At 68.6% G+C, this 114,245-nt stretch carries 111 protein-coding genes, 2 tRNA genes and 1 pseudogene (1 of these 114 running past the window's edge); 67 read left to right on the top strand and 47 right to left on the bottom strand.

The annotated features are described in order from the left end of the window. Together ctaD and serB are read left to right on the top strand one after the other, a co-directional pair. Positions 1-1,072: the 3' portion of an aa3-type cytochrome oxidase subunit I gene (gene ctaD / locus BST17_RS07755; protein ID WP_083057109.1), read on the top strand. 674 nt of this gene lie to the left of the window's left edge; only the last 1,072 of its 1,746 coding nucleotides appear in the window; the start codon falls outside the window, past its left edge; the stop codon is at positions 1,070-1,072. Positions 1,073-1,110: 38 nt separating this feature from the next. After that, positions 1,111-2,370: a phosphoserine phosphatase SerB gene (serB, locus tag BST17_RS07750; protein ID WP_083056811.1), complete on the top strand. Its 1,260-nt coding sequence runs from the start codon at positions 1,111-1,113 to the stop codon at positions 2,368-2,370. Here the strand turns inward: serB and yczR are convergent. Further along, positions 2,367-3,812, bottom strand: a complete 1,446-nt coding sequence (gene yczR / locus BST17_RS07745) for a MocR-like transcription factor YczR (RefSeq protein ID WP_083056809.1) — start codon at positions 3,810-3,812, stop codon at positions 2,367-2,369. The genes serB and yczR overlap by 4 nt on opposite strands. A gap of 62 nt (positions 3,813-3,874) precedes the next feature. On the opposite strand from yczR, the gene BST17_RS29215 reads away from it, so the two are divergent. The 8 genes from BST17_RS29215 (at position 3,875) to BST17_RS07710 (ending at position 10,092) form a co-directional block, all read left to right on the top strand. Further along, a complete protein-coding gene (locus tag BST17_RS29215) occupies positions 3,875-4,027 on the top strand; it encodes a hypothetical protein (RefSeq protein ID WP_165762232.1) in 153 nt (50 codons plus the stop codon). Then, positions 4,024-4,716 (top strand): membrane protein YczE, encoded by a 693-nt coding sequence (gene yczE, locus BST17_RS07740; protein ID WP_083056807.1) that lies wholly within the window; start codon positions 4,024-4,026, stop codon positions 4,714-4,716. The genes BST17_RS29215 and yczE overlap by 4 nt, the downstream gene beginning before the upstream one ends. Further along, positions 4,677-5,519, top strand: coding sequence for an ABC transporter ATP-binding protein (locus tag BST17_RS07735; RefSeq protein ID WP_083056805.1), 843 nt, complete (start codon positions 4,677-4,679; stop codon positions 5,517-5,519). The genes yczE and BST17_RS07735 overlap by 40 nt, the downstream gene beginning before the upstream one ends. 61 nt (positions 5,520-5,580) lie before the next feature. Further along, positions 5,581-6,417 (top strand): NUDIX hydrolase, encoded by an 837-nt coding sequence (locus BST17_RS07730; RefSeq protein WP_083056803.1) that lies wholly within the window; start codon positions 5,581-5,583, stop codon positions 6,415-6,417. Beyond that, entirely contained in the window at positions 6,414-7,106 is a 693-nt protein-coding gene (locus tag BST17_RS07725) for an enoyl-CoA hydratase (protein WP_083056801.1), read from the top strand. The genes BST17_RS07730 and BST17_RS07725 overlap by 4 nt, the downstream gene beginning before the upstream one ends. A gap of 9 nt (positions 7,107-7,115) precedes the next feature. Next, entirely contained in the window at positions 7,116-8,153 is a 1,038-nt protein-coding gene (locus BST17_RS07720; RefSeq protein ID WP_083056799.1) for a class I SAM-dependent methyltransferase, read from the top strand. 1 nt (position 8,154) lies between these two features. Further along, positions 8,155-9,324, top strand: a complete 1,170-nt coding sequence (locus BST17_RS07715) for a THUMP-like domain-containing protein (protein ID WP_083056797.1) — start codon at positions 8,155-8,157, stop codon at positions 9,322-9,324. Positions 9,325-9,387: 63 nt separating this feature from the next. Further along, entirely contained in the window at positions 9,388-10,092 is a 705-nt protein-coding gene (locus BST17_RS07710; protein WP_083056795.1) for an esterase, read from the top strand. Between the two features lie 12 nt (positions 10,093-10,104). On the opposite strand, the gene BST17_RS07705 is transcribed toward BST17_RS07710, so the two are convergent. Then, positions 10,105-11,394, bottom strand: a complete 1,290-nt coding sequence (locus BST17_RS07705) for a BamB-related PQQ repeat family beta-propellar protein (protein ID WP_083056793.1) — start codon at positions 11,392-11,394, stop codon at positions 10,105-10,107. Between the two features lie 47 nt (positions 11,395-11,441). Between BST17_RS07705 and BST17_RS07700 the strand changes: the two genes are divergently transcribed. Further along, complete coding sequence (locus tag BST17_RS07700) at positions 11,442-12,179, top strand: acyltransferase (RefSeq protein WP_083056791.1); 738 nt, start codon at positions 11,442-11,444, stop codon at positions 12,177-12,179. A gap of 84 nt (positions 12,180-12,263) precedes the next feature. On the opposite strand, the gene BST17_RS07695 is transcribed toward BST17_RS07700, so the two are convergent. The 5 genes from BST17_RS07695 to BST17_RS07675 form a co-directional block, all read right to left on the bottom strand. Continuing rightward, the gene (locus BST17_RS07695; RefSeq protein WP_109750038.1) at positions 12,264-13,058 is read right to left on the bottom strand and encodes an SRPBCC family protein; all 795 of its coding nucleotides are present in this window, start codon (positions 13,056-13,058) and stop codon (positions 12,264-12,266) included. Positions 13,059-13,070: 12 nt separating this feature from the next. After that, a complete protein-coding gene (locus tag BST17_RS07690; RefSeq protein WP_083056789.1) occupies positions 13,071-13,655 on the bottom strand; it encodes an ArsR/SmtB family transcription factor in 585 nt (194 codons plus the stop codon). 75 nt (positions 13,656-13,730) lie between these two features. Further along, positions 13,731-14,957 (bottom strand): glycosyltransferase family 4 protein, encoded by a 1,227-nt coding sequence (locus BST17_RS07685; protein ID WP_083056787.1) that lies wholly within the window; start codon positions 14,955-14,957, stop codon positions 13,731-13,733. 100 nt (positions 14,958-15,057) lie between these two features. Then, a complete protein-coding gene (locus BST17_RS07680; RefSeq protein ID WP_083056785.1) occupies positions 15,058-16,599 on the bottom strand; it encodes a 1,4-alpha-glucan branching protein domain-containing protein in 1,542 nt (513 codons plus the stop codon). Continuing rightward, positions 16,596-17,399, bottom strand: coding sequence for a class I SAM-dependent methyltransferase (locus BST17_RS07675; RefSeq protein ID WP_234807576.1), 804 nt, complete (start codon positions 17,397-17,399; stop codon positions 16,596-16,598). Before BST17_RS07675 ends, BST17_RS07680 begins: the two co-directional genes overlap by 4 nt. Before the next feature lie 197 nt (positions 17,400-17,596). Between BST17_RS07675 and BST17_RS07670 the strand changes: the two genes are divergently transcribed. From BST17_RS07670 to BST17_RS07635, 8 genes are all read left to right on the top strand, one after another. Further along, positions 17,597-18,388, top strand: a complete 792-nt coding sequence (locus BST17_RS07670) for an electron transfer flavoprotein subunit beta/FixA family protein (protein WP_083056783.1) — start codon at positions 17,597-17,599, stop codon at positions 18,386-18,388. 37 nt (positions 18,389-18,425) lie between these two features. Continuing rightward, positions 18,426-19,382, top strand: coding sequence for an electron transfer flavoprotein subunit alpha/FixB family protein (locus tag BST17_RS07665; RefSeq protein ID WP_083056781.1), 957 nt, complete (start codon positions 18,426-18,428; stop codon positions 19,380-19,382). Between the two features lie 210 nt (positions 19,383-19,592). After that, entirely contained in the window at positions 19,593-20,429 is an 837-nt protein-coding gene (locus tag BST17_RS07660; RefSeq protein ID WP_083056779.1) for a GNAT family N-acetyltransferase, read from the top strand. Next, positions 20,426-21,301 carry a lysophospholipid acyltransferase family protein gene (locus BST17_RS07655; protein WP_083056777.1) on the top strand — a complete coding sequence of 292 codons (876 nt, stop codon included), beginning with the start codon at positions 20,426-20,428 and terminating at the stop codon, positions 21,299-21,301. The genes BST17_RS07660 and BST17_RS07655 overlap by 4 nt, the downstream gene beginning before the upstream one ends. A 49-nt stretch (positions 21,302-21,350) precedes the next feature. Beyond that, on the top strand, positions 21,351-22,538 hold the full coding sequence (locus tag BST17_RS07650; protein ID WP_083056775.1) for a cysteine desulfurase family protein: 1,188 nt from the start codon (positions 21,351-21,353) through the stop codon (positions 22,536-22,538). Beyond that, the gene (gene mnmA / locus BST17_RS07645; protein WP_083056774.1) at positions 22,535-23,605 is read left to right on the top strand and encodes a tRNA 2-thiouridine(34) synthase MnmA; all 1,071 of its coding nucleotides are present in this window, start codon (positions 22,535-22,537) and stop codon (positions 23,603-23,605) included. Before BST17_RS07650 ends, mnmA begins: the two co-directional genes overlap by 4 nt. Continuing rightward, positions 23,602-24,612, top strand: a complete 1,011-nt coding sequence (locus tag BST17_RS07640; RefSeq protein WP_083056772.1) for a methionine synthase — start codon at positions 23,602-23,604, stop codon at positions 24,610-24,612. Before mnmA ends, BST17_RS07640 begins: the two co-directional genes overlap by 4 nt. A gap of 60 nt (positions 24,613-24,672) precedes the next feature. Then, positions 24,673-25,386, top strand: a complete 714-nt coding sequence (locus tag BST17_RS07635) for a hypothetical protein (protein WP_083056770.1) — start codon at positions 24,673-24,675, stop codon at positions 25,384-25,386. Here the strand turns inward: BST17_RS07635 and BST17_RS07630 are convergent. Beyond that, complete coding sequence (locus BST17_RS07630) at positions 25,372-26,982, bottom strand: 4-coumarate--CoA ligase family protein (protein WP_083056768.1); 1,611 nt, start codon at positions 26,980-26,982, stop codon at positions 25,372-25,374. The genes BST17_RS07635 and BST17_RS07630 overlap by 15 nt on opposite strands. A 106-nt stretch (positions 26,983-27,088) precedes the next feature. Here BST17_RS07630 and BST17_RS07625 point away from each other — a divergent pair, with 106 nt between their 5' ends. Continuing rightward, entirely contained in the window at positions 27,089-27,988 is a 900-nt protein-coding gene (locus BST17_RS07625) for an alpha/beta fold hydrolase (protein WP_083057104.1), read from the top strand. 37 nt (positions 27,989-28,025) lie between these two features. Here BST17_RS07625 and BST17_RS07620 read toward each other — a convergent pair whose 3' ends face one another. After that, the gene (locus BST17_RS07620) at positions 28,026-28,421 is read right to left on the bottom strand and encodes an MmcQ/YjbR family DNA-binding protein (RefSeq protein WP_083056766.1); all 396 of its coding nucleotides are present in this window, start codon (positions 28,419-28,421) and stop codon (positions 28,026-28,028) included. Between the two features lie 101 nt (positions 28,422-28,522). Between BST17_RS07620 and ligA the strand changes: the two genes are divergently transcribed. Beyond that, positions 28,523-30,622: an NAD-dependent DNA ligase LigA gene (ligA, locus tag BST17_RS07615; protein ID WP_207573588.1), complete on the top strand. Its 2,100-nt coding sequence runs from the start codon at positions 28,523-28,525 to the stop codon at positions 30,620-30,622. On the opposite strand, the gene BST17_RS07610 is transcribed toward ligA, so the two are convergent. The 6 genes from BST17_RS07610 to BST17_RS07585 form a co-directional block, all read right to left on the bottom strand. Continuing rightward, entirely contained in the window at positions 30,619-32,151 is a 1,533-nt protein-coding gene (locus BST17_RS07610) for a polyamine aminopropyltransferase (protein ID WP_083056762.1), read from the bottom strand. The genes ligA and BST17_RS07610 overlap by 4 nt on opposite strands. Positions 32,152-32,181: 30 nt before the next feature. Then, the gene (locus tag BST17_RS07605) at positions 32,182-32,667 is read right to left on the bottom strand and encodes a DUF350 domain-containing protein (protein WP_083056760.1); all 486 of its coding nucleotides are present in this window, start codon (positions 32,665-32,667) and stop codon (positions 32,182-32,184) included. A gap of 18 nt (positions 32,668-32,685) precedes the next feature. Beyond that, positions 32,686-33,117 (bottom strand): DUF4247 domain-containing protein, encoded by a 432-nt coding sequence (locus BST17_RS07600; RefSeq protein WP_083057103.1) that lies wholly within the window; start codon positions 33,115-33,117, stop codon positions 32,686-32,688. After that, a complete protein-coding gene (locus BST17_RS07595) occupies positions 33,114-33,605 on the bottom strand; it encodes a DUF2617 family protein (protein WP_083056758.1) in 492 nt (163 codons plus the stop codon). The genes BST17_RS07600 and BST17_RS07595 overlap by 4 nt, the downstream gene beginning before the upstream one ends. An 8-nt stretch (positions 33,606-33,613) precedes the next feature. Continuing rightward, the gene (locus BST17_RS07590; RefSeq protein WP_083056756.1) at positions 33,614-34,228 is read right to left on the bottom strand and encodes a DUF4178 domain-containing protein; all 615 of its coding nucleotides are present in this window, start codon (positions 34,226-34,228) and stop codon (positions 33,614-33,616) included. A 79-nt stretch (positions 34,229-34,307) separates the two neighbouring features. After that, complete coding sequence (locus tag BST17_RS07585; RefSeq protein ID WP_083056754.1) at positions 34,308-34,985, bottom strand: ACT domain-containing protein; 678 nt, start codon at positions 34,983-34,985, stop codon at positions 34,308-34,310. Between the two features lie 61 nt (positions 34,986-35,046). Between BST17_RS07585 and gatC the strand changes: the two genes are divergently transcribed. After that, on the top strand, positions 35,047-35,349 hold the full coding sequence (gatC, locus tag BST17_RS07580) for an Asp-tRNA(Asn)/Glu-tRNA(Gln) amidotransferase subunit GatC (RefSeq protein ID WP_083056752.1): 303 nt from the start codon (positions 35,047-35,049) through the stop codon (positions 35,347-35,349). A 65-nt stretch (positions 35,350-35,414) separates the two neighbouring features. Continuing rightward, entirely contained in the window at positions 35,415-36,899 is a 1,485-nt protein-coding gene (gene gatA, locus BST17_RS07575; RefSeq protein WP_083056750.1) for an Asp-tRNA(Asn)/Glu-tRNA(Gln) amidotransferase subunit GatA, read from the top strand. A 3-nt stretch (positions 36,900-36,902) separates the two neighbouring features. Here the strand turns inward: gatA and poxB are convergent, their stop codons facing one another. Continuing rightward, positions 36,903-38,630 carry a ubiquinone-dependent pyruvate dehydrogenase gene (gene poxB, locus BST17_RS07570; RefSeq protein ID WP_083056748.1) on the bottom strand — a complete coding sequence of 576 codons (1,728 nt, stop codon included), beginning with the start codon at positions 38,628-38,630 and terminating at the stop codon, positions 36,903-36,905. Between the two features lie 31 nt (positions 38,631-38,661). Then, complete coding sequence (locus BST17_RS07565; RefSeq protein WP_083056746.1) at positions 38,662-38,904, bottom strand: DUF6480 family protein; 243 nt, start codon at positions 38,902-38,904, stop codon at positions 38,662-38,664. A gap of 108 nt (positions 38,905-39,012) precedes the next feature. Between BST17_RS07565 and BST17_RS07560 the strand changes: the two genes are divergently transcribed. Further along, positions 39,013-40,044: an ATP-dependent 6-phosphofructokinase gene (locus tag BST17_RS07560; protein ID WP_083057101.1), complete on the top strand. Its 1,032-nt coding sequence runs from the start codon at positions 39,013-39,015 to the stop codon at positions 40,042-40,044. An 87-nt stretch (positions 40,045-40,131) separates the two neighbouring features. Beyond that, on the top strand, positions 40,132-41,634 hold the full coding sequence (gene gatB, locus BST17_RS07555) for an Asp-tRNA(Asn)/Glu-tRNA(Gln) amidotransferase subunit GatB (RefSeq protein ID WP_083056744.1): 1,503 nt from the start codon (positions 40,132-40,134) through the stop codon (positions 41,632-41,634). Between the two features lie 60 nt (positions 41,635-41,694). Here gatB and BST17_RS07550 read toward each other — a convergent pair whose 3' ends face one another. Beyond that, a complete protein-coding gene (locus tag BST17_RS07550) occupies positions 41,695-42,813 on the bottom strand; it encodes a PQQ-dependent sugar dehydrogenase (RefSeq protein WP_207573587.1) in 1,119 nt (372 codons plus the stop codon). Positions 42,814-42,965: 152 nt separating this feature from the next. Here BST17_RS07550 and BST17_RS07545 point away from each other — a divergent pair, with 152 nt between their 5' ends. After that, positions 42,966-43,787 carry a DoxX family membrane protein gene (locus BST17_RS07545; protein WP_083056742.1) on the top strand — a complete coding sequence of 274 codons (822 nt, stop codon included), beginning with the start codon at positions 42,966-42,968 and terminating at the stop codon, positions 43,785-43,787. Between the two features lie 85 nt (positions 43,788-43,872). Here the strand turns inward: BST17_RS07545 and BST17_RS07540 are convergent, their stop codons facing one another. Beyond that, positions 43,873-44,253: a PH domain-containing protein gene (locus BST17_RS07540; RefSeq protein ID WP_234807575.1), complete on the bottom strand. Its 381-nt coding sequence runs from the start codon at positions 44,251-44,253 to the stop codon at positions 43,873-43,875. Positions 44,254-44,522: 269 nt separating this feature from the next. Between BST17_RS07540 and BST17_RS07535 the strand changes: the two genes are divergently transcribed. Genes BST17_RS07535 through ilvC form a run of 3 tightly spaced genes read left to right on the top strand, consistent with a single transcriptional unit; the run spans position 44,523 to position 47,922 of the window. After that, positions 44,523-46,373: an acetolactate synthase large subunit gene (locus tag BST17_RS07535; protein ID WP_083056738.1), complete on the top strand. Its 1,851-nt coding sequence runs from the start codon at positions 44,523-44,525 to the stop codon at positions 46,371-46,373. After that, positions 46,370-46,876: an acetolactate synthase small subunit gene (gene ilvN / locus BST17_RS07530; RefSeq protein ID WP_083056736.1), complete on the top strand. Its 507-nt coding sequence runs from the start codon at positions 46,370-46,372 to the stop codon at positions 46,874-46,876. The genes BST17_RS07535 and ilvN overlap by 4 nt, the downstream gene beginning before the upstream one ends. Before the next feature lie 32 nt (positions 46,877-46,908). Continuing rightward, the gene (ilvC, locus tag BST17_RS07525; RefSeq protein WP_083056734.1) at positions 46,909-47,922 is read left to right on the top strand and encodes a ketol-acid reductoisomerase; all 1,014 of its coding nucleotides are present in this window, start codon (positions 46,909-46,911) and stop codon (positions 47,920-47,922) included. Positions 47,923-47,977: 55 nt separating this feature from the next. Here the strand turns inward: ilvC and BST17_RS07520 are convergent, their stop codons facing one another. Genes BST17_RS07520 through BST17_RS07505 form a run of 4 tightly spaced genes read right to left on the bottom strand, consistent with a single transcriptional unit; the run spans position 47,978 to position 50,430 of the window. Next, entirely contained in the window at positions 47,978-48,313 is a 336-nt protein-coding gene (locus BST17_RS07520; RefSeq protein WP_083056732.1) for a DUF3140 domain-containing protein, read from the bottom strand. Beyond that, entirely contained in the window at positions 48,310-48,735 is a 426-nt protein-coding gene (locus tag BST17_RS07515) for a hypothetical protein (protein WP_207573586.1), read from the bottom strand. Before BST17_RS07515 ends, BST17_RS07520 begins: the two co-directional genes overlap by 4 nt. Continuing rightward, a complete protein-coding gene (locus BST17_RS07510; protein WP_083056728.1) occupies positions 48,732-48,947 on the bottom strand; it encodes a hypervirulence associated TUDOR domain-containing protein in 216 nt (71 codons plus the stop codon). The genes BST17_RS07515 and BST17_RS07510 overlap by 4 nt, the downstream gene beginning before the upstream one ends. 34 nt (positions 48,948-48,981) lie before the next feature. Further along, complete coding sequence (locus BST17_RS07505; protein ID WP_083056726.1) at positions 48,982-50,430, bottom strand: phytoene desaturase family protein; 1,449 nt, start codon at positions 50,428-50,430, stop codon at positions 48,982-48,984. Positions 50,431-50,535: 105 nt separating this feature from the next. On the opposite strand from BST17_RS07505, the gene serA reads away from it, so the two are divergent. The 3 genes from serA to BST17_RS07490 all read left to right on the top strand — a co-directional run bounded on the left by serA (position 50,536) and on the right by BST17_RS07490 (position 53,868). After that, positions 50,536-52,122 (top strand): phosphoglycerate dehydrogenase, encoded by a 1,587-nt coding sequence (serA, locus tag BST17_RS07500; protein ID WP_083056724.1) that lies wholly within the window; start codon positions 50,536-50,538, stop codon positions 52,120-52,122. Next, complete coding sequence (locus BST17_RS07495) at positions 52,119-53,141, top strand: 3-isopropylmalate dehydrogenase (RefSeq protein WP_083056722.1); 1,023 nt, start codon at positions 52,119-52,121, stop codon at positions 53,139-53,141. Before serA ends, BST17_RS07495 begins: the two co-directional genes overlap by 4 nt. Positions 53,142-53,256: 115 nt before the next feature. Further along, the gene (locus BST17_RS07490) at positions 53,257-53,868 is read left to right on the top strand and encodes a dihydrofolate reductase family protein (RefSeq protein WP_083056720.1); all 612 of its coding nucleotides are present in this window, start codon (positions 53,257-53,259) and stop codon (positions 53,866-53,868) included. A gap of 54 nt (positions 53,869-53,922) precedes the next feature. On the opposite strand, the gene BST17_RS07485 is transcribed toward BST17_RS07490, so the two are convergent. Further along, positions 53,923-55,116 (bottom strand): MFS transporter, encoded by a 1,194-nt coding sequence (locus tag BST17_RS07485; RefSeq protein ID WP_083057098.1) that lies wholly within the window; start codon positions 55,114-55,116, stop codon positions 53,923-53,925. A 118-nt stretch (positions 55,117-55,234) separates the two neighbouring features. Between BST17_RS07485 and BST17_RS07480 the strand changes: the two genes are divergently transcribed. The 4 genes from BST17_RS07480 (at position 55,235) to BST17_RS07465 (ending at position 57,798) form a co-directional block, all read left to right on the top strand. Then, positions 55,235-56,017, top strand: coding sequence for a fumarylacetoacetate hydrolase family protein (locus BST17_RS07480; protein WP_083056718.1), 783 nt, complete (start codon positions 55,235-55,237; stop codon positions 56,015-56,017). After that, positions 56,017-57,474 (top strand): glutamate--tRNA ligase, encoded by a 1,458-nt coding sequence (gene gltX, locus BST17_RS07475; RefSeq protein WP_083056716.1) that lies wholly within the window; start codon positions 56,017-56,019, stop codon positions 57,472-57,474. Before BST17_RS07480 ends, gltX begins: the two co-directional genes overlap by 1 nt. 116 nt (positions 57,475-57,590) lie before the next feature. Next, positions 57,591-57,662, top strand: a tRNA-Gln gene (locus BST17_RS07470). Between the two features lie 63 nt (positions 57,663-57,725). Continuing rightward, positions 57,726-57,798, top strand: a tRNA-Glu gene (locus BST17_RS07465). A gap of 56 nt (positions 57,799-57,854) precedes the next feature. Here the strand turns inward: BST17_RS07465 and BST17_RS07460 are convergent. From BST17_RS07460 to BST17_RS07450, 3 genes are all read right to left on the bottom strand, one after another. After that, positions 57,855-59,060, bottom strand: coding sequence for a DUF1501 domain-containing protein (locus BST17_RS07460; RefSeq protein WP_083056714.1), 1,206 nt, complete (start codon positions 59,058-59,060; stop codon positions 57,855-57,857). Positions 59,061-59,080: 20 nt separating this feature from the next. Next, positions 59,081-60,349: a DUF1800 domain-containing protein gene (locus tag BST17_RS07455; protein ID WP_083057096.1), complete on the bottom strand. Its 1,269-nt coding sequence runs from the start codon at positions 60,347-60,349 to the stop codon at positions 59,081-59,083. A 107-nt stretch (positions 60,350-60,456) separates the two neighbouring features. Beyond that, the gene (locus tag BST17_RS07450) at positions 60,457-61,158 is read right to left on the bottom strand and encodes an IclR family transcriptional regulator (protein ID WP_083056712.1); all 702 of its coding nucleotides are present in this window, start codon (positions 61,156-61,158) and stop codon (positions 60,457-60,459) included. 76 nt (positions 61,159-61,234) lie between these two features. Here BST17_RS07450 and leuC point away from each other — a divergent pair, with 76 nt between their 5' ends. The 3 genes from leuC to BST17_RS07435 all read left to right on the top strand — a co-directional run bounded on the left by leuC (position 61,235) and on the right by BST17_RS07435 (position 64,159). Continuing rightward, positions 61,235-62,680, top strand: coding sequence for a 3-isopropylmalate dehydratase large subunit (gene leuC / locus BST17_RS07445; RefSeq protein WP_109750037.1), 1,446 nt, complete (start codon positions 61,235-61,237; stop codon positions 62,678-62,680). 12 nt (positions 62,681-62,692) lie between these two features. Then, complete coding sequence (gene leuD / locus BST17_RS07440; RefSeq protein WP_083056708.1) at positions 62,693-63,286, top strand: 3-isopropylmalate dehydratase small subunit; 594 nt, start codon at positions 62,693-62,695, stop codon at positions 63,284-63,286. A gap of 204 nt (positions 63,287-63,490) precedes the next feature. Next, positions 63,491-64,159, top strand: a complete 669-nt coding sequence (locus BST17_RS07435; RefSeq protein WP_083056706.1) for an HU family DNA-binding protein — start codon at positions 63,491-63,493, stop codon at positions 64,157-64,159. A gap of 59 nt (positions 64,160-64,218) precedes the next feature. On the opposite strand, the gene mutT1 is transcribed toward BST17_RS07435, so the two are convergent. The 3 genes from mutT1 to cofC all read right to left on the bottom strand — a co-directional run bounded on the left by mutT1 (position 64,219) and on the right by cofC (position 68,069). Beyond that, positions 64,219-65,133: an 8-oxo-(d)GTP phosphatase MutT1 gene (gene mutT1, locus BST17_RS07430; RefSeq protein WP_083056704.1), complete on the bottom strand. Its 915-nt coding sequence runs from the start codon at positions 65,131-65,133 to the stop codon at positions 64,219-64,221. Between the two features lie 66 nt (positions 65,134-65,199). Further along, entirely contained in the window at positions 65,200-67,365 is a 2,166-nt protein-coding gene (locus tag BST17_RS07425) for an RNA degradosome polyphosphate kinase (protein WP_083056702.1), read from the bottom strand. A gap of 44 nt (positions 67,366-67,409) precedes the next feature. After that, complete coding sequence (cofC, locus tag BST17_RS07420; RefSeq protein WP_083056700.1) at positions 67,410-68,069, bottom strand: 2-phospho-L-lactate guanylyltransferase; 660 nt, start codon at positions 68,067-68,069, stop codon at positions 67,410-67,412. A 43-nt stretch (positions 68,070-68,112) separates the two neighbouring features. On the opposite strand from cofC, the gene BST17_RS07415 reads away from it, so the two are divergent. The 3 genes from BST17_RS07415 to BST17_RS07405 are packed head-to-tail and all read left to right on the top strand — an operon-like array spanning position 68,113 to position 71,363. Next, positions 68,113-69,111: an NAD(P)H-dependent glycerol-3-phosphate dehydrogenase gene (locus tag BST17_RS07415; RefSeq protein ID WP_083056698.1), complete on the top strand. Its 999-nt coding sequence runs from the start codon at positions 68,113-68,115 to the stop codon at positions 69,109-69,111. A 16-nt stretch (positions 69,112-69,127) separates the two neighbouring features. Further along, on the top strand, positions 69,128-70,225 hold the full coding sequence (locus BST17_RS07410; RefSeq protein ID WP_083056696.1) for a cystathionine gamma-lyase: 1,098 nt from the start codon (positions 69,128-69,130) through the stop codon (positions 70,223-70,225). Between the two features lie 40 nt (positions 70,226-70,265). Then, complete coding sequence (locus BST17_RS07405; RefSeq protein ID WP_083056694.1) at positions 70,266-71,363, top strand: D-alanine--D-alanine ligase family protein; 1,098 nt, start codon at positions 70,266-70,268, stop codon at positions 71,361-71,363. Here the strand turns inward: BST17_RS07405 and BST17_RS07400 are convergent. Together BST17_RS07400 and BST17_RS07395 are read right to left on the bottom strand one after the other, a co-directional pair. Next, positions 71,360-71,914 (bottom strand): DUF3515 domain-containing protein, encoded by a 555-nt coding sequence (locus BST17_RS07400; protein WP_109750035.1) that lies wholly within the window; start codon positions 71,912-71,914, stop codon positions 71,360-71,362. The genes BST17_RS07405 and BST17_RS07400 overlap by 4 nt on opposite strands. Positions 71,915-71,924: 10 nt before the next feature. Next, entirely contained in the window at positions 71,925-72,167 is a 243-nt protein-coding gene (locus tag BST17_RS07395; RefSeq protein WP_083056692.1) for an Lrp/AsnC family transcriptional regulator, read from the bottom strand. A 102-nt stretch (positions 72,168-72,269) separates the two neighbouring features. Here BST17_RS07395 and BST17_RS07390 point away from each other — a divergent pair, with 102 nt between their 5' ends. Further along, positions 72,270-73,211 carry a thiamine-phosphate kinase gene (locus BST17_RS07390; RefSeq protein WP_083056690.1) on the top strand — a complete coding sequence of 314 codons (942 nt, stop codon included), beginning with the start codon at positions 72,270-72,272 and terminating at the stop codon, positions 73,209-73,211. Between the two features lie 27 nt (positions 73,212-73,238). Beyond that, positions 73,239-73,922, top strand: a complete 684-nt coding sequence (locus BST17_RS07385; protein WP_083056688.1) for a uracil-DNA glycosylase — start codon at positions 73,239-73,241, stop codon at positions 73,920-73,922. Positions 73,923-74,039: 117 nt separating this feature from the next. Here the strand turns inward: BST17_RS07385 and rpmB are convergent, their stop codons facing one another. Further along, positions 74,040-74,234 carry a 50S ribosomal protein L28 gene (gene rpmB / locus BST17_RS07380; protein WP_030135717.1) on the bottom strand — a complete coding sequence of 65 codons (195 nt, stop codon included), beginning with the start codon at positions 74,232-74,234 and terminating at the stop codon, positions 74,040-74,042. Between the two features lie 189 nt (positions 74,235-74,423). Between rpmB and BST17_RS07375 the strand changes: the two genes are divergently transcribed. The 4 genes from BST17_RS07375 to BST17_RS07360 all read left to right on the top strand — a co-directional run bounded on the left by BST17_RS07375 (position 74,424) and on the right by BST17_RS07360 (position 80,045). Next, on the top strand, positions 74,424-76,016 hold the full coding sequence (locus BST17_RS07375) for a fatty acid kinase ATP-binding subunit FakA (protein ID WP_083056686.1): 1,593 nt from the start codon (positions 74,424-74,426) through the stop codon (positions 76,014-76,016). Between the two features lie 2 nt (positions 76,017-76,018). Beyond that, the gene (gene recG / locus BST17_RS07370; protein WP_083056684.1) at positions 76,019-78,247 is read left to right on the top strand and encodes an ATP-dependent DNA helicase RecG; all 2,229 of its coding nucleotides are present in this window, start codon (positions 76,019-76,021) and stop codon (positions 78,245-78,247) included. 14 nt (positions 78,248-78,261) lie between these two features. After that, on the top strand, positions 78,262-78,948 hold the full coding sequence (locus tag BST17_RS07365) for an HNH endonuclease family protein (RefSeq protein WP_083057093.1): 687 nt from the start codon (positions 78,262-78,264) through the stop codon (positions 78,946-78,948). Positions 78,949-79,322: 374 nt separating this feature from the next. Beyond that, entirely contained in the window at positions 79,323-80,045 is a 723-nt protein-coding gene (locus BST17_RS07360) for a TMEM165/GDT1 family protein (protein ID WP_083056682.1), read from the top strand. Between the two features lie 31 nt (positions 80,046-80,076). Here BST17_RS07360 and BST17_RS07355 read toward each other — a convergent pair whose 3' ends face one another. From BST17_RS07355 to BST17_RS07335, 5 genes are read right to left on the bottom strand one after another with little or no spacing between them, the layout of a single operon-like run. Continuing rightward, entirely contained in the window at positions 80,077-80,490 is a 414-nt protein-coding gene (locus BST17_RS07355) for an ATP-binding protein (protein WP_083056680.1), read from the bottom strand. Continuing rightward, positions 80,477-80,818 (bottom strand): STAS domain-containing protein, encoded by a 342-nt coding sequence (locus BST17_RS07350; RefSeq protein ID WP_083056678.1) that lies wholly within the window; start codon positions 80,816-80,818, stop codon positions 80,477-80,479. Before BST17_RS07350 ends, BST17_RS07355 begins: the two co-directional genes overlap by 14 nt. Then, positions 80,815-82,806, bottom strand: a complete 1,992-nt coding sequence (locus tag BST17_RS07345; protein ID WP_083056676.1) for a glycosyltransferase family 2 protein — start codon at positions 82,804-82,806, stop codon at positions 80,815-80,817. Before BST17_RS07345 ends, BST17_RS07350 begins: the two co-directional genes overlap by 4 nt. After that, positions 82,803-84,041 carry a PP2C family protein-serine/threonine phosphatase gene (locus BST17_RS07340; RefSeq protein WP_083056674.1) on the bottom strand — a complete coding sequence of 413 codons (1,239 nt, stop codon included), beginning with the start codon at positions 84,039-84,041 and terminating at the stop codon, positions 82,803-82,805. The genes BST17_RS07345 and BST17_RS07340 overlap by 4 nt, the downstream gene beginning before the upstream one ends. Further along, the gene (locus tag BST17_RS07335) at positions 84,038-84,880 is read right to left on the bottom strand and encodes a glycoside hydrolase family 26 protein (RefSeq protein WP_165762231.1); all 843 of its coding nucleotides are present in this window, start codon (positions 84,878-84,880) and stop codon (positions 84,038-84,040) included. Before BST17_RS07335 ends, BST17_RS07340 begins: the two co-directional genes overlap by 4 nt. Positions 84,881-85,108: 228 nt before the next feature. Here BST17_RS07335 and BST17_RS07330 point away from each other — a divergent pair, with 228 nt between their 5' ends. Both BST17_RS07330 and BST17_RS07325 read left to right on the top strand, forming a co-directional pair. Beyond that, on the top strand, positions 85,109-85,480 hold the full coding sequence (locus BST17_RS07330; RefSeq protein ID WP_083056670.1) for a BlaI/MecI/CopY family transcriptional regulator: 372 nt from the start codon (positions 85,109-85,111) through the stop codon (positions 85,478-85,480). Continuing rightward, positions 85,477-86,391 (top strand): M56 family metallopeptidase, encoded by a 915-nt coding sequence (locus BST17_RS07325; protein ID WP_083056668.1) that lies wholly within the window; start codon positions 85,477-85,479, stop codon positions 86,389-86,391. Before BST17_RS07330 ends, BST17_RS07325 begins: the two co-directional genes overlap by 4 nt. Here BST17_RS07325 and BST17_RS07320 read toward each other — a convergent pair whose 3' ends face one another. Then, positions 86,392-87,537, bottom strand: coding sequence for a L,D-transpeptidase (locus BST17_RS07320; protein WP_269149839.1), 1,146 nt, complete (start codon positions 87,535-87,537; stop codon positions 86,392-86,394). 219 nt (positions 87,538-87,756) lie between these two features. Between BST17_RS07320 and BST17_RS07315 the strand changes: the two genes are divergently transcribed. Beyond that, entirely contained in the window at positions 87,757-88,377 is a 621-nt protein-coding gene (locus BST17_RS07315; protein ID WP_234807587.1) for a DsbA family protein, read from the top strand. A 102-nt stretch (positions 88,378-88,479) separates the two neighbouring features. Here BST17_RS07315 and BST17_RS07310 read toward each other — a convergent pair whose 3' ends face one another. Beyond that, a complete protein-coding gene (locus tag BST17_RS07310) occupies positions 88,480-90,090 on the bottom strand; it encodes a serine/threonine-protein kinase (protein WP_083056664.1) in 1,611 nt (536 codons plus the stop codon). 29 nt (positions 90,091-90,119) lie between these two features. Further along, on the bottom strand, positions 90,120-90,737 hold the full coding sequence (locus BST17_RS07305; RefSeq protein WP_083056662.1) for a TetR/AcrR family transcriptional regulator: 618 nt from the start codon (positions 90,735-90,737) through the stop codon (positions 90,120-90,122). 93 nt (positions 90,738-90,830) lie between these two features. Between BST17_RS07305 and BST17_RS07300 the strand changes: the two genes are divergently transcribed. Both BST17_RS07300 and BST17_RS07295 read left to right on the top strand, forming a co-directional pair. Further along, a complete protein-coding gene (locus tag BST17_RS07300) occupies positions 90,831-91,757 on the top strand; it encodes a metal-dependent hydrolase (RefSeq protein ID WP_083056660.1) in 927 nt (308 codons plus the stop codon). After that, positions 91,750-92,895, top strand: a complete 1,146-nt coding sequence (locus BST17_RS07295; RefSeq protein ID WP_083056658.1) for a hypothetical protein — start codon at positions 91,750-91,752, stop codon at positions 92,893-92,895. Before BST17_RS07300 ends, BST17_RS07295 begins: the two co-directional genes overlap by 8 nt. 76 nt (positions 92,896-92,971) lie before the next feature. On the opposite strand, the gene BST17_RS07290 is transcribed toward BST17_RS07295, so the two are convergent. Further along, positions 92,972-93,811, bottom strand: a complete 840-nt coding sequence (locus tag BST17_RS07290) for an aldo/keto reductase (protein ID WP_083056656.1) — start codon at positions 93,809-93,811, stop codon at positions 92,972-92,974. A gap of 7 nt (positions 93,812-93,818) precedes the next feature. Next, complete coding sequence (locus BST17_RS07285) at positions 93,819-94,658, bottom strand: aldo/keto reductase (protein WP_083056654.1); 840 nt, start codon at positions 94,656-94,658, stop codon at positions 93,819-93,821. On the opposite strand from BST17_RS07285, the gene BST17_RS07280 reads away from it, so the two are divergent. The 7 genes from BST17_RS07280 (at position 94,657) to sepIVA (ending at position 102,547) form a co-directional block, all read left to right on the top strand. Beyond that, entirely contained in the window at positions 94,657-95,739 is a 1,083-nt protein-coding gene (locus tag BST17_RS07280; RefSeq protein WP_083056652.1) for an alpha/beta hydrolase, read from the top strand. The genes BST17_RS07285 and BST17_RS07280 overlap by 2 nt on opposite strands. Positions 95,740-95,749: 10 nt before the next feature. Next, complete coding sequence (locus BST17_RS07275; protein ID WP_083056650.1) at positions 95,750-96,481, top strand: DsbA family protein; 732 nt, start codon at positions 95,750-95,752, stop codon at positions 96,479-96,481. After that, positions 96,478-97,095: a vitamin K epoxide reductase family protein gene (locus tag BST17_RS07270; protein WP_083056648.1), complete on the top strand. Its 618-nt coding sequence runs from the start codon at positions 96,478-96,480 to the stop codon at positions 97,093-97,095. The genes BST17_RS07275 and BST17_RS07270 overlap by 4 nt, the downstream gene beginning before the upstream one ends. Before the next feature lie 168 nt (positions 97,096-97,263). After that, the gene (locus BST17_RS07265) at positions 97,264-100,683 is read left to right on the top strand and encodes a pyruvate carboxylase (protein WP_083056647.1); all 3,420 of its coding nucleotides are present in this window, start codon (positions 97,264-97,266) and stop codon (positions 100,681-100,683) included. Further along, positions 100,680-101,231 (top strand): 16S rRNA (guanine(966)-N(2))-methyltransferase RsmD, encoded by a 552-nt coding sequence (gene rsmD / locus BST17_RS07260; protein ID WP_083056645.1) that lies wholly within the window; start codon positions 100,680-100,682, stop codon positions 101,229-101,231. The genes BST17_RS07265 and rsmD overlap by 4 nt, the downstream gene beginning before the upstream one ends. Before the next feature lie 11 nt (positions 101,232-101,242). Next, on the top strand, positions 101,243-101,719 hold the full coding sequence (gene coaD, locus BST17_RS07255; protein ID WP_083056643.1) for a pantetheine-phosphate adenylyltransferase: 477 nt from the start codon (positions 101,243-101,245) through the stop codon (positions 101,717-101,719). Between the two features lie 90 nt (positions 101,720-101,809). After that, positions 101,810-102,547: a cell division protein SepIVA gene (gene sepIVA / locus BST17_RS07250; RefSeq protein WP_083056641.1), complete on the top strand. Its 738-nt coding sequence runs from the start codon at positions 101,810-101,812 to the stop codon at positions 102,545-102,547. A gap of 57 nt (positions 102,548-102,604) precedes the next feature. Here the strand turns inward: sepIVA and BST17_RS07245 are convergent, their stop codons facing one another. Both BST17_RS07245 and BST17_RS07240 read right to left on the bottom strand, forming a co-directional pair. Next, positions 102,605-103,825 (bottom strand): SfnB family sulfur acquisition oxidoreductase, encoded by a 1,221-nt coding sequence (locus BST17_RS07245; RefSeq protein WP_234807572.1) that lies wholly within the window; start codon positions 103,823-103,825, stop codon positions 102,605-102,607. After that, the gene (locus tag BST17_RS07240) at positions 103,822-104,991 is read right to left on the bottom strand and encodes an LLM class flavin-dependent oxidoreductase (RefSeq protein ID WP_083056639.1); all 1,170 of its coding nucleotides are present in this window, start codon (positions 104,989-104,991) and stop codon (positions 103,822-103,824) included. The genes BST17_RS07245 and BST17_RS07240 overlap by 4 nt, the downstream gene beginning before the upstream one ends. A gap of 196 nt (positions 104,992-105,187) precedes the next feature. Between BST17_RS07240 and BST17_RS07235 the strand changes: the two genes are divergently transcribed. From BST17_RS07235 to mutM, 3 genes are read left to right on the top strand one after another with little or no spacing between them, the layout of a single operon-like run. Next, positions 105,188-105,742 (top strand): YceD family protein, encoded by a 555-nt coding sequence (locus tag BST17_RS07235; protein WP_083056637.1) that lies wholly within the window; start codon positions 105,188-105,190, stop codon positions 105,740-105,742. Next, positions 105,732-106,451: a ribonuclease III gene (gene rnc, locus BST17_RS07230; RefSeq protein ID WP_083056635.1), complete on the top strand. Its 720-nt coding sequence runs from the start codon at positions 105,732-105,734 to the stop codon at positions 106,449-106,451. The genes BST17_RS07235 and rnc overlap by 11 nt, the downstream gene beginning before the upstream one ends. Next, positions 106,435-107,304, top strand: coding sequence for a bifunctional DNA-formamidopyrimidine glycosylase/DNA-(apurinic or apyrimidinic site) lyase (gene mutM, locus BST17_RS07225; RefSeq protein WP_083056633.1), 870 nt, complete (start codon positions 106,435-106,437; stop codon positions 107,302-107,304). The genes rnc and mutM overlap by 17 nt, the downstream gene beginning before the upstream one ends. Here the strand turns inward: mutM and BST17_RS07220 are convergent. Then, a complete protein-coding gene (locus BST17_RS07220; protein WP_083056631.1) occupies positions 107,291-107,953 on the bottom strand; it encodes an Rv0361 family membrane protein in 663 nt (220 codons plus the stop codon). The two genes, mutM and BST17_RS07220, sit on opposite strands and share 14 nt — an antisense overlap. Positions 107,954-108,073: 120 nt before the next feature. Here BST17_RS07220 and BST17_RS07215 point away from each other — a divergent pair, with 120 nt between their 5' ends. Genes BST17_RS07215 through BST17_RS29210 form a run of 4 tightly spaced genes read left to right on the top strand, consistent with a single transcriptional unit; the run spans position 108,074 to position 113,185 of the window. Continuing rightward, complete coding sequence (locus tag BST17_RS07215; RefSeq protein ID WP_083056630.1) at positions 108,074-108,490, top strand: OsmC family protein; 417 nt, start codon at positions 108,074-108,076, stop codon at positions 108,488-108,490. Next, positions 108,474-108,758, top strand: coding sequence for an acylphosphatase (locus BST17_RS07210; protein WP_083056629.1), 285 nt, complete (start codon positions 108,474-108,476; stop codon positions 108,756-108,758). Before BST17_RS07215 ends, BST17_RS07210 begins: the two co-directional genes overlap by 17 nt. Positions 108,759-108,784: 26 nt before the next feature. Beyond that, positions 108,785-112,372 (top strand): chromosome segregation protein SMC, encoded by a 3,588-nt coding sequence (gene smc, locus BST17_RS07205; protein WP_083056627.1) that lies wholly within the window; start codon positions 108,785-108,787, stop codon positions 112,370-112,372. Positions 112,373-112,432: 60 nt separating this feature from the next. Next, entirely contained in the window at positions 112,433-113,185 is a 753-nt protein-coding gene (locus BST17_RS29210) for a hypothetical protein (protein ID WP_083056624.1), read from the top strand. 90 nt (positions 113,186-113,275) lie between these two features. Here the strand turns inward: BST17_RS29210 and BST17_RS07195 are convergent. Then, positions 113,276-114,245 (bottom strand): annotated as a pseudogene (locus tag BST17_RS07195) (hypothetical protein); the annotation flags it as partial.

Below are 114,245 nucleotides of genomic sequence, written 5' to 3'. Positions count from 1 at the left end.
GCTGCTGACCGCGGCGCTGTTCGGCCTGGCCGCCGACCGTCACCTCGGTGCGCACATCTACGACCCGGCCAACGGCGGTGTGCTGCTGTGGCAGCATCTGTTCTGGTTCTTCGGTCACCCGGAGGTGTACATCATCGCGCTGCCGTTCTTCGGCATCGTCTCGGAGATCTTCCCGGTGTTCAGCCGCAAGCCGATCTTCGGTTACACCACCCTCATCTACGCGACGCTGGGTATCGCGGCGCTGTCGGTCGCGGTGTGGGCGCACCACATGTACGCCACCGGCGCCGTGCTGCTGCCGTTCTTCTCCTTCATGACGTTCCTGATCGCGGTGCCGACCGGTATCAAGTTCTTCAACTGGATCGGCACGATGTGGAAGGGCCAGCTGACCTTCGAGACACCGATGCTGTTCTCGGTGGGCTTCCTGATCACCTTCCTGCTCGGTGGTCTGTCGGGTGTGCTGCTGGCCAGCCCGCCGCTGGACTTCCACGTCACCGACAGCTACTTCGTGATCGCGCACTTCCACTACGTGCTCTTCGGCACCATCGTGTTCGCCACCTACGCGGGCATCTACTTCTGGTTCCCGAAGATGACGGGCCGCCTGCTCGACGAGCGCCTGGGCAAGCTGCACTTCTGGCTGACCTTCATCGGCTTCCACCTGACCTTCCTGGTGCAGCACTGGGTCGGTGACGAGGGCATGCCGCGCCGGTACGCCGACTACCTGCCCAGCGACGGCTTCACCACGCTGAACGTCATCTCCACCGCGGGTGCGTTCGTACTCGGTGTCTCGACGCTGCCGTTCGTCTGGAACGTCTTCAAGAGCTGGCGTTACGGCGAGCCTGTCGTGGTCGACGACCCGTGGGGCTACGGCAACTCTCTGGAGTGGGCGACCAGCTGCCCGCCGCCGCGGCACAACTTCACCGAGCTGCCCCGGATCCGTTCGGAGCGCCCGGCGTTCGAGTTGCACTACCCGCACATGGTCGAGCGGATGCGCGCCGAGGCGCACATCGGCCGGGCCCACGGACCCGACGACGGCGATGTCACCCGAATCGACGACGTAGAAGTTCGCAGCTGACCCGATAGCCGATTCGAGGCATCCAAACGGAGGTAACTGTGCCGACGGCCTCGCAGTCTGTCGATGCTGCGCGCGGACGTTCGTCACTGCTGATCACCGTCACCGGTGTCGATCAGCCGGGCGTGACGTCAGCACTGTTCGAGGTGCTGTCCCGACATCGCGTCGACCTGCTGAACGTCGAGCAGGTGGTGATCCGGGAACGGCTCACCCTCGGCGTGCTCGTGTCGGTGGACTCGACCGTCGCCGATGGTGCCGAGTTCGCCGACGAGATCCGCGCCGCGATCCACGGGGTCGGACTCGAGGTGTCGATCGAGCGCAGCGACGACAAGCCGGTGATGGCGGAGCCGTCCACGCACACCATCGTGGTGCTGGGCCGGCCGATCACCGCCGAGGCGTTCGGGGTGGTGGCCCGCGAGGTCGCCGACCTCGGGGTCAACATCGACTTCATCCGCGGTGTCTCCGACTACCCGGTGACCGGTCTGGAACTGCGGGTGTCGGTGCCGCCCGGCGCCGTCTACGCCGAACTGCAGAGCGTGATGGCCCGTACCGCGGTGGACCTCGGGGTGGACATCGCGCTGGAGGACTACAGCCTGTCGCGGCGGACCAAACGCCTCATCGTGTTCGACGTCGATTCCACCCTGATCCAGGGTGAGGTCATCGAGATGCTGGCCTCACACGCGGGGGCCGAGGCCGCGGTCGCCGAGGTGACCGAGGCGGCCATGCGCGGCGAGTTGGACTTCGCCGAGTCGCTGCACAAGCGGGTCGCCACGCTGGCCGGGTTGCCCGCCGAGGTGCTCGACGATGTCGCCGAGCAGATCGAACTGACCCCCGGCGCACGCACCACGATCCGCACCCTGCGCCGGCTGGGCTATCACTGCGGCATCGTCTCGGGTGGCTTCCGTCAGGTCATCGACCCGCTGGCCCATGAGCTCAAGCTGGACTTCGTGGCGGCCAACGAGTTGGAGATCGTCGACGGCAAGCTCACCGGCCGGGTGGTCGGCACGGTGATCGACCGTCCCGGAAAGGCGAAGGCGCTGCGTGATTTCGCCGACCAGGCCGGCGTACCGATGGCTCAGACGGTCGCCGTCGGCGACGGCGCCAACGACATCGACATGCTGTCGGCGGCCGGCCTCGGGGTGGCGTTCAACGCCAAGCCGGCGCTGCGGGAGGTCGCCGACGCCTCGCTGAGCCACCCCTACCTGGACACCGTGCTGTTCCTGCTGGGCGTCACCCGCGGTGAGATCGAGGCCGCCGACGCAGTCGACGGGACCGCGCGCCGGGTCGACATCCCCGGCTAGACGACCACCGCGTGCGTGTCCGGTGCGACGGCCACACCGGTGATCGAGCGCCACGCCCGCGCCATCAGCTCGACAGCCTCCTCCAGTTGGGTTTCGGGTAGCGCGTAGGGCACCCGGATGAAGCGTTCCAGGGTGCCGTCCACGCCGAACCGCGGGCCGGCCGGCAGGTCCAGTCCCAGCCGGGATGCCGACGCCGACAGCGCGGTACTCATCGGCGCGGGCAACTGGATCCACAGTGACATCCCGCCGCGGCCGGGTCCCGGTCGCCAGTCCGGCAGCTCGCGGGCCAGCAGGTCCAGCAGGTGCTCGCGCCGGCTGCGCAGCAATGCGCGACGCTCGGGCAGGATCTCCTCGCGCTGGTCCAATAGCCGTGCCGCGGTGAGTTGTTCGAGGATCGGGGTGCCCAGGTCGACCGAGGCCCGGATCGAGGCGATGGTGGCCAGGGTTGCCGGTTCGGCGCGGATCCAGCCGATCCGCAGCCCGCCCCAGAACGACTTGGACATCGACCCGATCGTCAGTACCAGCTCGCGGCGGTTCGGCAGGGCGGCCGCCAGTGGTTCGGGCGGAGCGTCGTCGAGCCACATGTCCATGATCGACTCGTCGACGAGGGTGCGGGTGCGGGTCTCGGAAATGATGTGGCCCAGCCGGTTCCGTTGATCGGTGGGCATGGTGAACCCGGTCGGGTTGTGACTGTCGGGAATGAAATAGGCCAGCACCGGGGCCAGTTGCCGGATCGCGGCGTGCACGGCATCCAGCTCCCAGCCGCTCTCGTTGAGCGCCACCGGCACCGCGCGCGAGCCGGCAGCCGAAATAGCTGCCAGTGCACCGTGATACGTCGGCTGTTCGACGAGCACCCGGTCGCCGGGTTGGGTGAACGCGGCCAGGATCAGCCCGATCGCGTGCTGAGCGCCGGTGGTGATCATGATCTGGGTGGGATCGGTCGGAAGGCCTCGCGCGGTGTACCTTTCGGCGACCGCGGTGCGCAACGCGCACACCCCGGACAGTTCGTGGCCGACCTCGGCCAGGTACGGCGTGACGTCGCGGGCGGCGTCGGCGAAGGCCTCGCGCACCGCGGCACTGGGTGCGGACAGGGCGGCCGCCGCCAGGCTGACCGTCGGCGCGCCCGGATCGGCGGGCAGCGCCGGGCGCGGGGGCAGTGCGGCCGTGCTGCGGGCGCCGCGGCGGGCGTTGAGGTAACCGTCCTCGCGCAGGGCGGCGAAGGCGGCGGTCACCGTGGTGCGCGACACCCGCAGCACATCGGCCAGCGCCCGCTCACTGGGCAACCTGGACCCGACCGGGATGCGGCCGTCGACGATGAGTAATCGGACCGCGTCGGCCAGGCCGAGATAAGCCGCGCCGGTGGAACTGGACGTACGCCAGTTGCCGAGTTCCCGTGCCAAAAGGTCCACATCTAGCGCTCTGGACCCCATATCGATGGACATAAGAGCCAGTATTCGTCAACTGGCTATTGATCGGCAAGCCATGGCGGCCAGATCATCGATTCATGAGAGAGAACTGGATGTCTCGGATGGCGGGGAAGTACCGGCGCTCGGGTGCCCGGAACCCGCGGCGCTTCGGCGATGTGGACAACGCGGATGCCCGCCGGGTGCGCAACGAACTCGACGCGATCCGTGCGCGATTCCCCGATCACGCATGACGACCCGCCTTGCGCTGCTGTTGACGGGCCTGACCGGGTACGGCTTCTCGATGGCCCTGATGGTGCAGGCCGGCCTCGGGCTGGATCCGTGGGACGTCTTCCATCAGGGCCTCAGCAGGCACACCGGGATGACCATCGGATTGGCCTCGGCCATCGTCGGTGTGGTGGTGCTGCTGGCCTGGATCCCGCTGCGCAACCGGCCGGGGATCGGGACCGTCGCCAACGTCATCGTCATCGCGGTGACCGTCGACGTCGGCATCGCGCTGCTGCCGGCGCCCACCGACCTGCGGTTGCGGGTCGCCATGATGCTCGGCGCGGTCCTGTTGAACGCGTTGAGCACGGTGCTCTACATCGGCGCCGGACTCGGCGCCGGACCGCGTGACGGGCTGATGACCGGCCTGGTGGCCCGCACCGGACGGTCGGTGCGGCTGGTCCGCACGGCCATCGAGGTCACCGTGCTGACGATCGGCTTCCTACTCGGTGGCACGGTCGGCATCGGCACCGTGGTCTATGCGTTCGGTATCGGCCCGCTGGTCCAGCTGATGTTGCGATTCATGCCGAGGCGTCTGCTGTTCCACGATTTCGGCGCGCACACCGGCGGTGAAGGGCGGTCCCGTGCCGTCGCGGACCCCGACACTACGATGAGCGGGTGCCAGCAGACGAGCCCATCGCAGACCCCGACCTGCTGATCGACTTCGCCAAGGTCACCTTGCGGCGCGGCGGCAAGACCCTGGTGGGCCCCATCAACTGGGCCGTCGAACTCGATGAGCGATGGGTGGTGATCGGCCCCAACGGGGCGGGTAAGACCTCGCTGTTGCGCATCGCCGCCGCGATCGACCACCCCTCTTCGGGAACGGCGTTCGTGCTCGGTGAGCGCCTCGGCCGGACCGACATGTCGGAGCTGCGATCCCGGGTGGGGTTGAGCAGTTCGGCTCTGAGCCAACGGATTCCCGACGACGAGATCGTCCGCGACCTGGTGGTGTCGGCGGGCTACGCGGTGCTGGGGCGCTGGCGCGAGAAATATGACGACGTCGACTACGAGCAGGCCGTCGACATGCTGGAGAGCCTGGGCGCCGAGCATCTGGCCGAGCGCAGCTACGGCACGCTGAGCGAGGGGGAGCGCAAGCGGGTGCTGATCGCCCGCTCGCTGATGACGGATCCGGAGCTGCTGCTGCTCGACGAGCCGGCGGCCGGACTGGACCTCGGTGGGCGCGAGGAACTGGTGGCCCGGCTCGCCGACCTGGCCGCCGACCCCGATGCTCCCGCCATCGTGTTGGTGACCCACCATGTGGAGGAGATCCCGCCGGGCTTCTCGCACTGCCTGCTGCTCTCCGAGGGCAGCGTGGTGGGGTCCGGTCTGCTCACCGATGTGCTGACATCGGAGAATCTCTCCGCGGCCTTCGGGCAGTCGATCACCCTCGACTACCTCGACGGGCGGTATTTCGCGCGGCGCACCCGCAGCCGCGCCGCACACAGGAGGCGCGCCACATGAGCGAAGCTTGCGAGCAAATCATCGGCATCGAATGCGCCGACCGAGCCTGCGAGGCCGGCGCATGAGCGAAGACCCGCTGGTTCCCCGGCCCGCGTCCACGGTGATGCTGCTGCGCGATCAGGGCACACCCGAGTCGCTGGAGATCTTCCTGATGCGTCGGCATTCGGCGATGGACTTCGTCGCGGGCGTGATGGTGTTCCCCGGCGGTGGTGTCGACGAACGCGATCGGGGCACCGGTATCGCCTGGTACGGACCCGAACCGGCGTGGTGGGCCGAGCGCCTCGACGTCGACGTCGACCTCGCCGAGGCGCTGGTGTGCGCGGCCGCGCGGGAGACCTTCGAGGAGTCCGGGGTGCTGTTCGCCGGCGCCGCTGACGACTCCGACATCCTGGTCGATGATGCGTCGGTATACCGCGAGCAGCGCGCGGCGCTGGCCGACAACTCGTTGTCCTTCGCCGACTTCCTGCGCGAGGAGAAGCTGGTGCTGCGGGCCGATCTGCTGCGGCCGTGGGCCAACTGGGTCACCCCGGTCGAGGAGCGCACCCGACGCTATGACACCTACTTCTTCGTGGGAGCCCTCCCGCAGGGTCAGCGCGCCGACGGGGAGAACACCGAGAGCGACCGCGCCTTCTGGTCCACCCCGCAGGCCGCGCTCGACGAGTTCGCCGAGGGCCGCTCGTTCCTGCTGCCGCCGACCTGGTCGCAGCTGGACTCGGTGAATGGGCGCACGGTCGCCGACGTCCTGGCCACCGAGCGCACGATCGTCGCGATGATGCCGAGCCTGTCCGCGGACAAGGGCACCGGGGACTGGGATATCGAGTTCTTCGACGGGGCCCGCTACAACGAAGCCCGCAACCGGCGCTCCCCGGAGGGCTACAACAACCCGCCGAGCCCATGACCGAATTCGTCACCTCGGCCGTACACGACGGCGTCGGCACCCTGGTGTTGTCCCGCCCGCCCACCAATGCACTGACCCGGCAGATGTACCGCGAGATCGCGCAGGTCGCCGCGGATCTGGGCCGTCATCCACAGGTGCGCACGGTCATCCTGTACGGCGGGCACGAGGTGTTCAGCGCCGGCGACGACATCCCGGAGCTGCGCCGACTGGACCCCGCCGACGGGCGGAGCGTCACGCTGGCCTGCCGATCGGCACTGGACGCGGTGGCCGCGATCCCGCAGCCGACGGTCGCCGCGGTCACCGGGTACGCCCTGGGTTCGGGCCTGGCGCTGGCGCTGGCCGCAGACTGGCGGATCGCCGGAGACAACGTCAAGGTCGGGGTCACCGAGGTGCTGGCCGGGCTGCTGCCGGCCGCCGGCACCGACCGGCTGGTGCGGGCCATCGGGCCCGCGCGGGCCAAGGACCTGGTGTTCAGCGGCCGGTTCGTGGGTGCCGAGGAGGCGCTCGCGCTCGGCCTGATCGACGAGATGGTGGCTCCCGACGGGGTCTACGACGCCGCCCTGACGTGGACCCGCCGCTATGCCGAGACGCCGGCGCATGTGCTGGCCGGGGCCAAGGCGATGATCGACGACGCAGGTGAGAGCCTCGCGCACTACGTCGGGGTCTTCGGGGCGGGCACCGGCAGTTAGGCTGCCCATATGACGAGCACGGACCACACTCCCGCCGAGGCACCCGCCGCCGCCGACGGAGAACTCACGCCCGATGTCGCCGCCGCAGCGGCTCCGGAGCCCAACCCGCACGCCACTGCCGAGCAGGTCGAGGCGGCGCTCAAGGACACCAAGCTGGCGCAGATCCTCTATCACGACTGGGAAGCCGAAACCTACGACGACAAGTGGTCGATCTCCTATGACCAGCGCTGCATCGACTACGCGCGCGGCCGGTTCGACGCCATCGTCCCCGAACAGGTGCAGCGCGAGCTGCCCTACGACCGCGCCCTCGAACTGGGCTGTGGCACCGGCTTCTTCCTGCTCAACCTCATCCAGGCCGGGGTGGCCCGCCGCGGGTCGGTGACCGACCTGTCCCCGGGCATGGTCAAGGTCGCCACCCGCAATGGGCAGGGCCTGGGCCTGGACATCGACGGCAAGGTCGCCGACGCCGAGGGCATCCCGTACGAGGACAACACCTTCGATCTGGTGGTCGGTCACGCTGTGCTGCACCACATCCCGGATGTCGAGAAGTCGCTGCGCGAGGTGGTGCGCATCCTCAAGCCCGGCGGCCGGTTCGTCTTCGCCGGCGAGCCGACCAGTGCCGGCAACGTCTACGCCCGCAACCTGTCGACCCTGACGTGGCATCTGTCGACCAACATCACCAAGCTGCCCGGCCTGGAAGGCTGGCGCCGTCCGCAGGAGGAGCTCGACGAGTCCTCCCGCGCCGCCGCGCTGGAGGCCGTCGTGGACCTGCACACCTTCGACCCGCAGGACCTGGAGCGGATGGCCACCAACGCCGGCGCGGTCGAGGTCGCCACCGCCAGCGAGGAATTCACTGCCGCAATGCTCGGCTGGCCGATCCGGACGTTCGAGGCCTCGGTGCCACCGGGCCGGTTGGGTTGGGGGTGGGCGAAATTCGCGTTCAACAGCTGGACCACGCTGAGCTGGGTCGACGCCAACGTGTGGCGCAAGGTCGTGCCAAAGGGCTGGTTCTACAACGTGATGGTCACCGGAACCAAGCCGCTGTGATGTGGCGGTAGGTTTCTCGCTCGACGACGTCGCCTATCTGCGCGGCGACGACGGGCGCCTGGCCCTGGCCGAGGTGGCCGAGCGGTCGTTGAGCGATGCCGGCCGGGTGGCCGATATCGCCGCGATACGAACACGTTTCGGTGATCGTACTCCCGCGCTGGTGGAGACGACACTGCTGCGGCGGCGTGCGCGGGCCAAGTTCGCCGACCCGTCGTCGTGGTTGTTCACCGATGACGCGCTGCAACAGGCAACCGCCGAGCCGGTGGCGGCCCACCGGGCCCGTCGACTGACCGGGATGCGCGTGCACGACGTCAACTGTTCGGTCGGTGCCGAACTGGCGGCGCTGGCGTCACACGCCGGGTCGGTGCTCGGCAGTGATCTGGACCGTGTCCGACTTGCCATGGCGCGCAACAATGTCGGTGAGGTGGACCTGGTACTCGCCGATGCGTTGGTTCCGGTGAGCCGCGACACCGTGGTGGTTGCCGACCCGGGCCGGCGGACCGGCGGGCGGCGCCGGTTCGATCCGCGTGCCTATACACCGGCGCTGGACGCCCTGCTGGAGGTCTACCGCGACCGGGACCTGGTCGTGAAGTGCGCTCCCGGAATCGATTTCGATCAGCTGGGAGGGTTGGGTTTCGTCGGTGAGGTCGCGGTGACCTCACTGGGCGGCAGTGTGCGCGAGGCCTGCCTGTGGTCGTCGGGACTCATTGTGGCCGGTGTGCGCCGGCGCGCGGTGGTGCTGGACCGCGCCGAGGAGGTCACCGACGCCGACCCCGATGATTGCGTCGTCGCCTCGGCCGGCCGGTGGATCATCGACCCGGACGGGGCGGTGGTGCGCGCCGGTCTGGTGCGCCAGTACGCCACCCGGCACCGGTTGTGGCAACTGGATCCCGATATCGCCTATCTGTCCGGAGATGCGCTGCCCGACGGGGTCCGCGGATTCGAGGTGCTCGCCGAGGTCGGATTCGACGAGAAGCGGGTGCGCCGCGAACTGGTGGCCCGGGACTGCGGGGCGGTCGAGATCCTGGTCCGCGGCCTCGACGTGGATCCCGACGCGCTGCGTCGGCGGCTCAAGCTGCGCGGCACGCAGTCGTTGTCGATGGTGCTCACCCGCATCGGTACCGGTGCCGCGAGCCGGGCGGTGGCATTCATTTGTCGACCGTCGCGATAGTGCCACAGGTAATCTTGTGATCAGCGGCGCCTGTGCCGCCCTGTATTCCGGAGGATCCCCCTGATGCGTGTACCCCCGCTGGCCGCGACCGTGCTGGCCGCCACGACCACGGCCGTGATCGGGCTTGCCGGTGCACCGGGCGCATCGGCGGCCCCGCCCACGTGCAATGACGTCAACGGCATCCTCGGCCCGGACAACGTGTGCACCATCGCGCAGACCGACCCGGCGTACACCCTGAACATCACCTTCCCGGCGACCTTCCCGGACGCCAAGCCGGTCATCGAGTACGTCAAGCAGACCCGTGACGGCTTCCTCAACGTGGCCAAGTCACCCGACTTCCGGGGCATGCCGTACGAGTTGGACACCACCGCAACCCAGTACAGTTCCGCGGTACCGCCGCGGGGTACCCAGTCGCTGGTGTTCACCACCTACCAGAACATCGGCGGCGCACACCCGCAGACCTTCTACAAGTCCTTCAGCTGGGATCAGGCCTACCGCAAACCCATCACGTTCGAGAAGCTTTTCCGCGAGGGCGTCGATCCGCTGCCGGTCATCTTCCCGGTGGTCCAGTCGGACCTGGCCAGGCAGTCCGGCATGCCGGATCCGGTGCTGCCGGAGGCGGGCCTGGACCCGGCCAACTACCAGAACTTCGCGATCACCGATGACGCGGTGATCTTCTTCTTCAGCCAGGGTGAGTTGCTGCCCGAATCGGGGGGCGCCGTTCAGGTTTCGGTGCCACGCGCGACGGTGGCCCCGCTGCTGGCCTGACCGGGCGGTGCGCTAGGCCGGGGCGAACCCGTAGACCTGCCCGGCGCTGGTGGCGCTGACCACCCGGCGGTCATGGCCCACCGACACCCCGACCGGGAAGCCGTCGGCCTCCGGCAGCGGGTACCGGTTGAGGGTGCGCCCGTCGGCGGTGTCGAACACCAGCAGTGCCTGTCCGCGTTCCCCGTCGCGGACCACCGCGTATCCGGTGGACCCGCCGGTCAGGCTGGCGGTGGTCAGTGACTCGACATCATCGCTGCGCCAGGTGATCTCGCCGTCGGCGGAGATGCCGACCAGGCGGGCATCGGGTCCGCCGCCGGCGACGATGTTGCCGTCCGGGGCGACCGAGGGCGGGGTCTGCGGTGCAAAGCCCAGTGCCACCGACCATTTGGCGCTGCCGTCGGCGGTGTCGACGGCCCACAGCCGGCCGTCGCGGCCGTTGACGTAGGCGGTGGCCCCGTCCGCGGACAGCACGGGGCTGGCGATCGGGCCGCCGCCGACCGCGGTGCTGGTCCACTCCCGGGTCAGCATCGGTGTCGCATCGGGGCGGAAACGCAGGCCGATCAGCACCGGCGCCGCCGCACCGGGCTCCCACAGCCCGGCTACCAGCATCCCGGTGCGGTCGCTGTAGGCCGGTGCGGCCGCGACCGGGCAGCCGTCGTCCGCGGTGGCGCAGTCGTCGAGTCCGCGCTGCGAGTCGGTCGGGTCGACACCGTCGACCAGATCCAGCGCCGTGCCGATGACGGTGCCGCGGTGGGCGTCGAAGACCAGCACCTGGCCCAGATGGGTGAACACCAGCAGGTGCCCGGGATCGAGCAGCCGCGGTGTCATCGGCATCCCGATCACCGGCTGGCGCCAGCGGATCCACTGGGTCGGCGGGTAGGACATGATGGCGCCCGGTTGGCCGATGTAGAGGTTGTCGAAGCCGTCGAACAGCGGACTGGACAGCCCGCCGCCCTGCCAGAGCCGGGTGCACCAGCGCTGGCGGGCGTTGTTGTCGTTCTCCCACACCATCAACGAGCATCCGCCGGCGGTCTGTCCGTTGACCGCCAGGTAGCTGCCCGAGCCCAGCGCGACCTGGGCACCCAGCTCACCCTTGACCGAGCGCTCCCACTCCGCGGTGAGCGACCTGGCGCCCTCGGCCGGGTTATAGCTGCTGTTCGCGGCATCCGCATACTGCGCCGACCAGCCGGTGGCCGCGTGGGCCTCGACCCAGGAGTCGGTGTTCCCGCAGGCCGAGACGGCCAGGGCGGTGATCGCCGACACGGCAGCAAGCCGGCGCGCAGAACTTCGGAGAGCAGGCATCGAGTCCCGAGACTAGCCCGTGCCGGTCTCGCGTAGGCTGACCGGCCATGACGACGATGTGGGGCGCGCCGTTGCACAAGAGGTGGCGGGGTTCGCGCTTGAGCGACCCGCGCCAGGCGCAGTTTCTGACCCGCGACTCGCTGCGCTGGGTGCTGGCGAACAAGGCGTACACACCGTGGTACCTGGTGCGCTATTGGCGATTGCTGAAGTTCAAGCTGCGCAACCCGCACATCATCACCCGCGGCATGGTGTTCCTGGGCAAGGGCGTCGAGATCGAGGCCACTCCGGAACTGTCGACCATGGAGATCGGCCGCTGGGTGCACATCGGCGACAAGAACACCATCCGCTGCCACGAGGGGTCGCTGCGTATCGGCGACAAGGTGGTGCTCGGCCGCGACAACGTCATCAACACCTATCTCGACATCGAGCTGGGCGACTCGGTGCTGATGGCCGACTGGTGCTACGTCTGCGATTTCGACCACAAGATGGACAGCCTCGAGCTGCCGATCAAGGACCAGGGCATCATCAAGAGCCCGGTGCGCATCGGCCCGGACACCTGGGTGGCGGCCAAGGTCAGCGTGCTGCGCGGCACCTCGGTGGGCCGCGGCTGCGTGCTCGGGGCGCACGCGGTGGTCAAGGGCGAGATCCCGGACTTCTCCATCGCCGTGGGGTCACCGGCCAAGGTGGTCAAGAACCGCAAGGTGGCCTGGGACGCCTCGGCGGCGCAGCGGGCCGAGCTGGCCGCGAACCTGGCCGATATCGAACGCAAGAAGGCCGCCCGCTAGCCCCATTCGGCGAGCGTGCGTGTCTGCTGCGCGACACGCCGGTGAGGCGGCCGAGTTCACGCACGCTCGGCGCACCGGTCCGCATCAGCCGAACGTGTGCTCCAGCAGCCGCTGCCATGCGGTGCGGGTCACCTCGGCATCGTCGACGGCGTCATCGCCGTAGAAGAATCCGTTCAGGCTCACGAAACACTGCCCGCCGGGGGTGTGCAGGCCGACCAGCACCAGCGCCGGCAGTGGTTCGGCCAGCCGGACCAGCACGTGACGGTGCTGCTCATTCTGGGCGACCACCTCCACCTGCCCGTTGACGTTGTCGCGGACCGGTCCGATGGTGCGCAGGTCACCGGCGTCGACGCCGTCGAGATGCAAGGCCTCGGTCAATCGTTTCCACGTCTCATACGGTGAGTCCTGCGATGCCGCCGACAGGTGATAGTTGACCGCGCGGCGGCCGGCGAAATGCCGCAGATAGCTCCGCAGCACGGCGAAGTGCCCGGCCCAGCCGGATTCGAAGCCTTCGAGTTCGCCGTCCCAATCGTCGCGGTCGGTGAACAGCGAGTGCACCATGCGCACAACGCAGCGATCGCCGTCGCGGCCGGTGACGGTGATCTCGGTGGCGATCGGTGGCGCGTCGCCGGACCAGTCGCGCTCGACGTAGCCGAATCGGTATGGCGGATCCCATTCGGTGACCTCGCCGGTCGAGTCACCGCTGGGCCCGAAGTCGAACCGCAGCGCTCCGCCGACGCGTTCCTCGATCTCGGCATCGGTGAACCAGGCTGAGTTGCCGGGCCCGGTGGCCAGCGCCTGCCACACCTGTTCTGGGCTGCCGTCCACCACCAGCTCCAGCTGCAGCCAACGCTTTTCGTCATCGTGGTTCGCAGGCATGTAATCGCTCCTTCAGTCGGTGGGCGGTGCGGGGTAGGCCGCGACGAACAGTCGGTGCGGTCGGCCGCCTGCAGCGGTGTCGTCGTGGTAGCGGGCCGCCAGGGTGGCGATCGCCGTGCTCAGGTCCCGGGTGAAGTCGGCGCGTTCCGAGGTGGTCCGAAACCGGATGGTCGTGTCGATCGACAGTGTCGCCAAACGCTTGTCCGTGCGCCGGGCCGACTGCCACAGTTCGCCCACCTCGCGGACGACGCGGGCGGCCAGTGCGATGAGATGCCCGGCCGAGAGTCGGTCGGTCGAGCGTGCGGGGTCGGCGGCGACGGCACCCAGCGCGGTCGGCGACACCACATAGGAGGCGGCGCTGGCGATCAGCACTCGTTCGGTGAGCCCGCCCCACTGCCGCTCCTCGGCGACCGAGACCAGGTGATGCCGCTGCAGGGTGTTCAGATGGTAGTTCACCTTCTGCCGGGTCAGGCCCACCCTCGCGGCCAGCGTTGCCGCAGAGGCGGGTTCGGTCAGTTCGGCCAGCAGTTCGGCCCGCACCGGGTCCAGCAGGCAGGCTGCCGCAGCGGGGTCGTCGATCACTTCGACGTCGACCATGCGTCCAGTGTCGCCTTGACAAATTTTCTTGTCAAGACCGGATCGGGTGGACCGGGCTGTGGACGGAGGGGTGGATCAGCCGTAGTCGGGCAGCGGGCGCTCGACGATCAGTCGGCGCGGCTGGGGTTGGCGCTCGGCCCGCTTGGCCGCCAGATAGACACCGGCGGTGTGATCGGCCACCGTCGGCCAGGAGAAGTCGGTGAGCCGGTCCCGTGCCGTCCGCGCGCGCTGCTGGGCGGCGGCGGGGTCGTCGAGCACCCGGCGCACCGCGTCGGCGAGTGCGGCGACATTGCGCGGCGGACAGGACACCCCGGTGACCTCGTCGATGACGGCCTCGCCGAGTCCGCCGATGTTGGACGTCACCAACGGGAGGCCGGTGGCCGCGGCCTCCAGTGCCACGATGCCGAAGGGCTCGTAGTGCGAGGGCAGCACCGCGGCGTCGGCACGGTGCAGCAGGGCCACCAGGCCCTGGTGGTCGACGCGCCCGATGAACTTCGTCGCCTTGAGCACCTTGTGTTTACGGGCCTGGGCGGTCAGGAAGTCCAACTGGGTGCCGTCACCGGCGATGGTCAGGGTGGTGCCCGGGTGGGTCCGGCGGATGCGCGGCAGCGCGGCGATCGCGTCGTGCACGCCCTTCTCGTACTCCAGGCGGCCGAAGAACAACAGCTCCGGCGGCCCGCCGTGACGGCGGCGCGCCGCGAACGGCCAACCGTCGGTGTCGATTCCGTTCGGGATGACCGTGGTCTCGGCCAGGCCCGGCCCGAACAGCTCGGTGATCTCCTCGCGCATCGACGCCGAACAGGTGATCAGCGAGTCGGATTCGTGCACCAGCCAGGACTCCAACGCATGCACCTGCCGGCTGACCGCCCCGGAGACCCATCCCGAGTGCCTGCCGGCCTCGGTCGCATGGATCGTGGAAACCAGTGGCACATCGAAGAATTCGGCCAGCGCGATGGCCGGGTGGGCGACCAGCCAGTCGTGCGCGTGCACCAGATCGGGTTGCCAGTCCCGCAGTGTCAGGCCGGCGCGGATCATCGAATGCCCCATGGCCAGCGTCCAGGCCATCATGTCGGTGCCGAACGCGAACTCGTGCGGGTCCTGGGCGGCGGCGATGACGCGCACACCCTCGCTGACCTCGTCGGTGGACGGGTGCGTGCTGGGATCGGTGCCGGTCGGCCGGCGCGAGAGCACCACGACCTCGTGGCCGGCCTCGACCAGTTCGGTGGCCAGATGATGCACGTGCCGGCCGAGTCCGCCGATGATGACCGGTGGGTACTCCCAGGACACCATGAGGATTTTCATCGGCGGGCACCTCTGATGGCGCGCGAGCGTGCGGTTTCTCGGGGTGAAAGGCGGCGTGTCGGGCAGCAGACACGCACGCTCGCCGGAAAGGGGAGGGTCGTCATCGGGGGAGCCGCCGTGCGTCCAGTGCGCCGAACAGGCCGTCGGCGCGGTTCCAGTCCTCGGCCAGCCGCTGGGCCTGTGGCCGGCGCCCGGACGCCAACGCCGCACTGATCTCGCGGGTGGCATGGGCGTGCAGGTGCGCGCGGTAGCGGGCGTACTCGGCCGCGGAATCCTTGCTGACCATGAACGGCCAGTCGCTGGACACCGTCAGCAGCGTCTCGCGCAGGATCTGGTCGGCGACCACATCGCGCCCACCGGCGTCGGGATGCATCATCGCCTTGTCCACCGCGGCCAGCGCGGTGTCGACGACCTCGGTGTTGAGCTGGACCAGATCGGCCACCTTCGGGCCGTTCCAGACCTGCCAGTCCTTACCGGAACCCCATGAGCTGGGCGGCAATTCGACCGGGCCGCCGACGAAGCCGCCGGCGATCGCGTCGGCCAGCGTGCCGACGCGGACACCCGCGGCGGGCAGCGCACGCAACAACCGCTCGAGCCACTGCGGACCCTCGTGCCACCAGTGCCCGAACAGTTCGGTGTCGAAGGCGGCCACCACATGTGCGGGCCGGCCGATGCGCTCGGACTCGCTGATCAGTCTGCGCCGCACCACTTCCACGAAATCCGCGACATGCACGTCGATGGCTCGATCGGCACGGTCGGGGTCATAGGGAGCCTTGGCGTCGGAGGCCACGTTGCGCCCCGTCACCCGGGCCGGCTTCAGTCCGGTGAGGTGGTCATAGGTGTGGAAGTCGCGATAGGCGGCATGGCCCGGATACCCGGATTTGGGCGACCACACCCGGTAGCTGACCTGCAGGTCGCGCCCGAAGGTGACGACATCGCTGTCGCCGACGGTGCGGCCCAGTGCGGTGTCACCGTGCAGCGACGGTCCATCGACCATGAAGTGGCTGACACCGGCTGCGGCATAACCGTTCTCCATCCCGGGTGCGTAGGCGCATTCCGGGGCCCAGATGCCCGCCGGCGTGTGGGCGATGCGATGCCGGGCATCGGCGAGACCCTCGCGCAGCGCGAACTCCCGCAACCGCGGGTTCAGCAGCGGCTGGAACGGATGGGCCAGCGGGCCGCCGAGCAGTTCGATGGTGCCGGCCTCGACCAGCGGGCGCAGCAACGGGCTGCCGCCATGGCGCCACCGGGTGGTGAAGTCCTCCAGTGCCCGGCCCGCCGCTTCATACTCGCGGATGCCGAACTGGCGCAACGCTTCCGGCGAGCCGTAGCCGGTGTCCGGCCCGCTGGTGACGGTGGTGGCCTCCTGCGCGCGTAGCTGCCAGTTGGCCAGCCAGTGGTGCATGCCGGTCAGGCAGTACGGGTCATCGAGCTGGGCGGTGACCACCGGGGTCATGCCCAGGGTCAGCAGGTGGCCGCGGTCCTCGTCGGCCAGCGTGCGCAGCACCCGCATCAGCGGCAGGTAGGACGCGGCCCAGGACTGGTAGAGCCATTCCTCGCCGACCGGCCAGCGGCCGTGGTGGGCCAGCCACGGCAGGTGTGTGTGCAGCACCAGCGTGAAGAGCCCGGGGACCTGGGTCACGTGAGCACCGCGATCGCCACCAGGTCCAGGCTGTCGTCGATGTCCCGGGCGTCGGTCAGGTCGAAGTCCTCGGCGCGCACCGCGGCGACATCGGCGAGCAGTTGCGCCGGCCACGGCGCATCGGCCACCGCCCGCGCGATCTGGGCGTCGATGACCGAACCGCCGTGGCGCGCGTCGATCTCGGCCAGGCCGGGGCCATGAAAGACACCGAGCATCGACTCGACCCGGAAGCCACCCGCCACGAGCAGTTCGGTCAGTTCGGCGGCGTTGAGCTCGCGGGTGTGGAACGGGTTCAGCGGGGTGTCGCGGCCGGGGGAGAAGGTGATCCGGTTCGGTGTCGACATCAGCAGCAGTCCACCGGGCCGCAGCACGCGGGCGCACTCGGCGACGAACTGCCCCTGATCCCACAGGTGTTCGATCACCTGGAAGTTGACCACCACATCCACCGAACCGTCGGCCAACGGCAGGTCGGCCAGGTTGCCCAGGGTCATCTGCACCCGCGGGTACTTGGCGCGGATGTGCGCCACGGCCTGCTCGTCGTAGTCCACCCCGACCACCGACCGGGCGATGCCGGCGATCAGGGCGGCGCCGTAGCCCTCACCGGGGCCGGCCTCCAGCACGTCACGACCGGCGCAGCGGTCGGCCAGACGCTGGTAGACCACCTCGTGCCGGCGGAACCAGTAGTTCTCCTCGGCCAGGCCCGGAATGGTGCGCTCACCGGTCAGGGGCAGCGTGAGGTCGGCCTCGGCGGCCACCTGCGTGGGGCTACCGGAGTTTCCGACCGAACCGAATGTGCTCATTGGAAGGCAGGCTAACCCGTGATGGCCGGTTCGCGAACGGATGCCCGACCCACCGTGCGGTCGGGAGATGCCGAATGACCAGTTATGGTGTCGGTACGTGCCGCTCAAGTTACCCGCGAGTAACCTGGAGGCCGTTGCGTGAAACGTGATATGCCCAGGCCGGCAGACGGCCTCATCGAGGAGGACGAACCACACTCATGACGAACATCGTGGTCCTGATCAAGCAGGTCCCTGACACCTGGTCGGAGCGCAAGCTGTCCGACGGTGACTACACGCTCGATCGCGAGGCGGCCGATGCCGTGCTCGACGAGATCAACGAGCGCGCCGTCGAGGAAGCGCTGCTCATCAAGGAGCGCGAGGGTGGCGACAGCACGGTGACCGTGCTGACCGCCGGCCCCGAGCGCGCCACCGAGGCCATCCGCAAGGCGCTGTCCATGGGCGCCGACAAGGCCGTCCACCTCAAGGACGACGGTCTGCACGGCTCTGACCTGATCCAGACGGGCTGGGCGCTGGCCCGCGCGCTGGGCACCATCGAGGGCACCGAACTGGTGATCGCCGGTAACGAGGCCACCGACGGTGTCGGCGGCGCCGTCCCGGCCGTCATCGCCGAGTACCTGGGTCTGCCGCAGCTCACCCACGTGCGCAAGCTGAACGTCGAGGGCGGCAAGGTCACCGCCGAGCGCGAGACCGACGACGGCGTCTTCGGCCTGGAGGCCACGCTGCCCGCCGTGGTCAGCGTGAACGAGAAGATCAACGAGCCGCGCTTCCCGTCCTTCAAGGGCATCATGGCCGCCAAGAAGAAGGAAGTCACCGTCCTGACCTTGGCCGAGATCGGTGTCGAGGCCGACGAGGTCGGCGTGGCCAACGCCGGCACCAAGGTGCTCTCGTCGACCCCGAAGCCCCCCAAGACCGCCGGCGAGAAGATCACCGACGAGGGCGAAGGCGGCTCCAAGGTCGCCGAGTACCTGGTCTCCCAGAAGTTGATCTAGCAGCTGATCCCTCAGACACTCACTTAAGGACATAGTCATGGCTGAAGTACTTGTGCTCGTCGAGCACGCCGAAGGTGCGCTGAAGAAGGTCACCACCGAACTCATCACCGCCGCCCGCGTGCTGGGCGAACCGTCCGCCGTCGTGGTGGGCGCCCCCGGCACCGCCGCCGGCCTCACCGACGGCCTCAAGGCCGCCGGCGCGGCCAAGATCTACGTCGCCGAGTCGGCCGACGTGGACAGCTTCCTGGTCACCCCGAAGGTCGACGTGCTGGCCGCGCTGGCCGAGTCCGCCGCTCCGGCCGGTGTGGTCATCGCCGCCAGCGCCGAGGGCAAGGAGGTCGCCGGCCGGCTGGCCGCGCGTCTGGGCTCCGGCCTGCTGGTCGACGTCGTCGGCCTCAAGGACGGCGGCATCGGCATCTACAGCATCTTCGGTGGCGCGTTCACCGTCGAGGCGCAGGCCACCGGCGAACTGCCCGTGGTGACGGTCCGTCCGGGTGCCGTCGACGCCGAACCGGCCGACGGTGCCGGCGAGGTCGTCGAGATCGAGGTCCCGGCCCAGGCCGAGAATGCGACGAAGATCACATCGCGTGAGCCGGTCGTCGCCGGTGACCGTCCCGAGCTCACCGAGGCCAGCGTCGTGGTCGCCGGTGGTCGCGGTGTCGGTAGCGAGGAGAACTTCAAGGTCGTCGAGGAGCTGGCCGACTCGCTCGGTGGCGCCGTCGGTGCCTCCCGCGCCGCGGTGGACTCCGGCTACTACGCCGGGCAGTTCCAGGTGGGCCAGACCGGTAAGACCGTGTCGCCGCAGCTGTACATCGCCCTGGGCATCTCCGGTGCGATCCAGCACCGCGCCGGTATGCAGACGTCCAAGACCATCATCGCGGTCAACAAGGACGAAGAGGCGCCGATCTTCGAGATCGCCGACCTCGGCATCGTCGGCGACCTGTTCAAGGTCACCCCGCAGCTGACCGAGGCGGTCAAGGCCCGCAAGGGATAAATCCGCTCGGAGTACGAAGAGGCGCCCCGGAGAATTTCCGGGGCGCCTTTTCGTGTCCACCTCCAGATCGACGTTTCTGCGCTCCCGGCGGCCCGCGGACCGCGGAAACGTGCATCTCGGCGCGAGCTGGTGGGTGTGTTCATGTTTCGTGCACGGACACGTCACGCGGGCGATGCCGCCCGGAGACCCGGAGGCGCGAGCGTGCTGTCTATGAGCGACGTATCTGTACTCATACCCGCTGATGACACCGTGCAGGCGACGTCGGGCACCGCCGCGCCGCGCTACACCCTGCTGCTGTCCACCGATCCCGAGCACATCGAGGCGGCCCAGCGGCTGCGCCACGACGTGTTCACCTCCGAGCCCGGTTTCGCCCTCGCATCGACCGTCGACGGCCTCGACGCCGACCGGTTCGATCAGTTCTGCGACCACCTGCTGGTCCGCGAGGACGGATCCGGCGAGCTGGTCGGCTGCTACCGGATGCTGCCGCCCCCGGGCGCCATTGCCGCCGGAAGCCTCTACACAGCAACCGAATTCGATGTCCGCGCGCTGGACGCGCTGCGGCCGTCGCTGATCGAGATGGGCCGCGCGGTGGTCCGCGCGGACCACCGCAACGGCGGTGTCGTGCTGCTGATGTGGGCGGGCATCCTGGCCTACCTGGACCGCTGCGGCTACGACTACGTCACCGGCTGCGTGTCGGTGCCCACGCATCCCGCCGGGGAGGTCCCCGGCAGTGGTCTGCGCGGGGTCCGCGACTTCGTGTCGCGCCGGCACGCAGCACCCGCCGAGTACACCGTGCGGCCCTACCGGCCGGTGGTCATCGACGGCCATGGCCTCGACGATATTGCGCCCTCGGCTCGGGTGAGCGTGCCCGCGCTGATGCGCGGTTACCTGCGCCTCGGTGCCCAGGTGTGCGGGGAACCGGCGCACGATCCCGACTTCGGCGTCGGTGATTTCCCGGCGCTGCTGGACAAGCGGCACGCCGACGTCCGTTATCTGAAACGCCTGCGCTCGGTGTCGCAGGCCACCGACGGTGAGGCCCGCGCATGACCGTCACCCCGCACGCCTGGCTGCCCAAGGCATCCTGCGATGCCACCTGCATGCACGCCGGTGCCGCACCGCTGGGCTCCCGGCCCGCCATCTGGACACGCACCACGCTGCGGGTCACCGGTGCGGTGCTGCTGTTCCTGGCCGTACCGCTGCTCGCGGTGCCGCTGCCCGGGCGCTCGCACCTGCAGCGCGCCTACTGCCGGCTGATGCTGCGCTGCGTCGGCGTCCGGATCACCGTGTCCGGCGGCCCGATTCGCAACCTGCGCGGTGTCCTGGTGGTCAGCGGGCACGTGTCCTGGCTCGACATCTTCAGCATCGGCGCGGTGCTGCCGGGATCCTTCGTCGCGCGCGCCGACCTGATCGAGTGGCCGGCCCTCGGTGTCGTCGCCCGCATCATGAAGGTCATCCCGATCGAGCGGGAGAACCTACGCCGGCTGCCCGCGGTCGTCGGTGCGGTGGCCGCCCGGCTGCGCAACGGCCAGACCGTGGTGGCCTTCCCGGAGGGCACCACCTGGTGCGGCCTGGGCTACGGGCCCTTCCGGCCGGCCATGTTCCAGGCCGCCGTCGACGCTGCCCGCCCCGTGCAGCCGCTGCGGCTGACCTACCACCACCGCGACGGCAGCCCGTCGACGGTGCCTGCCTACATCGGCGAGGACACCCTGCTGGCATCCATCCGACGCCTGGTCACCGCCCGGCGCACGGTCGTGCACGTGCAGGTGCAGTCCCTTGAGCTGCCCGGTGACGACCGCCGGGACCTGGCCGCCCGCTGCGAGGCCGCGGTGCGGGGTGGCGCCGGGGCGCCAACCGGGCACCGCGTCAGCCGTCCGGTATCGCCGGTCGACGCGGCGAGCGGGGACGTCCTGGTCGCCTGACCCGCGCCGGGACCGGACACCACGGCGCGGCGGCTATCCTGGACGGGCCATGAGCGCCGTTTACCTGGACCACGCCGCCACCACGCCGATGCACCCCGCTGCCGTCGAGGCGATGACGTCGGTGCTGACCACGGTCGGCAACGCCTCCTCGCTGCACACCTCCGGCCGGGCCGCCCGGCGCCGGATGGAGGAGGCGCGTGAGACGCTGGCGCACCTGCTGGGCGCCCGACCGTCCGAGGTCATCTTCACCGCGGGCGGTACCGAATCGGACAACCTGGCCATCAAGGGCATCTTCTGGGCGCGCCGCGACGCCGATCCGCGCCGGCGCCGCATCGTGACCGCGCCGGTGGAACACCACGCCGTACTCGACGCCGTCGAATGGCTCGCCGAGCATGAGGGCGCCGAGGTCAGCTGGCTGCCGGTGGACGCCGACGGCGCGGTGGCGCCCGAGGATCTGCGCGCGGTGCTGGCCGCGCACGACGATGTCGCGCTGGTCTCGGTGATGTGGGCCAACAACGAGGTGGGCACCATCTCGCCGATCGCCGACCTGGCCGCGGTCGCCGCCGAGTTCGACGTACCCATCCACAGCGACGCCATCCAGGCCGTCGGCCACATCCCGGTGGACTTCGCCGCCAGCGGACTGTCCGCGATGAGCGTGGCCGCGCACAAGTTCGGCGGCCCGACCGGTGTCGGCGCGCTGGTGCTGCGCCGCGACACCGCCTGCGTGCCGGTGCTGCACGGCGGCGGTCAGGAACGTGACGTCCGTTCGGGGACACCCGATGTCGCCGCCAGTGTGGCGATGGCCGCGGCGGCCAAGGTCGCCGTGGAGGCGCTGGCCGAGAACAGCGCCCGGGTCTCGGCCTTGCGGGACCGGCTGATCGCCGGGGTGCAGGCCGGGATCGAGGACGTCGACGTCAACGGTGCCGAAGGCGACAACCGACTTCCGGGCAACGCGCACTTCACCTTTCGTGGTTGCGAAGGCGACGCCCTGCTGATGCTGTTGGATGCCAAGGGTGTCGAGTGCTCCACCGGATCGGCCTGCACGGCCGGGGTGGCCCAGCCCTCGCACGTGTTGCTCGCGATGGGCGCCGATCCGGCGGCCGCCCGCGGGTCACTGCGACTGTCGTTGGGGCACACCAGCACCGACGCCGACGTGGACGCCGCCCTGGAGGTGCTGCCCGCGGCGGTGCAGCGGGCCAGGGAGGCCGCGCTGGCCAGTGCGGGGACCCGCGGATGAGGGTTCTGGTCGCGATGAGCGGGGGAGTGGACTCCTCGGTGGCCGCCGCGCGCATGGTCGACGCCGGTCACGATGTCGTCGGCGTGCACCTCGCGCTGTCGGCGGCGCCGGGCACGCTGCGCACCGGCTCCCGGGGCTGCTGCTCCAAGGAGGACGCCGGGGACGCCCGTCGAGTGGCCGACATCCTCGACATCCCGTTCTACGTATGGGATTTCGCCGATCGCTTCAAGGAAGAGGTGATCGACGACTTCGTCGAGTCCTACGCCCGCGGAGAAACCCCCAACCCGTGCGTGAAGTGCAACGAGACGATCAAGTTCTCGGCGCTGTCCGCGCGGGCCCTGGCACTCGGGTTCGACGCCGTCGCCACCGGCCACTATGCCCGGTTGGCCGACGGCCGGCTGCGCCGTGCGGTCGACGCCGACAAGGACCAGTCCTATGTGCTCGGGGTGCTCACCGCAGAGCAGTTGCGGCATGCGGTGTTCCCGATCGGCGACACCCCCAAGACCGAGATCCGGGCCGAGGCGGCGCGGCGCGGGCTGGCGACCGCCGACAAGCCGGACAGCCACGACATCTGCTTCATTCCGTCCGGTGACACGCGGGCCTTCCTGGGCGCCAAGATCGGGATCCGCCCGGGCGCGGTCGTCGACGCCGGTGGCACGGTGCTCGCCGAACACGAGGGTGTGCACGGTTTCACCATCGGCCAGCGCAAGGGCCTCGGGATCGGCGGGCCGGGTCCGGACGGGCAGCCCCGCTATGTCACCGGAATCGACGCGGCCACCGGGACGGTGCGCGTCGGGCCGGCCGAGGATCTCGACGTCTGGGAGTTGACCGGCGACAAGCCGGTGTTCACCGGGGGCGTCCCGCTCGAGCGACCGGTCGAGGGTGTGGTGCAGGTGCGCGCGCACGGCGGGCTGGCCGAGGCCGTGGTCCGGCTGGTCGACGGCCGGCTGGTCGCGGACCTGCGCAAGCCGCTGCGCGGGGTGGCGCCGGGCCAGACGATGGTGCTCTACCGGCCGGATCCCGCCGGCGACGAGGTCATCGCCAGCGCAACCGTCACGCGCGCGTGAACATTTTCGCCGCCGCCACCGGGATCGGCTCCTGGCCGGGTGTCTCGGCACATCAGGCCGCCGAGATCGTCGTCGGTGAGCTGCACACACTGGCGCACCTGGTGGAGCTGCCGGCCCGCGGTGTCGGCGCGGACCTGATCGGGCGCTCCGGCGCCGTGCTCGTCGACATCGGCATCGACACCGCACCGCGGGCCTACCGCATCGCGCCGGGCCGTAGTGCGGTGCTCCGGCGCGCGGTCAGCCTGCTCAACGAGGATCTCGACGCGCTGGAGGAAGCGTGGGAGAAGGCCGGACTGCGCGGGCAGGGCCGCACCGTCAAGGTGCAGGCCGCCGGACCTGTCACGCTGGCCGCCGAACTGGAGCTGCCCAACGGGCACCGCGCCATCACCGACTCCGGAGCATTGCGGGATCTGGCCGGATCGCTGTCGGAGGGGCTGGCCACCCACCGCGCGGAGCTGGCCCGCCGCCTGGACGCCGAGGTGGTGGTGCAGCTCGACGAGCCGGCGCTGCCGGCCGCCCTGGCCGGCCGGTTGACCGGCGTGACCAGCCTGTCCCCGGTGCACCCGGTCGACGAGCAGGTGGCCGCAGCGCTGCTCGACGAGGTGGTCGGCGCCGTCGGCGGACCGGTCGCACTGCACAGCTGTGCCGCCGAACTGCCATGGAAATTGTTGCAGCGCAGTAAGTTTGCCGCCGTGTCGGTGGACGTGTCGACGTTGCAGCCGGCCGACCTGGACGGGGTCGGGGAGTTCATCGAGTCGGGCCGCACCGTGCTGCTCGGCGTCATCCCGGGTACCGCGCCCGCGCAGCGGTGGGCACCCGAGCACGCCGCCGCTGCGGCCGTGGCGGTGACCGACCGGCTCGGGTTCGCCCGAACGATCCTGCGGGAGCGGGTCGGCATCACCCCGGCCTGCGGGCTGGCCGGTGCCACCGAGAGCTGGGCCCGCACCGCCCTTTCGCTGGCCCAGAAGGCCGCAGACGGTCTGGACGTCGATCCCGAGGCGATCTGACCGGCAAACCCAGCCGGGGCGGTGCGAGCGGTACAGTTGACCCCGACGTTGGGGGACATCGTGAGCGGACGAAATCGCGCGCTGACCGCCGGAGCGGCGGCGACGGCCGCATGTGCGCTGCTCATCGGCTCCCCGGCCGCGGCAATCGCCGACCCCGGCCATCGCGGACAGCACTCCGGACAGTCCGATCGACACACCGGCTCCGGCGACCATGCCCGCGACGGCGCGCGCCGCGCCGGTGACGGCAACGCCGAGCGCCGCACCGTCGGCGCCCGGCAACCCGAGGACGGCAGCGGAGCACGCGTCGCCCAGGGATCGGCCGCCGGCCGGTCGACGACCACCGAGGTCGGTCGCGGCACCGCTGCTCCGGCATCGCGGGCACGGTCGGCGGACCCGGTCCGGCGCGGCTCCGACCGCCGACCGTGGAACCCCCCGCCGGGCACCGACTACCCGCCGCCGCAACGGGTGAGTGCCCAGCCGGTCACCGACACGCTGATCGAAGCGCCGCCGGTCGCACCCGTGCCGGTCCATACGCGGGCGCCCGCGGTGTCCGTCGCGGCCCCGCAACCCGTTGTGGCGCAGGAGGTTCCGGTGCCGCGGGTGGCGCCCCTGGAGCAGTCCATGCTGAGCGTCCCGGACGCCGCGCGGCCCGGTCAGCCGATGACGTCGCTGTTCGGGATCCTCGGGCTGCTGCTGATTCCGCTGGCCGGCGCCGCGCTCGGCTATCGCCAGGCGCGGGCCGCCCGCGCCGTCGGCCGGCTAACTGCCCCGTAGGTCCTTACGCAGGATCTTGCCCGACGCCGACTTCGGGATGACATCGATGAACGCCACCTGGCGCACCTTCTTGTAGGCCGCGACCTGACCGGCGACATAGTCCATGACGGCCTCGGCGCTGAGGTCGGTGTCGGGCTGGCGCACCACGAACGCCTTGGGTACCTCCTCGCCGGACTCGGTGTCCACCACCCCGATGACCGCGGCGTCCGCGATCGACGGATGGCTCAGCAGCACCGCCTCCAATTCGGCGGGCGGTACCTGGTAGCCCTTGTACTTGATCAGCTCCTTGAGCCGGTCGACGATGAACACACAACCGGTCGGGTCGACCCGGGCCAGGTCCCCGGTGTGCAGATAGCCGTCGGCATCGATGGTCTGCCGGGTGGCCTCGTCGTTGTTGAGGTATCCGGCCATCACGTTCGGGCCCTTGAACCACAGTTCGCCGGTGTCGGACAGCCCGGTTTCCGGCAGTCCGATCTCCGCCCCGGTTTCGGGGTCGATGAGCTTGCTCGACGAGTTGGGCACGGTCCAGCCGCAGGAGCTCATCGGTGCGGTGGTGCCGACCGTCTCCTTGCCGCCGTCGAACGGGGTCAGGTGGCTCACCGGGCTGAGCTCGCTCATCCCGTAGCCCTGGACCAGTGGGGTGCCCAGCCGTGCGGTGACGGCCTTGCCCAGTTCTTCGTCCAGCGGCGCGGCACCGGACATGATGCCGCGCAACGAGGACAGGTCGTAGTCGTCGACCAGCGGGTGCTTGGCCAGGGCCACCGCGACCGGCGGTGCGATGAACGCGTGGGTGCACTTCTGCTCGGCGATGTTGGCCAGGAACTCGGTCAGATCGAAGCTGGGCATGATGACCAGTTGCGCCCGCGCGTGCAGCGCGGCGTTGAGCAGCACCGTCATGCCGTAGATGTGGAAGAACGGCAGCACCGCCAGCACCCGGTCGCCGGCGGTCATCTTCTGCAGCGGGCGGATCTGGGCGACGTTGCTCACCAGGTTGCGGTGGGTGAGCATGACGCCCTTGGGGTTTCCGGTGGTGCCGGAGCTGTAGGGCAGCACCGCCAGATGCGTCGCCGGATCGAAGTCGACGGTGGGGGCGGGGTGGCCGGCGCCGAGCAGGTCGGCAGCGTTGGGGTGTCCGTCGGCATCGGCGCCCGGGCCGTCGAGCACCACGACCGCCGACGGGTCCAGGCCCGCACCCTGGACGCCCTCGACGGCCTGCGGTTTGAGCGCCGAGATGGTGACCAGCAGTGCGGCCTTGGAGTCCTTGAGCTGCTTGGTGATGTCGTTGGCGGTGAACAGCGCGTTGATGGTGGTGGCGGTGACGCCGGCGCGCAGGATGCCGTGGAAGGCGACGGCGAAGGCCGCGCTGTTGGGGGCGAGCAGGCCGACGACGTCACCCGGCCCCAGCCCGCGGTGGGCCAGCGCGCCGGCGAAAGCGTCGATGCGGCTGATCATCTCGCGGTAGGTGGTCGGGGTGCCGGACTTGGTGTCGAGGAGGGCGACATCGTCGAGCACGGCCGGATCGATATCGGCGAAGAGGTAGTCGTAGACGCTTGACGTGGGAATCTGCACCTGGGGGAAGGGGCTGTCGATACTCATGGTGTGGCCTATCTCATCATGACTTGCGCGCGCATGGGGGCAGCTCGGACGGATGGTCGGCGAATCCGTGCGATACCGGCGGTACCGGATAACGTACAGTGTCGTGATGCCAGTCGTCACCGACAGCCCGCCCGACCTTCCCGGCGTGCAACACCGCCACCTCGATCTCGGCGCCGGGGTGTCCATCCATGTGGCCGATGCCGGCCCCGCCGACGGGCAGCCGGTGATGCTGATCCACGGTTTTCCGCAGAACTGGTGGGAATGGCACGAACTCATCGGGCCGTTGGCCGCCGACGGCTACCGCGTGCTGTGCCCGGACCTGCGCGGCGCGGGCTGGAGTTCGGCGCCGCGGGACCGCTATCTGAAGAACGACATGGCCGATGATCTGGCCGCGGTGTGTGACCGCCTCGGCGTGGGGCCGGTCAAGCTGGTGGCTCACGACTGGGGTGGACCCGTGGCCACCATTTTCATGCTGCGCCACCCGGAAAAGGTCGCCGCGTTCATGGGCCTGAACACGGCCGTGCCCTGGCTCAAGCACGACCGCGAGGCGCTGCTGAACATCTGGCGGATGTGGTATCAGGTGCCGATGATGCTGCCGTTCATCGGGCCCAAGGTCATCGCCGACCCGAAGGCGCGATACTTCAAGATGCTCGGCTCGTGGGTGGGCGGCGACTTCCGTACCCCCGACGAGGACATTGCGTTCTACGTCGACTGTATGCGCCGTCCCGGCTACGCCGAGGCCGGCTCGCGGTGGTACCGCACCTTTCAGCGGCGTGAGGCTATCCGTTGGCTGCGTGGAGAATTCGATGACCACGAGGTCACCGTCCCGGTGCGCTGGCTGCACGGCACCGACGACTCGGTGCTGACCCCGGAGCTGCTGCGGGTGCTTCCGGAGAAATGCCGGGACTTCGAGCTGGAACTGGTTCCCGGTGTCGGGCACTGGATCGTCGAGCAACGTCCCGAACTCGTGCTCGACCGGCTGCGGACGTTCCTGAAGACGACCTAGTTCCGGAGCAGCCGGTGGTGAAAGTCGAACCAAGACATCACCGTTCGTCGAGCTGGCGGATCAGCTTCTTGGATGCCACCAACCGGAAGGACGCGTCGAGCAATTCGCCGACCTCGACCCAGTCCACCTCGGCGGCGGTCAGATCCAGTCCCAGCCAGCCGAACGGCCCCATGTAGGCGGGGAAGAAGAAGCGGTCGTCCTGCTCCAGGGAGCGGCGATCGGACTCGTCGACCTTGACCAACAGTGCGTGGGGGAAGGCGACCATGCCGTCCGCGGATTTCAGGTTGCCGCCGTACATCGCGAACATCTTGGGCGCGCAGAACACCGGTCGGCCCCAGGACACCTTCTCGAAGGCCGCCGGGAAGGCCAACGCCAACGTGCGCAGTTGCGCCAGCCCGAAGTCGTCGTCGGAGAACATCACCGGATGCGGCACAGCCGGTGAGTTTAGTCGGTCAGGCCATGCCGCAACCGCCCTTTTCTGCTGGTGGGCGGGATCGCTCCGGGGTGTCGGAGCCCTGGACTAACCTGACCAGAGTGAGCTCACCGGACGCAGAGGCACGTGGTCGCTGGCAGGAACTTGCCGAGGAGGTGCGCGGGCACCAGTTCCGGTATTACGTCAAGGACGCCCCGATCATCTCGGATGCGGACTTCGACGTCCTGCTGCGGCGGCTGGAGGCGCTGGAGGAGCAGTACCCGGAATTGCGCACCCCGGATTCGCCGACCCAGCTGGTCGGCGGTGCCGGTTTTGCCACCGAGTTCGCCGCGGCCGACCACCTGGAGCGGATGCTGTCGCTGGACAACGCTTTCGACACCGATGAGTTGTCGGCCTGGGCGGCGCGGTTGGGCGCCGAGATCGGTACCGAGGTCGACTATCTGTGCGAGCTCAAGATCGACGGTGTCGCACTGGCGCTGGTGTACCGCGACGGCGTGCTGGTGCGGGCGGCCACCCGCGGTGACGGCCGCAGCGGGGAAGATGTCACGCTGAACGCGCGCACCATCGACGACATCCCCGAGCGACTCACCGGCACAGCCGAATTCCCCGTCCCCGCTCTACTCGAGGTGCGCGGTGAGGTGTTCTTCCGGGTCGCCGATTTCGAGGAGCTCAACGCCGGCCTGGTCGCCGAGGGCAAGCCGCCCTTCGCCAACCCGCGCAACAGCGCCGCCGGGTCGCTGCGTCAGAAGAATCCCGCCGTCACCGCGCGCAGGCGACTGCGGATGATCTGTCACGGTCTCGGCAAGGCCGAGGGATTCAGCCCGGCGTCCCTGCACGATGCCTACCGGGCGCTGGGTGCCTGGGGGCTGCCGGTGTCGACGCACACCACCAAGGTCCGCGGCATCGCCGCCGTCGCCGAGCGCATCGCCTACTGGGGCGAACACCGCCACGATGTCGAGCACGAGATCGACGGCCTGGTGGTCAAGGTCGACGACGTGTCGTTGCAGCGCCGCCTGGGTGCCACCTCGCGCGCCCCGCGCTGGGCGATCGCCTACAAGTACCCGCCCGAGGAGGTCACCACCAAGCTCCTGGACATCCGGGTCAACGTGGGGCGCACGGGGCGGGTGACCCCCTTCGCCTACATGGAGCCGGTGAAGGTCGCCGGGTCGACCGTGGGGCTGGCGACGCTGCACAACGCGTCGGAGGTCAAGCGCAAGGGCGTGCTGATCGGTGACACCGTCGTCATCCGCAAGGCCGGCGACGTCATCCCGGAGGTGCTGGCCCCGGTGGTCGATCTGCGCGATGGCAGCGAGCGCGAATTCGTCATGCCGACCCACTGCCCGGAGTGCGGTACCGCGCTGGCGCCGGCCAAGGAGGGTGATGCCGACATCCGCTGCCCGAACACCCGGACCTGCCCGGCGCAGTTGCGCGAGCGCGTATTCCACGTCGCCGGTCGCGGGGCATTCGACATCGAGGGACTCGGTTATGAGGCGGGTACCGCGCTGCTGCAGGCCGGGGTGATCACCGATGAGGGCGACCTGTTCACCCTCACCGCCGATCAACTGCTGCAGACCGAGCTGTTCACCACCAAGAAGGGCGAGTTGTCGGCCAACGGCAAGCGGCTGCTCGCCAACCTGGGCAAGGCCAAATCCCAACCGCTGTGGCGGGTTCTGGTCGCGCTGTCCATCCGCCACGTCGGGCCCACCGCGGCCCGCGCGCTGGCCGGTGAGTTCGGCAGCCTGGATGCGATCATGGCCGCATCCGAGGCCGAGTTGGCCGCCGTGGAGGGTGTCGGCCCGACCATTGCCGCGGCGGTCATCGAATGGTTCGAGGTGGACTGGCACTGTGCGATCGTCGACAAGTGGCGTGCCGCCGATGTCCGGATGGTCGACGAGCGCGACGCCGGCATCGAACGCACCCTGGAGGGGCTGTCCATCGTGGTCACCGGGTCACTGACCGGCTACTCGCGCGATGAGGCCAAGGAGGCCATTCTGGCCCGCGGCGGCAAGGCCGCCGGGTCGGTATCGAAGAAGACCTCTTACGTGGTGGCCGGCGACGCACCGGGGTCGAAGTACGACAAGGCGATCGAGCTCGGCGTGCCGGTGCTCGACGAGGACGGCTTCACCAGGCTGCTGACCGACGGACCCCAGCCGGTGCCCGAGCCCGAGTCCGGTTCCGAGCCGGAGCCCGGGTCCGACTAGCGGTAGCCCAACCGCATGTCCTCGACGATGCGCGGATTGTCCAGCGTCGAGGGTGCCAACGTCTGCGGTGCGTTGTCGGGCGCGAACACCGTCGCCGCGGCCAGCACCTCCGGTGTCATGAACCGCAGCCCGGGAGCGTCGGCGGGCAGCACCGGATCCGGCGCCGAAGGTCCCTGCCGGGCCAGCGCGAAACCCCAGTCGCCGAAGGTCGGCACGTGCACGTGATACGGCGTCACCGCGAAACCGGCTGAGCCCAGGGTGGAGACCGTGCGCCAGAACGCCTTCGGCGTCGAGAACGGGCTGCCGGACTGCACCACCACCAGCGCGTCGGGCGCGAGCACCCGGGTGAGCATCGCGTAGAACTCGACCGAGTACAACCGGCCCAGTACCGGATTGTCGGGATCGGGCAGATCGATGATGACCGTGTCGAAACCGCCCGCGGGGCGCACGGTGGGGGCGCGCAACCAGGTCATCGCATCGTCGACGACGACCTGGACTCGCGGGTCATCCAGCGCGCCGCCGTTGGTGTCGCGCAACGGGCCACGGGCCAGCGCGATCACCGCCGGATCCAGTTCCACCTGCGCGATGGTCTCGATCCGCGGCATCCGCAGCAGTTCGCGGGCGGCCAGGCCGTCCCCGCCGCCCAGGATCAGCACCGAGCGGGCGTCCGGGCCCACGGCGGGGTAGACCAGGCTTTCGGTGTAGCGGTATTCGTCGCGGGTCGAGAACTGCAGTCCGCCATCGAGATAGAGCCGGGTATCGGTGCCGCGGCGGGTGACCACGATCTCCTGATAGGCCGACTGCTGATAGGCGATGATCGGGTCGGCGTAGAGCCGCTGCCGGGTGGTGGTCTGGATGCCGTCGGACGCGATGATCAACGCCGTCAACGTCACCGCCGCCGCCGTCAGGACGGCCAGCGCCGCACCGAGTTGGCGGCGGCCGATGATCGTGCGCAGCAAAAACACCGACACCACCGCCGCAGCGGCCAGATTGATCATCCCGGTGACCGCGGCGCCGCGGATCATGCCCAGCTGCGGTAGCACCAGGAACGGCCACGCCAGCCCACCGATCAGTGCCCCGAGGTAATCCGCGGCGTTCAGATTGGCCAGCACCCGGCCGGCATCGGCCGCGCCGGCGGTTCGGCCGCGCTGCAGCAAGGTCATCAGCAGCGGGACCTCCGCGCCCACCAGCGTGCCGATCAGGGCGGTGCCCAGCACCAGGATCCACAGGCCGTCGCCGATGAACGAGAACGCGACATACATTGCCGCAGCGGACAACCCACCGATCAGACCGAGCAGTGTCTCCACCGCGATGAAGGTGATGGCGGCGTGGCCGAGGAATGGTTTGACCGCCAGCGCGCCGGCGCCCAGGGCGGCCACGAAACCCGCGACGATCAGCGAGGTGGCGACGATGCCGCCGCCGTGCAGGCTCGTCGAGAGCGTCAGCAGCGCCAATTCGTAGATCAGCCCGCAGGCCGCGCAGGCCGCCACCGCGGCGAGCAGCAGGGCCCGCCATCGGGTGGTGGTCATGCCAGTGCCCCCGTCATGACAGTGCCCCCGTCATGACAGGGCGGCGGCGTTCACCCCTCCCACCGCCAGCAGGATCACCGCCGTGGCAATGGCGCCGGGATGCAACTTCTCATCGCCGATCAGATCGCGGAACCGCCCCGGCACCAAGGCCTCCAGTACCAGCAGCGCCGCGCCCTGCAAGAGCACCGCGACCAGCCCGTAGACCAGCGCGTCGAGCAGACCCTGGCCGAGTTCGGCCGAGCTGGCGATGATCGCGACGGCCGTGACCAGCGACAGCGCGCCGTACATGCCGCAGGCCACCGCGACCGCATTCGGCCGGTGCTGCACGAAGATGAGTTCGCGCAGGCTGCCGGGGGTCAGCAGGTCGGTCAGCAGGAAGCCCGCCCCGAACACCACGATCCCGACGACGAAATAAAGCACCGCGGCGACCACGTTCTGGGTCAGTGCGCCACCGTCGACGGTGCCGAACTCCAAAGCCAGGATCGACGGCGCCGCCGTGTTCGCAAGATATGACATACCTTCGATTCTCCTGCTCTACTTCGTTCCGCCGGGTCCGCCGGAGCTGCCGCCCGATCCGCCCGCTGGTGAGCCCGGGAAAAATCCCGGACCCAGGAAAATGAACCCACCGCCGCTGTAGCGAGCATTGGTGTCCTCGACCCGGATGCTGCACGGGTACTGGCCTTCCGGTCCGACGGTCACGATGTCGTCGTTGTAGCGCAGATACTCGGTACCGCGATCCGATGCGCGGGCCTCGGGCGCGTCATAGGCGGCGATATCGTCGGCCACCGTCTTGGGGGAGCCACTGCATTCGTAGCGCCCGTTGCTGCCGTCGGCCGAGTACTGGCGGTAGGTGTCGCGGACGTGACCACGAACATCCTTGCTCTGCACCGCGATTCCCGCGATCAACAGCACCACACCGAGCGCGCCCAGCGCCGCGGACAAGCCGAACAGGACGGTGCGGGTCACGGCCGCCACCGGCTCTCGGTGTGCACCACGGTGCCGCCGTCGCGGTCGGGGTACAGGTGCCAGGTCTGCCAGCGCCAGCCCGGACCGTCCGGTTCGGCGTACAGGGCCGTCAACGCGGCCTCATCGCCGGGGAAGCTGCCGCCGAGCCAGCCGGACTCGTGTTCGCAGCGCTCGCGCAGGTCCGCGGCGATGCGGCGGAAGGACGCCTCGTCGTGCACGACGGTGTCGGAACGCAATTCGTAGCCGGGACGTCGTGCCGAGGCGGGTAGCCGCGTGCCGGCCGCGAGCACGGTGCACGACACCTGCTCGCTGAACTGACCGACGCTGATGACGTGTGAGGCTCCGAGCACCCCGAGCACCAGGTCGGCGCCGTCGGGATGGGGCAGCGTGGCGCTGGCCAACGGCTCCGGCGCCGGGGCGTCCAACGTCAGACGCAGGCCGGCGCCGCTGACATCGGCAGGCGCGACGCGCAGGTGATGCAACGGCAAGGCAGCGCCTATGAACCCGCCGGCGGGGCCGGATAGACCGTCAGTTCGCCGGCGCGGACGGGCACCCCGTGCGACACCTCCCACGCCATTCCCGGCGCCCACCGCTCATAACCGAGCTTGGTGCCGTCGGGCCCGCTGTAGTCCACATAATCCATATCGCCGCCGGCGGGCAGCCCGGTGGTGCCCTCGGTCGTGTAGGAGGCCCGGCCGTTCTCGTCGACGGCGAAGGTGACACCGTCCACGGTCACGCTGGCCCCCGGCTCGGCGGGCAGCCCGGAACGCTTGTGCCACCACACCAGCTCGAGGCGGCCCTCGTCCTCTTCGACGCTGAACCACACCGGTGGCTCGTCGGCCTTGCCTTCCAGCAGGTGCTCCCACCAGACGAACGGCCCTTCACGCAGGGTGACCGACCCGCGCACCACGTAATCGGTGCCGCCGTGACTGACGATGGCGCCCGGCCCGAGCTGGCGCGGGCCGAAGGTGTCGGTCTGCGAGGCGAAGCGCAGCGGATCCTGGCGTGCCGCAGGCTGCTTCGGTGTCTTGGGGCGGCTGCGCGCGACCAGGAAGACGATGACGGCGGCAGCGATCGCGACGATGGCCAGGACGATCAGTAGTTCTCCCACGCAGGACCTCTCGTCGATTCGTCAGCGGTCGGGATGTGTTTCCACCGTAACAGCCGAACCCACAGCGGACTCTCAGCTTTCAGCGCAGGATGGTTGCGACGATGCCGGCCAGGTAGCCGAGCCGGGCCACCTCCGACGGCCGGAACTCCGGGCCGCCGGCGCGGCCGAGCAGCACCGCGGTGCCGGGGTCGCCCAGGGGTGCGGCGGCCAGCGCCATATCGATGTCGCGCCAGACCTGCGGCACCCAGTCCGCCGTCGCGTCCAGGGCCTCGGCGTGCTGTAGCGGCAGCCACGGCGCGGTGGACGCCTGGGTCTCCGGAGCGCCGGAGCTGCCGACGATCCGCTCGACGCCGGCCGCGGCGGAATCGTCGGAGCGCACCACGGTGCACCAGCCCACCCGCAGCACCTTCGGTGCCTCGTCGGCGAGCACCTGCAGCTTGTCCTGGCGGCCGCGCGCGGCGGCGATGTGGTCGATGAGCTCGAGTTCGCGGTGGGCCTCCAGCAGGCCGGTGTGCGGACGCACGCTGTCGACGTAGACACCCTTGATGTGCTCGGCGGCGGTGATCAGGGCATCGGGCATCGCGCCGGGTGGCAGTTCGACCACCAGGTCGTCGATGGCATACCCCGCCCCGCGCTCGACGACGTCGAGGGACAGGATGTCGGCGCCCACCGAACCCAGGGCCACGGCCAGTGAGCCGAGGCTGCCCGGTCGGTCCTCCAACTGGACCCGCAGCAGATAAGACGGCACGGCGATCACCCTGTCACAGGCATCGGGGCGCGGCGATTCGACCCGAGGGCGACGACTAGGCTTGAGCGCCGTGTCCCAGATTTCCCGAGACGAGGTCGCCCACCTGGCGCGACTGGCCCGGCTCGCCCTGACCGACGGTGAGCTGGACAGCTTCGCCGGCCAGCTCGATGCGATCCTGGCCCACGTCGGCCAGATCCAGTCCGTCGACGTCACCGGCGTCGAGGCCACCGACAACCCGCTCAAGAGCGTCAACGTAACCCGCCCGGACACCGTCGTGGCCGGCCTGACACAGGACGAGGCACTGGCCGCGGCCCCGCGTGCCGAGGACGGCCGGTTCGCCGTGCCGCGGATCCTGGGGGAGGCGGAAGCATGAGTTCCGAGACGAGCGCGAGTGAGGATCGCAGCGGAGCGAGGACCGGAGCGAGTGGGAGTCGAGGCATGGGTTCCGACCTGATCCGCGAAGACGCCGCCACCCTGGCCGGCCGCATCGCGGCCAAGGAGGTGACGTCCACCGAGGTCACCCAGGCCCATCTGGACCAGATCGCCGCCACCGATGAGCGCTACCACGCCTTCCTGCATGTCGGGGCCGACCGCGCGCTGGCCGCCGCCGCCGAGGTCGACAAGCTGGTCGCTGCCGGTGAGCCGCTGCCGTCGCCGCTGGCCGGCGTGCCGTTGGCGCTCAAGGACGTGTTCACCACCACCGACATGCCCACCACCTGCGGGTCGAAGATCCTGGAGGGCTGGAACTCGCCGTACGACGCGACGGTGACCACCCGGCTGCGGGCGGCGGGTATCCCGATCCTCGGCAAGACCAACATGGACGAGTTCGCGATGGGCAGCTCGACCGAGAACTCGGCCTATGGCCCGACCCGCAACCCGTGGGACACCGACCGGGTGCCCGGCGGCTCCGGCGGTGGCAGCGCGGCTGCGCTCGCGGCCTTCCAGGCGCCGCTGGCCATCGGGACCGACACCGGCGGCTCGATCCGCCAGCCGGCCGCCCTCACCGCGACCGTCGGCGTCAAGCCCACCTACGGAACGGTCAGCCGGTTCGGTCTGATCGCGTGCGCCTCCTCGCTGGATCAGGGCGGGCCGTGCGCCCGCACGGTGCTCGACACCGCGTTGCTGCACCAGGTGATCGCCGGGCACGATCCGCGCGACTCCACCTCGGTGGACGTCCCGGTGCCCGATGTGGTGGCCGCTGCTCGCGCCGGTGCCTCCGGTGACCTCACCGGGGTACGCGTCGGCGTGGTCAAGCAGCTGCGCGGGGAGGGTTACCAGCAGGGCGTGCTCGACTCGTTCACCACCGCGGTCGAGAAATTGCAGGGACTGGGCGCCGAGGTGGTCGAGGTGGACTGCCCCCATTTCGACCATGCGATGGCCGCCTACTACCTGATCCTGCCCTCGGAGGTGTCCTCGAACCTGGCGCGTTTCGACGCGATGCGCTTCGGCCTGCGCGTCGGTGATGACGGCACGCACAGCGCCGAGGAGGTGATGGCGTTGACCCGGGCCGCCGGATTCGGCCCGGAAGTCAAGCGCCGCATCATGATCGGCACCTATGCGCTGTCGGCGGGCTACTACGACGCCTACTACAACCAGGCCCAGAAGGTCCGCACCCTGATCGCCCGCGACCTGGAGCAGGCCTACGAGCAGGTCGACGTGCTGGTGTCACCGGCCACGCCGACGACCGCGTTCCCGATCGGGGAGAAGGTCGACGATCCGCTGGCCATGTACCTGTTCGATCTGTGCACGCTGCCGCTGAACCTGGCCGGGCACTGCGGCATGTCGGTGCCGTCGGGGCTGGCGGCCGAGGACAACCTGCCCGTCGGGCTGCAGATCATGGCCCCGGCGCACGCCGATGACCGGCTCTACCGGGTGGGCGCGGCCTACGAGCAGGCGCGGGGTGACCTGCCGACGGCGCTGTAGCGGTCAGTCCAGGATCCGGCGGGCCACGTTGGTGCTCACCAGGTCCAGCAGCTCGTCGGAGCGGCCGGCCATGATCGTGCGGATCGCATACAGCGAGAAACCCTTTGCCTGCTCGACGGTGATGGCCGGTGGGATGGACAGTTCCTGACGCGCGGTCACCACATCGATCAGGGCCGGGCCGTCGTGGGCGAACGCCGCAGCCAGTGCCGATTCCAGATCGGCGGGGTGCTCCACGCGCCGACCGAACATGCCCAGTGCTTCGGCGACGGCGGCGAAATTCGGATTGTGCAGGTCGGTGCCGAAGGTGACGATGCCCGCCGCCTTCATCTCCAGTTCGACGAAATTCAGCGAGGAATTGTTGAAGACGACGACCTTGACCGGCAATCGGTTCTGCACCAACGTGATCAGCTCGCCGAACAGCATGGTCAGCCCGCCGTCGCCGGCGAAGGCCACCACCTGTCTGCCGCGATCGACGGTCTGGGCGCCGATGGCCAGCGGCAGTGCGCACGCCATGGTGCCGTGGTTGAACGATCCGAGCAGCCGGCGGCGCCCGTTCATGGTCAGATAACGCGCCGCCCACACCACCGGCGACCCCACATCGACGGTGAACACCGCATCATCGGCGGCCAGTCGATCAGCCAGGGCCGCAAGGTGTTCGGGTCGGATCGGGGTGCGGTCGCGATCGTTGACGGCCAGCTCGTCGAGGCGGCGCCGGGTCTTGGCGTAGTGGCGCAGCGAGCGGTCCAGATGGGTGCGATCGGCCTTGGCGGTCAACAGCGGTTGCAGCGCCGGCAGGGTGTCGGCGACCGAACCGACCAGGGGCAGGTCGACCCGCGTGCGCCGACCGATGTGGCGGCCGCGGATGTCGAGCTGGATGACGGTGGCGTTCTCGGGATAGAACTGGCGGTAGGGGAAGTCGGTGCCCAGCATCAGCAGGACCTCGGCCTCCTTGATGGCCTTGTAGCCCGAGGCGAAGCCCAACAGGCCGGTCATCCCGACGTCGTAGGGGTTGTCGTACTCGACGAACTCCTTGCCGCGCAACGCATGCACGACCGGGGCCTGCAGGGTGGCGGCCAACCGGACGACGTCATCGTGGGCGCCCTCGACCCCCGCTCCGGCCAGGATCGTGATCCTGTCGGAACCATTGAGCGCCGTTGCGGCACGGCGCAATTCGTCGTCCACCGGGCGCATGGTCGAGCGGGTGGGCAGCACCGGGGTGGGTCGGGCGTCGGTCTTGTGCAGGAACACCTCACCGGGCACCACGACGACGGCCACCCCGTTGTCCGCGACGGCGGCACGCATCGCCATCTCCAGGATCCGCGGGGCGGATTCGGCGGTGGTGACCAGTTCGCAGTACACACTGCACTCGCGGAAGAGTTCCTGCGGATGAGTTTCCTGGAAGTATTCCGAACCGATCTCGGACTGCGGGATGTGTGCGGCGATCGCCAGCACCGGAACGCGGCTGCGTTGCGCATCGAACAGGCCGTTGATCAGATGCAGGTTCCCCGGCCCGCAGCTGCCGGCGCAGACGGCCAGCCGGCCCGTCAGCGCCGCATCGGCGGCGGCGGCGAATCCGGCGGCCTCCTCGTGACGTACGTGTTCCCAGCTGAATCCGTCGGCGCGCCGGATGGCGTCGGTCAGACCGTTGAGACTGTCCCCCGGTAGTCCGTAGATACGGTGCACCCCGCTGGCCCGCAGGGTCGAGATGACGTGATCGGCGACGGTCGTCATGACACCACCCTAGGACGGGTCGGGCGGGCCGTCAGTTCGGCATGTCGACGGCGAGCAGATACACCGCGGACACCGCGAAGATCAACACGAACACCGCGAGTGCGATCAGGCTGACCACTGCCGTCGGCGTGAGCTTGTGCCGCGGCCGCGGCTCGGGCTCGCCAAGCCCGGAGGTCTGCGCGGAGTCCGGGGGAGTGCTGCCGGGTGGTACCCCACCGCCGGTTTCGAGACCGGGGGTGCGGCGCGGATCGGGGTCGGGGGGAATGGCGGTCATCTCTACTTCCGATCGGGGGCTGTCGGGCCCGGATACCCGGGTGCGGTGATCTCACACGTTGGGTCGGTGACCGCGCCGCGCTGCGTCGAAGCTGGCAAGATCGTGGGCATGCGGATCGGAGTTCTGACCGGCGGCGGCGACTGTCCAGGCCTGAATGCGGTGATCAGGGCGGTGGTGCGGACCAGTGACGCCCGCTACGGCTCATCGGTCGTCGGGTTCCTCGACGGCTGGCGCGGTCTGCTGGAGGACCGCCGGATCCAGCTGGCCAACGACGACCGCAACGACCGGCTGCTCGCCAAGGGCGGGACCATGCTCGGCACGGCCAGGACCAACCCGGACAAGCTGCGCGCAGGCCTGGACCAGATCAAGCAGACGCTCGAGGACAACGGCATCGACGTGCTGATCCCGATCGGCGGCGAGGGCACGCTCACCGCCGCCAACTGGCTGTCCGAGGAGGGGGTGCCCGTCGTCGGTGTGCCGAAGACCATCGACAACGACATCGATTGCACCGACGTCACTTTCGGGCACGACACCGCGTTGACGATCGCGACCGAGGCGATCGACCGGCTGCACAGCACGGCCGAGTCGCACCAGCGGGTGATGCTGGTCGAGGTGATGGGTCGGCACGCCGGCTGGATCGCACTCAACGCGGGTCTGGCCTCCGGTGCCCACATGACGTTGATCCCCGAGCAGCCCTTCGATGTCGAAGAGGTGTGCCGGTTGGTCAAACAGCGCTTCCAGCGCGGAGATTCGCATTTCATCTGTGTGGTGGCCGAGGGCGCCAAGCCGGCCGAGGGCACCATGCAATTGCGCCAGGGCGGGATGGACGAGTTCGGGCACGAGAAGTTCACCGGGGTGGCCCAGCAGCTGGCGCTGGAGGTGGAGAAGCGCATCAAGAAGGATGTCCGGGTCACCGTCCTCGGCCATGTGCAGCGCGGCGGCACCCCGACCGCCTACGACCGGGTGCTGGCCACCCGGTTCGGGGTCAACGCCGCCGACGCCGCGCACGCCGGCGAGTACGGGATGATGGTGTCGCTGCGCGGCCAGGACATCGGCCGGGTGCCGCTGGCCGATGCGACCCGACAGCTCAAACTGGTACCGCAGAGCCGCTACGACGACGCCGCCGAGTTCTTCGGATAGTCCGTCACCGGGCCCGGCGACGGAGCACCCGGCCTGAACCCACGGCGGCGGAGGGGTTGCGGCGGGCGGGCACTAAAATCGGCTGTCATGACCACTTCTGTTGCCGAACTCGCCGACTACGACGACGTCATCGCCGAGTACGACCCGGTGATGGGCATGGAAGTGCACGTCGAGCTGTCGACGGCCACCAAGATGTTCTGTCCCTGCGCCAACAAGTTCGGCGCCGAACCCAATACCCAGGTCTGCCCGGTGTGCCTGGGGTTGCCCGGGTCGCTGCCGGTGCTCAACCAGGCCGCCGTGGAATCGGCGATCCGCATCGGGCTGGCGCTCAACTGCGAGATCGCGCCGTGGGGCCGATTCGCCCGCAAGAACTACTTCTATCCCGATCAACCGAAGAACTACCAGATCAGCCAGTACGACGAGCCGATCGCGGTCGACGGCTACCTCGACGTCCCGCTGGAGGACGGCAGCACCTGGCGCATCGAGATCGAGCGTGCACACATGGAGGAGGACACCGGCAAGCTGACCCACCTGGGCAGTGACACCGGCCGCATCGCCGGTGCGACGACGTCGCTGGCCGACTTCAACCGCGCCGGGGTGCCCCTGATCGAGATCGTCACCCGGCCCATCGAGGGCACCGGTGAGCGTGCGCCCGAGATCGCCCGCGCCTATGTCACCGCGCTGCGCGACCTGCTGCGGGCCCTCGACGTATCCGATGTCCGGATGGATCAGGGCTCGATGCGCTGCGACTCCAACGTCTCGCTGAAACTGAAGGGCGCCGCCGAGTTCGGCACCCGCACCGAGACCAAGAACGTCAATTCGCTGCGCAGCGTCGAGGTCGCCGTGCGCTATGAGATGCGTCGCCAGGCCGCGGTGCTGAAATCCGGCGGCACGGTCACCCAGGAGACCCGGCACTTCCACGAGGACGGGCACACCACGGCCGGCCGCAGCAAGGAGACCGCGCAGGATTACCGCTATTTCCCGGAGCCCGATCTGGAGCCGGTGGCCCCGCCCGCCGACCTCGTCGAGCGGTTGCGCGGCACCATTCCCGAGCTGCCGTGGCTGGCCCGCAAACGGGTTCAGCAGGAGTGGGGCATCTCCGATGAGGTGATGCGCGACCTGGTCAACAACGGCGCCATCGATCTGGTCGCCGCGACGGTGGCCAAGGGCGCCTCGAGCGAGGCCGCCCGGGCCTGGTGGGGCAACTTCCTGGTGCAGAAGGCCAATGAATCCGGCGTCGAACTCGATGCCCTCCCCATCAGCCCGGCCCAGGTGGCCGCGGTGGTGAAACTCGTTGACGAGGGCAAGCTTTCGAACAAGCTGGCCCGCCAGGTCGTCGAGGGTGTGCTGGCCGGTGAGGGCGAACCCGAGCAGGTGATGAACGATCGTGGCCTGGTCGTGGTGCGCGACGATTCGCTGATCCAGGCCGCCATCGAAGAGGCTCTCGCGGCGCAACCCGATGTCGCCGACAAGATCCGCGGCGGCAAGGTTCAGGCCGCCGGTGCGATCGTCGGCGCGGTGATGAAGGCCACCAAGGGGCAGGCCGATGCGGCCCGCGTGCGCGAACTGGTGCTCGCGGCCTGCTCCTGAGTGATTTCGGTGAGGATACGTGCGCACACCGCACGCATCCTCACCGAAATCGCAAGGTGTCTAGGTCTTGTCGGCGTTCTGGCGGGGGAATCCGCCACCGGACGGGAACAGCGGGAACACGACATCGTCGAAGTTCTCCGCATCCCCGGAGGTCTTGTTGATCGTGGCTCCCCAGATGTTGCCGTCCGGGGAGACCGCCAGCGCCCAGGCATGACCATGCTGATCCTGGCGGACCACCTCGGGTTCGCCGGTGACCGCGCCGGTCTCCGGCGCCAGACGCAATGCCACCGTCTGCTTGGTGTCGACCAGGTTCACCAGCACCGTGCCGTCGAGCGCTGCGCAACCGGCGACACCCGGGCGGTCCGGCCAGGTCCACACCGTCGACACCACCGAATCCTTGGTGATCTTCTGCATGCGGTCCGCCGACGGAGTGCGGTCGGTGACGTAGAGCGAGCCGTCCGACGGGTCGACGCACATGCCGCCCGCGGCACCCATCCCGGACAGCGCCGTCGTGGTCGGAGCCTGGTTGACCGTGGTCGGCTGCTCGATGCGCAACACCTTGCCGGCCAGCGAGGCCGGGTCGGCTGCCTGCGCGGGGTTGCCCGCATCGCCGGTGAGCACCAACAACGTGGTCGGACTGGTGAACTTGAGTGCCCCGGCGTTGCCGACCGCGCCCTTGGGGATGCCGGTGAGGATCGGCTTGGGGATGTCGCCGTCGGCGATCCGGATCACCCGGTTGTCGGTGGGCGTACTGATGTAGGCGTACATCAGCCGGTCCTGCGCATAGGTGGGCGACTTGATGATGTCGAGCAGGCCGCCGTCGCCGGCCGGATCCACCGGAATGGTCAGCTTGATCACCGGTTCGGCCTTGGTGGAGACCTCCTTGACTACGCCGGTCTGCCGTTCGGCCACCAGCGCGGACTGGCTGTCACCGCCCATGATCAGTCCGCTGGTGCTCTCCAGGCAGCCCTGCATCACGCCGGTGGCCTTGCAGATCTTGGGGAACGGGGTGGCTGGCAGCGGTGGCGGCGGCTCCGGCTTGGTCGGGGGCGGCGGTGCCATCTGGGGTTCGGTGGTGAACGGCTGGGACTGCGCGTTGTCGAATCGCGCGCAGCCGGAGCCGGCCAGCACCACCGCGCACAGCACCACGGCAATCCGCGCCGGTCCGCCCAATGTCATGCTGGCCAGGTTACGGATCGTCCGGCGGTCCGCGCCACGAAGGTGCGCGGCAGCGGGCCGGTGTGTCACAACTCGGCAACAGTGCGGACAAGGTGCACAATGCGCCGCGCCAATCCCTTGTTCTGCGGTGACTTGCACTTACGCTGGGTTTCGTGACCGCTGAACCTCAGAACCTGACCGACTGGCAACGGCCCGCGTCGGCGCAGTTGGTCGACCCGGAAGACGATCTTCCCTCGTCGACCTACGGGGGCGATTTCGAGACCACCGCCATTCCGCGTTACAACACCGATGGTGGGTCCAAGGCGGACCAGCCGAACTTCCCGCTGCTCAACGAACCCGAGCCGCTTCCCTACGTGTCGCCGGCCACGCCGAACCCGTACGCCGCGGCACCCGCGGGACCGGCCGAGATCGGGCCCTATGACGCCGAGCAGCAGATCCGCGCCGCCGGCCGGCGCGGCACGCTGGATCTGGGTCTGCTGGTGCTCCGGCTCGGGCTGGGTGCGCTACTGATCGTGCACGGCCTGCAGAAGGCCTTCGGCTGGTGGGGCGGTTCCGGCCTCGGCGGGTTCGAGGGATCGCTGGCCGAGCTGGGCTACCAGCATGCCGGGGTGCTCACCTATGTCGGCGCCGGTGCCCAGATCGGGGCCGGACTTCTGCTGGTGCTGGGTCTGTTCACCCCGGTGGCTGCGGCCGCCGCGCTGGCGTACCTGATCAACGCGCTGCTGGGGTCGATCGCCGCCCAGGAGAACGTCGGCTTCGCCGATTTCGTGGTGCCCACCGGGCACGAGCATCAGGTGACCCTGGTGCTGCTGGCCGCCGCGCTGACGCTCACCGGCCCGGGCCGCTACGGCTTCGACGCCGGCCGCGGCTGGGCGCGCCGTCCGTTCGTCGGCTCGTTCCTGGCGCTGCTGATCGGCATCGGCATCGGCGTCGGCATGTGGGTGCTGCTCAACGGGACCAACCCGCTGGCCTGATCTTCGCCCCGCGAACAGACGCGTGTGCCCCCGAAAAGATCCATTTTCGGGGGCACATGCGTCTGTTCGTCAGTAAGCCGAGAGCTCACGCGTAGGGGTTGGGAACCCGGCCCCCACTGGCCGCCGTGAGCAGCGGCAAGGTCGCGAACGTGACCGCGGGCAAGGTGATCTCGCGGCCGTCGGTCAACCGCGCCTTCGCCCACGACGAACGGGTGAAGCGCAGACCGTCGATATCCGTCCACGGCACCGTGGTGCTGCCGAACATGGACCGGGCGGTCACCTCATCGGGGCCGGCGACGGTGCGGTACCGCGCGATCACGGCCGACGCCAGCACCGGAACCACCATCAGCACCCAGCTCCAGCTCGGCAGGGCATAGATCAGCGCGAAGATCCCGAGTGTGATGAAACCGACCGCGATGTGCGCCATCGGGGAGATTCGGACGACGAGCGGGGCAGGCTGACTCACGCCGACATTCTCGCACCGCGCTCGACGGCCACCGCCGGGCGCAGGGGCAATTTGACCTTTGAGCAGTGCGGGGACTACCGTCACAGCTTATGTACACCCCGGACAAGCTCGTAGTAATTGGTTGGCGCGTTGATGCCGCGCTAGCTCTCTGCCGGGCTTAGCCAACAGCATCGACGCGCCAACCCTCGTACAGCGGACTCCGCTGACGGGGGTTTTTTGCTGTCACAGGACAACCAACACCACCGACGTCACCGAACAAAGAGGAAAACGTGAGCGCACCCACCACGCGTCCGCCGGAGCAGACGCAGCGCGCCAACGGCGCCCAGGCCACCACCAAGGCGGAAGCCAAGGCCAATGTTGTTGCCCCGCTTGAAATGACCGGTGCGCAATCGGTCGTGCGGTCGCTGGAAGAAATCGGCGTCGAGGTCATCTTCGGTATCCCCGGCGGTGCGGTGCTGCCGGTGTACGACCCGCTGTACGACTCGCGCAAGCTGCGCCACGTGCTGGTCCGCCACGAGCAGGGCGCCGGACATGCCGCCAGCGGCTACGCCCACGCCACCGGCAAGGTCGGCGTCATGATGGCCACCTCGGGCCCGGGCGCGACGAACCTGGTCACCCCGCTGGCCGATGCGCAGATGGATTCCATTCCGGTGGTGGCGATCACCGGTCAGGTCGGTCGCGGCCTGATCGGCACCGATGCCTTCCAGGAAGCCGACATCACCGGCATGACGATGCCGATCACCAAGCACAACTTCCTGGTTCGTGACGGCGACGACATCCCGCGGGTCATCGCCGAGGCCTTCCACATCGCGCAGAGCGGACGACCCGGTGCTGTCCTCGTCGACATCCCGAAAGACATCCTGCAGGGGCAGTGCACCTTTGCCTGGCCGCCGGTGATGGATCTGCCCGGTTACAAGCCGAACACCAAGCCGCACAGCCGTCAGGTGCGCGAGGCCGCCAAGCTGATCGCCGAGGCGCGCAAGCCGGTGCTCTATGTCGGTGGCGGCGTGATCCGCGGTGAGGCGACCGCCGAACTGATGGAACTGGCGCAGCTGACCGGTATCCCGGTCGTCACGACGCTGATGGCGCGCGGCGCATTCCCCGACAGCCACCCCCAGCACATGGGTATGCCCGGCATGCACGGCTCGGTGTCCGCGGTGGCCGCACTGCAGAAGAGCGATCTGCTGATCGCGCTGGGCACCCGCTTCGACGACCGGGTGACCGGCAAGCTCGAATCGTTCGCACCCGACGCCAAGGTGATCCACGCCGATATCGATCCGGCCGAGATCGGCAAGAACCGGCACGCCGATGTGCCGATCGTGGGTGACGTGCGCAATGTCATCACCGATCTGCTGGAGGTGCTGCGCCGCGATGAGGTGTCGGCGTCCTCGCTGCAGCTCGACAACTGGTGGGAGTACCTGTCCAGCATCAAGTCGACCTACCCGCTGAGCTACGGCCCGCAGAGTGACGGCAGCCTGAGCCCGGAGTACGTCATCGAGAGGCTGGGTCAGCTGGCCGGTCCGGAGGCCGTGTACGTCGCCGGCGTCGGCCAGCACCAGATGTGGGCCGCACAGTTCGTCAAATACGAGAACCCCAAGACCTGGCTGAACTCCGGCGGTCTGGGCACCATGGGCTACTCGGTGCCCGCCGCCATGGGCGCCAAGTTCGGCCGTCCCGAGGCCGAGGTGTGGGCCATCGACGGTGACGGCTGCTTCCAGATGACCAACCAGGAGCTGGCCACCTGCGCCATCGAGGGCGCGCCCATCAAGGTGGCGCTGATCAACAACGGCAACCTGGGCATGGTGCGGCAGTGGCAGACGCTGTTCTACGAGGAGCGGTACAGCCAAACCGACCTGGCCACGCACTCGCGCCGCATCCCGGATTTCGTGAAGCTGGCCGAGGCGCTGGGTTGCGTCGGGTTGCGTTGTGAGCGAGCCGAAGACGTCGAATCGGTGATCCAGCAGGCGCGTGAGATCAACGACCGTCCGGTGGTCATCGATTTCATCGTCGGTGCCGACGCCCAGGTGTGGCCGATGGTCGCCGCCGGCACCAGCAACGACGAGATCCAGGCCGCGCGCGGCATCCGTCCGCTGTTCGACTCCGAGGAGGGCCACGCATGACCATCTCCACCCACACCCTGTCGGTGCTCGTCGAGGACAAGCCCGGTGTGCTGGCGCGCGTCGCCTCGCTGTTCTCCCGGCGCGGGTTCAACATCCAGAGCCTCGCCGTCGGTGCCACCGAGCAGAAGCACCTGTCCCGGATGACCATCGTCGTGGAGGTCGAGGACTTCCCGCTCGAGCAGGTCACCAAGCAGCTCAACAAGCTGATCAACGTGATCAAGATCGTCGAACAGGACGAGGAACAGTCGGTCTCGCGCGAGCTGGCACTGATCAAGGTGCGCACGGATGCGGTCACCCGCAGCCAGGTTATCGAAGCGGTTAATCTATTCCGGGCCAAAGTGGTGGACGTGTCCACCGAGTCACTGACCATCGAGGCCACCGGGACCCCGGAGAAACTCGAAGCGTTCCTGCGAGTGCTCGAGCCCTACGGAATCCGGGAGATCGTGCAGTCCGGCATCGTGTCGCTGGCGCGTGGGCCGCGCGGCATCGGAACTGCCAAATAGCTTTCATCGAGAAACAAGGTAAGGAAAACAGAGTGGCAATCGAACTGTTCTACGACGACGACGCGGATCTGTCGATCATCCAGGGCCGCAAGGTCGCGGTGATCGGCTACGGCAGCCAGGGCCATGCCCACTCGCTGTCGCTGCGCGATTCGGGGGTGCAGGTCAAGGTCGGCCTCAAGGAAGGCTCGAAGTCCCGCGCCAAGGTCGAAGAGCAGGGTCTGGAGGTCGATACTCCGGCCGAGGTCGCCAAGTGGGCCGACGTCATCATGGTGCTCGCACCCGACACCGCGCAGGCCGAGATCTTCACCAACGACATCGAGCCCAACTTGGAAGACGGCAACGCGCTGTTCTTCGGGCACGGCCTGAACATCCACTTCGGCCTGATCAAGCCGGCCGAGAACATCACCGTCGGCATGGTCGCCCCGAAGGGCCCCGGCCACCTGGTGCGCCGTCAGTTCGTCGACGGCAAGGGTGTGCCCGCGTTGATCGCCATCGCCCAGGATCCCAAGGGTGAGGGTCAGGCGCTGGCGCTGTCGTACGCCGCCGCCATCGGTGGTGCGCGTGCCGGCGTCATCAAGACCACGTTCAAGGAAGAGACCGAGACCGATCTGTTCGGTGAGCAGGCCGTGCTGTGCGGTGGCACCGAAGAGCTGATCAAGGCCGGCTTCGAGGTCATGGTCGAGGCGGGCTACGCCCCGGAGATGGCCTACTTCGAGGTGCTGCACGAGCTCAAGCTGATCGTCGACCTGATCTACGAAGGCGGCATCGCCCGGATGAACTACTCGGTGTCCGACACCGCCGAGTTCGGTGGCTACATCTCCGGCCCGCGCGTCATCGACGCCGACACCAAGGACCGGATGCGCGCCATCCTCAAGGACATCCAGGACGGTTCGTTCGTCAAGCGCCTGGTTGCCAACGTCGAGAACGGCAACACCGAGCTCGAGGGCCTGCGCAAGGAGAACGCCGAGCACCCCATCGAGGTCACCGGCAAGAAGCTGCGCGACCTGATGAGCTGGGTCGACCGGCCGATCACCGAGACCGCCTGATCTCACTGCGACCTGTGGCGTCTCACCCGTGACCATTTCGGGTGAGGCGCCACAGTCATTTCTTGACCGGGTCGTGCCCCCAGTTCATCAGCGAGTACCGCCAGGCACTGTCCTCGATGTCGCCCTTGGGCCGTTGCGCCAGATGGCGGCGGCAGTAGCCGACGACCTTGCGCATGTGCTTGTAGTCGTCTTCGGACAGGTCGGACTTCTTGGCCTTCAGTATCGAGACGATGTGCCGTCCGCTCTCGTGCCCGGTCGATTCACCCCCGTCCTTCTTCTGCCCGACATCCTTGGAGTCATCGGATTTGAGCCACTTCTCCAGCTCACCGGCCGTCATGTTGACGACGTCCTTGAACTCCTTGTAGGTGCTCTCGTTGTCCTCGTCGCTCACGGGGTGGCCTCGTGTCCGTCGCGGCCCTTGGTCCGGCGATCCTGCTTCATCTCCGCCTCGAAGACATGGCGCCGTCCGTCGGTCAGCTCGTCACGGACCCGCTTCTCGTGTTCGCGCAGGCGCGACCAGTAGTCATCGTCGAACTCCTCGATGATCTGAAATGTCCAGCGGCCCTGCAGCACATTGCGTCCGACCATGTCCTCGGTCAGCCGGTCGGCGATCTCGGCATGGCCGGCATCGCGCAGGGCGTCGCAGGCCTCACCGAGCAGTAGATCGGCATGGCCCATCAGCTGGTGGAACGAGTAGAGATGTCCGCGGGCCCGCTCGACGTACTCCAACGCCTCGGAGACCTTGCCGACGGCCTCGACGGTGTCATCGGAGGCGCCGTCGGGGCGGGCGTGTGCCGCATCGACTGACTTCACGACGATCGCTTCTTCAGCGACTCGGGCTTGTGCACCGCGTCCTTACCGGTCTTGTCGCTGGTGACCTTGTACTGCGGCTCGTCCTTACTGGCGCGCACCGTTCGACCCGCGGTTTCGGTATCCGAGGTGATCTTCTTCTCCACGGTGCCGGGCACGGTGGTGCCGTGGCTCTGCCACGACACCTTGTCGCCCTTCTTGAATTCTTTGCTCATGGCGGCGGGTATACCCGGGCGCACGGCGTCTCATTCACGGTGCCAGCGGCGGCAGCTCCCGGATTCCGAACTCCCGCTTGAGCACCGTGCGCGCCGCGTAGTACCCGGCCATCCCGTGCACGCCGCCGCCTGGGGGAGCGGCCGACGAACACAGGTAGGCCTTCGGTATCGGGGTGGACCACGGATTCCAGCGCGGGGTGGGCCCGGCGATGGCGCTGCGCATGTTGTTGCCACCGACGCCGATATCGCCACCGACAAGGTTGGCGTTGTGGTCGGAGAGCCGGGCGGCCGGCACGCTGCGCACCGCCACGATGATGTCGCGGAAGCCGGGCGCGAACCGCTCGAAGATGTCGATGACGGCCTCGGCCATGTCCACCGTCGACCCCGACGGCACATGCGCGTACGCCCACAGGGGTCGGCGTCCCTGTGTATCGATGCGTCCCGGATCGGCCAGATGCGGCAGCGCGGCGAGCACCATCGGCCACTCGGCGTGCCGGCCGGCGGCGATCTCCTTCTCGGCCAGCGCCATCTGCGCGCGACTGCCACCCAGATGCAGTGTCGGGGCATGCGCCAGGCGCGCATCGCGCCACGGGATCTCACCGGAGAGCACGAAGTCCACCTTCGCCACGCCGGGACCATAGGTGTAGTGCTGCAACGCCTTTGCATACCGCGGCGGAACCGACGAACCGTAGATGGACAGCAGCGCCGTCGGCGCGGTGTCATAGAGCACCACTCCGCCCGGCGGCGTGGTGACCTTCTCGCCGAGCACCAGTTCGCCACCGTGGTCGGCCAGGTCGGCGATCAGCGCATCGGGAATGGCCTGGGATCCGCCGACCGGGATCGGCCAGCCGACCGAGTGGCCGAGGGTGGCCAGCATCAACCCGGCGCCCGAGGCAACCAGCGACGGCATCTGCGAAATCGTGTGTGCCGCAACGCCGGTGAACAACGCCCGGGCATCCTCGCCGCGCAGGGTATTCCACAGCGGACCGCCCTGCAGCAACAGTCGCGGCGCCACCTTCAGTGCCGCGGGGACCGACGGCGGCAGGGATCGCTTGTCGCCGAGGATCAGCCCGACAACGTTGTCGCTGTCGGCGGCCAGCGGGCCCAGCAGCCGGCGCCAGGAGTCCCCGTCGGACAGTTCGGCGGCGGTGCGCTCGATGTCGTGGTATCCCACCGCGGCCGGCCCGTCCGGCAGCGGATTGGCGTAGGCGATCTCCGGCACCGCCAACTGCACGCCGCGTGCCTGCAGGTCGTAGGCGGCGAAGAACGGCGATGCCAGCGCCAGGGGGTGCACGGCCGAGCAGATGTCGTGCGCGACCCCGGAGTACTCGGGGTCGGGCAACGTGCGGGCGCCGCCGCCCGCGGTCGACTGCTCCTCGATGACCCGCACGGACAGGCCTGCGCGAGCCAGGATGACGGCTGCGGTCAGCCCGTTGGGGCCGCTTCCGACGACGGTGACGTCCACGACACCAGTAGACAACATTGCGCGGTGTGTCTGCTCGTTCCGGTGTCGACCGCACCTGACTGTGGTAGCGCCAAGACCCCGTGGCGTCTGTGAGCCCGCAGGCACACATTAGGCTGTAGCGCCGTGAGTCTTCCCGTTGTACTGATCGCCGACAAGCTTGCCGAGTCGACCGTCGCCGCCCTGGGTGACCAGGTAGAGGTCCGCTGGGTGGACGGTCCGGACCGGCCGAAGCTGCTGGCCGCCGTCGCCGACGCCGATGCGCTGCTGGTGCGGTCGGCGACCACCGTCGACGCCGAGGTCATCGCCGCCGCGCCCAAGCTGAAGATCGTCGCCCGCGCCGGCGTCGGCCTGGACAACGTCGACGTCGACGCGGCCACCGCACGCGGTGTGCTGGTCGTCAACGCGCCGACGTCCAACATCCACAGCGCCGCCGAGCACGCGCTGGCGCTGCTGCTGTCGGCAGCCCGTCAGATCCCGGCCGCCGATGCCACCCTGCGTGAGCACACCTGGAAGCGGTCCTCGTTCTCGGGCACCGAGATCTACGGCAAGACCGTCGGCGTGGTGGGATTGGGCCGCATCGGCCAGCTCGTGGCCGCCCGACTGGCCGCCTTTGGTACCCACGTGATCGCCTATGACCCCTACGTCTCGACGGCCCGTGCTGCCCAGATCGGGATCGAACTGGTCGGACTCGACGAGCTGCTGGGCCGGGCCGACTTCATCTCGGTTCACCTGCCCAAGACCAAGGAGACCGCCGGCCTGCTCGGCAAGGAGAACCTGGCCAAGACCAAGCCTGGTGTCATCATCGTCAACGCCGCTCGCGGCGGACTGATCGACGAGCAGGCGCTGGCCGATGCCATCACCGGCGGTCATGTGCGCGCCGCCGGTCTGGACGTGTTCGCCACCGAACCGTGCACCGACAGCCCGCTGTTCGAGCTGCCGCAGGTCGTCGTGACCCCGCACCTGGGCGCCTCGACCGCCGAGGCCCAGGACCGCGCCGGCACCGACGTCGCGGCCAGCGTGAAGTTGGCGCTGGCGGGTGAGTTCGTACCGGATGCCGTCAACGTGGGCGGGGGAGCCGTCGGCGAGGAGGTGGCGCCCTGGCTGGACCTGGTCCGCAAGCTGGGTCTGCTGGTCGGATCGTTGGCCGATGCCGCGCCGGTGTCGCTGTCGGTCCAGGTGCGCGGTGAGCTGGCATCCGAAGATGTCGAGATCCTTCGCCTGTCGGCGCTGCGCGGCCTGTTCTCCGCCGTCGTCGACGAGCAGGTGACCTTCGTCAACGCGCCGGCGCTGGCCAAGGACCGCGGCGTCACCGCGGACATCAGCACCGCCCCCGAAAGCCCCAACCACCGCAGCGTGGTCGACGTCCGCGCCGTGTACGCCGACGGCGGATCGCTCAATGTGGCGGGCACCCTGTCGGGCCCGCAGCTGGTCGAGAAGATCGTCCAGATCAACGGCCGCAACCTGGATCTGCGCGCCGAGGGCTACAACCTGGTGGTCAACTACACCGATCAGCCCGGGGCGCTCGGCAAGATCGGCACCCTGCTCGGCAGCGCCGAGGTCAACATCCTGGCCGCCCAGATGAGCCAGGATGCCGGCGGCGACAGCGCCACGGTGATGCTGCGCCTCGACACCGATGTGCCCGAAGATGTGCGCGCCGCGATCGCCTCGGCGGTCGGCGCCACCACCCTGGAAGTGGTGAACCTCGCATGAGTTCGTTGAACAAGCTGGCGGTCATCGCCGGTGACGGTATCGGTCCGGAGGTCATCGACCAGGCGCTGCGGGTTCTCGACGCGGTGCTGCCCGGCGTCGAACGCACCGAGTACGACCTCGGCGCCCGGCGTTACCACGCCTCCGGAGAACTACTCACCGAGGAGACCATCGAGGAGCTGCGCGGGTTCGACGCGATCCTGCTGGGCGCCATCGGTGATCCGTCGGTACCCAGCGGTGTGCTGGAGCGCGGGCTGCTGCTCAAGTTGCGCTTCGCGCTCGACCACCATGTGAACCTGCGGCCCGGCCGGCTCTATCCCGGTGTGGCCAGCCCACTCTCGGGCGTCACCGGGATCGACTTCGTGGTGGTCCGCGAGGGTACCGAGGGTCCCTACACCGGCAACGGTGGCGCGCTGCGCGTCGGCACCCCGCACGAGGTGGCCACCGAGGTCAGCGTGAACACGGCGTTCGGGGTCGAGCGGGTGGTGCGTGACGCGTTCGCCCGTGCGCAGACCCGTCGCAAGCATCTGACCCTGGTGCACAAGACCAATGTGCTGACCTTCGCCGGCAGCCTGTGGTCGCGGGTCGTCGCCGAGGTCGGGGCGGAGTACCCCGATGTGGAGGTTGCCTACCAGCACATCGACGCCGCCACCATCCACATGGTCACCGATCCGGGCCGCTTCGACGTCATCGTCACCGACAACCTGTTCGGCGACATCATCACCGATCTGTCGGCGGCGGTGTGTGGCGGCATCGGGCTGGCGGCCAGCGGCAACATCGATGCCACGCGCACCAACCCGTCGATGTTCGAGCCGGTGCACGGCAGCGCACCCGATATCGCCGGGCAGGGCATCGCCGATCCGACCGCCGCGGTGATGAGCGTGGCGCTGCTGCTGGCCCACGTCGGTGAGGACGAGGCCGCGGCGCGGGTCGACACGGCTGTCGCCGAGCACCTGGCGACCCGCGGGGACGCGACGCTGTCGACGTCCGCGGTCGGCGACCGGATTCTGTCGCTGCTGTAGATCCCGAGGGTGCACACAGATCGAGGTTCGGCGCCCTGTCTCGACCTGTACGCACCGTCGGTAAAGCGGGATGACCCCGCGATGAGTCCGACAGGTCGAGCCGGTCTATCTGTGCATGGGCTTCATCGACATCGAATTGTTCGCGACGCTGGATCTGGTCGGGCAGGGGCCGGGCGGCCCGGACGAGGACCCGATCGGGTTCCCGTTCGGGGGCTGGCAGGCCCCGTTGATGAACGAGATCGCCGGTGCGCAGGTGGACGCGGCATACGCGGGCACCGATGCGCTGCTGCTCGGCCGCCGCACCTACGACATCTTCGCCGCGTACTGGCCGCACCAGGACGACGAATTCGGCGTGTTGTTCAACAGCATCCCGAAGTATGTGGCGTCCCGGGGTGCACCCGAGCTGACCTGGGCGGGGTCCACGCTGCTGGGCGCCGATCTGGCGGGCGCGGTGCATGAGCTACGGGAGCGGCACAGCCAGGTAAAGGTGGTCGGCAGCCTGAACCTGGTGCAGACGCTGCTGCGGGAGAAGCTGTTCGACCGGATCGATCTGTGGCTGCACCCGATCATGCTCGGTGTCGGCAAGAAGGTGTTCGACGACGGTGTGGTGCCGTCCAATCTCACGCTGCTGCAGCCACCCGAGACATGCCCGACCGGGACGGTGTATCTGCGCTACGGCCTGGCCGACGGGGTGCCCGCGACGGGGGACATGACCGCCCAGGCCTGACCTGCGGTCCGGCAGACACCGACTCACGTCAGCCGAAAAGTCCTTGCGACAGCGCTAGTTCGGGCGTGTGATCGGTTCCGGGTCGGCGGGTACCAGGCGATAGGCGGCGACCGGGAACAGCGCGCACACCGCAAAAGCCAGCGGATAGCCGACCACACCGATGAGTGCGCCGAACAACGGAGAGCCCAGCGCGGTGGCCAGGTGCTGGCTGGTGTTCTGCGTACCCAGTGCGCGGCCACTCCAGAACGGGCCGGCGATCTCGGCGATGGCCGTGAACGCCAATCCGTTGTCCGACACGGTCACCACCGAGGCGATGACCATCAACGCGACACTGACCGGTGAGCCCAGCGCGTCGGTCACGGCAAGCAGTGCCATCGTGACCGACGCGGCGGCGGCGATGTAGCGGATGGGGCGCAGCCGCGAGCCGATGACATCGGACCACCTGCCCGCCGCGATCCGGCCGCCGGCGCCGAGCACCTGGGCGACGGTCACCAGCGCACCGGCCGAGGCCGCCGACCACCCACGGTCGGTCATCAGCCAGACCAGGGTGAAGGTCCACACGAAACCCTGTGGGATGACCAGCAACACGGACACGGCATGGATACGCACCAGCACCGAGGATCCCCGGTACGGGTTGGCCAGATGCTCCGGCGGGGCCTCGGCGCGCGGCGGGCGGGGCGGGTCGAGGACGCCGATGGCGCAGATGACCGCCGCCAGAACGCATGCCAGCGCGGGGAACAACAGTGCGGTCGACACGCCGTGGCTCTCGGCCAGGCGCGGGATCACCAGTGCCCCGATGCCGACGCCCAGCGGTGTCGCGGTCTGTCGGATCCCCATCGCCAGTCCGCGTTGCTCGGGCGGGAACCAGCCGACGACGACGCGGCCGCTCGCGGAATTGCTGCTCGCGGCGGCCATTCCACCGAGCAGCAGGAATGCTCCGACCGCCCACAGCGAATCCACCGAGGCCGCACCGAACGCGAAGGCCGCCGTCAGGGCCGAGCCGACGGTCAGTACGATCCGCTCGCCGACCCGGTCGACCAGCCAACCCCACGCGATCAAGGTCACCACAAGGCCGAAGCTGGGCATCGCCGACAGCAGGCCGGCGGTGGCCAGATCGAGTCCGCGTTCGGTGTGCAGGGTGGGAATGAGAAACGCCGCGCCGTTGATGAAGACGTTGGCACACGTGGTCGCGGTCAACGCGATCACCAGCATCGACCAGCGGCGAGTGGTGCTGATCGGGTCGGACATGACGACCATGCTGCCACGCTCATCTCATGATGCTGAATCAACTTCTCAAAATATGAGAGTCAACACATCGGAGCGTCCCCGCTGACGTGGTCAGCGACCCGCTCACTAGGCTGAATGCATGCGCCTCGGTCGAATTGCCAGTCCAGACGGGGTCGCCTTCGTGGTCATCGAGGGCGACTCCACCAACACTGCGGTGTGCCGTGAGATCGCCGAGCAGTACCTCTCGCGCAACCCCACCTTCACCGGTCGCAGCTGGCCACTGGCCGATGTGCGGCTGCTGGCGCCGATCCTGGCGTCGAAGGTGGTGTGCATGGGCAAGAACTACGCCGCCCATGCCCGCGAAATGGGCGGCGAGGCACCGGAGGATCCGGTGATCTTCCTCAAGCCCAACACCGCGATCATCGGACCCAATGTCGCGATCCAACTGCCCGCCGATGCCCATCCCGTGCACCACGAGGGCGAGTTGGTGATCGTGATCGAGCGTCCGTGTAAGGACGTGCCGGCGGCCAAGGCCGCCGATTACATCCTCGGATACACCATCGCCAACGACGTCTCGGCGCGTGATCAGCAGCAGAAGGACGGTCAGTGGATGCGGGCCAAGGGCCACGACACCTTCTGTCCGGTGGGTCCGTGGATCGAAACGGAGGTCGACCCGAGCGGTCTCGACATCCGCACCGAGGTCAACGGGACGGTGCGCCAGGACAGCAACACCGCGCTGCTGCTGCATGATGTCGGCGCCATCGTCGAATGGGTCTCGGCGGTGATGACACTGCTGCCCGGTGATCTGATCTTGACCGGAACACCCGAGGGCGTCGGGCCCATCGAGGACGGTGACAGCGTCAGCATCACCGTCGAGGGCATCGGTACCTTGACCAATCCTGTTGTGCGGAAGGGAAAGTAATAGTGAGTCCTGTCCGGGTGCGTTTCTGTCCGTCGCCGACCGGCACCCCGCATGTCGGCCTGGTTCGGACCGCCCTGTTCAACTGGGCCTACGCCCGCCACACCGGCGGCGCCTTCGTCTTCCGCATCGAGGACACCGATGCCGCCCGCGACAGTCAGGAGAGCTACGAGGCGATCCTGGACGCGCTGCGCTGGCTCGGACTGGATTGGGACGAGGGCCCCGAGGTCGGCGGTCCGTACGGTCCCTACCGGCAGTCCGAGCGTTCCGACATCTATCGCGAGGTGATCGCCAAACTGCTCGACGCCGGCGAGGTGTATCCGGCCTACTCGACCCCTGAGGAAGTGGAAGCCCGCCATCTCGCGGCGGGCCGTAATCCCAAGCTGGGGTACGACAATCACGACCGCGACCTCACCGACGCCCAGCGCGCCGAGTTCGAGGCGCAGGGCCGCAAGCCGGTACTGCGGCTGCGGATGCCCGACACCGACCTGACCTGGACGGACCTGGTGCGCGGCGAGACCACCTTCGCCGCCGGAGTGGTTCCCGATTTTGCGATCACCCGGGCCACCGGGGATCCGTTGTACACGTTGGTCAACCCGGTCGATGACGCCCTGATGAAGGTCACCCATGTGCTGCGCGGGGAGGACCTGCTGCCCTCCACGCCGCGCCAGCTCGCGCTGTACCAGGCGTTGATCCGGATCGGGGTGACCGATTTCATACCCGAATTCGCGCATCTGCCAAGTGTTCTGGGTGACGGCAACAAGAAGCTGTCCAAACGGGATCCGCAGTCCAATCTGTTCCTGCACCGGGATCGCGGATTCATCCCCGAGGGTCTGCTGAACTACCTGGCGCTGCTGGGATGGGGTATCGCCGACGACCACGATCTGTTCGGCCTCGACGAGATGGTGGCCGCTTTCGACGTGGTCGACGTGAACTCCAACCCGGCCCGCTTCGACCAGAAGAAGGCCGACGCGATCAACGCCGAGCACATCCGGCTGCTCGCGCCGGCGGACTTCACCGATCGGTTGCGTGCCTACCTGCAGGCCCACGGACACGACACCGGACTGGATGAAGCCGCGTTCGCCGAGGCCGCGGCACTGGTGCAGACACGCATCGTGGTCCTCGGCGATGCCTGGGATCTGTTGAAGTTCTTCGACGATGCGAGCTTCGCCATCGATGAGAAGTCGGCGGCCAAGGAGCTCAAGCCCGAGGCTGCCGCGGTGCTGGATGCCTCGCTGACGGCCCTGCAGGCGGTGGGCGAGTGGACCACCGCCACCATCGAGGAGGCGCTCAAGGCGGCGCTGCTGGACGGTCTGGAGCTCAAGCCGAGGAAGGCGTTCGGTCCGCTGCGGGTAGCGGTCACCGGGGCCACCGTCAGCCCGCCACTGTTCGAGTCGATGGAACTGCTGGGCCGCGACCGCAGTGTGGCCAGGTTGGCGGCCGCCAGGGGGCGGGTGTGAAAAGTGGTCCGAAATCTTTGGTAGTCTGCTCGTCGGCCCGATAACCACAGCGGAGCGACCCTCACACGTGGTGATTGGTTCGAAAGATGTCCTGACCTGCAGGGATGGGCATCAAATGGGGTATGGTGTAATTGGCAACACAGCTGATTCTGGTTCAGCCATTCTAGGTTCGAGTCCTGGTACCCCAGCTGTCCGGGCGATTAGGTCTGCTACGAGGTCTGAGCTATGCTGACCGTCCGGAAGTTGTTCTAGCCCCCGTCGTCTAGCGGCCTAGGACGCCGCCCTCTCACGGCGGTAGCGTGGGTTCGAATCCCATCGGGGGTACAGCTGAAGTCCCAGGAGAAATCCTGGGACTTCTTTTGTTTTCGGGTGTGCGGCCGTCACAGGAATCCGATGTTTCCACGGCCGGGCCCGACCGACGGCTCCGGATCGGTACCCAGCGTCTTGTCGAGCAGTTCGTGATACACGTCTCGGAAATCGGTCGTGGTCTTCAGATCACCGTCCTGTAGATCGGTCAGGCTGGGGGCCTCCCCGTAGAAGCCACCGCGGACCGGCTCGCCGACCACCAGAACCGGCCCGGAGGTCCCGTGATCGGTGCCCTGGGTGGCATTGGCGGCCACCCGTCTGCCGAACTCGGAGTAGATCATCGTGACCACCCGCCGGCCGTAGGCGTTGTTGCGCATCTGCTTGAGGAAGGGCGTCAGGGCATCGTTCAGTGCGGTCAGCAGGCGTTGTTGGTCATTGCGTTCGTTGGCGTGGGTGTCGAAGCCGCCCAGGGACACCATGTAAACCTTGGTCGGGACACCGGCTCGCACGCACTGGGCCACCAGCTCAAGATCGTCGGCCAGCTGCCTGCCGAGATCGGTCGCGGCGGACTGGGGCAGTGGGCGGTCGGTGAACGTCCGGAAGGTGTCGTCGGTCACCCGGTAGTCGCGGTAGTCGGCGCGGACCGCCGCCATCGCGGGCGTGTCCATCGGATCCGGTGCGCTCATCGCGTCCAGGACCGCAGACACGTCGGTCGGCATTCGCGGGATGGTGGCCGAAAGCCCCGCCGCGGTGTGCCTTTCGCCGATCGCCAGCGGGGGGAGCACCGTACCGATGTTCACCGCGCGCAGCGGGTCGTCGCCGGTGGTGTCCAGCCAGCGCCCGATCCACCCCGTGGCGGTCGGATCATCCGGCGACGCGGTCTGCCAGATGTCCATGGAACGAAAGTGGCTGCGGTCCTGCCTGGGATAGCCGACGCCGCGGATGATGGCCAGGTTGTCGGTCTGCCACGCCGCGGCCAACCCGGTCAGGGCGGGGTTCAGGCCGACCGCACCGTCGAGATCGAGGGCCGTGCTGGGCGCGAACGCGAGATCAGGACGCGCGTCGTAATACGCGCCGTCGGTGTAGGGGATCACCGTGTTGAGACCGTCGTTACCGCCGTAGAGCGTGAGGATCACCAGGATCCCCGTGTCGGGTGGCAGCGGTTGTTCCTGCGCACGGTCGAACATCTGGGGCAAGGTGACCGCCGCCCCTGCTGCCGCCGCCAGCCCGGCGGCACCCGCGCTGGCCAACAGGAACTTTCGACGATTGATGTCCGGCATGCTCGGTGCCTCCCCTCTGCCTAGACCGTGAGATATTCGGGTGTGTTGACGGCTGCGGTGACCAGGCGGACCGGATTGCCGGCCAACGGCTTCAGAGCCGTGGCGGTGGTGTCCGACCACGCACCGATACCGAGCAGATACCCCGCGGCATCGATGCGATCATCGACGGCGGCGTCCTGCACCAGCGAGACATCGCCGAGCGGGACGAACTGGTCTGCCGCCCATACCCGGGCCGCGGCACTGGTGTTGGACAGCCACACCCGGCCCTGCGGCCACCCGTCGACGTCGGGGGGAGCGAAGGGCCGCTGGCCCATCACCTTGAGTACCACGTCACAGGCGGTCAGGGTCTGCGGACCGTCCAGCGGCACCGACAGCGACCGCAGCATCCCGATCAGCCATTCGACCGGGGTCACCACCGCGGTGCCCGCACCGGCGATGAAATCGGGGTCCATGAAGATGGCCTTGACCAACGCTTTCAGATCGCGATCCGGTCCGTAGGCCGCGACCAGTCGATCCGAGGTGGCGCTACCCGGGTCGGTATCCGAGGCCAGCAGCCGCCACAGCTTGGATGTCACGAAACGCGCCGACGCGGGATGCGCCAGCACGATGTCGCAGAATTCGGTGTCGCCCAGCGGACCCGTGACGCCCAGCACCGTCTTGGTCCCGCTGTCGTGATCGGCTGCCACCAGCTGGGTTCCGTTGCGCAGCGTGTCGACGCGGCCGGTCAGCGCGCGGGCGCCCTCGCGCACGTCCCGTTCGGTGTAACCGTTGTCGTGCCCGAGTGCGAACAGTTCCATGAACTCGCGGGACAGGTTCTCGTTGGGGGCGTCCTTGGTGTTGCCCAGGCCGTCGAGCCAACGCAGCATCGCCGAATCGGTCAGCATGGCGTAGGCCAGGTCACGGAAGTCGCCGAGGGCGTGCGTGCGCAGCGTCTGGTTCTGCGCCGCCATGAACTCCGCGGCCACCACCTTCTCCACCGAGGTGGCGAAATGGTTGTGCCAGACGAATGTCAGCTTCTCGTGGATCGGTTGGTGCACCGCGACCATCCGGCGGACCCACCAGCCGGACAGTTCCTGCATCTGGGCCAGCATGGCGTTGACGAACGGCCCGGTGCTGGCTTCGCTGGCGGGCAGCGCAGGGGTTGCGAAGGAACCCATCGGCGTGGCGAGGGCGCCCGGGTCGGTAGCCGGGTCGAGGTTGAGCACCTCGTCCAGATATGCCGCGCGGTCCCGGCCGACGGCAGCGTCGATCGCCGTTCCGGTCGCACCGAAGCCAGACCGGCGCAGCATTCGCGCGGTGGCCTGCCATTGCGCGGATTGAGAACCCGTGATCAACACCTCCGGCCGGCATCGATGCGCACGGCCGTCTCGAGGATAAGGGCCGCGCCGGCAGTTTGCTAGAGGCGGCGGGTCAAGGCCTCGGAGGCGGCCAACAGGTCGGCGGCCCAGCGCGCGCCGGGTCGGCGGCCCATCCGGTCGATCGGGCCCGATACCGAAATGGCGGCGATCACCGCGCCGCGGCCGTCGCGCACCGGCGCTGAGACGCTGGCGACGCCGGGCTCGCGCTCGGCGGCGCTCTGGGCCCACCCGCGTTTGCGTACCTCGGCCAGCGTGCGTTCGGTGAACTTGGCGGTCGGCAGGATCGCCTGCTGCGACGCCGGATCGCTGTAGGCCAGCAGCACTTTGGCCCCCGACCCCGCCGTCATGGGCAGGCGGGTACCGACCGGGACGGTGTCACGCAAACCGACCGGGGGCTCCAGCGAGGCCACGCAGACCCGCGAATTGCCTTCCCGGCGGTAGAGCTGGACGCTTTCGCCGGTGAGCTCGCGCAACCGCGGCAGCACGGCGGCGCCGGCGGCCAGCAGGGGATCGTTGACCTGGCCGGCCAATTCGGTCAGCGCCGGGCCGAGGCGCCAACGGCCCTCGTTGTCCCGGGCCAACAATCGGTGCACCTCGAGGCCCGCGGCAAGGCGGTGCGCGGTGGCGCGCGGCAGGCCGGTGCGCTCGCACAGTTCGGCCAGCCCGCAGGGCGACTCGGCCACCGTGTGCAGTACGCCCACCGCTTTGTCGAGGACGCCGATACCGCTATCCTGTCTCACAGGGAGATACTAGCGTCCCGCATCGTGAGATCGCCAGCCCGTCACGGCAGGACGCCCGAGTGGAATAGAGATGCCCATGAACCAGCCCAGGCCCAGAACTCTCGCCGAGAAGGTGTGGGACGACCACATCGTGTCCCGCGGCGCCGGCGAAGGCGCGGCCCGAGAACCCGACCTGATCTACATCGATTTGCACCTCGTCCACGAGGTCACCAGCCCACAGGCCTTCGACGGTCTGCGGCTGGCCGGGCGACCGGTGCGTCGGCCGGATCTCACCATCGCCACCGAGGATCACAACGTGCCGACGGTGGACATCGACAAGCCGATCGCCGATCCCGTCTCCCGCACCCAGGTCGAGACGCTGCGCCGCAACTGTGCGGAGTTCGGAATCCGCCTGCACCCGATGGGCGATGCCGAGCAGGGCATCGTCCACATCATCGGCCCGCAGCTGGGGCTGACCCAGCCGGGCATGACGATCGTGTGCGGTGACAGCCACACCTCCACCCACGGAGCCTTCGGCTCGATCGCCATGGGCATCGGCACCTCGGAGGTCGAACACGTCATGGCAACGCAGACTTTGGCCCTCAAGCCGTTCAAGACGATGGCGGTCAACGTCGACGGTGAGCTGCCGGCCGGCGTGAGTGCCAAGGACATCATCCTGGCGGTGATCGCCAAGATCGGCACCGGAGGCGGCCAGGGGCACGTCATCGAATACCGCGGCAGCGCCATCGAATCCTTGTCGATGGAAGGCCGGATGACGATCTGCAACATGAGCATCGAGGCGGGCGCGCGGGCCGGCATGGTGGCCCCTGATGAGACGACCTTCGAGTTCCTCAAGGGCCGTCCGCATGCCCCGACCGGCGCAGATTGGGATGCCGCCGTCGCGGCGTGGAGCCAGTTGCGCACCGACGAGGGAGCCGAATTCGACACCGAGGTGTACCTGGACGCGTCGACGCTGAGCCCGTTCGTCACCTGGGGGACCAACCCCGGGCAGGGTGTTCCGCTGTCCGCCGATGTGCCCGACCCGGAGATGATGCTCAGCGACGACGAGCGCCAGGCCGCCGAGAAAGCGTTGACCTATATGGACCTTCGGGCCGGCACGCCGATGCGGGAAATCGGAGTCGACGCGGTGTTCGTCGGATCCTGCACCAACGGCCGGATCGAGGATCTCCGGGTGGTCGCCGAGATCCTGGACGGCCGCACGCTGGCCGCCGGAGTGCGCATGCTGGTGGTCCCGGGCTCCATGCGGGTGCGCGAGCAGGCCGAATCTGAAGGCCTGGGCGAGATCTTCACCGCCGCCGGGGCCGAATGGCGCCAGGCCGGCTGCTCGATGTGCCTGGGTATGAATCCGGACACACTGGCCCCGGGCGAGCGCTGTGCCTCGACGTCGAACCGCAATTTCGAGGGCAGGCAGGGTAAGGGCGGCCGCACCCATCTGGTTTCGCCCGCGGTCGCCGCCGCGACCGCGGTGCGCGGCACGCTGTCATCTCCGGCCGACCTGGCCCCGATTTCCACGAACCGCTAGGAGTAGCAGGACATGCAGGCTTTCACCACCCACACCGGCATCGGGGTCCCGCTGCGGCGCTCGAACGTGGATACCGATCAGATCATCCCGGCGGTCTATCTGAAGCGGGTCACCCGAACGGGTTTCGAGGACGGTCTGTTCGCCGCCTGGCGCAACGACCCGTCCTTCATCCTGAATCTGGCGCCATTCGACAAGGGGTCGGTTCTGGTCGCCGGCCCGGATTTCGGGACCGGTTCCTCGCGTGAGCATGCCGTGTGGGCGCTCATGGATTACGGATTCCGGGTCGTCATCTCGCCGCGCTTCGCCGATATCTTCCGCGGCAATGCCGGAAAAGCGGGTCTGCTGGCGGCCCAAGTCTCCCAAGATGATGTCGAACTTCTCTGGAAGCTGATCGAGCAGAATCCGGGGTTGGAAATCACTGTGAATCTTCAAGATCGCACCATCACCGCCGGAACGGTCATGGTGCCGTTCACGATTGATGACTACACCGCCTGGCGGCTGCTCGAAGGACTCGACGATATAGGCCTTACGCTGCGGAAACAGGATGAAATCACGGCTTATGAGCAGCGCCGGCCGAGCTTCAAACCGCGGACTCTGCCGGCCTGAATTCGCGGTGCCGAGGCCCTGAAATATGGCCCGGCAACCGCATTCTCGGACGCCGGTACCACTACCTAAGTGGGCCAACCGGATTGCCTGAATATCTCTCAGCTACGCCTGAAACTGCGCGTGGCTCTTGGAAATATGCAGCAAATAGGTTTACCGTGTCCTCTAGTCGGTCCAAAGTGGACCACTGGACTTCGGAGGGTTTGCATGAACAAAGCAGAGCTCATCGACGCACTCACAACCAAGTTGGGCACCGATCGTCGACAGGCTACTGCCGCGGTTGAGAACATCGTCGACACGATCGTGCGTGCCGTGCACAAGGGCGAGAGCGTCACCATCACCGGCTTCGGTGTCTTCGAGCAGCGTCGTCGCGCTGCCCGTGTCGCTCGTAACCCGCGCACCGGTGAGACGGTGAAAGTCAAGCCGACGTCGGTTCCGGCCTTCCGCCCGGGCGCACAGTTCAAGGCGGTTGTCTCTGGCGCGCAGCGTCTCCCGGCTGACGGCCCGGCCGTCAAGCGTGGCGTCGCCGCCGCTCCGGCCAAGCGCACCGCCGCGAAGAAGGCCGCCCCGGCCAAGCGTGCCGCGGTGAAGAAGGCTGCTCCGGCCGCCAAGAAGGCTGCCGCTCCGGCGAAGAAGGCGGCTCCGGCCAAGAAGGCCACCGCCGTCAAGAAGGCCGCACCGGCCAAGAAGGCGACCGCGGCCAAGAAGACCGCAGCGCCCGCCAAGAAGGCTCCGGCCGCCAAGAAGGCCGCTGCACCGGCCAAGAAGGCTCCGGCCAAGAAGGCCGCTCCGGCCAAGAAGGCCACCGCCACGAAGGCTCCGGCCAAGAAGGCTCCCGCCAAGAAGGCCGCTCCGGCCAAGCGCGGCCGCCGCTAGATTCCGGTCGACGACCGCAGAAGCACCCCAAACCGGCTGGTTTGGGGTGCTTTTGCGTATCAGTCCAGGATGGCCAGCGGACTGCCGATGTGGTCGGCCGCGACGGGCCTGCCGTCAGCCGTCGACAGCACCCAGGTGCTGCCCTTGCGGTTGCGGGACTTGTCCGGACGGACGTTGCCGCGGTCGCACCACCAGCTGATCAGGTCGGGGATCACCGCGCCCTGTGTGCAGATCACCGGCACCCCACCGGCTCCCGCGATCTCCAGGAGCCGGTGACGGGCGGCCTTGCGGTCGTCGGAGTAGGCCTCCTCGGTGAAGGCAGGCTCGATCTGGATGGTCTCGCCGAGCTCCTGGGCCAGCGGCTCGACCGTCTGCGTGCAACGCACCCGCGGTGCGGCGTGTACCTCGGTGGCGCCGAAGGCGAGCAGTTGACTCACCAGGGACTCGGCCTGGGCGCGACCGTGTTTGTCCAACGGCCGCTTGCGGTCGTCACCCTTGAACTTCGAGCGTGAGCCGGCCCGGCCGTGCCGCACGATCAACAGCGTCCGGGTGTCGTGCGGGGCTTTGACGAAACGTCGCAGCACCTTCCGATCGGCCTCGTACTGCAGGTGTTTGAGTGCCGCCTTGGGGGGTAGCCACAACAGTTCGTCGACTTCGTCGGCCGCGTTGAATTCACCGTCGATCGCCTGGGCAGCCCAGTAGACGACGCGCTTGGTCGTGTCACCTACCGGATAGGTGACCACCGACAGTCGCCGGCCCAGTCGCGCGGCGAACCCGGTCTCCTCACTCAACTCGCGGACCGCTGTGACGGGATGGGTCTCGCCCGGGTCGACCTTGCCCTTGGGCAGTGACCAGTCGTCATAACGGGGGCGGTGCACCACGGCAACCTCGGTGTGCCCCCCATAATCCCGCCACAACACCGCGCCCGCCGCGTGGACTGTCTTCACTTTCCGGCGGGTCGGGGTGTCCGACACATCAACTCCTGTGCGTCATCGGCGACGGGGACGATCTGGGCGAAGCAACGGCGGGGCGGGTGCGCCTCACGGGGCGCGGTGCCGGGCCATGAGTTCGACCTGGTGGTCGCGCACGGTCTGGCCGGGCAGGGGCAACGCGGTCCAACGGCCGTCGGGCTGAAGCTCCCAGCACCGGGTCGCCGGATCCATGGTGGACTCGAACATCTCGTCCAACTGCGTGGTCAACCGCGGATCCTTGACCTGTGCCATCACTTCGACGCGACGATCGAGATTACGATGCATCATGTCGGCGCTGCCGATCCAGAACTCGTTGATGGCGCGGAAGTGAATAATTCGCGAGTGCTCCAGGAACCGGCCGAGAATCGAACGCACCACGATGTTCTCGGACAGGCCCGGTTGTCCCGGACGTAGCGCACAGATTCCGCGCACCACGACCTCCACCCGTACGCCGGCCTGTGACGCCCGGTACAGCGCGTCGATCACCTGCTCGTCGACCAACGCGTTGGCCTTCAGCCGGATCCGGCCACCGCCGTTGTCCTGGTGCGCCGCCGTCTCCTGCTCGATCCGCTCGATGATGCCCTTGCGCACGCTGTGCGGGGCCACCAGCAGATTGCGGTAGGCGACCTTGCGGGAGTATCCGGTCAAGGAGTTGAACAGATCGGTCAGGTCGGCGCCGATGTCGGGGGCGGCCGTCAGCAGGCCCACATCCTCATACAGCCGTGCTGTTTTGGGGTTGTAGTTGCCGGTGCCGATGTGGCAGTACCGGCGGATGGCCGACCCCTCGCGGCGCACGACCAACGCGGTCTTGCAGTGCGTCTTCAAGCCGATCAACCCGTAGACCACGTGCACGCCGGCCTGCTCCAGTGCGCGGGCCCACTTGATGTTGGCCTGCTCGTCGAAGCGCGCCTTGATCTCGACCAGCGCGACGACCTGCTTACCGGCCTCGGCGGCGTCGATGAGCGCGTTGACGATCGGCGAGTCACCGGAGGTGCGGTAGAGGGTCTGCTTGATGGCCAGCACGTTCGGGTCCGCGGCGGCCTGTTCGATGAACCGCTGCACCGTGGTGGAGAACGAATCATAGGGATGATGCACCATCACATCGCCGTCACGCAGCGTGGAGAAGATGCTCTTGGGCGTCTCGCGCTCGCCGAACGCGGCAGGCGTGGCCGGCACGAACGGCCGGTCCTTGAGATCGGGCCGGTCCACCCCGTAGATCTGCCACAGTGACGAAAGGTCCAGCAGTCCCGGTACCTCGATGACATCGCCGGGATGCACGTCGAGTTCGCGCAGCAGCAGCTCGAGCATGTTCTCGGTCATGTCGTCGGCGACTTCCAGACGCACCGGCGATCCGAACCGACGCCGGGCCAGCTCGCGCTCGAGCGCCTGCAGCAGATCCTCGTCGCGATCCTCGGCGACCTCGAAGTCGGCGTTGCGGGTGATCCGGAAGGCGTGCTGCTCCACGATCTCCAGGCCGGGGAACAGCACCGACAGGAACGCCCCGATCAGTTCCTCCAGCGGCAGGAAACGCACCGGACCGGGGGTGCCGTCCTCGTCGGTGCGCCGCGGCAGCTCGACGAACCGGTCGACGTTGTCGGGCACCTTGATTCGGGCGAAGTGCTGGGTGCCGTCGTCGGGCTGGCGGACGGTGATCGCCAGATTGAGGCTCAGACCGCTCACGAACGGGAACGGGTGCGCCGGGTCCACGGCCAGCGGGGTGAGCACCGGGAAGACCTGCTCGTGGAAATAGGTGGACAGTCCGGCCCGCTCGTCCTCACCCAGATCGGCCCAACTGACGATGAGGATGCCCTTCTCGGCGAGCGCCGGCCGGACCGACTCGAGGAACACCTGGGCATGACGGCTGGCGATCTGCTGGGTGCGTTCCCCGATCCGGCGCAACTGCTCGCGTGGTGAGAGCCCGTCGGCCGAGCGCACCGAGAGTCCCATCTCGTCGCGACGTTTCAACCCGGCGACGCGCACCATGTAGAACTCGTCGAGATTGGAGGAGAAGATCGCCAGGAACTTCGCGCGCTCCAACAGCGGCAGCGAGGTGTCGGCCGCCAGCGCGAGCACCCGGGCGTTGAAATCCAGCCAGCTCAGTTCCCGGTTGAGGTAGCGGTCCTCGGGTAGCGCGTCGTCGACGGCCGCGGCCGACGCCGCCGGCGGGGCGTCAGGCGCCGAGTCGGCGGTGTCGGTGGTCGTCCACTCGGCGGTCGTCGTCTCGGCTTCGGTCATTGTTCGATCATCGCCTATCCCCATCGAGCATTCCAGTGTTGCGGTCAGCTTTCGCAGCCGGTCGGGCAGAGCTGCCCGGCGACCTGCCGGGTCGCCGGACCCACCCCGAGCGTCAGCGCGGCGGTCAGGTCGTCGGGCGTGTCGATGTCACAGCGCAACCCGGGCCAGTCCCCGGTCAGCTCGACCGCACCCGAATCAGCGTGCAGCCGAGTGGAATCCGGTCCGAACCGCGGGGCCAGCGGCACGCCGAACGCGAACAGGGCGGCGGTGCCGGTGCCGTGCCGGTCGCCGACGAACGTGCGCGGGTGCAGCTGGGCGAAGGACAGCGCCTCGGCGAGCTCGGATGACCGCAGCGCCGGCAGATCACCTTGCAGCACAACGATGTTGGGGACACCGATGATCGCCTCGGCGGCGCCGAGCGCATTGTTGAGCGGGTCGGGATGGCCGGTGGGGGTGGGGTCGGCCACCGCCTGGGCGCCCAGCGCGCGGGCCGCCGCAGCGGCATCGGGATCCGGTGTGACCACCGTGACCGAACTCACCGCGGGTACCGCCGCGGCGGCAGCGATGGTGTCGGTCAACATCGCCAGCACCAACTGCTCGCGGGCCTGCGCCGAGAGGACCGGAGCCAACCTGGTCTTGGCCGCGGTCAGTCGCTTCACCGCGATCAGCAGGCCGACCTGCGACCGCACGCTGGTGACACTCATACCGCCATCCTGCCAGCTTCGCAGGAACGGCTAGGGTTGAGCCGTGGTCGAAGCCGCGGTGATGGGTGCCGGTGCGTGGGGAACAGCGCTGGCCAAGGTGCTGGCCGACGCGGGTAACGGAGTGCGGTTGTGGACCAGGCGGCCAGAACTGGCCGAGCACATCAATGCGACCCACCGCAGCCCCGACTATCTCGGTGATGTGGCGCTGCCGCCCACCATCCGGGCCACCGGAGATCCGGCGGAGGCGCTCGACGGAGCGTGCACGGTGCTGCTCGGTGTGCCGTCGCAGACGCTGCGCGCCAATCTCGATGGTTGGAAACACCTCATCGGCGACGACGTGACCCTGGTCAGCCTCGCCAAGGGCATCGAACTGGACTCGTTGATGCGGATGAGCCAGGTGATCGTCGCGGTCACCGGGGCCGACCCCGCCCGGGTGGCGGTGGTGACCGGGCCGAACCTGGCCAAGGAGGTCGCCGACGAGCAACCCGCCGCGACCGTGGTCGCCTGTACCGACTCCGGTCGGGCCGTGGCGTTGCAGCGCGCATTGTCGACCGCCTATTTCCGTCCCTACACCAACTCCGATGTGGTCGGCGCCGAGATCGGTGGCGCCTGCAAGAACGTCATCGCACTGGCATGCGGCATGGCCGCCGGCGCCGGACTGGGGGAGAACACCTCGGCGGCCATCATCACCCGGGGCCTCGCCGAGATCATGCGGCTGGGAATCGCCTTGGGCGCCAAAGGGGCAACCCTGGCCGGGCTGGCCGGCGTCGGCGACCTGGTGGCGACCTGCACATCGCCGCAGTCGCGCAACCGCACCTTCGGGGAACGGCTCGGGCAGGGCGGTTCGATGGAGTCGGCGATGCAGGCCACCCGCGGTCACGTCGCCGAGGGCGCCACCTCCTGCCAATCGGTGCTGGCGCTGGCATCCAGCTATGACGTCGAGATGCCGCTGACCGACGCCGTCTATCAGGTCTGCCATCACGGGTTGTCGGTGGAGCAGGCGGTCATGCTGCTGCTCGGGCGCAGTCATAAGCCCGAATAACGGGGGACACTCGGACATGGAATACGGTGACTCCACCCGCAGCGTCAACGCCGTTGGTATTCACGGCGTTCCGGGTTCGCCGGTGGCCCCGGTGCCGGTGCCGGCATCGGCCTACCACCTCTCCGGTGACGAATCCGAGCCACTGGACACCTACGGCCGGTCCTCGAATCCGACCTGGCGGCAGCTGGAGTCGGCGCTGGCCGAACTGGAGGGCGCCACCTCGGCGCTGGTCTTCGGGTCCGGCATGGGCGCCATCAGCGCCGTGCTGCGGGTGCTGTCCAGACCGCACACCACGCTGGTGGTGCCCGCCGACGGGTACTACCAGGTGCGCCGGTACGCCGTCGAGTACCTGGCCCCACTCGGCGTCACGGTCGTCGAGGCAGGCGCGGCACAGATGTGCGAAGCGGCCGCCCACGCCGACGTCGTCTTCGCCGAGACGCCGGTCAACCCGACCCTGGACGTGGTGGACCTGCATCAGCTGGCCACCATCTGCCGTGGTCGCGGTGCCACCCTGGTCGTCGACAACACCGCCGCGACACCGTTGGGTCTGCAGCCGCTGTCACTGGGCGCCGACCTGGTCGTCGCCAGTGCCACCAAGGCACTGTCCGGGCACAGTGACCTGCTGGCCGGGTACGTCGCGGGTTGCCATCCCGAACTGATGGCGGCGATCGAACGCGACCGGCTGCTGGCCGGGCCGGTCCTCGGGGCGTTCGAGGCCTGGCTGGCACTGCGCAGCCTGGGTAGCGCCGGACTGCGCATCGACCGGCAGTGCCGCAACGCCCAGGCCGTCGCGCTGATGCTGCGCGACCACCCCGCGGTGCGGTCGGTGCGCTACCCGGGCCTACCCGGCGACCCGTCCCACGCCCTGGCCGTCGAGCAGATGCGGCGATTCGGGGGTCTGGTCGCCGTCGAGTTGGCCGATGCCCCCGCCGTGCACCGGCTGATCGAGCGCAGCGCACTGCTGGTGGCGGCGACGAGTTTCGGTGGCATCCACACCTGTGTGGACCGGCGCGCCCGGTGGGGGGATCCGGTGGACGAGGGGTTCGCGCGCATCTCGCTGGGCATCGAGGACACCGACGACATCGTCTCCGACATCGAGCGCGCACTCACCTGAACAGCCGGCGCCGGGCCGCGACCGGTAGCCTCTGCAGGTTGTGAGTGCCCGCACCCGAGTCGCCGTCGTCTATGGCGGACGCAGCTCCGAGCACGGGATTTCCTGTGTGTCCGCGGGCAGCATCCTGCGCAACCTGGACCCCGAACGCTTCGAGGTGGTCGCCGTCGGGATCACCCCGGACGGCTCCTGGGTGCTGACCGACGGCCGACCCGAAACCCTGGCGATCACCGGCGGCGAGCTGCCCAACGTCGCCGACGGCACCGCGCTCGCGCTGACCGCCGACCCGGTGCGCCGCGGTGAGTTGCTGTCGCTGGGAGAGGGCGCCGGACAGGTGCTGGCCGCGGTCGACGTGGTGTTCCCGGTGCTGCACGGACCGTACGGCGAGGACGGCACCATCCAGGGCCTGCTCGAGCTGGCCGGGGTGCCCTATGTGGGTGCCGGCGTGCTGGCCAGCGCCACCGGGATGGACAAGGAGTTCACCAAGAAGCTGCTGGTCGCCGACCACCTGCCGATCGGTGACCACGTGGTGCTGCGGCCGCACCAGGAGACCGTGTCACTCGACGACCGCGAGCGCCTCGGCCTGCCGGTCTTCGTCAAGCCGGCCCGTGGCGGCTCGTCGATCGGGGTGAGCCGGGTGACGGCGTGGGACCAGTTGCCCGCCGCGATCGCCGACGCGCGCCGTCACGACCCGAAGGTGATCGTCGAGGCCGCGATCATCGGCCGCGAGGTCGAGTGCGGAGTGCTCGAATTTCCCGACGGGCGCGTCGAGGCCAGCGAGATCGGCGAGATCCGGGTGGCCGGGGTGCGCGATCGCGAGGACACCTTCTATGACTTCGCCACCAAGTACCTCGACGATGCGGCCGAACTCGACGTGCCGGCCAAGGTCGACGACGAGGTGGCCGACGCGTTGCGGGCGCTGGCGATCCGGGCTTTCCGGGCCATCGACTGCCAGGGGCTGGCCCGGGTCGACTTCTTCCTCACCGAGGACGGCCCGGTGATCAACGAGATCAATACGATGCCCGGCTTCACCACCATCTCGATGTACCCGCGGATGTGGGCCGCCAGCGGGGTGGACTACCCCACACTGCTGGCGACCATGGTCGAGACGGCGCTCGCCCGCGGCACCGGCCTGCGTTAGCGCGCCGGGCCCGGATCCGGCTGGCGAGCGGGCATCGTCCGCGCGATCGCCTTGGAGATCAGCTGGATCGGCGTCGGTCCCGAGCCGGTGGGCAACGTCAGCGCGACATAGCTGCTGCGGTCGACGGCGAACCACGTGCTGACGCCGTGCTGGCTGACCTCGAACCACTGCACCTCGTCGACCACCTGCACCGGTGTGCCGACACGGAAATCGACCGGTCGCTCCAGGCCACACCGCATGATCACCGCATCGGCGGACGGATCGGCCTGCCACGCCGCCGCCCCGGCCGGTACCGGCTCGACGGCCGTGGCGCGGCGGTAATCGCCGAGCTGTTCGGGCAGTGCGCTCATCAAGGCGGTGCACTCGGGGGATTCGGCCTGCGGCGCCGGCGCCGCGGCGATCGCCACCGGCTTCTCCTCGGGGGCGGCCTGTCTGGTCGCCGCGAAGGTCAGCAACACGATCACCGCCGCCACGGCGACCCCGACCGCGGCGATGATCAGCGAGCGGGGCGGGCCGTCTCGGTCAGCCGGATGGTCGTCGGGGTCGGTCACACCGGTAACTCTATGGCCGCGCAACCTCGGCGATGGGGCAGGTCAGGGTCCGGGTGATCCCGGCCACCTGCTGCACCCGGCCGACCACGTCACGTTGCAGCTCGTCCTGGCTGTCGGCGGCGATGCGCGTCACCACGTCGTACGGGCCGGTGACGTACTCGGCCGAGACCACTCCCGGCAGGCCGGCCAGCTGCTTGGCGACGACCTCGGCCCGACCCACCTCGGTCTGAATCAGCATGAAAGCCTCCACCACGACCGGGTCCTCCGTTTCCCCTGCATAGACTCAAGCAGGCAACAAACGTACCGCAGGTCGCGCCGTCGAATAGCGGCTCCGACCCCCAGGCAGGACGGTGAGATGACCGACAAGGGGCCGACTCTGGCGCAGGTCGGCGAGTTCGGGGTGATCGACCGGATCACCGCCGACCGGCGGCAGCCGGCCGCGGTGACCCTCGGCCCCGGCGACGACGCCGCGGTCCTGCACGGTGCCACCGCGGTATCCACCGACATGTTGGTACAGGACCGCCATTTCCGGCTGGACTGGTCGCGACCGCACCAGATCGGTCGCAAGGCGATCGCGCAGAATGCCGCGGACATCGAGGCGATGGGCGCGGTGCCCACCGCGTTCGTCGTCGCCTTCGCCGCGCCGCCGGACACGCCGGCCGCTGCCGCTCAAGAACTTTCCGACGGCATGTGGGCGGAGGCACAGCGCTGCGGCGGCGGCATCGCCGGCGGTGACCTGGTCAGTGCACCGCTGTGGGTGATCTCGGTCACCGCCCTCGGCGACCTCGATGGTCGGCAGCCGGTGCGGCGCGATACCGCCGCACCCGGGCAGACGGTGGCCGTGATCGGCGATCTCGGCACCTCTGCCGCCGGACTTGCGCTGTGGCACAACAAGATCGACGCACACCACGAACTTCGTGACCGGCACCTGGTGCCGCGGCCGCCCTACGGTCAGGGCCGGGTTGCCGCGCTGGCCGGCGCCACCGCCATGACCGACGTGTCCGATGGTCTGCTGGCCGATCTGGGGCATATCGCCACCGCGTCCGGCGTGGGTTTCGCGCTGTCGCGGCAGGCGTTGCGCGCCGATCACGACGCATTGGCGGCCGCCGCGGCCGCGGTCGGGGAGGACGGCTGGTCCTGGGTGCTCGGCGGCGGTGAGGAGCACGCGCTGGCCGCGGTGTTCGACGGTCCGGTGCCACCGGGGTGGCGGGCGATCGGCGAGACGACCGACGGGCCGTCCGGGGTGCTGGTCGACGGCCGGCCGTGGCAGGCAAGTGCGGGCTGGCAGTCCTACTGAGGCGGCGGCACGCTAGTTTTGGGCCTCGTGACACCGCGCCCACTGACAGATCTGGTCGAACCCGGTTGGGCGCGTGCGCTCGAGCCGGTGGCTCCGAAGGTGAGCGAGCTCGGGGAGTTCCTCCGCGCCGAACTCGCCGCCGGGCATCAGTACCTACCCGCCGGGGAGAACGTGCTGCGGGCGTTCACGTTTCCGTTCGACGCGGTCCGCGTGCTCATCGTGGGCCAGGATCCCTACCCGACCCCCGGGCACGCGGTGGGTCTGAGCTTCTCGGTTGCGCCCGATGTGCGGCCGGTGCCGCGCAGCCTGGTGAACATCTTCACCGAGTACGGCTCCGACCTCGGCTATCCGGTGCCCGCCAACGGGGATCTGAGTCCGTGGGCCGAGCAGGGGGTGATGCTGTTGAACAGGGTGCTCACGGTGCGGCCCGGCACCCCGGCCTCTCATCGCGGCAAGGGCTGGGAGGCCGTCACCGAATGCGCCATCCGGGCGCTGGTCGCGCGGCCGCAGCCGCTGGTGGCGATCCTCTGGGGCCGGGACGCCGGCACCCTGAAACCGCTGCTGGTCGAGGGCGGGTGCGCAGTCATCGAATCGGTGCACCCGTCACCGTTGTCGGCGTCGCGGGGGTTCTTCGGGTCCAAACCGTTCAGCCGCACCAACGAGCTGCTGACGCAGATGGGGGCGGACCCGGTCGAATGGCGACTGCCCTGACGCTGTGGTCTGCCTACACGTGGGGGTCTGCAGACACGTAGGGGTCCGCAGACACGACATCGTCCCACCGCGTCGAGGACGCAGTGGGACGATGAATCGAGTTCGTGAGGTGCGGAACTAGCCGCGGGTGACCTTGCCGGCCTTCAGGCAGGAGGTGCACACGTTCACCCGCTGCTTGTTGCCACCCGGACGCGCCACGGCGCGCACCGACTGGATGTTCGGGTTCCACCGACGGCTGGTCCGGCGATGGGAGTGTGAAACCGACTTACCGAAGCCGGGGCCCTTTCCGCAGACATCGCACACGGCAGCCATGTGTAGAACTCCTCGTAATCAGTACTTGATGGGTCAACAACCGGGAGGGTGACCCGACAACCTGACCAGGATACCGGCCTCGGGAACGGATCTCCAAAACGCTGTCCACAACCTGTGCAGATCACCGGCGCTGTCAGCGGTGATGACTATTCTGGCCCGCACGGTCGGTGGGACGTTCGGGAGGTGTAGATGTCGGCTGCGCGGCTCGACGCTTCGGCGTTGCGACGTTGGGCCCATACCGCCGTCGGGCAGCTCATCACCCACACCGACGAGATCAATCGGCTCAACGTCTTCCCGGTGGCCGATTCCGACACCGGTACCAACATGCTGTTCACGATGCGCGCGGCGGTGGCCGGCACCGAGGGTCGCGACGACCTGGACCTGGTCGGGCTCACCGCCCTGCTGGCCGACGGCGCGCTGCGCGGGGCGCGCGGCAACTCGGGCGTGATCCTGTCGCAGATCCTGCGCGGGCTCGCCGACGTCACCGCCGAACGGCGCCTCGACGAGATCGACGGGCGCGCGTTCGCCGAGGCGCTGCGCTGCGCCGAGACGTTGGTCGTCGCGTCGATGGGCCAGGCCGTCCCGGGCACCATCGTCTCGGTGCTGGGCTCGGCCGCCGAGGCCGCCGAGTCCCACGCCGCGGCCGATATCGCCGACGTGGTCGCCGCCGGGGCCGCCGCGGCGACCGAGGCGCTCGATCGCACCACCGACCAACTCGACGTGCTGGCCGAGGCGGGCGTGGTGGACGCCGGTGGTCGGGGACTGCTGGTACTGCTGGACGCGATGATTGCCACCCTCGTCGGGACCGCGCCCACCCGGGACGTCTACCGACCCGCCGCGGCGATGGCCGAGCCCGTCCGCACTGAACCCGCCCCGCCCCGGTTCGAGGTGATGTACCTGCTGACCGGTTGTGCCGTCGATGCCATCGAGGGGTTGCGTGCCGCGCTGGACGCTCTCGGGGATTCGGTGGCCATCACCGCGGGTCGCAGCGGTGCGCATTCGGTGCACGTGCACACCGACGATGCCGGTGCCGCGGTGGAGGCCGGGATCGCCGTCGGTTCGCCGAGCGGCATCCAGGTCACGCTGCTCACGGGTGCCCGGCCGGTCGCCGCCGGCAGCCGCGACCGCGCGGTGCTGGCCGTGGTCGACGGCGACGGCGCGGCAACGCTGTTCGGCGACGAGGGGGCGCGGGTGCTGCGGCCCGACGACGGCCATCCGATCAGTGCCCAGCAACTGCTGCGCGCCCTGGTCGATGCCGATGCCGCGCAGATCATGTTGCTGCCCAACGGTTTCATCGCCGCCGAGGAGTTGGTGGCGGGCTGCACCGCGGCCACCGGCTGGGGCATCGACGTCGTTCCGGTGCCGACCGCGTCGATGGTGCAGGGACTGGCCGCGATGGCGGTGCACGACGCGGACCGTCACGGTGTCGACGATGGCTACACCATGGCGCGCGCGGCGGCCGGGGCCCGGCACGGCTCGGTGCGCATTGCCACCGAGGATGCGTTGACCTGGGCCGGTGCCTGCAAGGTCGGGGACGGGCTGGGCATCACCGGTGACGAGGTGCTGATCGTCGGGCGGGATGTGGTGGCCGCCGGTTCGGGCTTGATCGACCTGCTGTTGGCCGCCGGCGGCGAACTGGTGACGGTGTTGGTCGGCGCCGGTGTCGAGGACAACGTGGGCGATCGGTTGCGTGAGCATGTGCGCCGTCAGCATCTGGGTGCCGAGCTGGTCAGTTACCGCACCGGTCACGACGGGGATGCGCTGTTGATCGGAGTGGAGTAGCGGTGGCCGTTCTCGGGGACCTGTTGTCCCATGTGCTCGGCGCCAAGGCCGCGACCTCGCTGGAGGAGGCCTTCGGTCTGCGGACCGTCAACGATCTGTTGCGGCACTACCCACGCAAGTACAGCGATGGCATCGATGTCCGCGGGGAGGGTCAGGAGCTCGAACTCGAAGAGGGCGCGCACATCACCTTCGTCGACACGATCACCGATGTCGAGGTCAAGTTCATGCGCAGGCAGCCGGGCAAGCGGCAGCGCAAGTTCATGCGCGTCACGCTGGGAAACCGCAATCCGGCGATCACCGCGACGTTCTTCAATGCCGACTATCTGGTCAACACCCTGACCGAGGGCACCCGGGTGATGCTCTCCGGTGAGATCGGCTACTTCCGCAGAACGGTCCAGTTGTCGCATCCGGCATTCCTGATCCTCGACGGCCCGGGTGGGCGAAATATCGGCACCCGCTCGCTGGCGAAGATCGCCGATGCCTCGGGCCAGAGCGGCGACGACGTACTGGCAGCGTTCGACAAGGACTTCTTCCCGATCTACCCGGCGACCAAGAAGCTGCAGAGCTGGGACATCTACGCCTGCATCCGCCAGGTGTTGGCCGTCCTCGACCCGATCCCGGAAGTATTGCCCGAATCCGTCCTGCGACAGTGGGATCTGGTGTCCGAAGATACCGCGCTGCGGTCGGTACACCTGGCCGAGAACGCGATCCAGCGCGCTGCAGCCCACGAACGGCTGACCTATGACGAGGCGATCGGGCTGCAATGGGCGCTGGTGGCGCGCCGCTACGGCGAACTGGGTGAGACCGGGCCGTCGGCGCCGGTCCGCGATGACGGTCTGCTGGCCGCGTTGAAGACGCAACTACCCTTCGATCTCACCGGCGGCCAGCGCGAGGTGCTCGGCGTCATCTCCGGTGAGCTCGCCGGCACCCGGCCGATGAACCGCATGTTGCAGGGCGAGGTCGGCTCGGGCAAGACCATCGTGTCGATCCTGGCGATGCTGCAGATGGTCGACGCGGGCATGCAGTGCGCCCTGCTGGCACCGACCGAAGTCCTTGCCGCACAGCATCATCGGTCCATCCATCAGGTGCTCGGGCCGCTGGCCATGGCAGGGAAGTTGGGCGCCGCCGACAACGCGACCGCGGTGGCGCTGCTGACCGGGTCGATGTCGCCCCAGCAGAAGCGTCAGGCCCGCGACGACATCGCCTCCGGAGCGGCCGGCATCGTCATCGGCACACATGCCCTGATCCAGGAGTCGGTGGAGTTCTCGCAGCTGGGCCTGGTGGTCGTCGACGAGCAGCACCGGTTCGGCGTCGAACAACGGAATCGTTTGCGGGCCAAGGCAACCGGTGGAATCACCCCCCACCTACTGGTCATGACGGCCACCCCGATCCCGCGCACCATCGCCTTGACGGTCTTCGGCGATCTGGAGACCTCGACGCTGCGCGAATTGCCCAGGGGGCGTCAACCCATCGCCAGCAACGTCATCTTCGCCAAGGACAAGCCCGCCTGGCTGGACCGGGCCTGGGCGCGGCTGCGCGAAGAGGTGGCGGCCGGTCGGCAGGCCTACGTGGTGGCCTCACGGATCGACGAGGATCCGGACAAGAAACCGGACCAGGAGTACGGCCCGCCACCGGTGACCGTGCTGCAACTGCTCGACACCCTGCGCGCCGGTCCGCTGGCCGGGCTTCGGCTGGGCCTGATGCACGGCCGGTTGTCCGGCGAGGAGAAGGACGCAGTGATGTCGGCGTTCCGCGCCGGGGAGATCGATGTCCTGGTGTGCACCACCGTCATCGAGGTCGGTGTCGACGTGCCGAATTCGACCATGATGGTGGTGATGGACGCCGACCGGTTCGGCATCAGCCAGCTCCACCAGCTGCGCGGGCGCATCGGGCGCGGTCAACATCCGAGCCTGTGCCTGCTGGTGACCCGGCTGCCGGAGACCTCCAAGGCCGGTGAGCGGTTGCGCGCGGTTGCCGGGACACTCGACGGGTTCGCCCTGGCCGACCTCGATCTGCAGGAACGTCAGGAGGGCGATGTACTGGGCCACAATCAGTCCGGCCGGCTGACCACGCTGCGCTTCCTGTCACTGGCCGAGCACCTCGACATCATCCAGGAGGCCCGCGGCTTCTGTGAGCGGGCCTACCTGGACACTCCGCGCCAACCCGGCCTGGAGGTGTTGGCCGCCCCGTTCTCCAACAGCGATCGTGTGCAGTACCTGGACAAGTCGTGAAGCGCCTCGCGCTGATGGCGGCGGGGGCGGTTCTGGCGGTGGTGGTGGCCGTGCAGACCGGCACCGAACCGGGTGCGGGATCGGCACGATTCGTCGCCGAGGCCGACACACCCACCGTGGCCGCCGGTGTCGATGTGCTCGCCGGGGTCGCCGAGATCCCGGTCCGGGTCCCCGGATACGACTACCGGCGCGACGCGTTCGGCGATGCCTGGGATGACGACAACGACGCTCCCGGTGGTCGCAACGGCTGCGACACCCGCAATGACATCCTGGACCGGGATCTGGTCGAGAAGTCCTACGTGTCGATCAAGCGATGCCCGAACGCGGTGGCCACCGGAACCCTGGTCGACCCGTACACCAACGAGTCGATCGCCTTCGTGCGCGGCAATCAGATCGGGGCGTCGGTGCAGATCGACCACATCGTGCCGCTGGCCCTGGCCTGGGATCTGGGTGCCCGTGACTGGCCCGACGAGCTGCGGCTGCGCTTCGCCAATGACCCCGCCAACCTGATTGCGGTCGCCGGGGGCGCCAATCAGGACAAGGGAGACAGCGAGCCCGCGCTGTGGATGCCGCCCAACCGTGCGTTCTGGTGCCAGTACGCAGTGCAGTTCGCCGAGGTGTTGCGCGGCTACCGGTTGCCCGTGGATGCGTCGTCGGCGCGGGTGCTGCGGGAGGCCGCCGGCACCTGCCCGAGGGGGTGAATCCCGCGCCGGCATGCGGTTTTCGGGTGGTCGAACTTCTGCGTTGGGAGGCGCCACAGACAGGTTCAGGAAATTGCCGATCAGCGTTCGGATATCCGAACTAGATGGTGTTGCCATCCAAAGTTGTTGTCACGGGCCATCTTTCAGAACCGGCAAGTTGCGCACCACGCGGGCCTGGGTTAACCTCGTCTGCAGCGAAGGGGAGTAGCCCCCAATCGGGTGGTCGACACACTGGATACGCCGACTCATCGGTCGGACATCCCGGTCACCCGGACCGACGACAGTCGGTGGACGAGACCTTCGGCCCACTAGCCATACGTGGCTGCCGGCCGGGGTTCGCTCCTCATGGCAGCCAGAGATCTGCGGAGGTTCGCGTGCTGTCGGCCCTGTTCCTGAGTTTCGCCGTGATCTTCATCGCCGAACTGGGCGACAAGACGCAGCTCGTGGCCATGACATTCGCGTTGCGCTACCGGTGGTGGGTGGTGCTGGCGGCCATCACCGCGGCAACCACCGTCGTGCACGTCCTATCCGTGGCCATCGGTCACTACCTCGGAGCGGCGCTGCCCGGGCATCTGCTCGGACTGATCGCCGGACTGCTGTTCATCTTCTTCGGCGCGTGGACGCTGCGTGGCGACAAGCTCAGCGAGGATGAGGCCGGCATGGCCCAGCGCGCCACCGCACCGGCCTTCTTCGTGGTGACGTCCGCGTTCTTCCTGGCCGAGCTCGGTGACAAGACCATGCTCGCCACCGTCACCCTCGCCGCAGACAACAACTGGTTCGGAGTCTGGATCGGCTCGACGCTGGGCATGGTGGTGGCCGATGGGCTGGCCATCATGGTCGGCGCGGTCCTGGGCAAACACCTGCCCGAGCGGATGATCCAGATCGGTGCGGCCGCGTTGTTCCTGGTGTTCGGTTCCTACATGGTGCTGGAGAACGTCTTCCCGACCGCGCCGGTGGTGGCCGTCGCCGGCGGTACCGCCGCCATCCTGATCGCCACCGTGCTGGCGCTGCGCGCGCTGCCGCAGCGGCTGCGTCCGGAGGTGCTGCGGGCGCAGATCCGGTCGACTGACGAAGAAGCGGCATCCACCGGTCGCTGACCGGGTTGCCGTCCGCCTGCTCGGCGGAAACCTATCGGTCCAGGTGGTGCACCAACGTCCAGTGATTGCCCTGGGCATCGCGCCGGTAGGAGAGTTCGTCGAGCACCCGGTACGCAATCGCCAGCCCGCGGCCGCGCTCGGACATCTCGTCCGGCATCTGCAGCTGCTGCAGATTCATCGGGGCCGGGTGCCCGTCGTCGGTGAAGACGGCCCGGACCCGCTCCGAGTCGAGCTCCAGGGCCATCCGCAGATGGACAGGTTGACCGTCACCGGAATGTTCGATGATGTTGGCCCCGATCTCGCCGGCCGCCAGATCCATGTGCAGGCGCACCATATCCGGCACGTCGGCGTGATCCGCCCAGAGCGCGTCCAAGGTCCGTTGGATGGCTTCCAACGTGTCCGGACCCGTCACGGTGTCCAGGACAAGCGGCTCAGGATTGCTCATCGAAGGCGTCCTGGGGGCGGGGGTAGGCGCGTAACACCCGATTGAGGTTGGTCAATTCCAGCACGGTCGTGACCTGGCGCGTCGGGGCCGCGATGCGTAGGTCGCCGCCGGCCTGCCGGGCGACCTTGAGACCGGAGATGAGCGCGCCCAGCCCCGAGGAGTCGATGAACTCGACACCGCTGAGATCCACCACCACACGTCGCGTGCCCGCCTCGACCAGGGCGTGCAGTTCCTTGCGCAGTGCCGGTGCGGCAACCATGTTGAGCCGTCCGGCAGGCGTCACCACGACGACACCGGAAGCATCCGTATGGGTGGGGAATTGGCTCATGAGACTCCTTCACTGGCAGATTCTTCGGCATCCTGGCCGCGGTAGCGGACGGCCTGGACCACCACACTCAGGATGACCACGTCGAACATGACCCAGAACAGGTTGACGCCGACCCCGAGAACCGAGATGGCTCCGAAGTACAGCTGCACGATGCCGATCACCGATGCCACCACGAGCATCGCAATCGCTGCCAATTGCCACTTCACCAGATGCCACGGGATCGAATCGACCGCTTGCTTTGTCTTCGGGGTCACCGCAAAGCCCAACGGGCGATCGAAATACACGTTGCGAAAAGCGGTGACACACGCCCGGATCCACACCGGGAACAGCGCGAGACTGTATTGCTGGCCGCGCCAGGTCGGCGTACCGCGGCTGATGATGATGAACATCAACTGATTGAGGATGAGGAACGGGATGAGCCTGCCGAAGAAATCCCAGCTGTAGGCCTGCACCGGCATTATCCCGAAGATGAGGTAGATCGCGGGCGCCGCGATATAGGCCAACGCGGCGAACCCCGCCAGATAACTCCACATCGTGGCCCAGTACATCAAGCGCTGCCCGATGCTGAGCCCCTTCTGCAGCAGCGGGTTTTCCTTCAGCATCACCTGGATCGTGCCTTGGGCCCAGCGCAGCCGCTGGGTCAGCATGGTCCGGGCATCGTCGGGCGCCAGCCCGCGCGCCAGTATTTCGTGATGGTAGGCCGACTTCCAGCCCTGAGCGTGCAATCGCATGCACGTGGCCATGTCCTCGGTCACCGAGATCGTCGCCATCGGCAGAATGGGCTGAGCCTCGTCGTCACGGCCGACGTCGACCGCCCGGATCATGGCTCCGATCGATTCGATGGCGCCCAGCGGTGACCATTCGCGTGCGGCCAGTGACGTCAGCGCCTCGTCGTCGAAGATCACTGCGGTAGAGGTGTGTTCGGGATCTTCGCGTAGTGCCCTGATCACCTCCAGATCTGCGCGCATGGCCGTCACATCCGCCGCGACGATCGACTGCGCGGCGGCGTCGACCCGCTGCTGGAATGCGTAGGTGATATCGGCGAGTTCGCGACCGTCACGCAGCTGCCTGCGCGCATCCGCGGTGGCCTGTCGCACTGCCTGCAGCGCGGCGTGAACCTCGGGCTGGTTCGAATCTGTCTGGGTGGCGGCGGTCTTGAGCATCTTCCGGGCTGCGTAGAGGGTGCGCTTGATGCCGTCCTCCACGGCTTGCACGTAGCCACGAATGCCCAACTGCATCAGCGCTTCACGGCGCAGAACCGCGTTCGAGCCACAGAAATAGGCGGCATTCCAGCCGTCCTTGCCCTGCTGGATCGGCCCGTAGAACAGTGGTGCCTGACTTCCCAGCGGATCGCTGAAGGGCACGTTGTGAAAATACTGGGGCGTCTGGACAAGAGCCATCCTGGGATCCCGGAAGTATCCGAGCGTGTGGTCCAGGATGCGCGGGTCCGGAACCTGATCGGCGTCCAGGATGAGTAGGTACTCACCCGCGGTCTCGAACAGTGCATTGTTGAGGTTTCCGGCCTTGGCGTGTCGCGGCTTGTCGTCCCAGGCGGCCGATCGGGTGACGTAGCCGACGCCGAGTTCGGCCGCGGCGACCGCCAACTCGTCGCGGTTGCCGTCGTCGAGAATCCATGTGGTGTGCGGGTACTCGATGGCCTGGGCCGCGCGTGCGGTGTCCAGCACCATCGGGATCGGCTCGTTGTACGTCGTGATGAGTACGTCGACCGTCGCGTCGTCGGGCGGCGGCGGTGGGGGATGCCGTCGGAGCACCCGCCACATGGTCAACGCGAACAGCAGTGAGTCGATGACACTGTAGGTCTCGGCGATCACCAAGGGCACCGCGATCCACCACGCCGACCAGTTCAGCGATGACATCCATCGCCAGATGATGTAGTTGAGCCCGAGGATCGCGGTGCACAGGATGAGCAGTCGCAACCACGGTGACGGGAGTCTTCCGGCCGACGCGTCCGGCAACCGGTGAGTCATCCGGTGGGCTCACGGCCGATGGCCACCAGCGTGACGTCATCCAGGCCGGGGTTGTCGGCAACCAAGGCCTGTACGCGGTTGCACAGCTGCACCGGGTCTCGGTGTTCGGCAATGAACCGCAGCGCCGGCCGGACGTCGCAGCCGTCGCTGACCAGATCGAGAACGCCATCCGAGGCCAGCACGATGCTCTCGCCCGGCCCTAAGGTGACCCGGTGAGACGACCAGGTCTCGTCGGGCAGGATTCCCAGTGGCAGACCGTTGCCGCGCAGCGGTGTCACCACGGCGTCCGCACTGACGTGGGCGGCGAAGCCGTGGCCGGCGTCGACGTAGTCGAGCACGCCGTCAGCGGTGTGCAACTTCAGGTGCACAAGGGTGACGAAACTGTCGGTGCTCGCCAGATCGTCGGCGATCTGGTGGGCCACCGAATTCACCGCCTCGGCGATATCACCCTGCGCGCCGACGTGGTGAACCATTCGTGATGCCCCCCGAAGTGCCGATCGCACGGTCGCGGTGAGGATCGCGGCGCCCAGACCCTTGCCCATCACATCGGCGATGGTGAACACCGCCCCGCCGGGAACGGGATAATGGTCGTAGAAGTCACCGCCGACCGCGAACGCGGGTACGCACAACGCCTGCACCGTGTATCCCGGAAGATCACCGAGCGGGCTCGGCAGTAGTTGTCGCTGGACAGCCGCGGCGCGTTCCAGGTCATCGGACCTCTGCAGTTCACGTTCGGCCCAGCGGGCGAGTTCGATGAACGTCTGTCGTTGCCCGGCGTCGAGTGAGCGTGGCCGCGTGTCGTAGACGCAGAAGGTGCCGACGGCGTGGCCGCCGGGACCGCGTAACGGATAACCGGCGTAGAACCGGATACCGCCTTCGGAGCGAATCGCCGGTAGGTCGGCGAACTCGGATTCCCAGGTGTCTTCCAGGACGAGCAGTGCGTCGGCCTCGTCGTCGTAGGCGCGCGCGATCACCGCCTGGCACACCGTCTGTCCGCGCGCGACGCTGCAATCGATGTCCAATCCGTCGCACTGCTTGAACCATTGCCGGTCCGATGTCAGCAGGGAGACCGCCGCCATCGGTACACCGAGTGCGCAACGGGCCATGCTCGTCACTCGTTCGAAACGCTCCTCGGGTTCGGTGTCCAACTGGTAGAGCTGGTCGACCGCGTGTAATCGTTTGGCCTCGACATCGGCCGGCAACGTGTACCTGGCCTGCAGCGATGGCGCGCTCATGCTCGTCCCCCCAACGCGCCCGCCAACGCGGTGGCCGACTCCGCCGTGCTGGCGATGCGCCAGTCGGTCTCCTTGTCGTGGTCGAACCAGATGAAGCCCTCGACCTCGGCGTCGTCCCGCAGAAAGCCGACGAGATCGGTGATCCACCGTGCTTTGCTGCCACCTGCTTCCGCGCAGCCGACCTCGGCCACGACGACCGGTCGGTCGCCGGCCAGCTCGCGCGCATCGGCCAGCGCTGCGCCGAATATCTCCGCCGGGGCACACCACGCGTGCCGGCCGCCTGCGGCGCCCCAGTTGTACCCATCGACACCGATGTAGTCGACGAATTCGCCACCGGGGTACCAGGACACGATCGGATCATGCTGCGCGGCAACTGCATCGGCACACCACATGAAGTCCACATTTGTCGCCCCTGCTGCGGCGAACATCGTGTGGATGCGTTGCCACACCGCGATGTGCACTTCAGGCGGAGTCCCACCCGCCGGGCTCCACGGATACCAGTCACCGTTGAATTCGTGGGCAAACCGCAAACAGATGTTCTGTTGCCGAACTTTCAATTCACCGATCCATTCGTGGACATAGTCATCGAGCGCACCGGCGGCCAAATCGCGCATTGTTCCCGGACCGCGGTCGGCGACGGTCCACGGCTCCCAGGTGATCACCGGAAGGGCGCCGATCCTGGCAACTGCAGCGAGCTCGGCCAGCGGTGGCGCAGCGGTGAAATCCTCGTACCACAGCACATACTGGGGCGCGGTACCGGTAATGCGGGTCACCGTGTCCAGTTCGGCGGTGGCACACGGTCCGCCGGGCGTCGTGACGCCGAATTTGAGGAGACCCATTCCTTTCCCCACACTGCGAAGATAATGCCCGCGGGGCTCCGGCGCCGAGCAATTCGACGTCCGAAAAGGAAATGGTTCTGGCGAACTCATTCAGGGTGAATCAGGTGAGTATCACCTAACGTCGCATCGCCGCCCGTCGGCGCGGTCCGATGCGCAGCGGTGCCGACGGATAGATTGAATGCGCCGTCGAGGCGGGCGGGTGGGAAGCGACTGCGGAGGAGGTGAGCGGTGCAGCAGCGGGGCTTCGGTGATCTTGAGGCGACGGTGATGGACCGGGTGTGGGCATCGCCCGACGGTGCCACCGTGCGCGACATCTTCGAGGATCTCGCCGACACCCGTCAGATCGCCTATACCACCGTCCTGTCGACGATGGACAACCTGTTCCGCAAGGGGTGGGTGCGTCGCGACCGGGAAGGCAAGGCCTACCGGTACTGGGCCACCATGACCCGCGAGGAACGGTCGGCAAATCTGATGCGTGTGGCATTCGACTCCGGAGGTGACTCCGAAGCGGTGCTGGCCTTCTTCGTCGAACAGATGACCGCCGAGGAGTCGGCGCAACTGCGTGCCGCACTGCGCCATTCTCCGAAGCGCCGGCGATGACCGCCGCGGTCTATCTGTTGACCTACGGCGTGGTCGTCAGCTGGCTGATGCCTGCAATCCTGCAGCGGTTGACCGGGGCCGGCCTGAACCCCAGGCTCGGCGTGACCGCGTGGTTGACGGCGATCACCGCCGTACTCGTCGCGTGGTCGGTCGCGGTGCTGCTGATCATCAGTGCCGGCGTGGGCGGACTGCCGGGGTCATCGACAGTGGTGCTGTGCCTGGAGATGCTCGGTGTCCCGGAACGCTCGCTCACCCCGGGCGCGGTCAGCCTGACCATCCTGGTGACCGCCGGCGTACTGATCTCGACGGTGGTGGCGGTACAGGTCTGGCGGGCGGTGGCCGGTGCGCGTGCGCGCAGTGACGACCATGCCGCGGCGGCCCGCATCATCGGCACCCCCACCGACCGTCCCGACGTCTTCGTGATCGCCGCCGACCGCGCCGCGGCGTACTGCGTGGCGGGGCGGCCGCACGCCATCGTGGTGACCACCGCGGCGGTGCGGACATTGGACCGGGCGCAACTCGCGGCGGTGCTCGCCCATGAAGACGCCCACCTGCTCGGACGCCACCATCACGTGCTGATGGTGCTGCGAGCGTTGGCGGGCAGCCTTTCTCGGCTACCGCTGTTCACCCGCGGCGCCGGTGCGGTGGCCACGCTGTTGGAGATGTGCGCCGATGACACCGCCGCCCGGCGCCACGGCAACGGTGCGCTGATCGCCGGCATGGTCAAGCTGGCGGGCCCGCATGCCGTGGGCGGGCTCGCCGTGGGTGCGCAGGGTGTGGCGGCCCGGGTTGCCCGGCTGCACGCTCCGGCCGATCGCTTCACCCTGGGGTGTCACCTACTGCTGACGACATCGGTGATCGCGCTGACGGTGAGTGCGCCGGTGGTGGTCAATCTGATCTGCCGGCACTGATCAGACCGCGGCGTTGCCCGCTTTCCATTGCTCCCACGGGATGTTCCAGTCGCCGAGGCCGTCGGTGCCCGACAGCGTCGACCCCACCGTGTTGACGACCTCGACGATGTCGCCACGTTTGGTGTTGTCGTAGAACCATTTCGCGTTCTCGGTGCTGGCATTCAGGCAGCCGTGGCTGACGTTGGCGCGCCCCTGACTACCCACCGACCACGGTGCCGCGTGCACGAAGATCCCGCTGTAGGACATCCGGGTCGCCCAGTTGACCTCGGTGCGGTACCCGTCGGGGGAATTCACCGGCACGCCGTAGGTGGACGAGTCCATCACCATGAAAGGCAGCCGTTCGGCCACGATGTAGGTGCCGTTGTCGGTGGGGGTGGCGTTCTTGCCCATGGAGATCGGCATAATCTTGGCGATCTGCCCGTTGACCCGCACGGTCAGCGTCTTGGTGGTGTCGTCGGCGGTCGCGATCACCTGGTCACCGATGGTGAAGGTGCTGGCGGCATCATCCTGGCCGAACAGGCCGTCGCCGAGATCGACGCCGTAGGTCCGGACCCGGACCTCGACCCTCGTACCGGGTTGCCAGTATTCGGCGGGGCGCCAACGGACCTCGCGCGGACTGAGCCAGTAGAAGGCGCCCTCCACCGGCGGGTCGGTGGTGATCGTGATGGCCTTCTGAGCGGCCAGCCGGTTCGGGATGGGCTCGTCGAACGAGATGGCGACGGGCTGTCCGACGCCGACCACCTCGCCATTGCCCGGCAACACGTAGGGCATGGTGAGGTTTTCCGGGGAGTGTGTCTCGAAGGTCGCGGTGGTGGCGGTGCGCCCGCCGAGCCCGAGCGCCTCGGCGTGCACCGTGTATTGCCGGTTGTAGCCCAGGGGTTCGGCCGAACGCCAGGTGACACCGTCGGGACTCAGTTCGCTCTTGACGACCCGGCCCTGCTCGTTGGTCAGGGTGACACCGTCGAGGACACCGGCCTCGGCGGTGACCGTCACCGGTGATTCGACGGGTACTCCGACGGCACCGTCGCGCACCGAGAGGTGCACGCGCGGCACCAGGAGATCGCCGTACGGTGTGCCCTTCTCGGCGATCGTCTTCGCGCGCGGCTCAGGTGCCGGTTGCCCGCACCCTGCCATCGCAATCACCATGGTGCAGAGCGTGATCAGGGCAACTGCAGTACCCATGATGCCGCGACACCGCTCTGTCGCGTCCACTCGTCCCATGACCGTGATCCTGTCCACTTGCTCGGCGTTGCGCTACCATCCTACGGACTTACTACGTAGATGCAGGCCCCGGTGCGCACACCGGCGTCCGGCGGGAAGGGACCGGTGCGCAAGACTCCGCTCGGCCGTGCGCTGCTGACCGCGATGGTGGTGATCGTGGTGGCCGCCGTCGGGATCGTCGTGCTGGTACTGCGCACCGATGACCGAGCCGAGCGACTGCCCGCCGCGTCGGGTGGGGTTGAGCTCGTGCGCCCCGACAGCCACCGTCTCGATGATCCGCCCGGCGCCACCGTCAGTTTGGTGGAGTTCCTGGACTTCGAGTGCGAGGGGTGCCTGGCCGCGTACCCGATCGTCGAGCAGTTGCGCGCCGACTACGGCGATCGGGTCGAATTCGTGTTGCGTTACTTCCCGCTCTCGGGGCACTTCAATGCCGAGCGCGCCGCCCGCGCCGTCGAGGCCGCCGCGCAACAGGGCCGGCTCGAGGCGATGTATCACAAGATGTACGACACCCAGCCGCAGTGGGGGGAACGCCGCACGCCGGCCGACGAGGTGTTCCGCGGGTTCGCCGCCGAGTTGGGTTTGGACATGGCCCGATTCGATGCGGCATACGTCGACCCCGCGACCGCCGCACGGGTGCGCTCGGATTTCGAGGATGGTCTGGCGCTCGGCGTACAGGGCACACCCACCTTCTTCATCGACGGCGAACAGATCCCGGTGCAGCGGCCCGATGACCTGCGTAGGGCCCTCGACGCGGCGTTACGGTGACGAGCGTGGCAGTGCCGGGCGCCGAACGCCCTCGGCGGCGCGCGCGGTTGCCGCGCCGGCGCCAACACACAGCCGGCGCGAATCCTGTTGACGCCGTGTCGATCAGGGTGGGAACACCTCTTTGATGGTCCCATCCGGATGCACCTGCATGAAGCCGGTACCCGGTGCCGTCGAATGGATGGCCAGTTCCAGCCCGCCGCCCTCGGCGCCCTCGATGATGAGATAGCTCTCCGAGCCCACCGGTGCGCCCGTGTGCCGCGGGGCATCGGCCAGGATCGCCGCCACGGCCGACGTGTCGATCTGGCCGAGATCGGCGACGACATCGAAGGCCCCGGTCGAGGAGGGCGATCCCCAGGTCTCCCAACCGCTGCCCCGATAGGTGTAGTCCTGCTGCACGTTCGGGTTCGTCGGGTCGGGGCGGTCGTAGACGGCATAGGTGGGATACACCACCAGGGAGAAACCCATGGTGTCACCGAACTTGTCGCGCACGGTCTGGAGCAGACCGGCCAGCCCGTCGGCAGTCTGCATCTGCGAGGGGGACACCGGCGTCGGTGTTGCTGTTGGCGGGGTGCTGTGTGGCGCTGTGCTGTTGATGCCACCGGTGCGGCGCTGGGGTTCGCTGGGGCCGGCCACCTGCCGGCCAGGATCGGGTCCGTCGTCGCCGCCGGCCACCAGCACGACGGCGATCACGGCGACCGCCACGGCCGCGACCGATCCGATCGGGATGAGGACGGCCGGTCCGCGCCACCACGGCCGCGCCGGGGGTCCCGGCTGCCACGGCGGTGGCGCCGGCCATTGCTGCTGGACAACCGGATTCGACGGCGGATAGGTCACCGGCGCGGGCCAGTGCGCGGCAGCCGCGGTCGGTTGGTGGGCCGCGGTCGGTGGGGCCAACCCCGCCGCCGGGGTGACCGCCGATCGGGCGGCGGCGGCCAACTCGCCGGTGGTGGCGTACCGATGCTCGGGGTTCTTGGCCATCCCGATCGCGATCACCTGGTCCATCGGCGGGGGCACCCCGGGCTGCATGGTCGAGGGTCGCGGCGGAGGCAGCGTGAGGTGACCGGTGATCTGTCGCTCGACGCTGTCACCGGGGAACGGCTGGGAACCGGTGAGGCACTCATGCAGCACGCAGGTCAACGCGTAGATGTCGGCGCGCGCGTCCGACGTGTCGGTGGAAAGCCGTTCGGGGGCCATATAGGCCAGCGTTCCGATGGTGGACCCGGTGCTCGTCAGCTTGGTGGCACCGGTGGACTGGGCGATGCCGAAATCGATGAGGTAGGCGAAGTCCGCGGGTGTCACCAGGATGTTGGACGGTTTGACATCACGGTGTACCAGTCCGATCCGGTGCGCGGCATGCAGGGCCGCCGCGATCTGTTCGGTGATGTGCACCGCGCGGTGCGGTGGCAGCGGACCGGTCTCCAGGAGTTCGTTGACGGTTTTGCCCTCGATCAGGCGCATCGTCACATACAGCCTGCCGTCGATCTCACCGAAATCGTGGATCGGGACGATGTGCGGTTCGTCCAGGCCGGCCGCCAGCTGGGCCTCGCGTCGGAAGCGGCGCTGGTAAGTGTCGTCGTCGGCGAGGTTGGGCGGCAGCACTTTCAGGGCGACGAGCCGGTTCATGGCGGTGTCGTAGGCCTGCCACACCTCGCCCATACCGCCTCGGCCCAGCACCTTCACCAGGCGGTACCGGCCGAACGGAGTGCCTTCCACGGGCCAACAATAAGCCACCGCGGGTCGGCTCAGTCGGTGCTCCGATGCTGTTGGGCGGCCACCGCGCCGCCGAGCCAACGGCGCAGGAACGCGCGCAGCTCGGCGGGGGAGCGGGTGGCGTCGTTGGGGGCGACGAAGAAGGACAGCATGGTGCGCAGGGCGAACTCGACGAGCTCGCGCAGGGCGGCCTCGTCGTAACCGTGGGCGGCCCAGTCGACGTCGAAGCGGTCGATCATCCGCATGCCGATGGCCCTGGCCTCCGCCGAGGTGAGGTCCTCACTGTGGTTGTGCGGGTAGGACTCCGAGAGCAGGATGCCCAGGTGTGGGGTACGGGTGACCTCATCAAGGGTGAACATGGTGCCTTCGGTGATGGCCTCCGCCGGGTCGTGGATCCCGCGCACCTGTGCAGCGAGGCGGTCCAGGAAGGCGTCGACCGACGCCATGGCCACCGCGTGCATCAACGCATCCGAGGTCGGGAAGTACCGGTACACCGTCTGCCGGATGATGCCCAGCGAGTTGGCCACATCGGCCAGCGAGATCGCCGCGCCGGTGGCGCTGACCAGATCCACGGCGGCCGTCACGATGCGCCGGGTGGCCTCGTCGTCGGTCTGCGGGGGATCGCCGCCCCACCCGCGCCTGCGCGCCATCGGCACCTTCCTTTCGGGGTACGCGACGCTAGCATGCGTTTGCGATCATACAGTCAGACGTTTACTCGTATGATCGTGTGGTAGCTTTCGGCCATGACGGATCTCCAGGTGCGCAAGATGCGCTTCGCCTTCGCCGATCACGATGTCCCGTTCCTGTGGAATGAGGACAACCCCGCCTTCTCCGCGATGGCCAACGCGGTGTCGTTCCTGGCCATCGCCTTCGAGAAGATGATCGTCAGCACCATGGCCGAGGCAAAGCCCCTGCTGGCCGATTCGCCGATCGCCGACGAGGCCGACGCCTTCGTGCGGCAGGAGGGCCAGCATTCGATGGCCCACCGCCAGCACGCCCGCGGTCTGATCAAGGCCTACCCGGCACTGAAGCAAACCCTCGACGAGGTGATCGCCGCGTTCGACGACCTCGTCGAGAACAAACCGCTCAAGTACCGGCTGGCCTACACCGCCGACCTGGAGGCGACCTTCACCCCGGTGTTCAAGCTGATGCTCGACAACGACGACACGCTCTTCGCGCCCGGTGACGACCGTGTCGCCTCACTGTTCCTGTGGCACTTCGTCGAAGAGGTCGAGCACCGCAGTTCGGCGCTGATCATCTACAACGACCTGGTCGGCGATCCGTGGTACCGCGCCCGGATGGCCCCGTCGATCTTCAAGCACGTCATGGACGTCGTGCGGATGGCCTGCGACGGGTTCAACAAACACCTCCCGCTGGAGGTGCGCAAGGTTGACGCGGTGTCCACCTTCGCGCTGGAGCGGCGGAAGAACGCTCTGCTGACGCGGGTCGGTCGCCGCCCGGACTACGGGCCGCTGCAGGCGCCGTTCCCGCATCTGGGTTTCCGCGAACAGATGGCCGCACTGGTGGGTATCGTGCGCAGCCAGATCCCCGGTCACGATCCGACACATGAGAAGCTGCCCGCGCTGGCCGGCGAATGGTTCCGACGCTATGACGAGGGATACGACGTGACGCAGTGGTACACCGCCGGGAAGCAGGCCGCCGATGTCTGATCTGTGCAGGCCCACCTTCGAACAGCTCGCCGAGCGACTGGGTTTCAGCTGCGCCGAGGCCGGTGGACTGGTCGAGCTGCGCAGCCCGTTCGCGTTGGAGAACTGGACGCTGCCGGTGCTGGAGCTGACCGTCGTCGTCGGTGCCGTTCTGGCTCTGGTATACGCGGTGATCCGGCTACGGCGTCACGGTGACGCGACCAATCTGGTGCTGTGGTTCGGCGCCATCGCCTACCTGTTGATCATCGAACCGCCGCTGTATTTCCCGGCCGCCTTCGGTATCGAGGAACACGTCGACACGATGTTCGCGCACAACGTGTTCACCGTGGAATTCCTCTGGGGCAGACTGCCGCTCTACATCGTGGCGATCTATCCCATGATGGCCACCATCGCCTTCGAGATCGTGCGCACCCTCGGGGTGTTCCGGCGCTACGGCACCCTCGTCGGCGCGGCGTGCGTCGGGTTCGTGCACCACGCCTTCTATGAGATCTTCGATCATCTGGGCCCGCAGCTGCGTTGGTGGGAGTGGACATTGGAGCACCCGCTCAACCAGCCGTTCCTGGACTCGGTGCCACTGCCCAGCGTCGTGGTGTTCGCCGCGCTCTGGCCGATGTCGCTGGCCTTCTGCGTGCAGTTCTTCGTCGGACGACACGTGGACCGCGGACGCCGCTTCACCGGCGGTCAGATCCTCTGGCGCACCGTCGTTGTGGGACTGTTGGCGTCCATCGGTACGGTGCTGCTGCCCGCGCCGGCGACGGTCATCGGCTCATTCACGAACTTCACCGTGATGGGCGTGGTGTACGCGTTGGAGCTGGTGGTCATCGCCGTCGTGGCGGTGCCGGTGCTGTACAAGCAGTGGCAGCGGTTGCGCAACACCGCCGCCTCGGCCACCGAGGCCCGCTATGTGAACCCGCCGATGATCCGGTACGGCGTGCTGTATCTCGCGGTGATGGCCGTGCTGTGGGCCACGGCGCTGCCGGCGTACTTCGGGGCGGTCGACGGCATCACCGGCAACGGCGATCCGGTGGGCAACCTCGCCTACACCGTGCTGTGCTTCGTCATCGCCGGCCTGAGCGCGGCTGCGGCACTGATGGTTTCGACGGCGGCCCAGCCGGTCAGGCAGACCGCCACGGTGTCCTAGCTCCCGCTGAACAGACGCGTGTACCCCTGAAAACCGGTGTTTTCAGGGGTACACGCGTCTGCTGGCGAGGGAGAAGTCAGGCCCCGGTGTAGGTGGCGGGATCCGGGCGGTACCGGGTGCCGTCATCCAGCCCGGTCAGGGCAGCCAGGTGATCGGCGGTCAGCTCGAAGTCGAACACATCGAAGTTCTCGGCGATGCGCTCCGGCTTCGATGACCGCGCGACCACCGAGTTGTCGAGCTGCAGATTCCAGCGGATCAGCACCTGGGCCGGGGTCTTGCCGTACTCGGCGGCGATCGAGGTGACCGTCGGGTTGTCCAGCAGCTTGCCGACACCGAGCGGGCTGTAGGCCTGCGTGACGATGCTGTGCTCGGCGTGCGCCGCGCGCTGTTCGGTCTGCACGAGCTGCGGATGCAGCTCGATCTGGTTGACCGTCGGCGCCACGAAGGACAGCGCAATGATGTTGTTCAGGTCCTCGGGCGTGAAGTTCGCGACGCCGATGGACTTGGTCAGCCCGTCTTCGCGGATCCTCATCAGCCCGCCCCAGCTGTCGACGTACTTGCTGCTGTCGCCGCCGGGCCAGTGGATGAGGTAGAGGTCCACGTAGTCCAGGCCGAGCCGCTCCAAGCTGGCCCGGCCGGCATCCTGGGAGGCCTGGAAGCCCTGGTCCGCGGTGGCCAGCTTGGTGGTGACGAAGATCTCGGCGCGGGGCACCCCCGAGGCCGCGATGGCGCGTCCCACACCGGCCTCATTGCCATAGGCAGCAGCGGTATCGATAAGGCGGACACCGATTTCCAGCGCGGCGGCAACCGCCCGCTCGGCCTCGGCGTCGGTCAGCTCGCCCACCCCGATGCCGAGAACCGGAATCGTGTTCTCGTCGTTCAAACCGATATTGGGCACCGCTGCTGCCGATGTCATGTCCTACCTATCCTGTGAAGTTGAAGGTGCGTGGGTCGGGACCCAGCCGGGTGCCGTCATCGAGTGACGCGATGGACGCGGTGTCCTGCTCGGTCAACTCGAAGTCGAACACGTCGAAGTTACTCGCTATCCGATCAGGGTTCACCGACTTCGGGATGACGATATTACCCAGCTGCAGATGCCACCTGATCAGCACCTGGGCTGGTGTTTTACCGTGCGCTTGGGCGACCGCGGTCACCGCGGGGTCGTCGAGCAAACCGCCCTGGCCCAGCGGGCTCCACGCCTCGGTGGCGATGCCGAGTTCGGCGTGCAGATCACGTAGTTCCTGCTGGGGCAGCCGCGGGTGCAGCTCGATCTGGTTGACCGCGGGCACGATGCCGGTGCTGTCGATGAGGGTGCGCAGGTGCTCGGGAGCGAAGTTGCTGACGCCGATCGAGCGCACCCGGCCGTCCTCGCGCAGTTTGGCCAGCGCCTTGAAACTCTCTACGTACAGATTGATCTCGGGCAGCGGCCAGTGGATGAGGTACAGGTCCACGTAATCGACGTCGAGGCGCTGCGCGCTGGCGTCGAAGGCCTTCAGCGCCTTGTCGTAGCCCTGTTCGGAATTCCACAGCTTGGTGACCAGGTAGATGTCCTCGCGCGGCACGCCGGAGGACTTCAGGCCCTGCCCTACCTCGGTCTCATTCTGATACGCCGCGGCGGTGTCGATGTGGCGGTAGCCGGTGCGCAGGGCGCTCTCGACGGCGCGTCTGGTGTCCTCAGGCGGGGTCTGCCAGACTCCCAACCCGACCGTAGGGATCGAAATTCCGTCGTTCAACAACAGTGTGGGATGTGAAGGGGCAGTCATGACACAGAGTCTGCCAGCGCGGCAGAACCCGAGTCGGTTGCGGCTGAAGTTCGCGACGGTCGCCAGCCGGGTATCGGTGCCGGTGCTGGCGCGCATCCCGGACCCGGCCAAACGACTGCTGATGGGTCGACGCTCGGTGACCATCGACGGCAACACCCTCGACACCAGCCTGCAACTACTGCTGACCGCGCAGCGCGCCTCGGGCATCGGCGGGCTCGTGGCCAGCGAGGACGTCACCGTCGCCCGGCGCCAGCTCGACGCGGCCTCTGCTGCCTTCGGCACCGACATCGTCGTGCCGACGGACGACTTCTCCATCGCCGGGCCGGCCGGCCCACTGAAGGTGCGCCACTACCGCGCGGCGGCCGGTGCGCCGCTGCTGGTTTTTCTTCACGGTGGCGGATTTGTCGTCGGCAGTTTCGCGACCCATGACGGCTTCTGCCGCCGGTTGTGCCAGGACGCCGGTGTGCATGTGCTGGCCGTCGACTACCGACTCGCCCCCGAGCACAAGGCACCCGCGGCCGGCGAGGACTGCTACGCCGCCTACGAGTGGGCGCTCGAGCACGCCGCCGAGCTGGGCGCGGACCCCAGCCGGGTGGCCGTCGGCGGTGACAGTGCCGGTGGCAATCTCGCCGCCGTGGTCACCCAGACCGCCCGCGACCGCGGCGCCCGGCTGCCGGCCCTGCAGGTACTGATCTATCCGATGGTCGACCCGGTCGGCGAGACCGTGTCCCGGTCGTTGTTCGCCGAGGGGTACTTCCTCACCAAGGCCGATATCGAATGGTTCGACCACCACTACGTGGTGGGCTCCGCCCTCGACCATGACGATCCGCGGGTCGCGCCGCTGCACGCCGCCGACCTGTCGGGACTGTCGCCGGCGCTGGTGGTGACCGCCGGTTTCGATCCGCTGCGCGACGAGGGCAGGGCCTACGCCCAGGCGCTGGCCGCGGCCGGTGTGCCGGTCGACCGGCGCGAGTACGGCTCGCTGGTGCACGCCTTCATCAATTTCTTCCCGCTCGGCGGCGACAGTGAACTCGCCGTGGCCGACCTCACCTCGGCGCTGCGGGCCCATCTGAGCCGGTAGGCTGCATTCCGTGGCGAACAAACCGAAGAAGCAGGCCAGTTACGACTTGAAGGCCGCTGACCGCAAGCGCAACCTTCTCGTCCAGATCGGGCTGACCTCCGTCGTCGTGCTGTTCGCAGTGGCGCTGGTGCTCTGGATCGTGCTGAACGGCGAGGCCAACCCCGAGTCCGGTGAGGCCCGCGCGGTCCGCGTCGAGTCCAGCAACGTGATCAAGAACGACGACGGCGTCGAGCCCAAGGCGGTGCTGTCGGTCTACGAAGATCCGCTCTGCCCGCACTGCGGCGCCTTCGAGAAGGCCTTCGGCCAGACGATCAACGAGCTCATCGACAAGGGCGTGATCGCGGTCGACTACTACATGGTGGGCATCCTGGACAGCGCCTCGAACCAGAACTACTCCTCGCGGGCCAGCGGCGCGGCCTATTGCGTGGCCGACGAGTCGGTCGAGGCGTTCCGCCGCTTCCACGGCGCCCTCTACGCCCAGCAGCCCTCCGAGGTCGGCGGCGCGTACCCGACCAATGCGCAGCTGATCGAGACGGCACGGCAGGCCGGCGCCGCCGGCGGTGTGCCGGAGTGCATCGACAAGGAGCGCTACGTCGAGATGGCCGCCGGGATGGCCGCCGCCACCAAGATCAATGCCACCCCGACCGTCCGCCTCAACGGTGAGGACTACCAATACAGCACGCCCGAGGCTCTGGTCGGAAAGATCAAGGAGATCGTCGGCGACGTCCCGGGCCTGCCGTGACCGTCGCCGCCGACCTCGAATCGACCGAGTCCCCGGTCGAGCCCGGCGGCGTACGTAGATCCAGCGCCATCGGTGTGCTCATCGCCGGCGTGCTCGGCCTCGCCGCAGCCGCAACGCTGACCATCGAGAAGATCGAGATCCTGATCGATCCGAGCTACGTGCCGTCGTGCAGCCTCAACCCGGTGCTGTCCTGCGGATCGGTGATGACCACCCCGCAGGCCTCGGTCTTCGGCTTCCCGAACTCGCTGATCGGCATCGTCGCCTTCACCGTGGTGCTGGTGAGCGGTGTGTTGGCGCTGGCCAGGGTCGCCCTGCCGCGCTGGTACTGGTCCGGCCTGGCGATCGGGAGCGCACTCGGCGTCGTGTTCGTGCACTGGCTGATCTACCAGAGCCTGTACCGCATCGGGGCGTTGTGCCCGTACTGCATGGTGGTCTGGGCCGTCACGATCCCGCTACTGGTCATCGTCGCGTCCATCGCTCTGCGCGGTGAGACGGCGACCGCTCCCGGCCGCATCCTCTACGACTGGCGGTGGTCGCTGGTGGCGCTGTGGGTCACCGCCGTGCTGCTGCTGATCCTCGTCCGCTTCTGGAACTACTGGTCGACGCTGCTGTAACCGACGACTCACAGTCGGGGGATATGGCGCGGTGAGCTATCCGCAGGTCAGTATCCTCATACCTGCGCCTCAGCCGGTCTGTGGTGTCGCCGCGCGCGCCGAAATTCGACGCCCACACCGACTCGCGCCAAGGCCGTCGCGATCCGAAGACGAAGGAGTAAGAGTTCGATGATTTCGAAACTCTTGGTGGCCAACCGTGGCGAGATCGCCATCCGCGCGTTCCGTGCGGCGACGGAGATGAACATCGCCACGGTTGCGGTGTACCCGTTCGAGGATCGGAATTCGTTGCATCGGCTGAAGGCCGACGAGTCGTATCAGATCGGTGACGAGGGCCATCCGGTCCGGGCGTATCTGTCGGTTGAGGAGATCATCCGGGTTGCCAGGCATGCCGGCGCGGACGCGGTGTACCCCGGCTATGGGTTCCTGTCGGAGAATCCGGATCTGGCGCGGGCGTGTGTGGAGGCCGGGATCACGTTCGTGGGCCCGTCGGCCGATGTGTTGGAGCTGACCGGGAACAAGGCACGCGCGATCGCGGCGGCCAAAGAGGCCGGGCTGCCGACGTTGGCGTCCTCGGAGCCCTCGGATTCGGTCGATGATCTGGTGGCCGCGGCGGAGTCGATGGACTTCCCGCTGTTCGTCAAGGCGGTCTCCGGTGGCGGTGGTCGGGGTATGCGTCGCGTCGCCGAGGCGTCCGCGCTGCGCGAGGCCGTCGAGTCGGCTTCCCGGGAGGCCGAGTCGGCGTTCGGGGACGGGCGGGTCTATCTGGAGCAGGCCGTCATCAATCCGCGCCATATCGAGGTGCAGATCCTGGCCGACGGTGACGGCAATGTGATCCATCTGTTCGAACGCGACTGCAGCCTGCAGCGTCGCCATCAGAAGGTCATCGAGTTGGCTCCGGCGCCGAATCTGGATCCGGCGGTGCGGGAGAAGATCTGCGCCGATGCGGTCGCGCTGGCGCGGCACATCGATTACTTCTGTGCCGGCACCATCGAGTTCCTGCTCGACGAGCGTGGCCATCACGTGTTCATCGAGTGCAATCCGCGGATTCAGGTGGAGCACACGGTGACCGAGGAGATCACCGATGTGGACCTGGTGTCCTCGCAGCTGCGGATCGCGGCGGGGGAGACGCTGGCCGATCTGGGATTGAGTCAGGACAACCTGGCGATCCGGGGTGCGGCGATGCAGTGCCGCATCACGACCGAGGACCCGGCCAACGGGTTCCGTCCCGACACCGGCCGGATCACCGCCTACCGCTCTCCCGGTGGCGCGGGCATCCGGCTCGACGGTGGCACCCACACCGGCGCGGAGATCAGCGCGCACTTCGATTCGATGCTCGTCAAGTTGACCTGTCGCGGACGGGATTTCACGATGGCCGCGGCTCGTGCGCGGCGGGCACTGGCCGAGTTCCGGGTGCGCGGGGTGACCACCAACATCCCGTTCCTGCTCGCGGTGATCGACGATCCGGATTTCCGGGCGGGTCGGGTGACGACGTCGTTCATCGACGAGCGTCCGCAGCTGTTGACCTCGCACACCCCGGCCGACCGCGGCACCAAGATCCTGAACTATCTGGCCGATGTCACGGTGAACAAGCCCAACGGGGAACGCCCCTCGACGGTGTACCCGGCCGACAAGCTGCCCCCGTGTGACCTGTCGGTGGCCCCGCCCGCGGGTTCCAAGGACAAGCTCGTGGAGCTGGGCCCGGAAGGTTTTGCGCAGTGGCTCAAGGACTCCCCGGCCCTCGGTGTCACGGATACGACGTTTCGTGATGCGCATCAGTCGTTGTTGGCGACCCGGGTGCGCTCCAACGGCCTGCTGTTGGTGGCGCCCTACATCGCGCGGTTGACCCCGCAGTTGTTGTCGGTGGAGTGCTGGGGTGGGGCGACCTACGATGTGGCGCTGCGTTTTCTGAAGGAAGATCCGTGGGAGCGCCTCGCCGCGCTGCGCGAGGCGATGCCCAACATCTGCCTGCAGATGCTGTTGCGCGGCCGCAACACCGTGGGCTACACGCCCTACCCGGAGTTGGTCACGAGCGCGTTCGTGGACGAGGCGACCGCGACCGGGGTGGACATCTTCCGGATCTTCGACGCGCTGAACAATGTGGAGTCGATGCGCCCGGCGATCGACGCGGTCCGGGCCACCGGGTCGGCGGTGGCCGAGGTGGCGATGTCCTACACCGGGGATCTTTCGAACCCGGCCGAGGATCTGTACACCTTGGACTACTACCTGCGCCTGGCCGAGCAGATCGTGGCGGCCGGGGCACATGTGTTGGCGATCAAGGACATGGCCGGGTTGTTGCGTCCGCAGGCCGCCACGACGTTGGTGTCGGCCTTGACGGAGCGGTTCGATCTGCCGGTGCATGTGCACACCCATGACACCCCGGGTGGGCAGCTGGCGACGTATCTGGCGGCGTGGACGGCGGGTGCGTCGGCGGTCGACGGGGCCTCGGCGCCGTTGGCGGGCACCACGAGTCAGCCCGCACTGTCGGCGATCGTGGCCGCGACCGCACATACCGACCGCGATACCGGTCTGGACCTGGGCGCGGTGTGTGATCTGGAGCCGTACTGGGAGGCGTTGCGCAAGGTCTACAGCCCGTTCGAGGCGGGACTGCCGGCCCCGACCGGGCGGGTGTACACCCACGAGATTCCGGGTGGGCAGCTGTCCAATCTGCGGACCCAGGCCGTCGCGTTGGGGTTCGGTGACCGGTTCGAGGAGATCGAGGATGCCTATGCCGGGGCGGATCGGGTGTTGGGCCGGTTGGTGAAGGTGACCCCGTCGTCGAAGGTGGTGGGTGACCTGGCGCTGGCGTTGGTGGGTGCCGGCGCCGATGCCGATGAGTTCGCCGCCGACCCGGATCGCTACGACATTCCCGACAGCGTCATCGGGTTCCTGCGCGGCGAGCTGGGCGATCCGGCCGGGGGCTGGCCGGAACCGTTGCGCAGCAAGGCATTGCAGGGCCGCGCCGAGGCCAAACCGGAAACCCCGCTCTCGGCCGAGGACGAGGCCGCACTCGGCACCGGTGGCCGCGTGCGTCAGGAGACGCTCAACCGGCTGTTGTTCCCCGGGCCCACCAAGGAATTCCAGGCCCACCGCGACCAGTACGGCGATACCTCGATGCTGAGCGCCAACCAGTTCTTCTACGGGTTGCGCCAGGGTGAGGAACACCGCGTGCAACTCGAACCCGGCGTGGAACTGCTGATCGGGTTGGAGGCGGTCTCCGAGGCCGACGAGCGCGGGATGCGGACCGTGCTGGCCATTCTCAACGGCCAGCTGCGTCCGGTGCTGGTGCGCGACCGCAGCATTGCCAGCGATGTCGCCGCGGCCGAGAAGGCCGACAAGTCCAACCCCGACCACATCGCCGCCCCCTTCGCCGGGGTCGTCACCATCGGTGTGGGCACCGGTGACACTGTCGAGGCCGGCCAGACCATCGCCACCATCGAGGCGATGAAGATGGAGGCCTCCATCACCGCGCCCAAGGCCGGCACCGTGGCCCGCATCGCGGTCACCGGTACCGCCCAGGTCGAGGGCGGTGACCTACTGGTGGTCGTCGGTTCGGCCGGCAAGAGCGAAGCGGCCGGGGATTCAGCCTGACGCGCATCATCGCCGGAGCCTACGGCGGGCGCCGAATCTCGGTGCCCGCCAGTGGGACTCGTCCGACCACCGACCGGGTACGCGAATCGCTGTTCAACGTGCTGACCGCGCGGCTGGATTTCGACGGTACCGCGGTGCTGGACCTCTACGCCGGGTCCGGCGCCCTGGGGCTGGAGGCGCTGTCCCGGGGCGCGGCCACGGCGCTCTTCGTCGAATCCGACCGCCGCGCCGCCGCGATGATCGAGTCGAACATCAGCGCGCTCGACGCCAGCGGGGCCGTGGTGCGCCGAGCTCCGGTGGACAAGGTCGTCCGATCCGCCGGCCGCGCGGTCGATCTGGTGTTCGCCGACCCGCCCTATGAGGTGAGCACCGGCTCGGTCGAAGGCGTGTTGAGCGCGCTGTCCGGCAACGGTTGGGTGCGTCCCGGGGCCGTGGCGGTGATCGAACGGCCCGCCGGTGCGGCGACGCTGACCTGGCCGGCGGGCTGGCAGGCCGATGACGAGCGTCGCTACGGTGACACCCGGCTGGAGTTCGGCGTCATCGCGTAGCGTCTCGGATCATGAGCGGCGCCGTATGTCCCGGATCCTTCGACCCCGTCACCCTCGGTCACATCGACATCTTCGAACGGGCAGCCGCCCAGTTCGACGAGGTCGTGGTGGCTGTACTGGTGAATCCGAACAAGAAGGGGATGTTCACCGCGGCCGAACGTATCGAGCTGATCGAGGCCTCGACGACGCATCTGCCGAACCTGCGGGTCGAATCCGGGTCGGGTCTGGTGGTCGATTTCGTCAGGGAGCGCGGGCTGACGGCCATCGTCAAGGGGCTGCGCTCGAGCACCGACTTCGAGTACGAGTTGCAGATGGCGCAGATGAACAAGCACGTCGCCGGTGTCGACACCTTCTTCGTCGCGACCACGCCGGCGTACTCCTTCGTGTCATCGTCGCTGGCCAAGGAGGTTGCCGCGCTGGGCGGTGATGTCACCGATCTGCTGCCCGACACGGTCAACGCGCGGCTGCGGGAGAAGCTGGGAAAGTAGCTTTCCGCGACACACCGGCCGACAAAGCCGAGTCACACGAGTAACACCAGGCACACTGGTCACTAACAACGACGCCTGGAGGGTGCTGCCGTGTACCGAGTTTTTGAGGCCCTTGACGAGCTGAGCGCGATCGTCGAGGAAGCGCGTGGTGTGCCGATGACGGCCGGGTGCATGGTGCCGCGCGGCGATGTGCTGGAACTGCTCGACGACATCAAGGACGCCATCCCCGGAGAGCTCGACGACGCCCAGGATGTGCTCGACGCTCGCGACGGAATGCTCAACGAGGCGCGCGACCACTCGCAGTCGATGGTCGCCACCGCCACCGCCGAGGCCGACTCGCTGATCAACCACGCCCGCGGTGAGGCCGACCGGCTGCTCGCCGATGCCAAGGCCCAGGCCGACCGGATGGTCGCCGAGGCACGCGCGCACAGCGAGCGCATGGTCGGTGAGGCCCGCGAGGAGGCCGTGCGCATCGCGGCCACCGCCAAGCGCGAATACGAGGCCACCACCGGGCGCGCGAAGTCCGAGGCGGACCGCCTGATCGAGAACGGCAACCTGTCCTACGAGAAGGCCGTGCAGGAGGGCATCAAGGAGCAGCAGCGCCTGGTGTCGCAGACCGAGATCGTGCAGACCGCCACCGCCGAGGCGACCCGCCTGGTCGACACCGCCCACGCCGAGGCCGACCGGCTGCGCGGGGAATGCGACATCTACGTCGACAGCAAGCTCGCCGAATTCGAGGACTACCTCAACGGCACCCTGCGGTCGGTGAGCCGGGGCCGGCACCAGTTGCGCACGGCGGCCGGTACGCACGACTACGCCACCCGGTAGCCCGATCCGACGACAACCGGCCGCCGCCCCACCGGGGCTGCGGCCGGTTCGTCATGCTCAGAGTTGCCCGTGCCGAGGCGGTTTGGTGCCCGAGAGGGTGTAGCGGCCGATGTGTTGCAACTTCCACCGGGTCGCATCGTGCAGGGTGTGGGTGCGCGCGTCGCGCCAGTAGCGGGACAGGTTGGCCGCACCGGATGCGCTGCGCGTCCCGCCGAGTTCGAACAGCGTGCTCGACGCCTCCAGGGACGCCCGGGTGGCGGCCACCTTCGCGACCGCGACCGCCACCGATGCGGCCGCGGCGCTGTCCTCGTCGAGATCGGCGGCCGCCGCATCCACCGCGCGGCCGGCCTCGGCCAGTAGTGCCTGCGCGCCGCGCACCGTCACGGTCACCTCACCGGCAATGTGCACGACGGTCGGATCATCGGCCGCGGTATCCACGCCGGCCTCGAAATGTGGCCGGGCCTTGGCGGATTGCCGCACACCCTCGGCCAGGGCCGCGGTGGCGATGCCGACATCGAGTGCGGCATGGAACAACTGCGCCCGCGCGCCGTAGGTGGTTGGCCGGGCGAAGATCGGGGTGAACGGCACCACCTGCGACGTCGGCACCCGGACTGCATCCAGCGTGACGGTGCCCGACGCGGTGGTGCGCTGGCCCATGCCATCCCAGTCGTCGACGACCTGGAGGCCGTCGGTATCGGCGGCGATGAACGCCAACGCCTTCGGCGTCGACGACGTCGGGGTCTCACCGGGAATGTCGGGCAGCGACGCCCGCACGATGACCCAGTCGGCGAACAGGGCGCCGGTCGAGTAGTACTTGCGACCGTCCAGCGCATAGGTGTCCGGTTCGGTCAGCACCAGAGTGGTGGCGTCGACATCGATGGGGTGCGGGCCGCGTTCGGACTGGGCGTTGGCGAACAACGCACCGCCGAGCACCTTCTCGTAGAAGAACGCCTGCTGGGCGTCGGTGCCCTGCAGGCGCAGCGCCTCCAGGAAGGTGTAGTGCGAATGCGGGATCTGGGCCAGCGACGGGTCGCCGTGGGCGAGTAGCCGGAACACCTCGGCGATCACCGTCGCCGGCGCAGCGATGCCGCCGTGTTCGACGGGCACCGACAAGGCCAGCAGCCCCGAGTCTTTGAGCGCCTGCACCTGCGCGTGGGGCAGGGTGCGGTCGGCGTCGCGGGCCGCGGCGCCCTCGGCGAACGCGGCGGACAGTTCGGCGGCCACCGCCAGCGCGTGCGCGGTGTCGGTGATGCGCAGGTCCTCGGCCTGCGTGGTCACCGGGCGGCGCCGACGAACGGGATCGCCACGCTGGGGGCCTCATCGGAGCCGGAGTTGAACAAGCCGCGCCGGCGCAGGATGGGCACCACGCCCTCGCCGAACCAGAACAGCTCCTCCAGATGCGGGTAGCCGGAGAAGATGAACTCCTCGATGCCGATCTCGGCGTACTCGGCGATACGGTCGGCGACCTCGGTGTGACTACCGACCAGCGCGGTACCCGCCCCGCCGCGCACCAGCCCGACGCCCGACCACAGGTTCGGCGCGATCTCCAGAGTGCGTGCGTCACTCCAGGTTCCGTTGGTGCGATTGGCCTCGTGCAGTGCCAGCATGCGCTTCTGGCCCTCGGACTGGCTGCGCGCCAGGCCGGCCTGGGCCGCCGCCACCGTCTCCTCGTCCAGCGCGGCGACCAGCTTGTCGGCCTGCGCCCACGCCTCCTCGGAGGTGTCCCGCGAGATGGTGTGCAACCGGATCCCGAAGCGCAGTGTGCGGCCGGCGGCCGCGGCCTCGGAACGAATCCAGGCGATCTTCTCGGCCACCGCGGCCGGCGGCTCGCCCCAGGTGAGGTACACATCGGAGTGGCGCGCGGCGACCGGGCCCGCTGCCTTCGAGCTGCCGCCGAAGTACAGCGGCGGAATCGGGTTGGGCGGCAGCGCCAGCGTGGCCTCCTCCACATCGATGTATTCGCCCTTGTGGGTGACGGTCTCGCCGGCCCACAACCGGCGCACCACGTCCAGGAACTCGTCGGCCCGTTGGTAGCGGGCGTCCTTGTCCAGATGGTCGCCGAAGGCGCGCTGCTCGTGCGCCTCGCCGCCGACGACGACGTTCAGCAGGATCCGCCCCGGTGCGTGCCGGGCGAAGGTCGCCGCCATCTGGGCCGACAGGGTGGGGCTGACCAATCCCGGCCGGAATGCCACCAGGAAGGCCAGCGAGGTCGTCTCCCGGGCCAGCAGCGCGGCGGTGACGAAGGCGTCCTCGCACCATGCCCCGGTCGGGATCAGCGCGCCGGTGAAGTCGAATCGTTCCGCCGCCCGCACGATCGACGCCAGGTAGTCGATCGACGCGTCCCGGTCGCCGCCGGCCGCACCGGCCGGCGTGCCATGGCCACCGCCGACGATGAGCCGGCTGTCGCCGTAGGTGGGCAGAAACCAGTGCAACTTCACGGTCACAGAATTCGTCCTTTGCGCAGCCAGAGTCCTCGTGCCGTCGAGTATCGACTGCCGATCGCACGCCGCGCGGCCACGCCCGCCCAGCCCGATCACGCCACCCACTCCACCGGCCACGGCGCGGCTGAAGACTTAAAATCTCGCTGATCCGGTGTCGGGCCCCGGTCACCGGTATGGGGCCCGAAGTAGACTCGGGTACATGGCCGCCAAGAGTCCCCTCGCGATCGACATCTCGCGCCTGGGTCGTCGGCCGGGCTCGCTGATGGAGGTACACGAAACGGTGCCCGCACCGTCGCGTATCGGCCTGGACCTGATCCGTATCGAAGAGGGCGCCCCACTGGAACTGGATCTGCGCATCGAATCGGTGTCGGAGGGGGCGTTGGTCACCGGCACCGTCTCGGCGCCCACCGCGGGTGAGTGCGTGCGGTGTCTGGAGCCGATCAGCGGCGATGTGAGCGTCGACCTGACCGAACTGTTCGCCTATCCGGGCAGCATCACCGAAGAGACCACCGAGGACGACGAGGTCGGGCACGTCGTGGACGACCGCGTCGATATCGAACAGTCCCTCGTCGACGCCGTCGGTCTGGTGCTGCCGTTCACCCCCCTGTGCAGGGAGGACTGCGCCGGGTTGTGCCCCGATTGCGGCATCGTGCTCGCGAACGCCGAACCCGGCCACCAGCACGAGAAGATCGACCCCCGCTGGGCAAAACTCGCCGCGCTGCGCGACGAGGTCGGAGACCCCGGTGACAACTGAGCACGAGGCGCTCTCCGAGGCGCTGGGCGTCGAACTGCCCGCAGATCTGCTCACCATCGCGCTGACCCACCGCAGTTACTCTTACGAGAACGGCGGTCTGCCGACCAACGAGCGGTTGGAGTTCCTAGGTGATGCGGTGCTGGGCCTGACCATCACCGAGGAGCTCTACCACCGCCACCCCGACCGCGCCGAAGGTGACTTGGCCAAATTACGGGCCAGCATCGTCAACACCCAGGCATTGGCTGATGTCGGCCGCAAGCTCGGGCTGGGCGGGCACCTGCTACTGGGCAAGGGGGAGGAGAGCTCCGGCGGTGCCGACAAATCCAGCATCCTCGCCGACGGTGTCGAATCCCTGCTGGGCGCAATCTATCTGGATCGCGGCAGCGATACGGCGCGGGAGGTGATCCTGCGGTTGTTCGGTGAGCTGCTGGACACCGCGCCGACTCTCGGCGCCGGGCTGGACTGGAAATCGAGCCTGCAGGAGCTCACAGTGGCGCGTGGTCTCGGACCGCCCTCCTATGCGGTGACCGCGCAAGGGCCCGATCACGACAAGGAATTCACCGCCGTGGTGACCGTCGCCGAGCGCGAATACGGCCGCGGTGTCGGCCGCACCAAGAAGGAGGCCGAACTCAAGGCGGCCGCCGCGGCGTGGAGTGCGCTGGACGCGTCAGGAACCGACGAGACGACCGACGGTGCCGGAGCTTCCTGAGGTCGAGGTGGTGCGTCGCGGGCTGGACGCACACGTGCGCGGCCGGACCATCGCCGATGTGCAGGTGCTGCACCCCCGCGCCGCGCGCCGACACCTGGCCGGCTCGATGGATCTGACCGCCCGACTGCGGGGCACCCAGATCACCGGCACCGGACGGCGCGGCAAGTACCTGTGGCTGACCTTGTCCAGCGGTGAGGCCATCGTCGTGCATCTGGGGATGAGCGGCCAGATGCTCATCGGTGAGGTGCCCAACCCGTCGCATCTGCGCATCGCCACCGTCTTCGAAGACGGCAGTTCGATGAACTTCGTCGACCAGCGCACGTTCGGTGGGTGGATGCTCGCCGATCTGGTGACCATCGACGGCACCGACCTTCCCGAGCCGGTCGCCCACATCGCCCGTGACCCGCTGGATCCGGCGTTCGACCGCGACGGCGTCGTCACGGTGTTGCGCCGCAAGCATTCTGAGATCAAACGCCAGCTGCTCGACCAGACCGTGGTGTCCGGCATCGGCAACATCTACGCCGATGAGGCGTTGTGGCGGGCCAAGGTCAACGGCGCCCGGCTGGCCTCGGCGCTGACCCGCCGTCAGCTCGGCGAGGTGCTCGACGCGGCGGCTGCGGTGATGACGGTGGCGCTGGGGCAGGGCGGTACGTCGTTCGACTCGCTGTATGTCAACGTCAACGGGGAATCCGGATACTTCGACCGGTCGCTGGAGGCCTACGGCCGGGTCGATGAACCGTGCCGGCGTTGCGGTGCACCCATGCAGCGGGACAAGTTCATGAACCGCTCATCGTTCTACTGCCCGAAATGTCAACCGAAGCCCAGGATCCGGCACGCCGCTAGCGTTGGTTGAATTGCACCGCCGCGGACATGCAGACCTTCCACTCGCCGTTCTCCTTGCGGAAGTAAGCGGTGTCGAACGGACCGCCGGTCTCCATCGTCGCCGACGCGACATCGCCTTTGACCACGATGTCGGTCGCTGACAGTCCGGTCGTCGGGGCGGTCTGCGGGATCTCGATGCCCTCCAGGATCTGGCCGAGTTCGCCCAGGGCGCTGAACATTCCGGCCTCGGCGGCGCAGAAGTACCGACCCATTTCGGAGAACTTGCCGGTGCTGCCCGCCGCGCTGAACTCCTCGACGAGTTCCTTGATCTCGGTCTCGTCGCTGGAGACGATGATGTCACCGCCGCGAACCAGGAACACACCGCCGACGACGAGCGCGGCGATCACCATCACGCTGACCGCGCCGCCGACGATCCACCACAGGGCGTTGTTCTTCTTGGGCGGCTGCTGCGGCGGATGGGGATACGGGTAGGAATAGCCCGGATAGCCCTGCGGTGGCGCGCCATAACCGTAGGCCGGCGGCGCGCCGTAGCCGGGATACTCCGGATACTCGAAGGTCTGCGGTTGTGCGTCGGGATTCCACGCACCCTGCGGTCCGGCTTGCGGCGAGGGGTCCCAGGGCCCCTGCGGCCCCGGCTGCTGCGGGGGGTATTGCGTCACTGCGATGGCTCCTCAGCTGGTGTCTTTCAACACTAACCGGCCGGGCAACCATCGCGGCGTCCGTACACTCGCCCGCGGACAGCCTGAATGCGAGTCGGATATGAGGAAAGAAGTCAGACGATGACCGAACTGTGGGTTGAACGCACGGGTGTGCGCCGCTACACCGGACGCAGTACGCGCGGAGCGGAGGTGCTGGTCGGCTCCGAGGATGTCGAAGGCGTGTTCACCCCCGGGGAGTTGCTCAAGATTGCGCTGGCCGCCTGCAGCGGGATGAGCAGCGACCACCCGCTGCGCACCCGCCTCGGTGACGACTACCAGGCCACCATCAAGGTCTCCGGGGCCGCCGATCGCGAACGCGAGCTCTACCCGCACCTGGAGGAGCGCATCGAGGTCGATCTGTCCAGCCTGACTGAGGACGAACGGGCACGCCTGCTCACCATCGTGCGGCGCTCCATCGACAAGGTGTGCACCGTGGGGAACACCCTGAAGGCCGGCACCGAGGTGAGCTTGACGGTGACCGATGTCGGCCGGGCCTGACGTCCGGCTCAGCGCCTGGGTGCACGGCCACGTCCAGGGCGTTGGCTTTCGCTGGTGGACCCGGGCGCGCGCCCTTGAGCTGGGGTTGACCGGATACGCGTCCAACCGGCCCGATGGCCGGGTGCACGTCGTCGCGCAGGGGCCGAAGGCCGACTGCGAGCGCCTGCTTGACCTGCTGCAATCCGGCACGACCCCGGGAACCGTCGACAACGTGGTGGCCGACTGGTCCGCGGTGGGCGACCCGATCCCAGGCTTCAGCGAGCGTTAACCGCCGCGGCGGTAGGGTTTCACCTCGTGCATCTCAAGAGTCTGACGCTGAAGGGCTTCAAGTCCTTCGCCGCGCCGACGACTCTGCGCTTCGAACCCGGCATCACCTGCGTCGTCGGCCCGAACGGGTCCGGGAAATCCAACGTCGTCGACGCCCTGACCTGGGTGATGGGCGAGCAGGGCGCCAAGACGCTGCGCGGCGGGAAGATGGAGGACGTCATCTTCGCCGGCACGTCCTCGCGTGCCCCGCTGGGGCGCGCCGAGGTCACGTTGACCATCGACAACTCCGACAACGCGCTGCCCATCGAGTACTCCGAGGTGTCGATCACCCGCCGGATGTTCCGCGACGGCGCCGGCGAATACGAGATCAACGGCAGCAGCTGCCGCCTGATGGACGTGCAGGAACTGCTGAGCGACTCCGGTATCGGCCGGGAAATGCACGTCATCGTCGGGCAGGGCAAGCTCTCGGAGATCCTGGAGTCGCGGCCTGAGGACCGTCGCGCCTTCATCGAAGAGGCCGCGGGCGTGCTGAAGCACCGCAAGCGCAAAGAGAAGGCGGTCCGCAAGCTCGACTCGATGCAGGCCAACCTGGCCCGGCTGACCGACCTGACCACCGAGCTGCGCCGTCAGCTCAAGCCGCTGGGCCGGCAGGCCGAGATGGCTCGCCGCGCGCAGACCATCCAGGCCGACCTGCGCGACGCCCGGCTGCGGTTGGCCGCCGATGACCTGCTGCGCCGCCAGACCGAGTTCAACGACACCAATCAGGCCGAGACGACGCTGCGTCGCGAGCACGACGAGGCCACCGGGCGGTTGGAGATCGCCGGCGCCGAGCTGGAGGCCCACGAGTCGGCGGTCGCCGAGCTGACCGAACGCGCCGAGGCGGCCCAGCAGACCTGGTTCCGGCTGTCGGCACTGGCCGAACGCGTCAGTGCCACCGTCCGGATCGCCACTGAACGCACCCAGCTGCTCGATGTCGAACCCGAGACCGGTTCCGGGCGCGACCCCGACGCGCTGGAGGCCGAGGCCGACGAGGTCGCCGAACACGAGATGGAGTTGCTCGGTGAGTTGGAGGCCGCGCGCGTGGCCCTGGAGGATGCCCGGGCCGAACTCGCCGAGCGGGAGAACCTGGCCGCCGAGGCCGAGCGTGCGCACCGGGCGGCGGCCCGGGCCGAGGCCGACCGTCGCGAGGGCCTGGCCCGGCTGGCCGGAAAGGTCGATACCCTCCGGGCCCGGGTCGAGTCCACCGACGAGGGGATCGCCACGCTGGCGGCGCGCATCGAGGAGGCCGCCGCACGGGTGCAGAAGGCGCAGGCCGAGTTCGAGACCGTGCAGGCCCGTGTCGGTGAGCTCGACGAGGGTGAGGTCGGCCTCGACGATCAGCACGATCGGTCGGTGACCGCCCTGCGCCTCGCCGATGAACGGGTCGCGGAATTACAGGCGGCCGAGCGCAGTGCCGAGCGCCAGGCGGTGTCGCTGCAGGCGCGCATCGATGCGCTCTCGGTCGGCTTGGAGCGCAAGGACGGCGCCACCTGGCTGGTCGAAAACCACACCGACACAGGTCTTTTCGGGTCAGTCGCCAAGCTGGTGCGGGTGCGCCCGGGCTACGAGGTGGCGGTGGCCACCGTGCTGGGGCCCGCCGCCGACGCGTTGGCTGCCGAGAACGTCGGCACCGCCCGCGCCGCGGTCGCGGCCCTGAAGGAAGCCGACGGCGGACGTGCGGCGATCCTGTTGGGGGACTGGCCGGTACGCGATGTGCGGAACGGCGAGGTGCTGCCTCAGGGCGGTCAGTGGGCCATCGATCTGGTCGAGGCGCCGGATCGGTTGCGTGGTGCGGTGAGCGCCCTGCTGGCCGGCGTCGCCGTGGTCGACGATCTGTCTGCGGCGCTGGATCTGGTGTCGGCGCAACCACAGCTGCGGGTCGCCACCGTCGATGGCGACCTGGTCGGGGCCGGGTGGGTCAGCGGCGGGTCGGACCGCAAGGTGTCGACGTTGGAGATCGCCTCGGAGATCGAGAAGGCCCGCGTGGAACTCGCGGCGGCCGAGCGGCAGGCCGGCGAGTTGGCCGCGGCCCTGGCCGGGGCCAAGGAAGAGCAGGCGGCCCGTCAGGACGCCGCCGAGCAGGCGTTGGCGGCGCTGAACGAGTCCGATGCCGCGATCTCCTCGATCTACGAACAGCTCGGCCGCCTCGGTCAGGAATCGCGCAACGCCGACGCCGAGTGGCAGCGGTTGCTCAAGCAGCGCGACGAGCTGGAGTCCGGGCGCGTGGCCACCGTCGAGGAACTCACCGAGCTGGAATCGCGGCTGCACAACGCACAGCAGGCGCCGATGTTCGAGGTCGACGATTCCGAGGAGCGCCAGGAATTCACCATGGCCGCCGAGACCGCCCGCGCCACCGAGGTGGAGGCGCGCCTTGCGGTTCGTACCGCCGAGGAACGCGCCAATGCCGTTCGGGGACGGGCGGATTCGTTGCGCCGTTCGGCCGCGGCCGAACGGGAGGCGCGGCTGCGGGCGGCACGTGCACGGGAGGCCCGCGAGCATGCGGCCACGGTGGCGGCGGCGGTGGCCGAGTCAGGCCGGCTGGTGGCCGCCCGGTTGGCGGCTGCGGTCGCGGCGGCGTCCCGGACGCGCGATCAACTGGCCGTCGAACGCAGTGCGCGGGCCGAGGCGTTGACCCGGGCACGTACCGAGGTCAATGAACTCGGGGCGCGGATCACCGCACTGACCGACTCGCTACACCGCGACGAGGTCGCCAAAGCGCAGGCGGCACTGCGCATCGAGCAACTCGAGCAGCAGGCACTGGAGCAGTTCGGCCTGGCGGCGGCGGACCTGATCGCCGAGTACGGGCCGGATGTGCCGCTGCCGCCGACGGATCTGGAGATGGCGGAGTATGAGCAGGCCCGCGAACGGGGCGAGCAGGTGACCGCGCCGGCGCCGATGCCGTTCGATCGGCCCACGCAGGAACGCCGCGCCAAGAAGGCCGAGCGCGAGCTTTCCGAGTTGGGCCGGGTGAATCCCCTCGCGCTGGAGGAGTTCGCGGCGCTGGAGGAACGGTACAACTTCCTGTCGACGCAGTTGGAGGACGTGAAGGCGGCCCGCAAGGACCTGCTCGATGTCATCGCCGATGTCGACGAACGCATCCTGAAGGTGTTCGCCGAGGCGTACGAGGATGTCGAGCGTGAGTTCACCCAGGTGTTCTCGTCGCTGTTCCCCGGTGGCGAAGGACGGCTGTTGCTGACCAACCCGGATGACTTGCTGACCACCGGCATCGAGGTGGAGGCGCGCCCGCCGGGCAAGAAGGTCAAGCGGCTGTCGCTGCTGTCCGGTGGGGAGAAGTCGCTGACCGCGGTGGCGATGCTGGTCGCGATCTTCCGCGCGCGGCCGTCGCCGTTCTACATCATGGACGAGGTCGAGGCCGCGCTGGACGATGTGAACCTGCGCCGGCTGTTGGGGTTGTTCGAGCAGTTGCGGGAGAAGTCGCAGCTGATCGTGATCACCCACCAGAAGCCGACGATGGAGATCGCCGATGCGCTGTACGGCGTGACGATGCAGGGTGACGGCATCACGCAGGTGATTTCTCAGCGGATGCGCGGGCAGGACCTGGTCGGCGCCGGCTGATTTTGGTGTGCTCCGGGGGTGGGGTGCTCCGGTAGGGTTTTTGGCGTTGGAGGGGGCGCGATGGAACCGTTGAAGGTGGACGCCGAACTGCTCAAGGCCGCGGGGGAGCGGCTGCTCAGCGCGGCGCAGGGGCTGCCGGATGCTCCGGAGCCGTTCACCCCGTCGTACGGGTCTGATGCGCTGTCGCAGGTGCTTGCCGCGGATGTGCCCAAGGCCGAGGCCCCGATCATCGAGGGCCTGCCGCCGCTGAAGACGGCGGCGACCGGTACGGCCGAATCGGTGATCGAGGCGGCGCGGCGCTATGCGCAGAGCGATGAGCAGCTGAAGAGCCGGATCGAACAGGCGATGACCCCGTCCTCGGGTGCCGGCGGTGGTACTGCGGGTGGCGGGGGTGGCGCGCCGGCCGGTGGTGCGCCGGGCGGGGCTGTTCCGACGGCCGCGTCGGCTGGTGCCGGTGCCGGTGCCGGTGCCGGTGCCGGTGCCGCTGGTGCTGCGGCGTCTGGCGCTTCTGGCGCCGGTGGGATCGGCGGGCAAATGGGTGGGATGCTCGGCATGCCCATGCAGATGGCCCAGCAGGCTGCCCAGGTTCCACAGCAGGTCGCCGGGATGGTCAGTTCGCTGCCGCAGTCGGCGATGCAGGGCGCTCAGCAGGTCGGCGAGCAGGTTCAGCAGATCGTCGAACAATTCTCCGACAAGGAATCGCAGGACGCCTCGAAGCCCGAGGAGCGATCGGTGGCCGGCGGCATCGGTGAACGCGCGCCGGTGGATCGGCCCGCGCCGCGCACCGAGCCGGATGCGACGGTCGACCTCTAGTGCCTCGGTCTTCGGGGTGACAATGCCTTCGCAAAAGCAGTACTACCGGCAGTACTACGCGGCGGCCCAGTACTACGGGTAGTACTACCGTCAGCTGACCATCGCGGACAACGCGTCCGAGGTGAGCACACTGACGTGCTGCCAGTAGATCCAGTCGGTGATGGCGGCGCGCTGCAGTTCGGGATCCAGCGCGGTATGCGCCTTGTGTAGCGCGACGGCCTGCAAATAGTCGGCGTAGGCGACCATCGCCTTGAGATGAGCGCCGGCGCGATCGGGGTTGGCGCTCAGCAGCGGCTTGCAGACTTCCAGCAGCAGGTTGATGCGGTTTCCGGCCGGTGGGGTGTTGTCGGCGGGTGCCGGGGGTAGCAGTTCTGCGAGCCCGGCGGCCGTGACGGCGGCGAGCTTGGCCGCGACATCGGGGGCGATGACCTCAAGCCGGTTGCGGCCCTGCATCTTTCCGTTGTCGGGCATGTCTTCGGGGGTGAGGATGTCGCGGGCGGCGCCGAGGTCGAAGCCTTTGAGGTTTTCTTCGGTGCCGATGACGGCTTGCAGGGTGGCGTTGTGGTGGCGGGTCCATTCCTGCACCGCGAGTAAGGGATAGGTTGCCCACGTCCCGCGGGTCTGGGCCGGAATGGATTCGTCGGCGGTGACCATCTTGACCTGCGGGGGCAGGAAGACGTTGTCGGGGATGTAGGCCAGGCCGTAGTTATTGGCGGCCAGGATTTGGCCGTCGCCGGTGACGGCGGTGATCCAGAACAGGCTCGGGTCGGTGATGCCGACATTGAGTGCGGCGGCGATGTGACGGGCGACCTGGCGTGGATTGTTTCCCTTGCGGCGTAGCGCTCCTGCTGTCGCGGCGGCAGCGATGGCGTCGCGTTCGGCGCGGGCCGCTGAGATCGGGACGGGGGCTGCCGCGGCGCCGGCGGCTGCTTGGCTGGTCGAGGCGGGAGCGACGCCGGGCCCGACTGGTCCCGCGGTGGGCGCGACCGGCGCGGCCGGAGACGGGGTGGACGGCGGGGCCAGTGGCATGGGCGGTGCGCCGGTGGCCGGTGGGGCGGCG

The sequence above is a fragment of the Mycolicibacterium bacteremicum genome (assembly GCF_002086115.1).
GTDB classification, from domain to species: domain Bacteria; phylum Actinomycetota; class Actinomycetes; order Mycobacteriales; family Mycobacteriaceae; genus Mycobacterium; species Mycobacterium bacteremicum.
The sequence above is the reverse complement of the archived record's forward strand: the minus strand, read 5'-3'. Positions and strand labels throughout refer to the sequence as shown.

Excerpts from the sequence above, each read along its gene's own strand:
- BST17_RS07425 (WP_083056702.1), bottom strand. The coding sequence starts at position 67,365 with ATGACCGAAGCCGAGACGACGACCGCCGAGTGGACGACCACCGACACC.
- BST17_RS07285 (WP_083056654.1), bottom strand. The coding sequence starts at position 94,658 with ATGACTGCCCCTTCACATCCCACACTGTTGTTGAACGACGGAATTTCG.
- BST17_RS07705 (WP_083056793.1), bottom strand. The coding sequence starts at position 11,394 with ATGCCTGCTCTCCGAAGTTCTGCGCGCCGGCTTGCTGCCGTGTCGGCG.
- BST17_RS07675 (WP_234807576.1), bottom strand. The coding sequence starts at position 17,399 with ATGAGCACATTCGGTTCGGTCGGAAACTCCGGTAGCCCCACGCAGGTG.
- BST17_RS07480 (WP_083056718.1), top strand. The coding sequence starts at position 55,235 with ATGCGCCTCGGTCGAATTGCCAGTCCAGACGGGGTCGCCTTCGTGGTC.
- gatB (WP_083056744.1), top strand. The coding sequence starts at position 40,132 with ATGACCACTTCTGTTGCCGAACTCGCCGACTACGACGACGTCATCGCC.
- BST17_RS07280 (WP_083056652.1), top strand. The coding sequence starts at position 94,657 with ATGACACAGAGTCTGCCAGCGCGGCAGAACCCGAGTCGGTTGCGGCTG.
- BST17_RS07265 (WP_083056647.1), top strand. The coding sequence starts at position 97,264 with ATGATTTCGAAACTCTTGGTGGCCAACCGTGGCGAGATCGCCATCCGC.
- yczE (WP_083056807.1), top strand. The coding sequence starts at position 4,024 with ATGACGACCCGCCTTGCGCTGCTGTTGACGGGCCTGACCGGGTACGGC.
- BST17_RS07725 (WP_083056801.1), top strand. The coding sequence starts at position 6,414 with ATGACCGAATTCGTCACCTCGGCCGTACACGACGGCGTCGGCACCCTG.
- BST17_RS07235 (WP_083056637.1), top strand. The coding sequence starts at position 105,188 with ATGGCCGCCAAGAGTCCCCTCGCGATCGACATCTCGCGCCTGGGTCGT.
- BST17_RS07550 (WP_207573587.1), bottom strand. The coding sequence starts at position 42,813 with ATGACATTGGGCGGACCGGCGCGGATTGCCGTGGTGCTGTGCGCGGTG.
- poxB (WP_083056748.1), bottom strand. The coding sequence starts at position 38,630 with ATGACGACCGTCGCCGATCACGTCATCTCGACCCTGCGGGCCAGCGGG.
- BST17_RS07305 (WP_083056662.1), bottom strand. The coding sequence starts at position 90,737 with ATGGCGCGCAGGCGCGGGTGGGGCGGCGATCCCCCGCAGACCGACGAC.
- coaD (WP_083056643.1), top strand. The coding sequence starts at position 101,243 with ATGAGCGGCGCCGTATGTCCCGGATCCTTCGACCCCGTCACCCTCGGT.
- BST17_RS07390 (WP_083056690.1), top strand. The coding sequence starts at position 72,270 with ATGACCGACAAGGGGCCGACTCTGGCGCAGGTCGGCGAGTTCGGGGTG.
- BST17_RS07505 (WP_083056726.1), bottom strand. The coding sequence starts at position 50,430 with ATGTTGTCTACTGGTGTCGTGGACGTCACCGTCGTCGGAAGCGGCCCC.
- BST17_RS07685 (WP_083056787.1), bottom strand. The coding sequence starts at position 14,957 with ATGAAAATCCTCATGGTGTCCTGGGAGTACCCACCGGTCATCATCGGC.
- BST17_RS07710 (WP_083056795.1), top strand. The coding sequence starts at position 9,388 with ATGCGTGTACCCCCGCTGGCCGCGACCGTGCTGGCCGCCACGACCACG.
- rpmB (WP_030135717.1), bottom strand. The coding sequence starts at position 74,234 with ATGGCTGCCGTGTGCGATGTCTGCGGAAAGGGCCCCGGCTTCGGTAAG.
- BST17_RS07485 (WP_083057098.1), bottom strand. The coding sequence starts at position 55,116 with ATGTCCGACCCGATCAGCACCACTCGCCGCTGGTCGATGCTGGTGATC.
- BST17_RS07210 (WP_083056629.1), top strand. The coding sequence starts at position 108,474 with ATGTCGGCCGGGCCTGACGTCCGGCTCAGCGCCTGGGTGCACGGCCAC.
- BST17_RS07665 (WP_083056781.1), top strand. The coding sequence starts at position 18,426 with ATGGCTGAAGTACTTGTGCTCGTCGAGCACGCCGAAGGTGCGCTGAAG.
- BST17_RS07215 (WP_083056630.1), top strand. The coding sequence starts at position 108,074 with ATGACCGAACTGTGGGTTGAACGCACGGGTGTGCGCCGCTACACCGGA.
- BST17_RS07335 (WP_165762231.1), bottom strand. The coding sequence starts at position 84,880 with ATGGGTCTCCTCAAATTCGGCGTCACGACGCCCGGCGGACCGTGTGCC.
- gatA (WP_083056750.1), top strand. The coding sequence starts at position 35,415 with ATGGGTTCCGACCTGATCCGCGAAGACGCCGCCACCCTGGCCGGCCGC.
- BST17_RS07690 (WP_083056789.1), bottom strand. The coding sequence starts at position 13,655 with ATGGTCGACGTCGAAGTGATCGACGACCCCGCTGCGGCAGCCTGCCTG.
- BST17_RS07355 (WP_083056680.1), bottom strand. The coding sequence starts at position 80,490 with ATGAGCAATCCTGAGCCGCTTGTCCTGGACACCGTGACGGGTCCGGAC.
- BST17_RS07650 (WP_083056775.1), top strand. The coding sequence starts at position 21,351 with ATGAGCGCCGTTTACCTGGACCACGCCGCCACCACGCCGATGCACCCC.
- BST17_RS07655 (WP_083056777.1), top strand. The coding sequence starts at position 20,426 with ATGACCGTCACCCCGCACGCCTGGCTGCCCAAGGCATCCTGCGATGCC.
- BST17_RS07320 (WP_269149839.1), bottom strand. The coding sequence starts at position 87,537 with ATGGTGATTGCGATGGCAGGGTGCGGGCAACCGGCACCTGAGCCGCGC.
- BST17_RS07290 (WP_083056656.1), bottom strand. The coding sequence starts at position 93,811 with ATGACATCGGCAGCAGCGGTGCCCAATATCGGTTTGAACGACGAGAAC.
- BST17_RS07435 (WP_083056706.1), top strand. The coding sequence starts at position 63,491 with ATGAACAAAGCAGAGCTCATCGACGCACTCACAACCAAGTTGGGCACC.
- BST17_RS07410 (WP_083056696.1), top strand. The coding sequence starts at position 69,128 with ATGGAATACGGTGACTCCACCCGCAGCGTCAACGCCGTTGGTATTCAC.
- BST17_RS07300 (WP_083056660.1), top strand. The coding sequence starts at position 90,831 with ATGACGGATCTCCAGGTGCGCAAGATGCGCTTCGCCTTCGCCGATCAC.
- BST17_RS07610 (WP_083056762.1), bottom strand. The coding sequence starts at position 32,151 with ATGACCACCACCCGATGGCGGGCCCTGCTGCTCGCCGCGGTGGCGGCC.
- BST17_RS07295 (WP_083056658.1), top strand. The coding sequence starts at position 91,750 with ATGTCTGATCTGTGCAGGCCCACCTTCGAACAGCTCGCCGAGCGACTG.
- BST17_RS07565 (WP_083056746.1), bottom strand. The coding sequence starts at position 38,904 with ATGACCGCCATTCCCCCCGACCCCGATCCGCGCCGCACCCCCGGTCTC.
- mnmA (WP_083056774.1), top strand. The coding sequence starts at position 22,535 with ATGAGGGTTCTGGTCGCGATGAGCGGGGGAGTGGACTCCTCGGTGGCC.
- BST17_RS29210 (WP_083056624.1), top strand. The coding sequence starts at position 112,433 with ATGGAACCGTTGAAGGTGGACGCCGAACTGCTCAAGGCCGCGGGGGAG.
- yczR (WP_083056809.1), bottom strand. The coding sequence starts at position 3,812 with ATGTCCATCGATATGGGGTCCAGAGCGCTAGATGTGGACCTTTTGGCA.
- BST17_RS07490 (WP_083056720.1), top strand. The coding sequence starts at position 53,257 with ATGGGCTTCATCGACATCGAATTGTTCGCGACGCTGGATCTGGTCGGG.
- BST17_RS07630 (WP_083056768.1), bottom strand. The coding sequence starts at position 26,982 with ATGAGTATCGACAGCCCCTTCCCCCAGGTGCAGATTCCCACGTCAAGC.
- BST17_RS07350 (WP_083056678.1), bottom strand. The coding sequence starts at position 80,818 with ATGAGCCAATTCCCCACCCATACGGATGCTTCCGGTGTCGTCGTGGTG.
- cofC (WP_083056700.1), bottom strand. The coding sequence starts at position 68,069 with ATGAGTGTCACCAGCGTGCGGTCGCAGGTCGGCCTGCTGATCGCGGTG.
- BST17_RS07605 (WP_083056760.1), bottom strand. The coding sequence starts at position 32,667 with ATGTCATATCTTGCGAACACGGCGGCGCCGTCGATCCTGGCTTTGGAG.
- BST17_RS07325 (WP_083056668.1), top strand. The coding sequence starts at position 85,477 with ATGACCGCCGCGGTCTATCTGTTGACCTACGGCGTGGTCGTCAGCTGG.
- BST17_RS07700 (WP_083056791.1), top strand. The coding sequence starts at position 11,442 with ATGACGACGATGTGGGGCGCGCCGTTGCACAAGAGGTGGCGGGGTTCG.
- BST17_RS07695 (WP_109750038.1), bottom strand. The coding sequence starts at position 13,058 with ATGCCTGCGAACCACGATGACGAAAAGCGTTGGCTGCAGCTGGAGCTG.
- BST17_RS07375 (WP_083056686.1), top strand. The coding sequence starts at position 74,424 with ATGTCGGCTGCGCGGCTCGACGCTTCGGCGTTGCGACGTTGGGCCCAT.
- BST17_RS07340 (WP_083056674.1), bottom strand. The coding sequence starts at position 84,041 with ATGAGCGCGCCATCGCTGCAGGCCAGGTACACGTTGCCGGCCGATGTC.
- BST17_RS07455 (WP_083057096.1), bottom strand. The coding sequence starts at position 60,349 with ATGCTGCGCCGGTCTGGCTTCGGTGCGACCGGAACGGCGATCGACGCT.
- BST17_RS07460 (WP_083056714.1), bottom strand. The coding sequence starts at position 59,060 with ATGCCGGACATCAATCGTCGAAAGTTCCTGTTGGCCAGCGCGGGTGCC.
- BST17_RS07365 (WP_083057093.1), top strand. The coding sequence starts at position 78,262 with ATGGCGGCGGGGGCGGTTCTGGCGGTGGTGGTGGCCGTGCAGACCGGC.
- BST17_RS07625 (WP_083057104.1), top strand. The coding sequence starts at position 27,089 with ATGCCAGTCGTCACCGACAGCCCGCCCGACCTTCCCGGCGTGCAACAC.
- BST17_RS07495 (WP_083056722.1), top strand. The coding sequence starts at position 52,119 with ATGAGTTCGTTGAACAAGCTGGCGGTCATCGCCGGTGACGGTATCGGT.
- BST17_RS07720 (WP_083056799.1), top strand. The coding sequence starts at position 7,116 with ATGACGAGCACGGACCACACTCCCGCCGAGGCACCCGCCGCCGCCGAC.
- leuC (WP_109750037.1), top strand. The coding sequence starts at position 61,235 with ATGAACCAGCCCAGGCCCAGAACTCTCGCCGAGAAGGTGTGGGACGAC.
- BST17_RS07315 (WP_234807587.1), top strand. The coding sequence starts at position 87,757 with ATGGTGGTGATCGTGGTGGCCGCCGTCGGGATCGTCGTGCTGGTACTG.
- BST17_RS07660 (WP_083056779.1), top strand. The coding sequence starts at position 19,593 with ATGAGCGACGTATCTGTACTCATACCCGCTGATGACACCGTGCAGGCG.
- BST17_RS07510 (WP_083056728.1), bottom strand. The coding sequence starts at position 48,947 with ATGAGCAAAGAATTCAAGAAGGGCGACAAGGTGTCGTGGCAGAGCCAC.
- BST17_RS07345 (WP_083056676.1), bottom strand. The coding sequence starts at position 82,806 with ATGACTCACCGGTTGCCGGACGCGTCGGCCGGAAGACTCCCGTCACCG.
- BST17_RS07670 (WP_083056783.1), top strand. The coding sequence starts at position 17,597 with ATGACGAACATCGTGGTCCTGATCAAGCAGGTCCCTGACACCTGGTCG.
- BST17_RS29215 (WP_165762232.1), top strand. The coding sequence starts at position 3,875 with ATGAGAGAGAACTGGATGTCTCGGATGGCGGGGAAGTACCGGCGCTCG.
- ilvN (WP_083056736.1), top strand. The coding sequence starts at position 46,370 with ATGACCATCTCCACCCACACCCTGTCGGTGCTCGTCGAGGACAAGCCC.
- leuD (WP_083056708.1), top strand. The coding sequence starts at position 62,693 with ATGCAGGCTTTCACCACCCACACCGGCATCGGGGTCCCGCTGCGGCGC.
- BST17_RS07560 (WP_083057101.1), top strand. The coding sequence starts at position 39,013 with ATGCGGATCGGAGTTCTGACCGGCGGCGGCGACTGTCCAGGCCTGAAT.
- BST17_RS07730 (WP_083056803.1), top strand. The coding sequence starts at position 5,581 with ATGAGCGAAGACCCGCTGGTTCCCCGGCCCGCGTCCACGGTGATGCTG.